Annotated in this window: 50 protein-coding genes (1 of these 50 running past the window's edge); 20 read left to right on the top strand and 30 right to left on the bottom strand. The window is 43.6% G+C overall.

Annotated features, from left to right (window positions below):
• The first annotated feature begins 137 nt into the window (after positions 1 to 137).
• The 4 genes from BWI44_RS04315 to meaB all read left to right on the top strand — a co-directional run bounded on the left by BWI44_RS04315 (position 138) and on the right by meaB (position 11,878).
• Positions 138 to 3,029 (top strand): hypothetical protein, encoded by a 2,892-nt coding sequence (locus BWI44_RS04315; RefSeq protein ID WP_007667011.1) that lies wholly within the window; start codon positions 138 to 140, stop codon positions 3,027 to 3,029.
• Positions 3,030 to 3,804: 775 nt separating this feature from the next.
• On the top strand, positions 3,805 to 9,564 hold the full coding sequence (locus BWI44_RS04310; RefSeq protein WP_195209823.1) for an alpha-2-macroglobulin family protein: 5,760 nt from the start codon (positions 3,805 to 3,807) through the stop codon (positions 9,562 to 9,564).
• Between the two features lie 71 nt (positions 9,565 to 9,635).
• Positions 9,636 to 10,709, top strand: coding sequence for a DUF1573 domain-containing protein (locus BWI44_RS04305; RefSeq protein WP_195209824.1), 1,074 nt, complete (start codon positions 9,636 to 9,638; stop codon positions 10,707 to 10,709).
• A gap of 68 nt (positions 10,710 to 10,777) precedes the next feature.
• Positions 10,778 to 11,878 (top strand): methylmalonyl Co-A mutase-associated GTPase MeaB, encoded by a 1,101-nt coding sequence (gene meaB, locus BWI44_RS04300; RefSeq protein WP_007666996.1) that lies wholly within the window; start codon positions 10,778 to 10,780, stop codon positions 11,876 to 11,878.
• Positions 11,879 to 11,963: 85 nt separating this feature from the next.
• Here the strand turns inward: meaB and BWI44_RS04295 are convergent, their stop codons facing one another.
• A complete protein-coding gene (locus tag BWI44_RS04295; RefSeq protein ID WP_044533111.1) occupies positions 11,964 to 12,875 on the bottom strand; it encodes a DMT family transporter in 912 nt (303 codons plus the stop codon).
• Between the two features lie 91 nt (positions 12,876 to 12,966).
• Here BWI44_RS04295 and BWI44_RS04290 point away from each other — a divergent pair, with 91 nt between their 5' ends.
• From BWI44_RS04290 to BWI44_RS04280, 3 genes are read left to right on the top strand one after another with little or no spacing between them, the layout of a single operon-like run.
• Positions 12,967 to 13,797, top strand: a complete 831-nt coding sequence (locus BWI44_RS04290) for an AAA family ATPase (RefSeq protein WP_021968087.1) — start codon at positions 12,967 to 12,969, stop codon at positions 13,795 to 13,797.
• Positions 13,798 to 13,815: 18 nt separating this feature from the next.
• Complete coding sequence (locus tag BWI44_RS04285) at positions 13,816 to 14,817, top strand: DUF4435 domain-containing protein (protein ID WP_007666991.1); 1,002 nt, start codon at positions 13,816 to 13,818, stop codon at positions 14,815 to 14,817.
• Between the two features lie 37 nt (positions 14,818 to 14,854).
• Complete coding sequence (locus BWI44_RS04280) at positions 14,855 to 16,108, top strand: mechanosensitive ion channel family protein (protein WP_115502675.1); 1,254 nt, start codon at positions 14,855 to 14,857, stop codon at positions 16,106 to 16,108.
• Between the two features lie 218 nt (positions 16,109 to 16,326).
• On the opposite strand, the gene BWI44_RS04275 is transcribed toward BWI44_RS04280, so the two are convergent.
• Entirely contained in the window at positions 16,327 to 17,829 is a 1,503-nt protein-coding gene (locus BWI44_RS04275) for a beta-helix domain-containing protein (protein ID WP_138292702.1), read from the bottom strand.
• Between the two features lie 76 nt (positions 17,830 to 17,905).
• Positions 17,906 to 20,704 (bottom strand): TonB-dependent receptor, encoded by a 2,799-nt coding sequence (locus tag BWI44_RS04270; RefSeq protein ID WP_502688825.1) that lies wholly within the window; start codon positions 20,702 to 20,704, stop codon positions 17,906 to 17,908.
• 246 nt (positions 20,705 to 20,950) lie between these two features.
• On the opposite strand from BWI44_RS04270, the gene BWI44_RS04265 reads away from it, so the two are divergent.
• Positions 20,951 to 23,737 (top strand): sensor histidine kinase, encoded by a 2,787-nt coding sequence (locus BWI44_RS04265; protein WP_286812011.1) that lies wholly within the window; start codon positions 20,951 to 20,953, stop codon positions 23,735 to 23,737.
• A gap of 90 nt (positions 23,738 to 23,827) precedes the next feature.
• On the opposite strand, the gene BWI44_RS04260 is transcribed toward BWI44_RS04265, so the two are convergent.
• From BWI44_RS04260 to dxs, 14 genes are all read right to left on the bottom strand, one after another.
• Positions 23,828 to 25,270, bottom strand: a complete 1,443-nt coding sequence (locus tag BWI44_RS04260; protein WP_115502671.1) for an NADH-quinone oxidoreductase subunit N — start codon at positions 25,268 to 25,270, stop codon at positions 23,828 to 23,830.
• A 95-nt stretch (positions 25,271 to 25,365) separates the two neighbouring features.
• On the bottom strand, positions 25,366 to 26,844 hold the full coding sequence (locus tag BWI44_RS04255; protein ID WP_138292699.1) for a complex I subunit 4 family protein: 1,479 nt from the start codon (positions 26,842 to 26,844) through the stop codon (positions 25,366 to 25,368).
• A gap of 55 nt (positions 26,845 to 26,899) precedes the next feature.
• On the bottom strand, positions 26,900 to 28,831 hold the full coding sequence (gene nuoL, locus BWI44_RS04250) for an NADH-quinone oxidoreductase subunit L (protein WP_138292698.1): 1,932 nt from the start codon (positions 28,829 to 28,831) through the stop codon (positions 26,900 to 26,902).
• 93 nt (positions 28,832 to 28,924) lie between these two features.
• Positions 28,925 to 29,233, bottom strand: coding sequence for an NADH-quinone oxidoreductase subunit NuoK (nuoK, locus tag BWI44_RS04245; RefSeq protein ID WP_007666971.1), 309 nt, complete (start codon positions 29,231 to 29,233; stop codon positions 28,925 to 28,927).
• A 12-nt stretch (positions 29,234 to 29,245) separates the two neighbouring features.
• Positions 29,246 to 29,761, bottom strand: coding sequence for an NADH-quinone oxidoreductase subunit J family protein (locus tag BWI44_RS04240; RefSeq protein ID WP_138292697.1), 516 nt, complete (start codon positions 29,759 to 29,761; stop codon positions 29,246 to 29,248).
• Positions 29,762 to 29,791: 30 nt separating this feature from the next.
• The gene (locus BWI44_RS04235) at positions 29,792 to 30,304 is read right to left on the bottom strand and encodes a 4Fe-4S binding protein (RefSeq protein ID WP_138292696.1); all 513 of its coding nucleotides are present in this window, start codon (positions 30,302 to 30,304) and stop codon (positions 29,792 to 29,794) included.
• Between the two features lie 55 nt (positions 30,305 to 30,359).
• Entirely contained in the window at positions 30,360 to 31,436 is a 1,077-nt protein-coding gene (nuoH, locus tag BWI44_RS04230) for an NADH-quinone oxidoreductase subunit NuoH (protein ID WP_007666963.1), read from the bottom strand.
• 93 nt (positions 31,437 to 31,529) lie between these two features.
• Positions 31,530 to 33,122 carry an NADH-quinone oxidoreductase subunit D gene (locus BWI44_RS04225; RefSeq protein WP_286811993.1) on the bottom strand — a complete coding sequence of 531 codons (1,593 nt, stop codon included), beginning with the start codon at positions 33,120 to 33,122 and terminating at the stop codon, positions 31,530 to 31,532.
• A 7-nt stretch (positions 33,123 to 33,129) separates the two neighbouring features.
• Positions 33,130 to 33,729, bottom strand: coding sequence for an NADH-quinone oxidoreductase subunit B (locus tag BWI44_RS04220; RefSeq protein ID WP_044532517.1), 600 nt, complete (start codon positions 33,727 to 33,729; stop codon positions 33,130 to 33,132).
• A complete protein-coding gene (locus BWI44_RS04215) occupies positions 33,720 to 34,070 on the bottom strand; it encodes an NADH-quinone oxidoreductase subunit A (RefSeq protein ID WP_007666958.1) in 351 nt (116 codons plus the stop codon). The genes BWI44_RS04220 and BWI44_RS04215 overlap by 10 nt, the downstream gene beginning before the upstream one ends.
• A 112-nt stretch (positions 34,071 to 34,182) precedes the next feature.
• Positions 34,183 to 34,566, bottom strand: coding sequence for a hypothetical protein (locus BWI44_RS04210; RefSeq protein WP_044532516.1), 384 nt, complete (start codon positions 34,564 to 34,566; stop codon positions 34,183 to 34,185).
• Between the two features lie 103 nt (positions 34,567 to 34,669).
• Positions 34,670 to 36,121 carry a TrkH family potassium uptake protein gene (locus tag BWI44_RS04205; RefSeq protein WP_044532515.1) on the bottom strand — a complete coding sequence of 484 codons (1,452 nt, stop codon included), beginning with the start codon at positions 36,119 to 36,121 and terminating at the stop codon, positions 34,670 to 34,672.
• A gap of 91 nt (positions 36,122 to 36,212) precedes the next feature.
• The gene (trkA, locus tag BWI44_RS04200) at positions 36,213 to 37,553 is read right to left on the bottom strand and encodes a Trk system potassium transporter TrkA (RefSeq protein WP_007666955.1); all 1,341 of its coding nucleotides are present in this window, start codon (positions 37,551 to 37,553) and stop codon (positions 36,213 to 36,215) included.
• Entirely contained in the window at positions 37,550 to 39,454 is a 1,905-nt protein-coding gene (dxs, locus tag BWI44_RS04195) for a 1-deoxy-D-xylulose-5-phosphate synthase (protein WP_278705141.1), read from the bottom strand. Before dxs ends, trkA begins: the two co-directional genes overlap by 4 nt.
• A gap of 656 nt (positions 39,455 to 40,110) precedes the next feature.
• Here dxs and BWI44_RS04190 point away from each other — a divergent pair.
• From BWI44_RS04190 to BWI44_RS04165, 6 genes are all read left to right on the top strand, one after another.
• Positions 40,111 to 40,833, top strand: a complete 723-nt coding sequence (locus BWI44_RS04190; protein WP_115502665.1) for a helix-turn-helix domain-containing protein — start codon at positions 40,111 to 40,113, stop codon at positions 40,831 to 40,833.
• Between the two features lie 20 nt (positions 40,834 to 40,853).
• The gene (locus BWI44_RS04185) at positions 40,854 to 41,843 is read left to right on the top strand and encodes a GSCFA domain-containing protein (RefSeq protein WP_115502664.1); all 990 of its coding nucleotides are present in this window, start codon (positions 40,854 to 40,856) and stop codon (positions 41,841 to 41,843) included.
• Entirely contained in the window at positions 41,819 to 44,356 is a 2,538-nt protein-coding gene (locus BWI44_RS04180; protein WP_286811981.1) for a bifunctional UDP-N-acetylmuramoyl-tripeptide:D-alanyl-D-alanine ligase/alanine racemase, read from the top strand. Before BWI44_RS04185 ends, BWI44_RS04180 begins: the two co-directional genes overlap by 25 nt.
• Positions 44,357 to 44,456: 100 nt before the next feature.
• Positions 44,457 to 44,672 (top strand): Sec-independent protein translocase subunit TatA/TatB, encoded by a 216-nt coding sequence (locus BWI44_RS04175; protein WP_021968070.1) that lies wholly within the window; start codon positions 44,457 to 44,459, stop codon positions 44,670 to 44,672.
• A gap of 91 nt (positions 44,673 to 44,763) precedes the next feature.
• Complete coding sequence (tatC, locus tag BWI44_RS04170; RefSeq protein WP_007666927.1) at positions 44,764 to 45,585, top strand: twin-arginine translocase subunit TatC; 822 nt, start codon at positions 44,764 to 44,766, stop codon at positions 45,583 to 45,585.
• Complete coding sequence (locus BWI44_RS04165; RefSeq protein WP_286811973.1) at positions 45,585 to 48,977, top strand: DEAD/DEAH box helicase; 3,393 nt, start codon at positions 45,585 to 45,587, stop codon at positions 48,975 to 48,977. The genes tatC and BWI44_RS04165 overlap by 1 nt, the downstream gene beginning before the upstream one ends.
• Positions 48,978 to 49,368: 391 nt before the next feature.
• Here the strand turns inward: BWI44_RS04165 and BWI44_RS04160 are convergent, their stop codons facing one another.
• Positions 49,369 to 50,886, bottom strand: coding sequence for an MFS transporter (locus BWI44_RS04160; RefSeq protein WP_007666923.1), 1,518 nt, complete (start codon positions 50,884 to 50,886; stop codon positions 49,369 to 49,371).
• A gap of 301 nt (positions 50,887 to 51,187) precedes the next feature.
• On the opposite strand from BWI44_RS04160, the gene BWI44_RS04155 reads away from it, so the two are divergent.
• Together BWI44_RS04155 and BWI44_RS04150 are read left to right on the top strand one after the other, a co-directional pair.
• Entirely contained in the window at positions 51,188 to 52,408 is a 1,221-nt protein-coding gene (locus tag BWI44_RS04155; protein WP_138292692.1) for a glycoside hydrolase family 88/105 protein, read from the top strand.
• 4 nt (positions 52,409 to 52,412) lie between these two features.
• On the top strand, positions 52,413 to 53,381 hold the full coding sequence (locus BWI44_RS04150; RefSeq protein ID WP_195209835.1) for a pectinesterase family protein: 969 nt from the start codon (positions 52,413 to 52,415) through the stop codon (positions 53,379 to 53,381).
• A gap of 91 nt (positions 53,382 to 53,472) precedes the next feature.
• Here BWI44_RS04150 and BWI44_RS04145 read toward each other — a convergent pair whose 3' ends face one another.
• On the bottom strand, positions 53,473 to 53,820 hold the full coding sequence (locus BWI44_RS04145; RefSeq protein ID WP_195209836.1) for a cupin domain-containing protein: 348 nt from the start codon (positions 53,818 to 53,820) through the stop codon (positions 53,473 to 53,475).
• Positions 53,821 to 53,968: 148 nt separating this feature from the next.
• On the opposite strand from BWI44_RS04145, the gene BWI44_RS04140 reads away from it, so the two are divergent.
• The 3 genes from BWI44_RS04140 (at position 53,969) to BWI44_RS04130 (ending at position 58,341) form a co-directional block, all read left to right on the top strand.
• On the top strand, positions 53,969 to 55,735 hold the full coding sequence (locus BWI44_RS04140; protein WP_195209837.1) for a pectinesterase family protein: 1,767 nt from the start codon (positions 53,969 to 53,971) through the stop codon (positions 55,733 to 55,735).
• 137 nt (positions 55,736 to 55,872) lie between these two features.
• Entirely contained in the window at positions 55,873 to 57,189 is a 1,317-nt protein-coding gene (locus BWI44_RS04135; protein ID WP_138292690.1) for an acetylxylan esterase, read from the top strand.
• A 9-nt stretch (positions 57,190 to 57,198) separates the two neighbouring features.
• Entirely contained in the window at positions 57,199 to 58,341 is a 1,143-nt protein-coding gene (locus BWI44_RS04130; RefSeq protein ID WP_195209838.1) for a dienelactone hydrolase family protein, read from the top strand.
• A gap of 61 nt (positions 58,342 to 58,402) precedes the next feature.
• Here BWI44_RS04130 and BWI44_RS04125 read toward each other — a convergent pair whose 3' ends face one another.
• On the bottom strand, positions 58,403 to 59,557 hold the full coding sequence (locus BWI44_RS04125; RefSeq protein ID WP_195209839.1) for a dienelactone hydrolase family protein: 1,155 nt from the start codon (positions 59,555 to 59,557) through the stop codon (positions 58,403 to 58,405).
• Between the two features lie 85 nt (positions 59,558 to 59,642).
• Here BWI44_RS04125 and BWI44_RS04120 point away from each other — a divergent pair, with 85 nt between their 5' ends.
• Positions 59,643 to 64,091 carry a hybrid sensor histidine kinase/response regulator transcription factor gene (locus tag BWI44_RS04120; RefSeq protein WP_195209852.1) on the top strand — a complete coding sequence of 1,483 codons (4,449 nt, stop codon included), beginning with the start codon at positions 59,643 to 59,645 and terminating at the stop codon, positions 64,089 to 64,091.
• Between the two features lie 121 nt (positions 64,092 to 64,212).
• Here the strand turns inward: BWI44_RS04120 and BWI44_RS04115 are convergent, their stop codons facing one another.
• The 10 genes from BWI44_RS04115 to BWI44_RS04070 all read right to left on the bottom strand — a co-directional run.
• On the bottom strand, positions 64,213 to 65,988 hold the full coding sequence (locus BWI44_RS04115) for a RagB/SusD family nutrient uptake outer membrane protein (RefSeq protein WP_138292687.1): 1,776 nt from the start codon (positions 65,986 to 65,988) through the stop codon (positions 64,213 to 64,215).
• A 21-nt stretch (positions 65,989 to 66,009) separates the two neighbouring features.
• Positions 66,010 to 69,228: a SusC/RagA family TonB-linked outer membrane protein gene (locus tag BWI44_RS04110; RefSeq protein WP_195209840.1), complete on the bottom strand. Its 3,219-nt coding sequence runs from the start codon at positions 69,226 to 69,228 to the stop codon at positions 66,010 to 66,012.
• A gap of 254 nt (positions 69,229 to 69,482) precedes the next feature.
• On the bottom strand, positions 69,483 to 71,126 hold the full coding sequence (locus BWI44_RS04105) for a DUF5123 domain-containing protein (RefSeq protein ID WP_118295533.1): 1,644 nt from the start codon (positions 71,124 to 71,126) through the stop codon (positions 69,483 to 69,485).
• Positions 71,127 to 71,145: 19 nt separating this feature from the next.
• Positions 71,146 to 73,050 (bottom strand): RagB/SusD family nutrient uptake outer membrane protein, encoded by a 1,905-nt coding sequence (locus BWI44_RS04100; protein ID WP_007666894.1) that lies wholly within the window; start codon positions 73,048 to 73,050, stop codon positions 71,146 to 71,148.
• Positions 73,051 to 73,071: 21 nt separating this feature from the next.
• A complete protein-coding gene (locus BWI44_RS04095; RefSeq protein WP_021968065.1) occupies positions 73,072 to 76,293 on the bottom strand; it encodes a SusC/RagA family TonB-linked outer membrane protein in 3,222 nt (1,073 codons plus the stop codon).
• Positions 76,294 to 76,574: 281 nt separating this feature from the next.
• The gene (locus tag BWI44_RS04090) at positions 76,575 to 79,058 is read right to left on the bottom strand and encodes a glycoside hydrolase family 95 protein (RefSeq protein WP_195209842.1); all 2,484 of its coding nucleotides are present in this window, start codon (positions 79,056 to 79,058) and stop codon (positions 76,575 to 76,577) included.
• A 248-nt stretch (positions 79,059 to 79,306) separates the two neighbouring features.
• Positions 79,307 to 79,960 carry an HAD family hydrolase gene (locus tag BWI44_RS04085; RefSeq protein ID WP_044534453.1) on the bottom strand — a complete coding sequence of 218 codons (654 nt, stop codon included), beginning with the start codon at positions 79,958 to 79,960 and terminating at the stop codon, positions 79,307 to 79,309.
• Positions 79,961 to 80,336: 376 nt separating this feature from the next.
• Positions 80,337 to 82,016 (bottom strand): glycoside hydrolase family 43 protein, encoded by a 1,680-nt coding sequence (locus BWI44_RS04080; protein ID WP_195209843.1) that lies wholly within the window; start codon positions 82,014 to 82,016, stop codon positions 80,337 to 80,339.
• A gap of 16 nt (positions 82,017 to 82,032) precedes the next feature.
• Positions 82,033 to 83,256 carry a DUF4861 domain-containing protein gene (locus BWI44_RS04075; protein WP_195209844.1) on the bottom strand — a complete coding sequence of 408 codons (1,224 nt, stop codon included), beginning with the start codon at positions 83,254 to 83,256 and terminating at the stop codon, positions 82,033 to 82,035.
• 201 nt (positions 83,257 to 83,457) lie between these two features.
• Positions 83,458 to 84,505: the 3' portion of a glycoside hydrolase family 28 protein gene (locus BWI44_RS04070; RefSeq protein ID WP_115502646.1), read on the bottom strand. 557 nt of this gene lie beyond the right edge of the window; 1,048 of the gene's 1,605 nt are visible here — the last part of the coding sequence; its start codon lies off the right edge, out of view; it ends in the stop codon at positions 83,458 to 83,460.

Here is an 84,505-nt window from a genome sequence, read left to right as displayed (position 1 = left end):
TTACCTATAAAGTAACGGACGAGGAAAAGCTTCTTCGTACAAAGAAATATAATTTGTGTTTATGTATAAAGACATAGAATTGTCTTATTGAAACTGAGTGTTTAATAATATATTATTAATGTAAATTAAAAGCGATTATGAGAAAAAGATTTGTTAAAGTGGTGCTTTTTGGAGCATTGACATTCGCTGCCACGACGTCTTTCATCAGTTGTAAGGATTACGATGATGACATCAAACGTATTGACAACGAAATCGGTCAAATCAACCAAAGCCTTACTGACTTGAAAACTGCTATTGGAAACAATGGGGTAAAAAGTGTATCTTACGATGCAGCAACTGGAACATTGACTATCGTTGATAGTAACGATAAGAGTGTTTCTTGCAAAATAGCCCAAAACCTTCCAAATTACACTATCGAGATAAAGGATGGCAAAGTTATTTTGAAGAAAGATGGTACTGAGGTTTCATCTGCTACTCTTCCTACTGCTGAAGTTGGAGAAAGCTTTGATCCTACGAAGCTGACGATTAACGCTGCAGGAGAAATTTTGTATAATGGCGTTAAAACAAACGTTACTATTCCGAAAGCAACAAGCAGTATTGCTGCAATTAAGAAAGATGGTGTAATCATTGGTTATACTGTAACAGATAATGGTGAAAGCTCTAATTTCTATATTCAGGATGCACTGCCTTTGACAAGCTTGGTTTTTGTTCCCGAAGCATATCTGAGCGGTGTAGAAGCTATGAGAGCTACTAACCTGACTTATGACAAATGGACTGTTAAGAGCCAGACTGTAACAGAAAAGGGTGAAATCTGGAATGCTCCTCTTTCTCCTGCTTCTAATAGTCATATCACTCCGGATATGGTTGCTTACTATCACGTAAACCCGGTTGGTGTTACTATGAAACAAATCTCTAAATTAGTATTGTCTGCAGATGATAAAGAATTCGTTGGCACACGTGCTACTGGATTTAACATTGCTAATATCGATTTGGAAAAATGTTCTATTACTAATGGTATCTTGAAAGTTGTATTCAATGGTAATAGTGAAGCTATCCAGAAGATTGATGCTTCTAAGATTACTGTGATGAATCTGCAAGCTACTGTAGAAGTAAACGGTGGCACTAAAGTCGTTAATTCTGACTATGCTGCTATTTACAAATCAGTTTTGAAAGAATTTGTTCTAGCTAATGCTAAAGATGCTGGTGTACACAAAGCTCACTTGTATGGTGCTGATAATGCACGTAGCTTAGTTGGTAAGGCTGAAGACGCAATCAATGCAGAACCACTTTGTGAAGTTGCTTACAATAACAAGGAGGGTATTGATTTGTCTAAGTATGTGGAAACTCATTATACAGAATGGACTGACACTGATCCGATGAAGCAGATTGGCACAGGTGATAAGACTATTGCTAATGACAAGTTGGCTGACTATGGTTTGAAGTTGGTTTATAGTTTGTCAGACTATTATGTTGGTGATAACAAGACTCTTCAGAGTAGCTTCTTTGCAAACTTGAAGGGTAGTGTTTTGACAGCTAAGGTTGGTGATATCACTGAAGATCCTATTGCTGCTGTTGGTCGTATGCCTTTGGTACGTGTAGAGCTTCAGAATGCTGCTAACGGTGAAGTTGTTAATGTTGGCTGGATTAAAGTCAAGATTACAAGAGGTGATGTTGCTGGTACTGACTATCCGAAGGCATGTGGTGATCTTAAGTTGAAATGTACTCCTGAGACTTACAACTTGTTATTCGATGAAATGAATGTTAATATCTATCAGAAGTTAGGTTTGACTAAAGAAGATTTCCACGCAATCTATGAATTGAAGTCAAGTTCTACTAATGCTTCTGGTCAGAAGATTGCTACTTTGAAAACTGGTGAATATGGTGAAGTTGTTGAATTGAACGATGCTGATCCTAATGTTGAAACTGTTTGCTTGGCTTGGACAGTAACTTCTGCTGATCAGGTGAATGCTGTTAATAATAATAATGGTAAACTGATTGCAACTGCTACTTATGTTCCTAAGAATGATAAGTCACGTGCTGATGTAACTATTACATTTACTGCTACTGTTAAGACTCCGTCTGCAAGCTTCGATACTGGTAGCAAGAACTCTGAATACTGGTACAATAACATGAATAATATCAGAATGAATACAGTAGTTCCTGGTGTTACTCCGAACGATTGCTCATTCTCTGTAAATGTTGATAATGTATTCGAAGGAAACAAACCTTCATTCAAATTGAATAATGAGGTAAGTGATGACTTCAAGTTGGATAAGATTTCTTATCAATACATCTTCTCTGATAAAAACAATAATGTTAAGGTTCAGGGTAATGATGGTGCAACTTATACATTGACTGTAGCTGCTAACGGTAAAGAACTGTATGCTAATGGAACTTCTTTAGTTGCTAAGATCGTTGGTAACAATGTTGAATATCAACAAACAGCTGCTGCTAAGGCTATCCTGAATATCTCTGCTCATGATGTTGCTCCGTTCACTGCTATACTTGATATGGTATTGACTAATGAGTGTAGCATGCGTTTACCGATGACTGATGGTCAATTCAATGCTGAATTCTTGCGTCCGGTTAATGTATTTGCTAACACTGGTAAATACTTTGTAGATGCTACAGATGAAGGTTATACAGTGAAGATGCTTGATCTTGTTTACTTGACTGACTGGAGAGATTACAAGTTTGCTAAGGGAACAAGTGCAAGTGGTGTTGAATATGATGGTACTGGTTACTATACTTATTATGGAGTTGAGTCTATTGTAGCTGATATCGCTAACATTACAACTAACATGAATGGTAATAACATCGAAACGAAGAAGCTGTCTGAAGTTACTAACAAGATTGTTATTTCTCAGGCTAATTCTACTGTTGTTGGTGACTATGGTACAATTACTTACAAGAATAACGGAAATAACGTACAAGCATTTAAGGTTAAGATTCCTGTAATCGTAACTTATAAGTGGGGTACTGTGAAGACTGCAGTTTACATGGATGTTAAATCAACTGAAGGTAACTAAGTCTATGCTTTCCTAAGTAATTAATATAAGGTATGTCCTTCGGGGCATACCTTTTTAATAAAACAACTACTCTGTGAAGAATAGTCCTTTTTTTCACCATCGTGAAAAGTAAAATGTTGTTGTGTGAGGCTGTCCCCAGTGGGAGACAGCCTCACTCTTTTTCTGTCATATTGTCCCATGCCTTGTCACTCTTTCCTTTTTCTGCCATTTTTTCCACTTCCCTCCTTGTTTGATCTTCTTATTTTTGATTTAGATCAAGAAATATGTTATAAAACATACTTTTCTGCCGAATATTGCTGTTTGTTCTAAACAAAGGTATTATTTTTGTGTTATAAAACATGTATTTAATAGGATAACAAGATTTTTTAAGGAGGATAACAAAATGAAAACGTTAAAGAAAATTTTTAAGCACATCAGCGAGGCTGATAAGCATGTTTGGGGTTATTCAACAATTTACTAAACCCCTCTTTTAGATTGTGTGTATTTGATTTTTAGGTATTAGTTTAATTTTTAAGGTTATGAAAAAAAAGATTTTTAAAACATGGAGAAACATTCTCGCCGAAGTAGGTCGGAATGAGATGTTGATGATGGGGTATACCCTGAAGAAATAAGAAAGCATTTTAACTAAACTTGATGAAGCGAGGAATACGTTTTCCGGACGTACTCCTCGCTTCTTTTATATTCCCCTGAAAGCTTTTTTATATAAAAATCAGCTTTTGTTTAAACTTTATTCCCTTACTTTGTTGTTAGTACAAAGACTAATAGAATAATATCTATGAAAAGGATTCAAAGAATTTGTAGTTTAATACTGCTGGCAACCTTTTTTGGGGGGATGCCTATGCTGCATGCGCAGTCGTTTGACAAGTTGTGGAAACAAGTGGAGCAGGCACAAAAGAAGAGCTTGCCGCAAACTGTGATAAAACTGACGGATGAGATATTCCGGAAAGGGGAACAGGAAAAGAATACCCCGCAGATGTTAAAAGCCTATATGTGTCGGAATACATTTCAGAATGTACTGACACCTGATAGCTTCTATGTCAACCTGAAAGGATTGGAACAATGGGCGGAGCGTGAACAAAATCCGGTCAGTCGTGCCGTGCTGAATTCGTTGGTGGCAAGTATCTATGCCAATTATGCAGATAATAACCGATGGGAGTTGCGGCAACGCACTTCGCTCGATCTGGAAGATGAAGCCTTGCCGGCAGATATTCGTGAATGGAGCGGCAACCTCTTCATGAAGCAGGTGATGAGGTATACAGGAGAAGCATTGAAGGATTCTGCTGAATTGCTGAAAACATCTTCGCGTACTTATATTCCTTTTGTAATTTTAGGGGATGCAAGTGAGTACTATCATCATGAAATGTATCATTTGTTGGCATCACGTGCCATTGATGCTTTACAGAAAGTTTCATGGTTCGAGATGGACTCATTGGTAAAGAAAGACATCATGGGCATTTATGGCCAGATGATAAACACCTATCGGAAGATGCCCGGCATGGAAGATGCTACCGTACTGACTATGCTGGATTATATGGAATGGCGTAATAGAGAAGGGAATGTTTTGCTTCGTCCGCGAGCTGTAAAAGAAGGCGGAAGTGAAGCTCCGAACCAATACTTACATGCTTTGGATCGCATTATTAAAGATTATGCCAAGCGTGATGTGTGTGCAGAGGCTTATTTAGCCAAAGCACGTTATTATCGCAATATACGTGAATATGAAAAGGCTTTGCAAACTTGTGATGAAGCCATCAACCTTTATCCCGACTATAAACGGATATCTGCATTGCGTGAGCTGAAAGAAAGCCTTTTGCAGCCGCAACTGAACTTTAGTGCAGACAAGGTTACCTATCCCGGTGATTCTCTGAAATTGAGGGTTACTCATTGTAACTTGGATGGATTTACGGTGAATGTCTTCCGTACTACTCTGTCGAAGGCTACAACGGATATGCCGGTGATTAATCCTGCTTTCTATAAGAAGTATGCCCGTAAAGTAAAAACGGAACACTTTTCTTTGTTGCGTCCGGCTAATTACCTTCCGGCAGATAGTACATATCGTATGTTGTTGCCGGACGAACCGGGTATTTATGTAGTACAGGTAGTGCCTGATGATAAGAAAGGACGAACTGCCGAGAACTACCTTTATCTCACTCGTTTCAAAGTATTGACTATACCTCTCTCAACTAAAGATTATGAGGTTGTGACCTTGGATGCTGAAACCGGAAAACCTGTAGCGGATGTTCAGATTACTTTCTATTCAAGTTATGGAACCAGGGAAAACAAGGTATTGGAGCAGAAAACTACGGATGCATCGGGTAAGGTGATACTACCGTGGAATAAGCAGTTCCGTTCGTTGGTTGCCACGAAAGGCACTGATACGGCAATGCCATTGCAGCGTATCTATAATAACTCTAATGGAACCTGGAATCATACAGACAGAGAATCCGAAGCAGTGAAGATATTGACGGATCGCTCTTTGTATCGTCCCGGACAAACTATTTATATAAAAGGTATCGCTTATTCCCAAAGTGGTGATACGGCTATGGTGCTTTCCAATAAGACTTATACTGTGGAGCTTACCGATGTGAATGATACTAATATTGGAAAGAAAGAAGTCCGTACCAATGAGTTCGGTTCGTTTACCACTGAGTTTGTGCTTCCTACTGCTTGCCTGAACGGGTCTTATTCTATTAGAACAGGAAAAGCAAACGGTTGGACATCTGTACAAGTGGAAGAATATAAGCGTCCTACATTCGACATCGTCTTCGATTCTCAGAAAGAGTCTTACCAGATAGGAGATAGCGTACAGGTGAAAGGTACGGTAAGTTCTTTCAGTGGTGTGCCCTTGCAGGGGTTGGAATTGAATTATACTGTTACCCGCAGCCAGTTCTCGTGGTGGAGAGCTTATGGAAATACTACTTCTCTGGTTTCAGGTAGCGTAATGATAGGTGATGACGGAATGTTCTCCATTCCTGTCTGGTTGCAAGGTGTAGAAGGTGTTACTTCCGGTTACTATACTTATCGGATAGAAGCCTCTGTAACCAATCAGGCCGGTGAAACACAGACTTCCGTAACGACCTTGTCTGCCGGAGACCGTTCATTGATTCTGTCTGTTGATACACAAGATCGTATCTGTAAGGATGACAGTATCCGACTGACTTTTGTAGCCCGGAACCTGAATATGGAGTCTGTATCGGTGAAAGGGGATTACCGTTTGGTGCAAACTGTGAATGGAAAGCCTGAAGTCCGTTTCAGCGGGCAGTTTACTTCCAATGTGGAAGTAGTATTGCCGGAATGGAAAAATCTGCCTTCCGGCGCTTATGAACTGCAACTGACAGCAAAGGACGATCAGGGTAGGGATGTTGACTACAAACAAAATATTGTGCTTTTCTCCTATAATGATAATCGTCCTCCTGTGACATCGCCCGTCTGGTTCTATTCACGTAATACGCAGTTTGATGCCGGACACCCTGCACAGTTCAGTCTGGGAACTTCCTTTAAAGATACCTACGTGATGCTGGATATATTCAGTGGTAAGCAGCACCTGAGCAGTATAACACTTCAGTTATCCGATTCCATTGTCCGTTTTGATGTGCCTTATAAAGAAGAGTATGGAGACGGAATAGAATATCTGTTTGCTTTTGTCAAGGATGGAGAACTCTATTTCGAAAAAGTGGATTTACAGAAGCGTAGACCGGATAAAGAATTGATAATGAAATGGGATGTGTTCCGTGACAAGTTACGTCCCGGGCAAGAAGAAGAGTGGCGCTTGACTATCAAGACACCACAAGGTACACCTGCCGATGCTGAAATGCTCGCCACTATGTATGATGCCTCTTTAGATAAGATATATCCCAATCGTCAGAGTTTTTATGTGAACTATTCTCGGTTTGTGCCTCAGATTTATTGGTCGTATGGGTATACAGGCTCTGTTTATTACTCTTGTTATTTCCCTATGCGAGACTGGAAGGTGTCTCCATTTGTCTATGATACTTTCTATTCGGAAGAAGGTGTACAGGAAGCATTGGTAGTAGGTTATGGTGTTATGAAAAACTCCACCATGACCGGAAGCGTGCAGGTAAGGGGATTGGCGAGTCCACGGATGAAAGAGATGGTTGCTGAAGATTCTTCTGCCGATGCTGCAGATATGATATTTGAAGAAGAAATGGTGTCAACCGAAGAAACCGGTGCTGCCGTAGAACTTGGTGATGCTCCCGAACTGCGTACGAACTTTGCAGAAACAGCCTTCTTCTATCCGCAACTTCGCACAAATGAGCAAGGGGAGATTTCTTTCTCCTTCACCATGCCGCAAAGCCTGACACGTTGGAACTTCCGCGGGTATTCTCATACGAAAGGAATGATGATCGGGAAATTGGATGCTTCAACCGTCACGGTGAAAGAATTCATGTTGTCTCCTAATATGCCGCGTTTCGTACGGGTAGGGGATAAGACCAGTATTGCCGCAACGATTACCAACCTGACAGGAAAAGCCCTGAAAGGAATCACGAAGTTTGTACTCTTTGATCCGATGACGGATAAAGTGATTTCTACACAACGCCAATCTTTCACAGTAGAAGCCGGAAAAACAGTTCCTGTAAGCTTCCGTTTCACAGTAACGGATAAACAGGATATGCTGGGCGTACGCATGATTGCTGATGGCGGTACATTCAGCGATGGCGAGCAACATCTGTTGCCTGTATTGAGTGATAAGGAATATATCACTGAAACTCTTGCTATGCCGATACGAGGCGAAGAAACCCGTACTTTCTCTCTGGACAGCCTGTTCAATAATAACAGCCGTACGGCTACCGACCGTCGTCTGACAGTGGAGTTTACCGGAAATCCGGCTTGGTATGCCGTACAAGCATTGCCGGTATTGAGCCAACCTCGTACAGATAATGCTACTGCTTGGGCTGCCGCATATTATGCCAATTCCCTTGCTTCTTACATTGCCAATAGCCAGCCACGCATTAAAGCTGTATTCGATAGTTGGCGCATGCAAGGTGGTAAGAAAGAGACTTTCCTCAGCCAGTTGCAGAAGAATCAGGATGTGAAGAATATCCTTCTTGAAGAAAGTCCCTGGTTACTGGAGGCCACTACGGAAGCTGAGCAGCAAGCCCGTATTGCTACACTGTTCGATCTCAATAACCTGGCAAATAATAATATAACCACTCTTACCCGATTGAAAGAACTGCAAGATGCCGATGGCGCATGGAGCTGGTATAAAGGGATGCCGGGGAGTCGTAACATGACGGGATATATCACCGAACTTCTCGTTCGTCTGCCTCTACTTACCGGACAAAAGAATTCCGGTGATGCCCTTTCTATGCAGCAGGCAGCTTTTAAATATCTGCATCAACAGGCTTTGGAGGAATACAAGAGTATTCGTAAAGCGGAGAAAGACGGAGCTAAAATGACTACCCTCTCACATCCGGCAATGACCTATCTCTATCTGGTAGCTATTTCCGGTGAGAAAGTGCCTGCTGCCAATGAGGCTGCTTATAGTTACTTCCTTTCCAAAGTTGGCACGAACCTGAACACGGCTGAAATGGGAATGAAAGCGCAGTCGGCTATTATTCTACTAAAAGCCGGCCGTATGGCTGAAGCTAATGAGTTTATTGCTTCCATTAAGGAACATCTGGTGCAAACCAATGAACAAGGAGCTTATTTTGCTTTCAATGAAAAGCCCTTCCGCTGGGGAATGCAGCCTATTCCTGTTCATGTGGAAGTAATGGAAGCTTTACGTCTGGCAGGTGGCAATGACGCCTTGGTAGAAGAAATGAAGCTTTGGTTACTGAAACAAAAGCAGACTACAAGTTGGAACTCACCGGTTGCAACAGCGGATGCCGTTTATGCATTGCTTTGCCAAGGCAGTGATCTGTTGGCTACCCGTGGTGATGTACGTATTGTTCTTGGTAATAAAGTATTGGAAACATATAGTCCTGCTAAAACTACTGTTCCCGGACTGGGATATATTAAAGAAAGCTTTGCACAAGGCAGTCCCGAATTGCGTGCCAAATCTATCACTGTAGAAAAACGGGATGCAGGTATTGCCTGGGGTGCAGTGTATGCTCAATACCTCTCACCGATTTCCGATGTGAAACAGCAGAGTGGTGAATTGGCAGTGGAAAAGAAACTTTATGTAGAACGTACTTTGGCTACAGGCAAGAAGGAACTGCAACCAGTCACTGCTACTACACAGTTGGCTGTGGGTGATAAAGTGGTTTCCCGTCTGACGATACGTCTTGGCCGTGCAATGGATTTCGTTCAGTTGAAAGACCAGCGTGGGGCTTGCTTCGAACCGGTGAATTCACTTTCCGGTTATCGCTGGAACGGCGGAATAGGATATTATGTAGAAATAGAGGATGCTTCTACTAATTTCTTCTTCGACAGCCTGAGTAAAGGTGTGTATGTGCTGGAATACAGCTATCGTGTGGCTCGTAGCGGGCAATATGAGGCTGGATTAGCTACTATACAGTGTGCCTATGCACCCGAGTATGCTGCCCATTCGGCATCCATGAAAGTAGAGGTAGAGTAGTAATTTTAAAACACCCTTTTAGGAACTCTCATTTAAAACACCTACTTTTGTGCATCCTAAAATGAAAACGAATGAAACGAATCTTGATATGTATGTATGCGTTTGCTGCCGTAGCACTTACTGCTGCGGCGCAACCGCGTTTTTCATCTAATAAAGAAACCCACAACTTCGGACAGATTGAGTGGAAACATCCTGCCAGTGCACAATACGTTATTACCAATACCGGTGACCAGCCTTTAGTGCTTACTGAGGTGGATCCTTCCTGTGCCTGTTCCGTAGTTCAGTGGACACAAACGCCTATTGCCCCCGGTGATAAAGGTATCATAACTGTGGAGTTTGATGCAAAGGCATTAGGTCATTTTGATAAATCAGTAGCTATCTATTCTAACGCACAACCCGATTTGGCTTATTTGCACTTCACAGGCGAAGTGGTGCGCGAGATTAAAGACTTTACGAAAACTTATCCTTATCTGATTGGTCAGATACGGATAGATAAGAATGAAATTGATTTTCCTGATACCCATCGTGGCGCAAAGCCCGTTATACGGATTGGAGTAGTGAATCTGTCGGATCGTTCGTATGAACCGGTATTGATGCACCTGCCTTCCTACTTGGACATGAAAGTGGAGCCCAGTGTACTTCAGAAAGGTGAGAGAGGGCTGATTACATTAACCCTCAATACAGAGAAACTGACTGATTTGGGACTGACGCAAGCATCTGTTTACCTATCCCGTTTCACTGGAGACAAAGTGAGTGATGAAAACGAAATACCGCTTTCAGCTATTCTCTTACCCGACTTTTCCGGTATGACAGATACGGATAGGGCAAATGCCCCGGTAATTCGTCTTTCGGAAACCGATATAGACCTGAGTGCTTTATTGGCAAAGAAGAATAAAGTGAAACATGATATACAGCTTACCAATACCGGACGCTCTCCGTTGCAGATTAGTAAACTGCAGGTATTCAATCCTGCCTTGGGAGTAAGTCTTAAGAAAAGTGTGTTGCAGCCGGGGGAAACCACCCGTTTGCGCGTGACGGTAGATAAGAAGAATATCGCAAAGAAGAAACGTCATTTGCGTATTCTGATGATAACCAATGACCCGATGCAACCTAAGGTTGAGATCAATATTAAGGCAAAGTCATAGGATTTATGATTTTAAACTATAAATCCTATCACAAATCTTCTCATAAATCATAAATTATAAATCTTATCATGGAACATCCTGAAAACAATGAAGCCTATAAAGGTCTGGTTGTCAATGCAGGCATTGAACAACCTTCATCTGTTAATCCCTATCGTCGTCCTAAACCCAGAAAGCGTCAGCTCTCCGTGGCGGAGTTTGTAGAAGGCATTGTAAAAGGGGATGTAACCATTCTAAGCCAGGCAGTGACTTTGGTGGAAAGCGTGAAAGTTGAACACCAGGCAGTGGCACAAGAAGTCATTGAGAAATGCCTGCCTTATTCCGGAAATTCTATCCGTGTAGGTATCAGTGGTGTACCGGGAGCGGGTAAAAGTACTTCCATTGACGTATTTGGTCTGCATGTATTGGAAAAATATGCAGGTAAGCTGGCGGTGCTTGCTATCGACCCCAGTAGTGAGCGTAGTAAAGGTAGTATTCTGGGTGATAAGACACGTATGGAGCAACTTTCCGTTCATCCTGCATCTTTTATTCGTCCCAGTCCATCGGCAGGGTCTTTGGGGGGAGTAGCCCGTAAAACGCGTGAGACGATTATTCTTTGTGAGGCTGCCGGTTTCGATAAGATATTTGTAGAAACAGTAGGTGTAGGACAGAGTGAAACAGCTGTACATTCTATGGTCGATTTCTTCCTGCTTATTCAGTTAGCTGGTACGGGCGATGAATTGCAAGGCATCAAACGGGGTATTATGGAAATGGCCGACGGTATTGTTATCAACAAAGCCGATGGTGATAATCTGGAGCGTGCTAAGCTGGCTGCAACTCAGTTCCGTAATGCTCTGCATTTGTTCCCTGCTCCTGAATCAGGATGGACGCCACAGGTAATGACCTATTCCGGCTTCTATAACTTGGGAGTGAAAGAAATCTGGGATATGATTTACGATTACGTTGCTTTTGTGAAGGACAACGGCTACTTTGATTACCGCCGTAATGAACAAAGTAAATACTGGATGTACGAAAGTATTAACGAGCGCCTGCGTGATAGTTTCTATCATAATCCGGTTATAGAAGCTATGCTGGGTGATAAGGAACAGCAAGTATTGCAAGGTAAGCTCACTTCATTTGTTGCTGCAAAAACTTTACTTGATACATACTTTAGTGAGATGAGAAAGGGGTAGAATAGCTACAAGTTACGAGCTACAAGTGCCTTGCGGTGTGATAGCGCAGCCACTTGTAGCTCGTAGCTTGTAATTTGTAACTATCTCACACTTCTTTCCCCTCCTTCTCAAAGTCTGCCTTCGACTTACTCTTCGTCACAATATATACGCCGAGGAATACTAAGGCAATAGCTATTCCCTTTTCCCAGCCGAATACTCCCAAGCCCATGATAATGGCAGCGATAGAAGCTACGATGGGTTGCATATAGTTGTACATACTCACCACTGTGGGGCGCAATAGTCTTTGCGCAGTCATGATGAAGATATAAGCAAGAAAACTACCGCCTATTACCACATAACCTATTTGTACGTATGCTGCAGTGGATACCTCTGCCCACTGGATACCTGCCACATCCTGATAAGAGAATGGGATATAACACATAGATGCATATATAAACATCCACTTATTCAGCGTGATGGGAGAATATTTCTGCGATAAGCCCTTGAATACAGTCAGATAAATAGAGAAACTGATTTGTGCTACCAGACAAAGTAAATCTCCGATGATGCTGCCGTTGCCACTGCCTGCAGTCTGACTACTTAAAATAAGTGTCAGTGCTCCCATAGCTCCCACGAAGATACCCAGTACTTTCAGATTCGTGATAGGCTCTTTCAGATAGATAGCCGCAATAATCATAGTCACAATGGGAAGTGTGGTTGTCACAATAGAGGCATCGATGGGTGAAGTCATTGAAAGACCGAAAATATATACCCCTTGATTGAATACCAGTGCAAAGAGCGAAGCAAAGAATATCTTCAGCATATCGCGGTGGTCCACATGCTCATATTTACAAAATGCGGACAACAGCCAGAAACAAGCTGCCGCACCCACCATTCGGAATGTGGTCACCGATAAAGCTGAGAACTCCATAAGTGCGGATTTGCCGATAGGAGCCATAAGACCCCATAAAATGTTGGCAGTCAGGGCGAATATATGCCCTTGTACATTCTTGTTCATACTCTTTTTGTTTTTGAGGCTGCAAAAGAACAACTATTTTGGGAAACTAAAAAATAATCCTGTATATTTGCTTTGATTAAAAGCAAAAACTATGGAAGAACAAGCCAATTATATCCAACGTATCGAGATACACAGGTTGTGGGATCGCTTTAACATAGCCTGGGATTTGCGTCCCGATGTGAATATCCTTTCCGGTATCAATGGAGTAGGGAAGACTACGATCCTTAACCGTTCTGTTCACTATCTGGAAGAGCTTTCGGGTGAGATAAAGAATGGTGAGATAGAAGGAGTACGTATTACGTTCGATCGTCCGGATGCCACGTATATCCCTTATGACGTAATCCGCAGCTATGACCGTCCTTTGATAATGGGCGACTTTACCGCCCGCATGGCTGATCCGAACGTCAAATCCGAACTCGACTGGCAACTCTATCTTTTGCAACGCCGTTATCTTGACTATCAGGTTAACATTGGCAACAAGATGATCGAGCTTCTTTCAGGCGATGAGGAACAACGTTCGCAAGCTGCTTCCCTCTCTTTGCCCAAGCGAAAGTTTCAGGACCTGATGGACCAGTTGTTCAGTTATACCCGCAAAAGCATAGATCGCCGAAGCAATGAAATCATTTTCTATCAGGACGGTGAACGCCTGTTGCCCTATAAACTTTCTTCCGGTGAAAAGCAGATGCTGATTATCCTGCTTACCGTGCTGGTGCGTGATAATGCCCATTGTGTTCTCTTTATGGACGAGCCCGAGGCTTCCCTTCACATCGAGTGGCAGCAGAAACTTATCAGCATGATACGTGAACTGAATCCCAATGTGCAACTGATACTCACTACCCATTCTCCAGCTGTCATCATGGAAGGCTGGCTGGATGCAGTGACGGAAGTGAGCGATATTTCGAGAATAATAAAGGTAGAGTGATAAAGTGATAATATACCCATGGCTACTTCTTTAAAACATAATCTCACCTCCGCCTATTTCAATGCCGCTAACAAACTCTATCCCAAGAAGGCGCGTCGTCGTATTGTGGCATATGTGGAAAGTTACGATGATGTAGCTTTCTGGCGCACATTGTTGGCAGAGTTCGAGACGGATGATTACTATTTCCAGGTGATGCTGCCTTCGGCCACTTCTCTTGCCAAAGGTAAGAAGATGGTGCTGATGAATACGCTGAACACTACTGAATTGGGCAAGAGTCTGATAGCCTGTGTGGACAGTGACTACGACTTTCTGCTGCAAGGCAAAACGAACGTTTCACATAAGATAAACAGTAGCCCCTACATATTCCAGACGTACGCCTATGCCATCGAGAATTTCCATTGCTATGCTGAAAGCTTGCATGAAGTTTGTGTACAGGCTACGTTGAACGACCGTATGCTGATAGACTTTCCTGCTTTCCTGAAACGCTATTCGCAGATTATTTATCCGCTCTTTCTGTGGAACGTCTGGTTCTATTGTCAACGGGATACATATACTTTCCCGATGTACGATTTCAATGCCTGCACCCGCTTGCAGGAAGTTAATGTGCATCATCCCGAACGGACGTTAGATCCTGTGCAGCGTGCCGTTGATAAGAAACTTTCTGAGATGCGCAGGCGATTTTCGCGAAATATAAAGGCAGTGGAGGCTTTAGGCGTGGAGTTGGAGAGACTGGGATTGAATCCTGATACAACTTACCTATATATACAGGGACATCACCTCATGGACGGTGTTGTGATGAAACTTCTTATCCCCGTATGTACCGTATTGCGTCGTGAGCGCGAACAGGAAATTAAACGTCTGGCTGCTCACAACGAACAATTCCATAACGAACTGACCAGCTATGAGAATAGCCAGACCAACGTCAGCCTGATGTTGAAAAAGAACAGCGGATACAAGAACCTTTACTTGTATCAGTGGTTAAAAGAAGATATAGGAGACTTTCTGAACAGGGAGCGATAATTACTAACCATTAACCCCAAAATTAATTCTTAGTATCATGAGCATTGTACAACAAATTAACGAAGGACTTCAGACTTTAGGTTTCAGCCAGTCATTGGCCGACCAGTTAGATCAATTTATAGCATTTCTGGGAGTTCTCTTGGTGGCTTATCTAGCAGATTCCATTTGCCGGAAGATCTTGCTGAAAGTAGTTTCGCGTTTGGTAAAACAAACAAAAGCTACCTGGGACGACATTGTTTTCGACCGGAAGGTGATGGTGCACCTTAGCCGCATGGTGGCACCTATTCTTATTTATATCCTGCTGCCCCTGGCTTTTTCCGATGCGGGATCGGCGACGTTGGCGCTTATTATGCGTTTCTGCCTCATCTTTATTATTATAATGTTTCTTAGCTTTATCAGCGCTTTGCTTACTGCGGTTTATACCGTATATAGCGAGAAGGAACAGTTTCGCGACCGCCCTTTGAAGGGACTTTTGCAGACAGTGCAAGTCATTCTTTATTTTGTCGGGGGTATCATCGTTGTCAGCATACTGATTGACCGTTCACCCGGTGTATTGCTCACCGGTCTGGGAGCTTCGGCTGCCGTGTTGATGTTAGTGTTCAAAGACAGTATCATGGGCTTTGTTTCCGGTGTGCAACTTTCTGCCAACAATATGCTGAAGGTGGGAGACTGGATCACCATGCCTAAGTATGGAGCGGATGGTGACGTAATAGAAGTATCATTGAACACGGTGAAGGTGCGCAATTTTGACAAGACCATCACTACCATTCCTCCTTACCTGCTTGTAAGCGACTCTTTCCAGAACTGGCGTGGTATGCAGGAGAGCGGCGGACGCCGCATCAAGCGTTCTATCAATATCGATATGAACAGTGTACGGTTCTGTACTCCCGAAATGTTGGCAAAGTATCGCAAGATACAGCTCTTGGCAAACTACGTTGAACAGACGGAACAAGTGATAAAGGAGTATAATGAAGAGCATCATATCGACAACTCCATCCTTGTGAACGGTCGTCGCCAGACGAATCTCGGTGTCTTCCGTGCTTACCTGAATTGCTACTTGAAGAGCCATCCGGGTGTAAATCATGATATGACCTGTATGGTGCGTCAGCTTCAACCTACCGATCACGGTATACCGTTGGAACTGTATTTCTTTTCTGCAACCACATCCTGGATACCATACGAGGACTTGCAGTCCGACGTTTTCGACCATCTGCTGGCTATTATTTCAGAGTTTGATCTGCACGTATTCCAGTCACCGTCCGGTGAAGATTTCCGTGAAAGGCTTAGTTGAGACGAAAGGCTCTTGAATTCTCAGTTTTCTCGCTATGTTGAGAGTGTATTCTCATTACGATGAGAAAAAATACTCAATATGATGAGAATATATTCTCAATGGGGTGAGAATCTATTCTTGCTAAGGTGAGAATAAATTAACGCCGGGCAGTTCTTTTGAACTTGTCCGGCGTTGCTTTTGTAGAAGCTTAGCTTCGGCGTGTGTATTTCAATGAGTGATTAATATACTGTGTTTTGTGGGTCGAAGTTCGTCCAGCCTTCCAGCCAATTATCATTCGTGTCGCGGAAAGCACCGATATAGTTTCCGTCAGTTCCCATGATAGCCGTAGCTGGGCAGTAATTCTGACCGGTATTCATCGGGTCAGCCAATCCCAGTTCAGCCTCAGTCATTACTTTGTTCGAAGCCTCACTCTTGAAGAAAGTGTGTGAATAAGAAACTTGGCTTTCATCATACGTTCCGGTTTCTCTGTTGTAGAGATAATCTTCGTATTTCTTATTATTGTCCGAGCCAACTACACCCATACCGGCAAAGATGATATTCTTCAGATGGAAATCACCGTTTTTAGAATATTGAACCGTGTTTCCTTTTTCGCCATCCACAATCAGACCGATAGGATAACCTACTGCCAATGTATTTTCGCAGCTCAGCTTACTGCTGCGACGTATCTGTATGGCGGATTGGAACAGACCCAGCTTGGATTTATTATCCGGGTACATGTCACCGGCAGTGATGTATTCGGAAGTGTTCAGGAAATCAGTGTTCTTGGCAGCCATCGGGCCGATGAACGTTACATTCTTAAATGTTGCAGTTGTGAATGGAGCGATGTCTGCACCTGTTCCGTTGTTATCGCTTTCGAAACCATTGGATTGCGAGGTGTCGGCAATGCGCGGGTCACGGATAGACAGGCAGTATTGTACAGTTCCGCTGAAGCCGTTGTCCGTATCGAATTCATCGTCCCAGCCTTTATAAGCTACCAGGTATTTGCAGTTTACTGCGCCGCCGAACCATTCGAAAGAGTCGTCGTTAGAGTACGATACCTGTAAGTGGTCGATGGTGGTACCGCTACCCACGGAGCCGAATGTAATGCCGTTGATCTCTTTGTCTGTTTCAAAGGGATAACCTGCAAACTCCACACGGATATACTGGAAGATACCGGAATTGTCGGCATCGTTGCTGCCTCCGTGTATGGTGCGCGGTCCGCCTTCTATTTGCTGTGTACCCTGGTTGTTTTTGGCTTTACCGCAAATGATTAGACCACCCCAGTCACCCGGTCTGCGCTGTCCGGGAGCTTCCTCGGAAGTCATGACAATAGGGGCTTCCTTGGTTCCTTTCATTTCTACATATCCACCCGGTTCTATAATAAGACTCGCCATTGTCTGTTTGTCACCCTTGATAATAGTGCCTGCGGGAATCCTCAGTTTAGCGCCATCGGCTACGTATACCCAGCCTTTCAGCAGATAGGTTCCTTTTTCCAGAGTTACATCGCCGGTGAATACGAAGTGTTGATCGCCATTGCCCAGTTCTGTTCCATTATTGAACAGTACACCTTTGCTGTAGGCTGTTGTACCATCATAAGTCACTTCGGGGTCTGTACTTCCATTTCCTCCGTTCCCGCCATTCTCTCCATTGGTGTCGTCAGAACAGGAAGACATCACATTTCCAATTGCAATGGCTGTACACATCATAATGATCCAGCCAAACTTCTTAATTTTCATTTTCATACTTTTCTTAATTTGGGAATTAAACTTCTTTATGTTCAGGTTTTGTTAGTATTTTATAAACTGAAAGGGTGAAATATCAGAAGCTATAGGCTATGGCCAGGTTGTAGCTTCTTCCCGGTTTATAACTGCGGGTCACCTCTTCAATGGTGCGGGCTTGTCCGTTTACGGTGACGTCTTCAAACTGTTTGAAGTAGTAGCGTTCGGCCAGCAAGTCACGTACGGTAGCTTTAATTTCCAGTTTGCCAAACTTTTTGCTTGCCGAAAGGTCGATGCTGTTGCGCGGCATTTCGTAAGAGTTTGGTATGTTGCGTGCATCACCTTCGGAAGAACTGCCGTAGCGGTTGCCTACGCCGATGATACGTTTTCCGATACGGTTGTAGAGTACGGCGGCGTTCCATCCCTTATCCGGATTGTTATAGAAGAGACCCGTGTTGATGAGGTAAGGCGATTGCCCCTGCATGGGACGGTCTATATTATTGCCACCTTCTTTAAACTGCACTTTGCTCTTGATCCATGCGCCATTGAATGAGAAACTGAAATTACGCATACCGATGAAGTCGAGATTCTTGCGGATATCTACTTCTATACCGTAGTTGTTGGCACCTTTGGCGTTGACGTAAGAGTAGACCGGATCAGTTCCTCCCGACATGGTGTAGGTCCATTCAATAGGATTTTCGAAGTGTTTGTAGAACAGGGCAATGGAAACTTGCTCACCATTGCTGGGATACCATTCGTAGCGCAAGTCTACGTTCTGTATGTAAGCTGCCTGCAGGGATGAATTACCCATGACACTGCTTCCCAGATCGAAATCATAATAGACGGAAGTGGACAGTTCACGAAATTCAGGACGGTTTACCGATTTACCGTAAGCCAGGCGGAACTGATGCTTTTCACTCAGTTTGTAAGTGGCATTGACGGAAGGGAACAGGTCTTTATAGTCATAGAAAGTACTTTGCAGGCTTTCTTCATACGAGCGGGTATTCATGATCAGTTCCTGACGGGCATATTCATAGCGTGCTCCGGCGTAGAAGTTGAAGGAACCTATCGGAACGTTGATGCCGACATAACCGGACAATTGCGTGTTTTTGCCCTCATAGTTATTCATGTAGTTCACTTCTTCCTGCATGTAGAGTTTGTCAATTCCATAGTTGGAGTCTATCAATATATTGTTTGCCACATCATTGTCAAACTGGAATCCCTTAGGCAGGCTGTTATTCGGTTGCCAGCCGTACTGGAACTGGCGGGTGTTGTAGGTACGTGTACGGTACTCGCCATAAGCACCGGCTTTCAAAGTAGGGGCGATGTCACCGAACTGGAAATCCTGGCGATAATTTATATTTGCTGAGCCGATGTGTTCGTCCAGTTTGGTGAATTCACGGCTGATACGGTAAATACCCATGGTTTCATTGGTGCGGTCGGTACGTTCAATGAGGCGACGGTCCGGCAGGTTACGGTTGGCGTAAGCATAACCCACACTCCAGTCGAAACGACTGTCATCAAAGTTGTGCCTGCCTGTGAACTGGGTGTTGTAAGTGGTACGGCTGGAGTAGTAATACTCCATGTTGTTGATGTTGTCCGGTTGTGCGTTGAAACCTGTACGTTCCGAGTAGCGGTCTTTGGATATCTGGTTGAAGATATTCTTGAACTCATAGCGATGGTTGCTGTTGCGTGGCTGGAAGGTGAGGTTCAGCAGGGCACCGAGGCGGACATCATTGCTGTACTGGTTGTCCGTTGCTTTCCGCAGATAGACGTATTTGTCATTGTTGGTATCATAAGGGCCATAGAGAGAGTTTTCCATATCGAGATAAGTCTTATAGGAGTTGCTGTAATTCACAGCAGCCAGCATACCGATGGTACGTCCGCTTTCGGTTTCCCACTTGCGGTTGTATGCCATATTCAATTTTAAGTCCCCTACGGGTTTGATGGTTTTCAGTGTCCAGTCGTTGTTGAAACCATTGTTTAATACATCTATGCGAGCTGTGTTTCCGGTTTCATATCCGGGATACATGTTCAGTGTGCCTTTCATACCGGCATCCAGGCTACGGAAACCGTTTCCGAAGCCGAGCCGGTCCATGCTGCTACCCTTGGCTTTACGAAAGTCTTTGAAGTGCGTCTGGTCATTGATAGCTCCTCCTACTGATATGTTGAAGCTGTTTTCGCCGGGCATATCTTTGGTATTTATCAGGATGAATCCACCCGTGAAGTCTGCGGGATATTCCGGGGCGGGGCTTTTTACGATTACCATATTATCCAGTTGTGAACTGGGGATGATGTCGAATGAAAAGGCGCGTGAATCGGCTTCCGAACTGGGCACGGCACTCCCGTTCATCCATACATTATTGTACCGCTGCGACAGGCCGCGCACCATTACAAACTTTTCGTCGATGATGCTGATGCCGGGTACGCGACGGATGACTTCCGAGGCATTGCTGTCCTGGGTTTTAGCTATTTGTTGGGCGGAAACCCCGCTCTGTACTACGAGGCTGCGGCGTTGTTCCTGTATGAGTGCCACCTCGTTATTCCGTTTGGCTTGTGCAGTGACGGAGACTTCGCCTAACGTTTGTGCATCACTCTCCATCTCAAAGTTCAGCACAGTTTCGGCCTTAACTTTTACACTGTTGAGCAGGATGTCTTTGTATCCTATATATCTCACGGCTATGGTGTATGTACCGTCTTTTACATTCAGCGTATAGTTACCGTCGATGTCGGCTACTGCCCCCTGCGCTGTCCCGGTTATCTGTATGGTAGCTCCGGTCAACGGCTCTTTCGTCTGCTTGTCGAGGACGGTCCCTTTGATGTTTCCAGCCAGGGCGGTCATGGTGGAAAGTACCAGTAATAAAATGAAGAAAAATACTTTTCCTAAATCCAGTTTCATGCTCATCTTTTATTGTTTCTTGTTTCCGGTGCAAAGATGCGGCAACGGAATTACAACCGTAATACACATGTCATACAATTGATTCTCAATTAGGTTACAATTTGGTGACACCACGGATAAAGCGGACCTATTCAGTTCATAGCCTATAACGTTCTAAACTTTCTTTTTTTGTTAGTAGGAATAGGACAGAAATTAATAAGTAAGCATTATCTTTGCGCTATTCAGAATATTAAAAGCACAAATCGTATGAGTGGCAATCGATCACATGAGGCAAAACGTTTTCAGCTCCTTTCATCTGTTGGACAAATAGGCTGGTGGGAAGCAGACTTCACTATCGGGGAATATCTTTGTTCCGAGTATGTTTGTAATTTGTTAGGCTTGGAGGGAGACACGCTGACTTTCCGCCAGTTCGGTCAATTGATTCGTGAAGATTACCGTTGCCGCATTACACGTGAATTCCTTTCGATAGAAGAAATCGAGGTATATGAGCAAACTTTTCCTATCTACTCTTCACAAGGCATTGTGTGGGTTCGTTCCCGTCTGGGTGAAAAGTGGCTGACAGAAGATGGACATCCAAAGGCATTTGGTATCCTTCAATTGGTTGATATCCCTGCGGACGAACAATCCGGTGGTATTCTGAAACAGTTTAATGAATTGTTGTTTCGACAGCATTCTGTGTCCCAGTCCTTACGTAATTTTCTGAAGGACAAGAATCTGAGTGAGGTTATTTCGGGAGTATTGAAAGATGTCCTTGAACTCTTTCATGGAGGACGTGTCTATATAGTAGAATATGATGCCGGTTATCGTACCCAGAGTTGTACTTACGAGGTAGTGGCTGACGGGGTCAGCCCTGAAATAGATATGTTGCAACAGATTCCGACCAATGGTATGGAGTGGTGGCTTAAACAAATGTTGGCGGGCAAGCCTATCCTGTTGAATACTTTATCGGATTTGCCCCGGGTGGCCCGTCAGGAATCTGAGATACTTGCTGTGCAGAATATAAAGTCACTCATGGTGGTTCCTCTTCGGAATACCGAACGGGTGTGGGGATATATCGGTATTGATTTGGTAGACAGATACTATAAATGGACGAATGAAGATTATCAATGGTTTTCCTCTTTGGCTGACATCATTAATATTTGTATCAGTCTGCGCCTTGCCAGAGATGAGGCCGACCGTGAACGTAATTTCCTGAGCAATCTTTATAAGCATATGCCTATGGGATATGTACGCCTTTCCATTCTTTGCGACGAAGAAGGAGAACCTTATGACTATCTTATCACAGATGCTAATCAGTTTAGTGCGGATTTGTGCGGTTCACCTTTAGAGAGATACAAAGGGCGTTTTGCTTCGGAAATCTATTCCTCAGACAAACTGTCAACCAAACTTCTGATTCTTGCAGATATACACAAGCATGGCTTGTACAGGGAATTGGACGAATATTTTGAAGAGTCAAAGAGGACTTGTCATTGCATTATTTATTCTCCCGAACCGGATGAGTTGGTTTGTCTCTATATGGATGTCACTGAGATGCGCCGTACGTATATGGCTTTGGATCACAGTGAGAAACTATTGCGAAATCTCTTTTCTAACATCCCTGTCGGTGTGGAGATTTATAATAAGGATGGGATACTGATAGATCTTAATAATAAAGATATGGAGATATTCGGGGTCAAAGACAAATCAAGTACGCTTGGAGTGAATTTCTATGAGAATCCGAATGTGCCGTCTGATATCCGCGAAAGAGTGAAGATAGAAGATGAATTTGACTTTTCGCAGGACTATGAATTTTCTAATGTGAGCGATTATTATGAATCGGAAAAGAAAGGTGGAATAGAACTTTATACCAAAGTAAGTAAGATATACGATAACCAAGGCGATAACAATGGCTTTGTGCTTATCAATATAGATAATACGGAACGTATCAGTTCCATCAACCGGATACGTGATTTTGAGAACTTCTTCTTGCTGATTTCAGAATATGCCAAGGTAGGTTATGCCAAACTGAATCTGCTTACCCGTAATGGATATGCCATCAAGCAATGGTATAAGAATATGGGTGAAGATGAAGATACGCCATTGGTTGAAGTGGTAGGAATTTATAATAAAATGCACCCGCAAGACAGGGTACGTGTATTGGCTTTCTTCGAGAAGGCTAAACGAGGGGAAGCTACGAGTTTCAAAAGTGAGATGCGTGTGCTCAAACCCGGAACATTGAATCAATGGAACTGGGTACGCATGAATGTGGTACTCAACCGCTATGACCCAGCAAATGGACTGATTGAATTAATCGGTGTCAACTATGATATCACCGAGTTGAAGGAAACGGAACAAAAGCTGATTGAAGCCAAAGAGAAAGCTGAAGAGGCAGACCGCCTGAAGAGTGCTTTCCTGGCAAATATGAGTCATGAGATACGTACACCGTTGAATGCCATTGTCGGTTTCTCAAGCTTATTAGTGGAGACGGAAGATCCGGAAGAAAAGCTGGAATACGCCAAAATGGTGGAAGAGAATAATGAATTGTTGCTCCAACTGATTTCAGATATTCTGGATCTGTCGAAGATAGAGGCGGGAACTTTTGATTTTAAGTTCAGAGATTTCGACATTAATACTTTGTGCGGAGATCTTGTACGCTCCATGCAGTTGAGAGTGAAACCGGGAGTGGAACTTATTTTTGAGCCAACCTTGCCGCAATGCGTCATCGTCAGCGATCCTAACCGCTTGCACCAGGTGGTTTCCAACTTTATAAATAATGCCATTAAATTCACTACCACGGGCAGCATTCGGATCGGATACGATAAGCCGGACGACAAGCATTTGCGGGTATATGTGACAGACACTGGCATTGGTATTGCTCCCGAAGCTTGTCGTAAGATATTCGACCGCTTCATTAAGCTGAACTCTTTTGTACAGGGCACAGGACTGGGGCTTTCTATCAGTAAAAGCATCATCGAACAGTTAGGAGGTACCATTGGAGTAAACAGTGAGTTAGGCAAAGGTTCGACATTCTGGTTTATCCTGCCGCTGGAATAATATCAGTTACGAGCTACAAAAGTTACGAGCTACAAGCTACGAGTGGCTGCGCTATCACACCGCAAGGCACTCGTAGCTTGTAGCTCGTAACTAATTCAGTCCGAACGAGAACTTGTCGATGGATTGATAAACCACGCTTGCAAGGCTCAATACAATAATACCGAGCGTACAGATGATAAGGCTTGCACGCGTATAATTATCGCTACGGAAAGTGGCGATAGGCTCATCACTCTTGTTGATATACATAGATTTTACAATCTTCAGATAGTAATAGAGTGAGATAATTGTGTTTACCAGTGCAATAAATACCAGCAAATGGAAACCACCCTGGAAAGCTGCTGCAAAGATAAAGAACTTCGAGAAGAAGCCTGCAAACGGAGGAATACCTGCCAGTGAGAACAGAGCGAGCGTCATAAGGAACGCCAGCTTGGGATTGGTACTGTACAGTCCGTTATACTCTTCGAGTGTGAATCGGTGGGCACGCAAAGCGATAATCGTGATTACTGCAAATACAGAGAGGTTGGCAAACATATAAATAAGTACGTAATATACCAATGATGCCATACCTTGTTGTGTACCGGCAATGACACCCAACATAATGTAACCTGCTTGCGAGATACTGGAGAATGCCATCAGGCGTTTCAGGTTTTCCTGGCGCAGTGCAAAGAGGTTGGCAAGGGTGATAGAGGCTATGATAACCCAGTAAAGTACTTCCTGCCACTGATCTATCATCGGAGCAAACGTCTTGATCAGAATTGTCAGCAGCACGAAAGCTGCTGATCCTTTGGAGATTACACTCAGGTAAGCAGTTACCACACTCGGAGCACCTTCATATACGTCGGCTGTCCAGAGGTGGAAGGGAACGAGCGAGAGCTTGAATCCCATACCGGAGAAGAAGAATACGAATGCCATTATCTGCAAGGCGTTACCGTTTAGATGAGCCGGAACATCATCAAAGTAAAGGGTACCCACCGTACCGTAAATAAGCGAAATACCATATAGCAACAGTCCGCTTGAGAAGAGTGCGGTAAGAATGTATTTGGCACCGGCTTCAGCAGAGTGGTGGCGATACTTATCAAAAGCAACCAGCGCAGCCATTGGGATACTTGCTGTTTCCAACCCGATGAAGAACATCAGGAAGTGTCCTGCAGAAATCATGAAATACATACCCAACAGCGTGCAGAGTGTCAACATATAGAATTCACCTTGTTTGATTACCGTATCCGGAAGTTTCAGCCACTCGTGTGCCATCAGGAAGACGATAAGCGTACCGACACTGAGTATAGATTTCACAATACTTTGTATCGGCGCATTATGGTACATACCACCGAAAGCATCGGCAGCCGGACCGGGTATGATCGTAATCAGCGTGTGTATCGTGAGCAACACGACGGGCAACATGGTGTTGAGTCGTGGGTTACCATCCTTTTTATGTGCATCAGGGCTCATAAAAAGGTCGGCTACGAAGAGGATAACGATGACCGCTATCAGCGAAAGCTCTTCTTTGAGAATGAGGAATTGGGAATAATCCATATCTATTAAATTAATAATTAAGAATTAAGAATGAAGAATTTGGCTGTGTTATGATGCCGTGCGGTAATTCTTCATTATTCATTATTAGTTCTTCATTAAAATGCGCTGACTACCGGTAGCACACTGTCTCCAATCATATTGCTGATCCATAACGGAGCAAGACCGAGACCTGCAACGCAAACGATGAGTATGATAACGGCGGTGCGTTCATCCCAGGTAGCGTCGGTTAATGTCAGGTGATGCTTGTTAGTACAAGTGCCATAGAGAATCTTGCCAACGAGCCTAAGGATATAGACTGCAGTGATTACGATACTGGTGCAGGCAATAATCGTCCATGTACGGTGGAAGACATCCACATGCTGGAATGCACCATTGAAGATGGTCATTTCGGCAACGAAACCGCTGAGTCCCGGAAGTCCGAGGTTAGCAAGTCCGGCAATTACATAGCAGACAGCCAGGAAAGGCATAATCTTCATCAAACCGGAGAGCTCGCGTACGTCACGGGTATGAGTGCGGCCGTATATCATACCGATAAGGGCAAAGAACAGGGCAGTCATCAATCCGTGGCTGAGCATTTGCAGGACAGCACCGGTACAAGCAGTCTGGTTCATCATCAGGATAGCGAAGAGTACGAGACCGCAGTGAGACACGGAAGAATATGCGTTGATATACTTCAAATCGGTCTGTACACAAGCAGAGAAAGCACCGTAAACTACAGATATACCAGTCAGGATCAGGAAGATCCAGCCAAGTTCCTGGGCAGCTTCAGGCATCAGATACATGGCGATACGGAAGCAACCATAACCTCCAAGTTTCATCAACACACCTGCATGGAGCATACTTACAGCCGTAGGCGCAGAGGCGTGACCGTCGGGGCTCCATGTATGGAACGGGAATAATGCACCGAGTACACCGAAACCGAGGAAGGTGAGCGGGAACCAGATGCGTTGTTGTTCAATTGGAATATTGTGCAGTTGTGCAATCTCCAGCAAGTTCATACTGGTGGCACCGGAACCGAAGTAGATCCCCAGGATACCAATCAGCAAGAATGCAGAACCACCCATTAACATCAATGTCAGTTTCATGGCAGAGTATTCCTTTCGTCCACTGCCCCATACACCGATGAGCAGGTACATAGGAATGAGCGCTACCTCATAGAACATGAACATGGTGAACAAGTCTGTAGAAATGAAGAAGCCGAACACACCCAGGGAAAGCAGGGTGAACCAGAGGAAATACTCTTTTGTCAGCGGTTGCAGACGCCAGGAGGCGAAAGTACCGGTGAAGACAATGATGGCAGAAAGCAGCAACATGGCTACTGAAATGCCGTCTACTCCCACGGAGTAATGTATATTGAGTGCCGGATACCAAGGTACATCTGCACGGAACAGCATTTCGGCAGTGTCTCCGGCGGCACGGGCTTGCAGGTAAGCAATGGTCAGGCTTACGGCAGCCAGCACCAATGCTGATGCACCTACGACCATCACCGTGCGTATCTGCTTGATGTTACGACTTAGCCAGAGACCAAGCAACATCAACAGAGGGATGAGAACAAAAATACTTAATATGTTCATCTTTATATTACGTTTTACTATTTACTATTTACGAATTACGATTAACATTTCTCTACTATAGCAGCAATAGCAATATCAGCGCCAGCGTGCCCAACAGGAATACGTAAGTGTATTGCTGGATCTGTCCGCTTTGCAAACCGCGTATCTCATCACTGGTGGCATTGGCACTCCAGGCAAGGAAGTTGAAGAAGCCATCTATTACATGGCGATCGAACCAAGCAATGGGACGGGAGATGCAACCGAAAATAATCTTGTGAGTGATAAACTGATATACTTCATCGATATAGAATCGGTGATAAGCGGCTGTCCATAATCCGCGGAAGCGGCGGGCAAGAGCATTGGCAACGGGTTGTTTGGCCCGTGCATACATAGCTGTAGCAATCGCAATGGAGATAACAGCTATGGCGATGCTGGTGCCTGCTACTGTCCAATCGAGATGTATTTCGTAAGCTGTACCGTTGGAGCTGATGAACTTACCGAAGGGGATGAAACCTGCCACAATGGTTACAACAGCAAGGAACATCAACGGAATAGTCATAGCCAGCGGGCTTTCGTGAGGGTGAGGCACCCCAGCCAAGTTTCCATGCGGCGTGTGGCTTTCATCGCTCGGCGACTCTTGCCGGGGCGCTACGCCCCCCCAGAAGATACCATAGTAGAGGCGGAACATATAGAATGCCGTCATAGCAGCAATTGCTGTCATAATCCAACCCATAGCAGGACTGAACTGGAAGCATGCAGTCAGTATTTCGTCTTTAGAGAAGAATCCGGAGAACGGAGGGATACCTGCGATGGCAAGACATGCAATTAGGAATGTGATATGTGTTACAGGCATATATTTGCGTAACCCACCCATAGCAGACATTTCATTGCTGTGTACTGCATGGATGATGCTACCTGCACCGAGGAAGAGCAATGCCTTGAACATGGCGTGTGTAAACAGATGGAACATTCCTGCCATGTAACCCAGGCCACCGTGATGTGGATCGGCAGAAGTACAAACTCCCAGTGCCACCATCATAAAACCAATTTGTGAAATAGTAGAGAATGCTAATACACGCTTGATATCACTCTGCACACAAGCTACCGAAGCGGCGTAGAATGCAGTGAATGCTCCGACGTAAGCTACCAGGTGCAGCACATCCGGTGCATAACCGATGAACAACGGGAACATTCGTGCCACAAGATAAACTCCGGCTACTACCATCGTTGCTGCATGGATCAATGCACTGACAGGTGTCGGGCCTTCCATAGCATCCGGCAGCCAGATATGCAATGGGAACATTGCACTCTTACCGGCGCCACCGATAAACATAAGTCCCAGTGCCAGAGGTATCATTGTTGCACCGCCTTTCAGTAATGCCATTTCACTGGGCTGGAAAGTATAGGTTCCGGCATAATAACCGTAAACGAGGATACCGATCAGGAAACCCAGGTCGGCAAAACGGGTGACAATAAACGCCTTTTTGCTTGCAGCAACAGCAGATGGCTTCGTATAATAGAAACCGATAAGCAGATAAGACGAAACACCCACCAACTCCCAGAACAGATACATCTGGAAGATATTGGTAGCCACTACCAAGCCCAGCATGGACATGGTGAAGAGGCTGAGGAATGCATAATAACGTTGGAATCCACGTTCACCTTTCATGTAGCCGAAAGAGTAGACATGTACCATCAGCGATACGGTAGAGATAACGATGAGCATCATTACTGAAATAGGATCGAGCAGGATACCCAAGTCGATACTCAGCGTTGGGGTGAAAGGCAGCCACGTCACATTATAAGGCATAAGTGTGGCGAAGGTACCATCCGCCAGACGTGGAGCGGAGAAATATTGCCAGGCAGTGGCATAACTCAGTAGGGCTACCACAGCCAATACCGTGGTACCGATGATGCCTGCCGTCCGGTGCGTCATCCATTTGCCGCCAATCCCCAACGTGAGGAAGGAGAGCAAGGGGAGGAGCAGGATTAGAATTGTATATTCCATATTTATCTAATTATTAGGTTTTAGATATTAAATATTAATTCTATGCAGCATCACAGCGCAGCTAATTAATACCTAATATTTAATATTTAATTGTTACCACTTCATTTCGTCCAGCTTGCCGACCTGGATGCTTCGTATATTACGATAGATATTGATCATAATCGCGATAGCTACTGCCGTTTCGGCTGCCGAGATGGCAATGGAGAACAGGGCAAAGAAATACCCTTCCAGTCCGTCGGGGAATAGGAAACGGTTGAATACTGCGAAGTTGATATCCGTAGCGTTCAGTATCAACTCGATGCTGATAAGTATGGCCAGTGTGTTGCGGCGGGTGAAGAACCCGTAGATACCGGCGAAAAACATGATAGCTGAAACTATCAGATAATATTCCATGTGTATCATAATCAATTGTTTTTATCGTTTACGTGCAATTACTAGGCCACCTACGATACATGCCAGCAACAAGATGCTGACTGCCTCGAAAGGAAGCAGATAACCATATTTGTCACTGTTCAACATAGAATGGCCGATAGTCTTGATGTTGATTTCCAACGGTGCAAGATCCGTGGTTACTATAAACTTATGTTTCAGTGTGATGAACAATACGATGATGGCGCCACCTACGGTTGCGCCCAGACCGGCCATCAGTTTGCTACGTTTTAATTTGTCGATAGTACGGTCTCCTTCACCACTGGTTAGCAGGATGGAGAAGACATAGAGCACTACAATACCACCGGCATAAACCATGATTTGTACTGATCCCAGGAAGGTGTAACCTAGCAGGAAGTAGATACCTGCCGTGCCGAAAAGCGTAAACAGCAGATACGTTGCCGAGCGTACCATGCGGCGTGTGGTCACTGTAAGAATAGAACAAACGGTGATGAACACTGCCAGAAAGTAGAATACTACGGTTTCAAGGGTTATTTCCATATTCTTGAATTCAAATTACTTAGTTTCAAATTACTTTGTTGCTTCACTTTGGGGAGCAGCGGGTTTCTTTTTCTCTTCTACGCGACTGCCCGGATGGTTAAGCGTCTTCACCAGCTTTGTACGGTCGAATACTGCATGTTCAAAGTCGGTAGCAAACGTAATTGCACCGTGCGGACAAGCTGTAACGCAAAGTTGGCAAAACATGCATGAACCGAGATCGTATTCATACTTCGCCAAAATCTTCTTTTTCTTGCCGTCCTCAGTCTCTATCATTTCACTGGTTACTTTGATAGTGTCGTTAGGGCATGCTATCTGACATAGTCCACATGCTATACAGTGATGTTCGTTCCGCTCATTGTGGGGCATGGTCAGCGTTCCGCGGAAACGGTCGAACATTTCCAGGGTCGCACGGTTTTCCGGATATTGTTCCGTTACTTTTCGGCGGCAAAAAACAGTCATGGTAGTTTTCATACCTGTCAGCAAAGAACCGATGCCATGCATCAATCCGCCTAAATAACTGTATGTTTCGTTCTTATCTTTCATTATCTCTTTATATTTAATTTACCCAAAGGGAAACTTTGCTCCGACGCTACGCCGGCTAGAAGTGCAGTTTAAATACAACAATCAGTACCATGATGATCAGGTTCAGCATTGAAATCGGTACCAGGTACTTCCATTCCAGTGCCAATATCTGGTCGATACGCAAGCGGGGAAATGTCCACTTAATCCACATCAGCAGGAATACTACAAAGAAAGCTTTACCAAAGAACCAGATGAAGCCCGGAATATAATCCATTATAGCATTGAAGCCGTCCAGTCCTACGATATGGAATGGCATCCAGCCGCCCAGGAAGATGGTGGCAGCTACGCTGGCTACAATAAACAGGTTCAGATATTCGGCCAGGTAGAAGAAACCGAAGTGCATACCGCTATATTCGGTGTGGTATCCTGCTGTCAATTCACTTTCTGCTTCCGGTAAGTCGAACGGACCGCGGTTACATTCTGCGTTTCCAGCTATCAGATAGATAACGAATGCAATTACTGCAGGGATGTGTCCCTTGAAGATGAACCATCCATCTGCTTGGCCTTCTACAATTTCAGAGAACTGCATGGTTCCCATCAGTACTACCATGGTCAGTATGCTTAGTCCCACAGACAACTCATACGAGATAATCTGTGCACCGCTTCGCATGGCACCGATGAGTGAGAACTTATTGTTCGAACCCCATCCTGCCAATAGAATACCTAATACGCCTATACTGGAAGCAGCCAGCAGGAAGAATACACCTACATTGAAGTTCAGTACTTCCATACCTTTATTAATAGGCAGGCATGCGAAGGTCAGGAACGAAGCAATGATCACCATGAACGGTGCCAGATTATAGAGAAAGCGGTCGGCATCCTTGGGGGTGAATATCTCTTTGGTCAGCATCTTCAATACGTCACAAATGACTTGAATGCTACCCCATTTACCCACACGGTTCGGACCGAGGCGGCATTGGAAGAAAGCGCATATCTTGCGCTCCATATAAATAAGAATGATGGCGAGCACGGCATACATCAGGATGATGCACACGCCTATCACTACACATTCGAGGAATATTGCCAGACCTTCCGGCATGACGGAAGTCAGCGTCTGGTGTATCCAGTTGGTTACTATACTAAAGTCAAACATATTATGAATGTTATAAGGTTGTAAGGTGATAAGGTGACAGGGGAATGCAACTTTGCGTAATCACTCTATTACTTTATCACTCTATCGCTTTAATTACCTGTCAATATCCGGCACTACGTAATCCAGTGTTCCCCCGATAGCTATCAGGTCGGCAATCTTCGATCCGCGGCAGATGGTGTCTACGGTACTTACCAATGGTAATCCTGTTGAACGGAAATGCAAGCGGTACGGAGTTTTGTCACCATGGCTCTCCAGAAAGACACCAAACTCACCACGGCTTCCCTCTACAGCAGCATAATACTGTCCTTCCGGTACGCGGATAATAGGTTTCATCTTTTCCTGATACGGACCTTCGGGAATGTTGTCGATGAGTTGCTCAAGGATATTCATACTTTCCATGATTTCATCCATACGAACCATGTAGCGTGCCCAGGAGTCTCCTTCGGTATAGACGATTTCTTTGAAATCTACTTTGTCGTATACTCCATAAGGTTGGCGCTTGCGCACATCACAAGCCCAGCCGCTGGCACGTCCTGTGCCGCCTGTGGCTCCGAAGGCGATAGCATCTTCACGGCTCAGCACTCCTACGCCTTTCAGACGTTGTTGTGCGATAATGTTGCCGGTGAATACCTGGTGATATTCGTGGATGATTCCACGCAGATAGGGGATAAACTCTTTCACCCGCTTCTGGAAGTTAGGATGCAGGTCAGCCTGTACGCCACCGATGGTGTTGTAGTTCATGATGAGGCGTCCACCACAAGTTTCCTCAAAGATGTCGAGTATTTTTTCACGATCACGGAAGCCGTAGAAGAAAGCGGTAAGGGCACCGAGGTCCATTGCCAGACAAGAATAGAACAACAAGTGAGAGTCGATACGTTGTAATTCATCCATAATGGTGCGGATGTACTTCACACGGTCACTCACTTCTATACCCATTGCCTGTTCAATACACATACACAGGGCATGGCGATTCTGGTGTGCGCCCAGATAATCCAAGCGGTCGGTCAATGCCAAGGTTTGAGGATAAGTAAGGCTTTCGCACATCTTTTCAATACCCCGGTGGATGTAACCACAGTTAGCATCTATCTTATCGATCGTTTCACCTTCCAGTGATACACGGAAACGCATTACGCCATGTGTAGCTGGGTGTTGGGGGCCGATGTTCACAACGTATTCCTCGTCACCAAAGAGCACCAGCTCTTTATTTCTTACGGTACCATCCGGGTTCAGTTTCAACTCGATAGTGGTATCGATAGTTTCTTCATTGTCCATGCGCAATGGGTTGTCCTTTTCCGGATCGTTATCTTTACGCATCGGGTAACCTACCCAGTCATTACGCAGGTAGAGACGACGCATATCAGGGTGTCCTATGAAGACAATGCCATAGAAGTCATATACTTCACGTTCATTGAAGTCCGCTGCTTTCCAAATGTCGCTGACACTGGGTAATTCAGGATTCTTACGGTCCAAGGTAGCAGTACGTACTGCTGCTTGCTTACCGGTAGCGGTGGATTCCAGCAGGTAGACAACACCCAGTCCGCGTGGAGCATCCGGTGCATCTCCATCGGCGGGTTCTCCCCAGTCCATACCGCTAAGGCACTTTAGGAAGTCCATCTGCTCTTCGCGGTACAGACGGAACATTTCAGCATGTAAGTCCGCAGGTTTTATAAATCGTATATTATCCATATTCTGATTATTTTTCTGTCTCCTCTTTCGGTTTGGGCTCTTTTCTGTTTACTCCACCGAAGAATTTTTCAATTTTCACTTTGCGTTGCAATTGCATCATACCATAGTAGAATGCTTCCGGGCGGGGAGGGCATCCGGGAATGTACACATCCACCGGTAGAATTTTATCTACCCCATTGACTACGTGGTATGACTTCTTAAACGGTCCCCCACTAACAGCACATCCACCTACAGCAACCACATATTTAGGATCCGGCATCTGGTCGTACAAGCGTTTTAGTACAGGCGCCATCTTATTGGTAATGGTTCCGCATACCATAATCATATCTGCCTGTCGAGGACTGGCACGGGCTACTTCAAATCCGAAACGCGCCATGTCATAGCGCGCGGCACCCAGTGCCATGAACTCGATACCGCAACAACTTGTTGCAAACGTAAGCGGCCACAGCGAATTGCTGCGTCCCCAGTTGATGAAATCGTCCAATACTCCGAGAGCGACGTTTGCGCCTCCGGCATTAAGTTCGCGAACGAGTTTCTCCAACGTTTCATTATCCGTAAATTCTCCATACGGAATAGATTTTATTTTGGGTTTTTTCTTTATTTCCATTCCAATGCTCCTTTCCGCCATGCATAGGCAAGTCCCAATACAAGGATTAGTAAGAAAAATAAGATACTGAGTAACCCTGCTATTCCCAGGTCACGGGCAATAACTGCCCATGGGAACAGGAATACTGTTTCCACATCAAACATCAGGAACAGGATGGCAAACAGATAGTAACCTACCCGGAATTGCATCCATGATTTACCACGGGTAGGGATACCGCACTCGTACGCTTCCATCTTCTGTGGATTGTACGAACGGGGTGATATCGCTTTTGACAATGCGATAACAATACCCACGAAAGCAATTGCCGTCAGCAAGACGACTACTAACAAAGTAAAGTTCATAAATCTAATTAACTTTTAGATGTATATAATAGGATAGTTGGTCGAAATAAGTAATACCTCTGAATTACCTTCGACTGACTTTGGCAAGCGATAGAGCCTACCTGACTTTTTATCAAATGATTATCTTTCTCAGCCCGAATACATAGTAAGAAAGCGGGTCGGGTACAGGGTAGAAAGAAGTATGTAACAGCGAATCACCGACCGAAGAATCGGACAGCCAACACATTCGAAAATAACTCAGCAACAGCAAGACACTTTTGTTACCGGGTACTTGCGTACTGTCCACATTGTCCATATATAAAGGTATAGACGAGAAGTGGTCATATAATATGCTACGGATATCTTGTTTGTGGGCAGTAGTAGGAGCCTGGGATAGGATGCAGCGTTCTTCATCATTGCGTATGAAAGTGCATGATATACCTGCCGCCTGTGCGGCGCCGTCGTATAATAATACGCCGAGCAGGACTATCATGAAGTATTTTATGCACTGTCTCATACAACTACTTTTTTCATTCGGCTGCAAATGTATAACAAATATTGGCTATTTTGTTATATAGAGATGGCAAAGTACTTTGTTTTTAGCACTTTTTTGCCTTATATCAACTTCTTCTCCAGAATTCCGGGGTAAAAAGCAGCAATACGGTGAATAATTCCAGACGCCCCAGAAGCATGAGGAAAGATAATAACCATTTTGCTACATCAGGCAATGCATTCCATGAGAAGGCAGGACCTGTCTCACCCAATCCGGGACCCATATTACCGATACTGGAAACTACGCACCCCACAGATTCTACAAAACCGATACCCAGTCCCATCATAATCAGTACACTGATGATAATGATAACTGCATATATAAAACAGAATGCCAGTACGGTAGATTGTACGGAAGGTGAAATAACCTGTTTGTTAATCCTGACCGGTAACACTGCATTCGGATGGAGAATATGTTTGAATTCATTACGCGCTACTTTGCCGAGAATAACCATGCGGATACATTTGAGACCACCTGTCGTGCTTCCTGCACAGGCGCCCATCAGCATAACAATGGTTAGTAATCCCCATGTTACAGCGGGCCATAACATGTAGTCATCTGTAGCAAAACCGGTAGAGGTGTGCAGCGAGATAACCTGGAACAGTGATTTACGGAAGGCATCTTCCATTCCCATGGGCTTGGAATAGAAGAGTATGACAGCGATTAAGCCGGTGAACAGTATTACCGACCAGAAATACCATTTCAACTCAGCATCATGAATAACTTTCTTGAATTTCCGGTTGACGAAAAATAACAATAACGTAAAGTTGATGCCGGATATAAACATGAAGATGGATATTACATATTCAATATAGGGAGACTGATAATAAGCCACACTGGCTTGTTTGGTGGAGAAACCACCTGTGCCGGTAGTGGCAAATGCGTGGCAAACACTGTCGAACCAATCCATTCCGCCCAGCATCAGTAAGGCGACAAGAATACACGTGATGCCTGCATAGATACTCCAAATCCATTTGGCGGTAATGCCTATACGTGGATGTACTTTATCGTGTGTCGGTCCGCTGGCTTCGGCTGCAAAGACCTGCAAACCACTGACACCGAATATCGGAAGGATGGCAATGGTAAACATGATAATTCCCAAACCGCCTATCCACTGGGTCATACTGCGCCAGAAGAGAAGTCCATGGGGCAGTGATTCTATGTCATCCAATATGGTGGCGCCCGTACTGCTGAAGCCGGACATTGTTTCAAAGAAAGCGTTGGTGATGCTCGGTATATATCCGCTGATATAAAATGGCAGCATGCCGAAAAGTGAGAATGCTATCCACGCAAAGCTGACGAGTACATATCCGTCCCTGCGTGTTAGTTGGCGATCTCCTCCCTTGCCCATGGCTGCCAGAAGCAATCCCGCGCCTGCTGTGATACCTGCCGATACCCAGAAATCTACCAATGCTTCGTCCTGATAATAGAACGAAACGCCGGAACAGGCTAACAGCATCACTGTTTCAAGCAACAGGAGAATACCGATAATCCGTATTACTATCTTAAAGTTAATCACGTAATTAAATTATGAATTATGAATTATAGATTATGAATCATGAACGGACTTTGTAGCAAAGCGTGTGGCGCAGCTAATTCATCATTCATAATTAATTAAAGAATTTCTCAATCTTTTTAATCATCATATTCAGGCAGAACACTACTACGTGGTCGCCCGGTATTATCTGGGTATTACCGGTTACTACCACACCTTCACCTTGGCGGATTAATCCACCGATGGTAGCTCCCTTTGGTAAACCGAGGTCTTTAACTTGATGTTTGGTGATTTTAGAATCGGCCTTCACGGTAAATTCTGCAACGTCGGCATTGGCAAAAGTAAGACATTTTACATTGCTGACATCAGCATCCAGCATCATTTGATAAATGTGACTGGCAGTAATCATCTTCTTATTGATCACTGTACCGATATCGAGGCTTTCCGCCATGCCTATATAATCTATATTTTCTACTTCTGCCACTGTTTTGCTGACGCCCATACGTTTGGCTGCAAGGCAGGAGAGAATATTCGTTTCCGAATTGTCCGTCAGTGCTACGAAAGCTTCCGTATTCTTCAGACCTTCTTCAATCAGTAGGTCCATATCACGACCATCACCATTGATAATCATAACTTTATCATCGAGAATCTCCGTCAGACGGTTGCAACGGTTCAGGTCGTTGTCTATGATCTTTACCTGCATATAGTCGGGTACATATTGTGCGGTTCGTACGGCAATGCGGCTTCCACCCATGATCATTACGTTACGTACATCGGCATAATCTTCCTTACCGGCTATCTTGCGTATATAGGGTACATATTTGCGGGTGGTGGTGAAATAAACAATATCATGTAGTTTAATTACATCGTCACCACGCGGAATAAGTGTCTCGTTGCCGCGTTTGATGGCCACTACGTGATAGGGTTTATCCGTCCCGGCAAGTTGGTGCAGGGGGATATCCAGTATTTCCGCTTTTTCACGCATTTTGGTACCGATCAGTATCAAAGACCCGCCACAAAACTCCCACCATTGGCGTACCCAACTCATACGTATGGAAGATACGATTTCTTTTGCTGCAAGCATTTCCGGGTAAATCAATGAATCTACACCCAGTTTCTTGAAGAATTCTTTATTTTTGGGCAGAAGGTATTCGTAATTGTCAATGCGGGCAACGGTCTTTTTCGCACCAAGGTTGGTAGCCAACATACATGCGGTCATGTTACGGCTCTCGTCGGGAGTGACGGCTATAAAGAGATCTGCCTCTTTAGCCCCCACTTCTTTCAAACCTTGAATGGAAGTAGGTGAAGCCGTGACCGTCATTAAGTCAAAGTTAGAACTGAGAGTGCTCAACCTTTCCTCATTGTCGTCCATCAATATGATGTCCTGTTTTTCGCGGGACAACAATTTTGCCAAGTGTGTGCCTACTGCGCCGGCACCGGCAATAATAATTTTCATCGCTCTTTTATTATGCTTTCTAATATCCCTTTTTCATCCATACCACACAAGTGATACAACTCCTGTACTGTTCCATGTTCTATAAATATATCAGGCACACCTATACGTTGTACGTGTGGGGTATATCCATTGTCAGCCATAAATTCCAGAACGGCACTACCCATGCCGCCTTTCCGTATGCCATCTTCAATGGTGATGATGCGGGAAAATGAGTGTCCTATTTCATGCAGCATTTCCTCGTCCAGTGGCTTAAGGAAACGCAGATCATAATGTGCTATTGAAATGTCTTTTTCTTTTTCTGCCTGTTCGATGGCTTTTGCGGCAATATTACCTATCGGACCAAGGGTGAGTATAGCAAGGTCTTTGCCATCCTTTAGTTTGCGTCCCTTGCCTACAGGTATTTCTTCCAATGGGCATTTCCAGTCTATCAGCACACCGCGTCCGCGAGGATAGCGGATGACGAACGGTCCTTTATTCGGCAACTGTGCCGTGTACATGAGGCGACGCAGTTCATGCTCGTTCATGGGTGATGATATCGTTAGATTGGGAATGGGGCGGAAATAAGCTAAGTCGAACACACCGTGGTGCGTTGGGCCGTCTTCGCCTACCAGCCCGGCACGATCCAGACAAAGTACGACGGGTAATTTAAGTATAGCTATGTCGTGAATGACGTTGTCATAGGCACGTTGCATAAATGAGGAATAGATATTACAGAACGGTTGCATTCCCTCTTTTGCCATACCTCCTGAGAAGGTTGCGGCATGTCCTTCAGCAATTCCTACATCAAAGGCACGGTCGGGCATTGCCTTCATCAGCATGTTCATAGAGCATCCTGTAGGCATGGCGGGAGTGACACCGACAATGCGTGGGTTCTGTTCGGCAAGTTCCACAAGGGTTTCACCGAACACATCCTGATAGAGTGGGGGCAGGTTGTGAGTGTCTGCCGTAAAGCGTTCGCCGGTTTCAGGATCAAACTTACCCGGTGCGTGCCAGATACCCGGTGCCTTTTCTGCCGGTTCAAATCCTTTTCCTTTGACCGTATGTAAATGTAGGATTTTCGGTCCTTTCATGTCTTTGATATCCCGCAGGATACGGGCGATATTTTTCACATCATGCCCGTTGATGGGACCGAAATAACGGATATTCATTCCCTCGAAGATGTTCTGTTGTTGGGCAGCCATCGATTTCAGACTATTACCGAAACGAATGAGTGCTTTACGGCGGTCTTCATTGAGAATGCCCACTTTGAATAACATCTTGGATATTCTGAAACGCAGTTGGTTATAGCGGTTCGAGGTTGTCAGGTTGAATAAGTATTGCTTCATACCACCTACACTGCGGTCGATGGCCATATCATTATCATTGAGGATAATGAGAAGATTGTTGGAACTTGCAGAGGCGTTATTCAACCCTTCAAAAGCCAGTCCTCCACTCATGCTGCCGTCGCCTATTACAGCAACCACATGGCGGTCTTTTTCTCCTTTTTCTTCTGCTGCTACGGCCATGCCAAGTGCTGCTGAAATAGAATTAGACGCATGTCCGCAGGTGAAAGTATCATAATCGCTTTCATCGGGAGAAGGGAAAGGACGAATGCCCTTGAATTTCCTGTTTGTGGAGAATGTTTCCCGACGTCCGGTCAGTATCTTATGACCATACGCCTGATGGCCTACGTCCCACACAATACGGTCGTAGGGGGTATTGAACACATAATGCAGGGCGACGGTCAATTCTACCGTCCCCAGACTGGCTGCAAAGTGTCCCGGGTTACACGAAACTTCTTTTATAATGTCCTGCCGCAATTCTTTGCAGACTTCCGGGAGTTGCTCAACACTCAGTTTGCGCAGGTCTTCCGGGTCAGAAATAGAATTTAGCAAGTTATATGATGCTGTCTCTGTCTTCATCTCTGTTCTGAGGATTACAAATTGCAAAATTAGTAAAAGAAAACGGAAGGTCATTTCCTTTTCGGGGAAAAAATGCGAATCCTTGCTTCTTTAACCTTCATACATCTGTATTTTACCTTATATTTTAATAACGGAGAAGAAGGGAAGAAAAGAGTGATAGGGTGATACTTTACCACCTTATCACACTTTGTTCATAATCTGAAAGATATGAATTAACTACAATAGCTAACTCCTTTCTTAGGCATTCCTATGCTTTTTTCCTTCCAATGGTTAGCTTTTTCCATCCGAACGCTTATTCTTTCCACCATGGAGGTTTTTTCTTTCCACCATGGTGGAAAGAAAGTTTCCCCGTGATGGAAAGCAACTTTCTCCATGGTGGAAAGAATAAGTGCCTACTACGATTTTCCTTAACCGTCGCAGAGAAAAGAGATAAAAGTGGTGATGCGGCGGCTTAACTCCCATAATTCTTTGATTGGCGGATGAGTTATCTTTGCTTTTGTTTGTCCCCTTAAAACAATTTGATTACTTTTGTTGCTGCAATGCATTGCTTGGTTTTCGTATAGAAAACAATCAGCCTTAGCTTTAGCATTTTATGAAATGCAGAAGTGTGCATCTACGAACAAGAAATGCATTGGAACTTAATTAGCACAAATCAAATGGAGAAAGAAAAAAATTCCTTATTTAGCGTAGCGGACATAGTGAAGCGCGCCAAGCGTGTACTGAACTTTAAGACTGATGCTGATCTGGCCGCTTACCTGGGCGTTTCGCGTTCCACACTTAGTAACTGGATTGCGCGTAACAGTACTGACTTTCCGTTGCTGCTGAGCAAAATGAAAGACGTAGACTACAACTGGTTATTGCTGGGAAAAGGAAGTCCTGTACATCAGGCAAAATTATGCAATAGTGAGTACGCAAGGGGAGAAGTAGAGATAATCCACAATCCCAAAACGCCCGATCCGGTGGGCGACCGTAGCGTAGCACTTTATGACATCACTGCTGCTGCCAATCTAAAAACACTGCTTGCCAACAAACGTCAATATATAGTAGGTAAGATACAGATTCCCAGCATTCCCTTGTGTGATGGCGCCCTCTATATCAGTGGAGACAGTATGTACCCTATTCTGAAATCAGGAGATATCGTAGGCTTTAAAGAAATCAGTAGCTTTAGCAATGTCATTTATGGTGAGATGTACCTGGTTTCGTTCAATATCGATGGGGACGAATATTTGGCGGTGAAGTATGTGAACCGTTCGGAAATAGACGGTTGCATCAAGTTGGTGAGCTATAATCCGCATCATGAACCGATGGATGTGCCGTTTGCAGCTATCCAGGCAATGGCAATTGTGAAGTTCTCGATCCGGAAGAACATGATGATGTAGAATACTAATTTTCATAATCTATGGATTTCTTTACTCCCGTTGAGTTGCCTTCCGGTTTGCCACCTCTTGTGCAGGCGGATAGCCTCCTGTTGATGGGATCCTGTTTTGCTACCAACATGGGGAGCTTACTCGCGGATGCTAAATTTCATCCGGATATAAATCCTTTTGGTGTTCTCTATAATCCCTTGTCCATTTCGGCTGCCTTGCGTGAGGTGGTGGCAGGCAAGGTATATAAGGAAGAAAATTTGTTTTTCTTCCGTGAATGCTGGCATAGCCCCATGCATCATGGAGATTTTTCTTCACCCTCAATGGAGGAAACTTTGCAGCGCATCAATACCCGCTTGGTGGCGGCACACGAATGCATTCATCACTTGGATTGTCTGATGTTGACTTTTGGTACATCCTGGGTGTACGAACAGAAGACTACAGGGGCTGTTGTTGCAAACTGCCATAAGCAACCGGAATCTGTTTTTATTCGTCGCCGACTCAGTGTGCAGGAGATTGTATCCGACTATACTTCCCTTTTCTCCGGTCTGATTGCCCGGAACCCGAAACTGAAAGTGATTCTTACCGTCAGCCCTATACGACACATACGCGATGGAATGCATGTCAATCAATTGAGCAAAGCCACGCTTTTGCTTGCCATCGATCAATTGCAGGCCTCTTTTCCCGAACATGTCTCTTATTTTCCGGCTTATGAACTCTTGCTTGACGAGCTTCGCGACTATCGTTTTTATGCTGACGATATGGTGCATCCGTCCCCCCAGGCGGTACGCTATGTATGGGAGAAGTTTGTGCAGACTTGCTTCTCGGCAGATGCGTTAGAGATTATGCAGGAAAGTGAAAATATCAATAAAGCGTTATCTCATAAGCCCTTTCATCCGGAGTCAGAGGAGTATAAGCGTTTTTTAGGACAAATTGTGTTAAAAATAGATCGACTTAACCAAAAATACCCGTACTTAGATTTCCAAAACGAGAAAGAAATATGTCATATACGATTGAAACAATAGCCGAACGCATTGGTGCACGACGTGTGGGGGACACGCCGGCAACTATAGACTGGTTACTTACCGATAGCCGTTCCTTGAGTTTCCCCGAAGAAACTTTGTTCTTTGCCTTAACTACCAAACGCAATGATGGTGCCCGCTATATCCCTGATTTATATTCACGTGGCGTCCGTAACTTTGTGGTTAGCAAAGAAACCTACAAAGCAATTGAAAATGGGCAATTGACAATTGACAATTCTATGCAGCGTGATAGCGCGCAGCCCATTGTCAATTGTCAATTGTCAACTGTCAATTTTTTAGTGGTTGCTAATCCGCTGAAAGCTTTGCAGAAACTGGCGGAACAACATCGTGAGCAATTCCAGATTCCGGTGATTGGCATCACAGGCAGTAATGGAAAGACTATTGTGAAAGAGTGGCTTCATCAGTTGCTTAGTCCCGAACGGGTAATTGTCCGTTCGCCTCGCAGTTATAATTCTCAGATCGGGGTGCCTCTGTCTGTCTGGCAGATGAACGAACAGTCTGAGCTTGCTATTTTCGAGGCTGGTATTTCTGAGATGGGAGAAATGCGTGCCTTACAGAATATTATCAAGCCAACCATTGGCATACTGACTAATATTGGTGGTGCTCATCAGGAAAACTTCTTTTCTCTGCAAGAGAAATGCATGGAGAAGCTGACTCTGTTTAAGAACTGCGATGTGGTGATTTATAACGGCGATGATGAGTTTATCAGCAATTGCGTGGCCAAGTCCATGCTCAGTGCCCGTGAAATAGCATGGAGCCGGAAAGATATGGAGCGTCCTCTGTTTATAAGTAAGGTGGAGAAGAAGGAGGATTGTACCGTCATCTCTTACCGTTATCTGGAAATGGATAATACTTTTATGCTGCCTTTTATTGACGATGCTTCTATTGAGAATTCGCTGAACTGCCTGGCTGCCTGTCTTTACCTAATGCTTCCTGCTGAAAAAATTACGGAGCGCATGACGACACTGGAACCGGTGGCTATGCGTTTGGAAGTGAAGGAGGGCAAAAACGGTTGCTTATTGATTAATGATAGTTATAACAGTGATCTCGCTTCATTGGACATTGCGCTTGATTTCCTCTACCGTCGCTCGCAAAGCAATGGGTTGAAGCGTACACTCATTCTTTCTGATATACTGGAAACGGGTCAGAATGCACCGACGCTTTACCGGAAGGTATCGCAGTTGATCAACAGTCGTGGTATTGAGCGCATCATCGGTGTTGGAAATGAGATTGCTTCGTGTGCTGCACGGTTTGATATTGAAAAGGCTTTCTATCCTAATACGGAAGCATTGTTGCGTGCTATTTCCCGTGGTGAGCTACGGTTAGAAAATGAAATTATATTGATAAAAGGTGCCCGTCAGTTTGGCTTTGATGCTTTGACGGAAGAACTGGAGAAGAAGGTTCACGAAACGATTCTTGAAGTGAATCTCGGAGCCATGATAGCCAACCTAAATTATTATCGTAGTAAACTGAAACCGGAAACCAAGATGGTCTGCATGGTGAAAGCGTCTGCGTATGGTGCAGGCTCGTATGAGATTGCCAAGACACTACAGGAACATCATGTCGATTATCTGGCTGTGGCTGTGGCCGATGAGGGTTCCGAACTGCGCAAAGCAGGTATTACGGCGAGCATTATCATTATGAATCCGGAGATGACGGCATTCAAGACTATGTTCGATTATAAGCTGGAGCCGGAAGTGTACAGCTTCCATTTGCTGGATGCACTGATTAAGGAGGCGGAAAAAGAAGGCATCACCAACTTCCCTATTCATATAAAACTGGATACGGGTATGCACCGTCTGGGCTTTGCTCCCGAGGATATGCCACGACTTATAGAACGGTTGAAGAGCCAGAATGCTGTCATTGCACGGTCTGTATTCTCTCACCTTGTAGGCAGTGATGCATCTCAGTTTGATGCATTTACGCGTGGACAGATAGAGATGTTTGAAGCAGCCTCTATGCAGTTGCAAGCAGCATTTCCGCATAAGATACTCCGTCACATCTGCAACTCGGCAGGTATTGAGCGTTTCCCTGGAGCACAGTTCGATATGGTACGTCTGGGCATCGGTTTGTATGGTATCAGTCCGATCGATAATACTATTATAAATAATGTAAGTACACTGAAAACTACCATCCTGCAAATACGGGAGGTGCCCGAAGAAGATACGGTTGGATATAGTCGCAAGGGACATCTGACACGTGATTCGCGTATTGCTGCACTGCCTATCGGATATGCCGACGGACTAAACCGTCACTTAGGCAATGGTCATGCATATTGTCTGGTGAATGGGCAACGTGCACCTTATCTCGGTAATATCTGCATGGATGTCTGTATGATAGACGTTACGGATATTGAATGTAAAGAAGGGGATACCGTAGAGATATTTGGCGATCATCTGCCCATTACGGTGCTTTCCGATGTACTTGAAACCATTCCTTACGAAGTATTGACAAGCGTTTCTACACGGGTGAAGAGGGTTTACTATCAGGACTGATATTCGGTTTTACCCTTATTCTTTTCGTTTTAATCCGTGTAAAAGTGTGTAATCTGTAGTGAAACTATTATATTTGCAACAAATTTAAAAAACTATGAATATGACAAACTTACTTTTATTAGGCTTTCTGCCCAGCGGTTCCGAATGGGTCATTATCGCTTTGCTTATCCTGTTGTTGTTTGGTGGTAAGAAGATACCTGAATTGATGAAGGGATTAGGTAAAGGTGTGAAGAGCTTCAAGGACGGTGTGAATGAGGCGAAAGAAGAAATAAATAAGGCAAAGGAGGATATAGAAGAGCCGGCTTCTAAAAAATAATTAGCTACGGGTTACAAGCTACGAGCTACAAGTACCTGCGCTATCATGCCGAAGGTACTTGTAGTTCGTGGCTTGTAACTATTTCACTAGTATGGCAGATAAAGAACTAACCTTTTGGGATCATTTGGACGAACTGCGTCGGGTACTGTTTCGCGTTCTCGGCGTGTGGTTTGTATTTGCAGTCGGTTATTTTATTGCAATGCCGTGGCTATTTGATAATGTGGTGTTGGCACCCTGCCACAATGATTTCATCTTTTACGACGTGCTGCGATATGTCGGAAAAACATTCAATCTTAACGATGAATTCTTTACGCAGCAGTTTCATGTCAAACTGATCAATATAAATCTGGCGGCTCCGTTCTTTGTTCATATGTCCACCGCATTCTGGATGTCGGTGGTGACGGCTACGCCTTATATCTTTTTCGAAATCTGGAGGTTTATCAGTCCTGCTCTTTACCCTAACGAGCGTCGTGGGGTGAAGAAAGCTTTATGCATTGGTACGGTGATGTTTTTCCTCGGTGTACTGTTGGGGTATTTTATGGTCTATCCATTGACGTTGCGCTTTCTCTCAACCTACGAACTGAGTGCAGCCATCGAGAATCAGATTTCTTTAAATTCTTACATAGATAACTTCATGATGCTGGTGCTCTGTATGGGACTGGCTTTTGAATTGCCGTTGGTGACCTGGTTACTTTCACTTTTAGGATTGGTGCACAAATCTTTCCTGCGTAAATACCGTCGTCATGCACTGGTGATTATTGTGATAGTCGCAGCTATTATTACGCCAACCGGCGACCCTTTCACTCTGACAGTGGTTTCCATTCCGCTTTATCTGCTCTATGAGTTGAGTATCCTGATGATTAAGGATAAGAAAACTGACACGGACGAGGCGGATGAAGATAAGGAGGAATAATGCAGGAAGAGGTACGGGAATACTATCACTTCTTACTTACTGTCTGCCGGGATGAAAATATTCCATTAACAACGGCTTACCGTCAACTTCGTGAATTTCTGGAACGTCTTTGTCGTACACAGATGCCGGACGGTAGTCTGCAAATGACTGACTTGTCTGCACGTATCAGCTTTGTAGCCTCGAAAGCCGGACTGTCTGTTGTGGAACAAAATCGCTTACATACTTTTCGCCTGACCTCCAATGCTGTTCTGAACCGTTTGGCTGAACCCTCACGGGAGAATCTGTTGAGAGACATCAAGACATTGACTTTCTTTGTGAAGAAGCTTACGGGAGAGGAGATACCGGCGGAACTTTACCGCTTGCTTCCCCGTGCGGATGCTACTTATATCGTTTCTCCACTTGCTAAAGAACGGGTACGCCGGATGCGTGTTTGTTTTCAATATGCCGATGATACGTATTTATATGTATTGCCTGTAGATACCGTTGCTGATGAACCGTTACGGGTGCGATATAATGTACCGCAGGTGAATGAGGAATTTGCAGAAACCTGTCAATTGTTATGGCGCCATGCGCAGGTCAATCTATTGAATGTAGCTGTAGATGAGGCAGGTGTATTGACACCCTCTTTTATTATTTTAGAACCGGATTATCTGTTGGATATCAGTGCTCTGGCAGAGTGTTTTAAAGATTACGGGCATCATCCGGCCAATTATCTGCTGGCACGTTTGCAATCTCCCGATAATACACGTCCTCTTTTGCTCGGTAATATTGCCAATCTGTTCCTGGACGAATGGATCTATGCGAAAGAGGAGCCGGACTATTTATCCTGCATGAAAAAGGCTTTCCGCACTTATTCCATAGAGTTGGCTGCATGTGCCGATTTGCTGGACAAGGAGAAAGAAAAGGAATTCTTTGCCGATTGTAAACGACACTTCGAACATATCCGTCAAACGGTGACTGAAACTTTCCGGACTCCCGGTTATGAATTGGATAAAACAGATGCGGTATTGGAACCTACCTATATATGTGAAGCACTGGGGTTGCAAGGACGTCTGGACTATATGCAGCGCGATATGTCTTCCTTTATAGAAATGAAGTCGGGCAAAGCCGATGAGTACTCTATCCGGGGCAAGGTGGAACCGAAAGAGAATAATAAGGTACAGATGTTATTGTATCAGGCAGTGCTGGAATATTCTATGGGAATGGACCACCGCAGAGTAAAGGCATATTTGCTGTATACACGTTACCCGTTGCTATATCCTGCCCGTCCATCGTGGGCGATGGTACGGCGTGTGATGGATGTTCGCAACCGGATTGTGGCGAATGAATATGGCATGCAATTACGTAACAGTCCTCATTATACAGCGGAATGCCTGAAAGCTATCAATCCAGAGACACTGAATGAGCGTCATCTGAATAACACGTTATGGAAACGCTATCTTTATCCGTCCATCGATGCAGTGGCACAACGTATCCGGATGCTTACTGCATTGGAACAATGTTACTTCTATACACTCTACAATTTTATAACCAAGGAATTGTACACTTCAAAGTCAGGTGATATTGATTATGAAGGGCGTGCAGGAGCTGCTGCTTTGTGGCTTTCCACACTTGAAGAAAAGCGTGAGGCGGGGGAGATACTATATGATCTGACGATCACAGAGAATCATGCGGCAGATATACATAAGGCATATCTTGTATTGGCACGTCCGGTTAATGATTTATCTCTGCAAGTTTTACCGAATTTCCGTGAGGGTGACGCCATTGTCCTCTATCAACGCAATCAAGATACGGACAATGTAACCAATAAGATGGTATTCAAAGGGAATATAGAGCGAATCACCGACCGGGATATCCGTATACGTCTTCGTGCTTCGCAGCAAAATGCTTCTGTGCTTCCTCTGGAGAGTCACTATGCCATAGAGCATGATTATATGGATACTTCTTTCCGCAGCATGTATCTGGGACTTTCCGCTTTCCTTTCCGCTAACAAGGATCGCCGGGACTTATTGCTGTCTCAGCGTGAACCGGAATTTGATACTTCTTTTGATGCCCGTATTGCAGCCGCTTCCAATGATTTTTCCCGCATTACCCTGAAGGCACAAGCAGCCAGGGATTATTTTCTTTTGATAGGTCCTCCGGGCACCGGAAAGACTTCCCGTGCTTTGCGTGGTATGGTAGAAGCTTTCTATCGTGAAGGGAAACAGATATTGTTACTTTCATATACAAATCGTGCAGTGGATGAGATCTGCAAAACCCTTTCTGTAATAACGCCTGAGATTGATTTTATTCGTATCGGAAGTGAGCTCTCTTGCGATCCTCCTTTCCGTTCCCGATTAATAGAGAATGTGCTGGAAGCCTGTTCTACACGTCGTGAAGTACACGCATGCATAGAAGGTTGTCGTGTTTTCGTTGGTACTGTTGCTACCTTCTCATCTAAAACGGATATGTTTCGTCTGAAGACTTTTGATGTGGCTATTGTGGATGAGGCTACCCAGATATTGGAACCACAATTGTTAGGGCTTCTTTGTGCAAGAGATGTGGCTGGCAACAATGCCATCGGTAAGTTTATTCTTATCGGCGATCATAAACAACTGCCTGCCGTTGTTCTTCAATCCGAATCGCAATCTGAAGTGTGTGAAGAATGCCTACAGAGTATCGGTTTGTACAATCTGAAAGATTCTCTGTTCGAACGTCTCTATCGTACAGTCTCCGCCAATCACTCGTCACCAACCACTCAGCGTTTCTACGATATGCTTTGCCGGCAGGGACGTATGAATGTGGAAGTAGCTCAGTTCCCTAATCGTGCTTTTTACGGCGGATTACTGGAAGCTGTCGGTTTGCCGCACCAGCAAGGTAAACTTGTACTTGCTCCGGGGCTGGAGAGTGATGAATTTGCTGATATATTAGTGCATCGGGTAGCTTTTCTTCCCTCGGTGCCGGAGACTCCTTCACAATCAGCGAAGATTAACCATTTCGAAGCACGACTTACAGCGCGGTTGGCCGCTTCCGTTTACCGACAGTATGAAGCAAGCAATTCTGGGTTTAATTCTGCTTTGACTTTAGGCGTTATCACTCCTTATCGTAGCCAGATAGCCCTTATAAAGAGAGAAATAGCTGCTTTGGGTATTCCTGTTTTGAATGATATCCTAGTGGACACCGTAGAACGTTTCCAGGGAAGTGAGAGGGATGTGATTATTTATTCTTTCTGTGTGAACCGTACTTATCAACTGAAATTTCTTGCCAACCTTACGGAAGAAAGAGGAGTATGGATTGACCGGAAACTAAACGTTGCGCTCACCCGTGCCCGCAAGCAGCTATTTATGACAGGGGTGCCTTACTTGTTACGACAAAATCCTATCTACGCCGATCTGCTCGATACGGTTTTATAAAGCTTTACCAATTCCATTTAGTAAATCTTAAATGTTCCTCAATTCTTTATATCTTTTATTAATATCTCTGAATGGAATAAACCCCTATATTTGCCGAACGTTTTTTTCATAGAGATTTAGATTTAAGGTTAGAAGAATTGTGGAAGTCGTGAGACTTCCCTTTTTTTCATCTTAAAGTTTTGCGCTCCTGTATTTCTCGTGAACCGTTTGGAGGTGTAATTTGCTAAAGTGGGCACTGAGGTTTGTGTAGTTTTGGCGGGAGAGTGCAGAAGAGAGTCGCTTCGTGAGAAGGGGCTTTTTTTGTGCCCATACTTTTTATATTATACTAAAAAAGGTGCCCATCGCTGAGCACCTTTTTCATTGTTTATTCTATTATAAACTTATAATATTATTATTCCAGTACGATAGGTTTGTATTTAGGTACCAAAGCCTTCATTACAATCCAACCGATCAGGTAAGCCACCGCACATACACAGAAAATAATGAAGTATCCTGCAGGTTTACCGGAGAAGCCCATAAATTCCATGGCAGGACGTACAAACTGTGCACCTTGTTCCAGTAAATCATGAGTCATTTCTACTTCTTTTCCATCTACTATTGTACTTCCTGATGAATATACGAAGAGATTACCTGCTACTTTCTGCAGAATCATTGAACCGAAACCACCGGCCATACCACCAATACCCGTGATACTTGCAATAGCTGCTCTTGGGAACATATCACTTACAGTAGAGAAGATATTAGCAGACCAGGATTGGTGAGCTGCACCACCGATACCGATCATGATAACCGGCAACCATGGAGAGATAGTGCCCAGAGGTTGTGCCAACAGTACTACCAGCGGGAAGAATGCGAAAATCAACATAGCACGCATACGTGCTGCATACGGGTTCAAACCGGTTCTGTTGATGATGATAGTAGGTAATTTACCACCATAGATTGAAAGCATCGTAATGGCATATAGGGTAAAGATCAGTGCAATACCCAATCCCTCGGAAGTTTTGATGCCAAATTGAGTATTCAGATAGGAAGGAGTCCAGAATAGGAAGAACCACCATACACCGTCAGTCATAAATTTACCGAAAGCGAATGCCCAGGTTTGTTTATAGCTGAAGCATTGCCAGAATTTCATCTTCTTTTCGTCTTTTTCTTCTACTACCGGAGCAGCACCTTCTTCATGCTTGTCCTGTTCGATATATTCCAGTTCGGCTTTGTTTACGTGTTTGCTTTCTGAAGGTTTAGAGTACATGAATACCCAGAAGCCCATCCAGATAAAGCCGAGACCACCAATTACAATGAAAGCCATTTCCCAACCCCATGCTTTAGCCAGCAAAGGAATAGTCAACGGAGCAACCAAAGCACCGATAGAAGCACCGGCATTAAAGATTGAAGTAGCATACGCACGGTCTTTCTTAGGGAAATACTCGGCAGTTACTTTGATAGCCGCAGGGAAGTTACCGGCCTCACCGAGTGCCAATACGCAACGGGCTGCAAGGAAGCAGTACATACTAATTGTAGCAATGGTTACCACAACATCACCGGTAGCACCCATTAATTCGGCTGCACTGTGCAGACCTACGAAGTGCTCGGTTACGATACCACAGAAAGCGTGGAGACAGGCACCTGCCGACCATACACCGATAGCCCAAAGAAATCCTTTCTTAGTTCCCATCCAGTCGATGAAGCGACCTGCAAACAACATGCAGACTGCATAAACAATAGAGAAAACAGAAGTGATTGTTCCATAGTGTGATTCGTCCCAATGGAATTCGGGTTTGATAAATTCATCCCACGTCAATGACAGCACTTGGCGGTCAAGGTAGTTTACTGTTGTCGCAAAAAATAACATGGCACAGATGGTCCACCTGTAGTTGGTCATCTTTCCCACTGCATTTTGATTTAAACTCATGATACGTTGATTTAAAATTATTAATTCTTATTTCTGGGGCCAAAAATACACATTATTTGATGTATATCAATACTTTTTTCGTCTAATTTCCTGCAATTTTTGTTCGAAATGCAAATAAATGGCAAAAAAACTCGTTATCGCGCACGAAATTGCTCGTTCTCGTACACGAAAAAATAAGATTGTAGAGGACGAAAATAAATAATGCACCATTTCGGTCGAAAAGTACACAACGTTTTAGGTGAGAACCGCTATCTTTGTCACATTACTTAATATAATCTATATACCTAAAAACAAGAATAGAATGATGAATAATCTACTTTGTAAAACTTTTGTGATGGGAGCGTTAATTTGCTCTACCCAGTTGTCTGCCCAGAAAGTTAGTGATAAGCAACCTTGGTCGGTGCGTATGGTAGAGTCAGAGATGATTCGTTGCCCAGAATCCTGGCAGTTGGATTTCCAACCCAAATTGAAATGGGACTATTGTCATGGACTGGAATTGCAGGCTATGTTGGATGTGTATGATACTTATGGAGATAAAAAGATATTCGACTATGCGTTGGCTTACGCAGACACAATGATACACAATGATGGAAGCATCGAGACTTATAAATTGCATGAATATAACATTGACCGTCTGAACTCTGGTAAATTCCTGTTTCGTATTTATGAACAGACGAAAGATGAGAAATATAAGAAAGCTATAGACCTGTTGCGTAGCCAGCTCGATACCCATCCACGCAATGAGGATGGAGGTTTCTGGCATAAGAAAGTTTATCCCAATCAGATGTGGCTGGATGGCATTTATATGGGAGCACCTTTCTATGCCGAATATGCTTTTCGTAACAACCGTGTACAGGATTATCAGGATATTGTCAATCAGTTTATTACAGTAGCCCGCCATACTTATGACCCCAAGAACGGTCTTTACCGTCATGCCTGTGACGTCAGTCGCAAGGAACGTTGGGCAGATCCTGTCACCGGACAGTCTCAGCATAGCTGGGGACGTGCTATGGGCTGGTATGCAATGGCATTTGTAGATGCGTTGGATTTTATTCCGAAACATGAAGCTGGTCGTGATTCCATGCTGATTATCTTGAACAATATTGCTGCACAGGTGAAGCGTATACAGGATCCGAAGACAGGACTGTGGTATCAGGTACTGGATAAAAGCGGTGAGAAGGGAAACTATTTGGAGTCTTCTTGTTCTACTATGTTTGTTTATGCTTTGTTTAAGGCGGTTCGTAAAGGATATATTGATAAGTCATATCTAAAAGTAGCTCTCAAAGGCTACCAGGGCATTCTTGATAACTTCATTGAAGTAGATAAAGATGGTGTGGTAACTATTACGAAAGCTTGTGCAGTTGCCGGATTAGGCGGTAAGAATTACCGTATGGGCGATTACACCTATTATATAAATGAGACAATCCGTAGCAATGATCCCAAAGCAGTAGGTCCATTTATCATGGCAAGTTTGGAATGGGAACGTTTGCAGCAAGTAAAAGAAATCGTTAATCAAAAATAGGACAATGAAACGACTGGCTTATTATTTATGCGGTATAGTTCTTCTCTTGGTGGGGATCATCCCATTGTCGGCACAGACGCAATGGAAGGATACGATTGTTGTATCCCGCGATGGTTCGGGAGACTATCGTACTTTGACAGAAGCTATGGAAGGTATCCGGGCTTTTATGGATTATAAAGTGACGGTACTGGTAAAGAATGGTACTTATAAAGAAAAAGTGGTTATCCCTTCCTGGTTGCAGAATGTAGAATTCATTGGTGAAAGCGTGGAAAACACGATTATCACGTATGATGATCACGCTAATATTAATAAAATGGGTACTTTTCGCACCTACACAGTGAAAGTGGAGGGGAATAGCATAACTTTCAAGAACCTGACTATAGAAAATAATGCTGCCAGACTGGGACAAGCTGTGGCACTCCATACGGAAGGTGATAAACTGGTATTCATAAACTGCCGTATTTTGGGTAATCAGGATACTATTTATACAGGTGCTGCTGGTACACGACTCTATTTTGCAGATTGCTATATTGATGGCACTACTGATTTTATATTTGGTCCTTCTACCGCATTGTTTGAGAATTGCGAGATACGGAGTAAAACCAATTCATACGTAACGGCAGCTTCTACGCCTAAAGATATTGCGGTGGGATATGTTTTCAAGAACTGCCGGCTGACTGCCGATCCTGGTGTGGATAAGGTATATATGGGACGTCCCTGGCGTCCGTATGCCGCTACCGTATTTATCAATTGCGAAATGGGCAAACATATCCGTCCCGAAGGTTGGCATAACTGGGGAAATGTAGAAAATGAGAAGACCGCCCGTTATGCTGAATATGGAAGTACGGGAGAAGGTGCTCCGGCAGCCGATCGTGTGAAGTGGGCGAAACAATTGACGAAAAAGGAAGCTGCACAATATGATGATCTGAGTTACATCTATAAAATGTGTAGTGATTGGAAACCTGCAAAATAACAACTTAACTTCCTGCCTGCAAGAACTTAATTCCTTGTCGACAGGAAGTTTACTTTTTGTTCGCAAGAAGTTAATTTCTTGCAGACAGGATTTAGCGCTTTAGAAAATCTGCTCTCATGGGGCTGAAACAGTCTATCAGGATACCAGCTTCAAGGCATACACAGCCATGTACTGCATCCGGTTCGATGTAAACACCGTCTCCGGTTTCTACAATTTGTTTTTCACCATTTACGGTAAATTCAAATTTACCGCTTGCCACATAAGTGGTTTGTGTATGATAGTGAGTATGTGGTGTACCGACAGCTCCTTGCTCGAATTTCACTTTTACAAGCATCACTTGTCCATCGTAACCCATGATTTGGCGTACCACTCCTTCACCTGCAGGTTCCCATACTATTTCTTTTTCAAAAATGAAGGTGTTGCTTCTTGTCTTTTCCATTTTGCCAGTCAGATTGATTATTTTACCGGCAAATATACGATTAATATTAATTTTTCTACCGATTGCGACTTTTTTTACCCTTAAAACCCTCTGTTTTTAGGTAATATTGCAGCCGGAAACTAAGAATACTATTTATATATAATGAACTATGAAACATAAGTTGACATTATTACTGGGGTTGTTTTTTCTGCTTTCTGCTTTTAAGGCTGACAAACCAGTGATTACGATTTTTATGATCGGAGACTCCACTATGGCTAATAAGTCATTGACGGGTGAAAATCCGGAACGGGGGTGGGGGCAAATGTTGCCCGGTTATCTCTCCGAGGAAATACGTGTGGATAATCATGCCGTAAACGGGCGGAGTTCCAAGAGCTTTATTGATGAAGGGCGCTGGGAGAAGGTAATCTCACAAGTGAAGAAAGGTGATTATGTATTTATCCAATTCGGTCACAATGATGAGAAGTCCGACCCAAAGCGGTATACAGCTCCGGGAAGTACTTTTGATGAAAATCTGAAACGTTTTGTAAACGAAACACGTGCTAAGGGAGGTATCCCTGTTTTGTTTAACTCCATTGTGCGCCGGAACTTCGGCACAGCAGACGGGAATGCAGTTGCTCAGGCTATCAGTCAGGATGATATACAGAAAGGTGTGAATCCGGATGCAAAGCGGGAAGCTTCGGAACAGCCGGCTGTTGCTGAAGGTGACAAGTTGATTGATACGCACGGAGCCTATCTGGACTCTCCGCGAAATGTAGCGAAAGAACTGGGTGTTGCATTTGTGGATATGAATAAGATTACGCACGACCTAGTAGAAAGCATGGGATCGGTAGACTCTAAAAAGCTGTTCATGTGGGTACCTGCCAATCAGGTTGCCGCTATACCTAAAGGACGTGAAGATAATACCCACTTGAATGTACATGGTGGCCGCATTGTAGCCGGTCTGGCTATGGATGCCATTGCTAAGAAAGTACCGGAATTAGCTAAGTATGTACGTCATTATGATTTCGTAGTGGCACAGGATGGTAGCGGAGACTTTTTCACTGTACAGGAAGCCATTGATGCTGTTCCCGATTTCCGCAAGAATATCCGTACTACGATATTGGTGCGTAAAGGTGTGTATAAAGAGAAAATTGTAGTACCCGAAAGCAAAATTAACATTTCCTTGATAGGTCAGGAGGGTGCTATACTTTCGTATGATGATTATGCGCAGAAGAAGAATTGCTTTGGTGAAGAAAAAGGAACTTCCGGTTCATCTTCCTGCTATATTTATGCTCCGGACTTTTATGCCGAGAATATTACGTTTGAGAATTCCTCGGGGCCGGTAGGACAGGCTGTAGCCTGTTTTGTAAGTGCTGATCGTGTTTTTTTCAAAAACTGTCGTTTCCTTGGTTTCCAAGATACGCTCTATACCTATGGAAAAGGTTGTCGCCAGTACTATGAAGATTGCTATATAGAAGGTACGGTCGATTTTATCTTTGGCTGGTCTACGGCTGTATTCAATCGTTGTCACATTCATAGTAAAGGTGGGGGCTATGTGACAGCACCTTCTACGGATCAAGGGCAGAAATATGGTTATGTATTTTATGATTGCCGACTGACGGCTGCTGAGGGGGTACAGGATGTTTATTTGTCGCGTCCCTGGCGTTCGTATGCGCAGGCTGTATTTATTCGTTGCAATTTAGGCAAGCATATTGCTCCTGCCGGTTGGAATAACTGGGGTAAAAAGGAAGCGGAAAAGACCGCATTCTATGCAGAATATGAAAGTACGGGTGAAGGTGCCAATCCAAAAGCACGTGTACCTTTCTCACATCAACTGAAGAATCTTAAAGGTTATGAAATAGATTCCATACTTACTGGAGAGGATGGTTGGAATCCGGTAAAAAATGGGAATGAATTATTAAGCATAAAGCGCTGACCGGCATTTGTCAAAACCGTATCATCTCCGTGTTTATAACTACGGCCTTGACACGGGCTTGACACGGAGTTGGTACGGACTTGGTAGGAAGAAGTTCTTTGCGTGTGGTAAAATAATGTGATAATACTAAAAACATAATGATGAAAAAGAGTTTGTTTATATGGCTGTTCGCCCTAATCTTTCCGCTGTCATTTGTATATGCGGAAAACTACCCGTACCGGAGTGATGTACTTTGGGTGACCGTGCCCAATCATGCTGACTGGATTTATAAGACCGGAGAGAAAGCTACGGTTGAGGTGCAATTCTATAAATACGGCATTCCGCAGGATGGCGTAACCGTTTCTTATGAAATAGGTGGTGACATGATGCCGGTGGATACTTCCGGTTCCGTTACTTTGAAGCAAGGAAAGGCGGTAATACCTGTGGGGACAATGAGAGAACCCGGTTTCCGTGATTGCCGTCTGACAGCGACTGTGGATGGAACAAGCTATAAACATCATGTGAAGGTAGGCTTTTCACCGGAAAAGATTCAACCTTACACACAGATGCCGAAAGATTTTAAAGAATTCTGGGAAAATAATAAAGCGGAAGCTGCCAAATATCCGTTGACTTATACTAAAAAGCTTGCAGAGGAGTATTGTACGGATAAGGTTGATTGTTATCTCATTAAATTAATGCTGAATAACCGTGGACAGTGCATTTATGGTTATCTTTTCTATCCTAAGAATGCAGTGAAAGGTTCTTGTCCGGTTGTACTTTGCCCTCCGGGAGCTGGAATTAAAACTATTAAGGAGCCTCTGCGCCATAAATATTATGCCGAAGAAGGATGTATCCGTTTCGAAATCGAGATACATGGCCTGAATCCGGAGATGAGTGCGGAAGAATTTAAGGAAATCAGCAATGCGTTTAATGGCAGAGAGAACGGTTATTTAAATAACGGGTTGGAGAACCGCGATAATTATTATATGAAACGTGTCTATCTGGGTTGTGTACGCAGTATCGATCTCCTGACTTCTCTGCCCGAATGGGATGGTAAAAATGTAATTGTCCAGGGCGGTAGCCAGGGAGGAGCTTTGGCACTGATTACTACCGGACTGGATAGCCGTGTAACAGCTTGCGTAGCCAATCATCCGGCATTGAGTGATATGGCAGGCTACAAGGCAGGACGTGCAGGTGGCTATCCTCATTTTTTCAGAGTAGAGGGTATGGATACTCCGGATAAGCTGAAAACGATGGCATATTATGATGTTGTGAACTTCGCCCGTATGATTAAAGTTCCTACTTATATCACTTGGGGATATAATGATGATACCTGTCCGCCTACTACCAGTTATGCTGTTTATAATGTGTTGGATTGCCCCAAGGAAGCACTGATAACTCCGATTAATGAGCACTGGACTTCTGATGCGACGGAATACGGACAGTTGAAGTGGATATTGAGACATTTGTTATAAATAATAGTTATGGTAAAAGGATTGCTATTTGGTATGATAGGGCTGGTTGTTTCGACAACCGCCCTTTCTCAACATTTACCTGCCTATGAATTAGAACGGGAAATGCCGGTCTTTTTAGATCAATTGAAAAAGGAGTTGACATATCCTATGGCTTGGGGGAATAGTCCGGTAAAGAATTTTAAGAAATGGCGTAAGCAGGCACGTGCTACAGTGCTGGATGCTATGCTTGCCCCGCCACCTTATACTACCGAGTATGAAACTGAAATATTGGCAGAAGAACAGCGTGAAGGATATCAGGCGAAGAAATTGTGTTTCAATCTGACTGGGTATTCTCGTGTGAATGCTTATGTATTGATACCTGATGGTGAAGGTCCTTTTCCGGCTGTGGTACTTCTGCACGACCATGGTGGGCATTACACAATTGGTAAAGAGAAAATGATTCGACCTTTTGGAGTAGATAAAGCTGTGCTGGATGATGCAGACGCTTGGGCAGCAAACTGTTATGGTGGGCAATATGCCGGTGATTATTTGGCTGCCCATGGTTATGTGGTTATTTCTGTTGATGCTCTTTATTGGGGTGAACGCGGGCGTAAAGAAGGGGCTGATGGTAGTAAGTATGCCGATAATGCGGGGAATTTTATGATGTTAGGACGTAGTTTGAGTGCGTTTATGAATTATGAAGATATGTATACTACGGATTATCTCGCTACCCTGCCTGAGGTAGACCCCAAGCGTATTGCCTGTATGGGATTCTCTATGGGAGGATATCGTGCTTGGATGCTTTCGGCTCTATCAGATAAAATACAGGTTGGAGCTGCAATCTGTTGGATGACCACCACTGATTGCCAGTTTTCATGGGAATATGGTCGCGAGCGAGGAGGCTTTGCTAATATGTTGCCTGGTATTCGTCGTTATTTGGATTATCCGCATATTGCTTCTATTGCTTGCCCTAAGCCTATGCTTTTTTTGAATGGAGAACATGATAAACTGTTCCCTCCGATAGGAGTCAGAGCTGCCTTTGCGGAGATGCATGAAGTGTGGGAGAGTCGTTCGGCAGGAGATAAATTAGTAACAGAATTATGGGATATGCCGCATGACTGCGGTAAGAAGGTACAGGCAAAGATTTTGGACTTCTTAAATAAGTGGTTATAATTTCTATCACTTAATATTATAGGATTATCAGTCTTGAAACATTAGCTGAAATGATGAGAGTTTATTTCAGCCATTTATCGAAAAATTCCAATGTCTCTTTCTGCATTCCCTTGTTGAAGAAGTGCTTCTCTTCCCATATTTTAGTAACCAGGCGGTCGGATGCTTTCTGACTTTGCCAAACTGTCTGCATGATGTTATATGCATCTTTCACGCCTTCTACCGGGAATAGCTTGTCCTGGCTTCCGTTGAAAAATAAAGTTGGTTTCGGGCACGCAATGCTTGCCGTATGCGGGTAGTCCAGATAGCGACGCAGGGTGGGGATCAACATGGAATAGGCTGATCCCCCTTTGTTCTGATTGTTGGTTAGTGTCATCAGATACTCAGTAGTGTTCATCCAGCAGATGGATGCGGAGGCTTTTATGCAGTCGGTGATTGCAGCGAGCATCCATGAACGATAGGCTCCCATCGAAAAGCCTACGCAACCTACTTTATTCTTATTCACACAAGGGAGTGAAGCCAGAAATTCTGCGCTTCGTACATCATCTATATGGATGAATGCTCCCCATGAACTTCCCATTTGCAGAAAATTGGAAGCTAATGCCTGTTGTCCGTCATAGCTCACTCCTTCTTTCCGTCCGCGATCTCCCCAGAATAAGGCATCAATGGAAAGTACTACATAACCGTGTTCGGCAAAATAGTCCCCTGTATATTGTCCGTCGTAGCAACGGGATGCCCAGTCGTCTGCATCTGCCATGATTTCAGTACTTACTCCGAATGGACGAACCATTTTTTCTTTACCGATGGAAAAGTGTGCACCATGATCGTGCAACATAACGACTGCCGGGAAAGGACCTTCACCGTCAGGTATTAGCAGATAGGCGGGGATGCGGCACCATTTCGATACATTAAATAGTATTTTTTGAGCTTTATATCCATTGCGTTGTTCGGTAGCGATTACTTCCATGGCATAATCAGCGGGAGCAGGGGGGAAATTCTGCATACAGTCCAATAAGGTTTCCCGTGCCTGGGTACGCCATGTCTCAAATTTACGGACGGGGGAATTGCCCCATGCCATTGGAAAGGTAAGTTGCTGTTTCAGTTGCTCATAGAAGACAGGCATGTTTTTTACAACACCATAGGCGGTGGTGTCAGTTTGTGCAATTATGCCAAGATGTCCGAAGAGAACTATTAGGAAAATGGTTGTAATGCGTTTCATGGTCAGTGGGTGTTAAAAACTAAACAAAGATACATGATTTTTCTATGAAATACGTATCTTTACCGCATAGAATAAGCCTGTTATGATGAAAAAAATCTTATATCTGATAGTTGGGTTGGTGTGTGTATTATCAGTAAAAGCACAACCGGATTGTTTCTTTACCCATTATTCGTCTGAAGACGGACTTTCTCAAAATACAGTAATGAGCATCCTGCAAGATCGCAAAGGGAATATGTGGTTTGCTACTTGGGATGGTATTAATAAGTTTAACGGTTATTCGTTTAAAACATATAAGGCACGTCTTGATAACCGTATTGTGTTGAGCCATAATCGTGTAGATTATATGGTGGAGGATAAGTATGGCTTTCTTTGGTTACAGACTTATGATAATCATGCCTATCGTTTTGATCCACGTACGGAAGCATTTGAGCGTGTTCCGGCTGAAGGTGAAGGGGGCAGTGCAGTCAATGTCACGAAGATAGAAGCCCTTTCGGGTGGCGCGGTTTGGTTGCTGACTGAAACAGAAGGCGCCATTCGCATAGATACGAATCCGGAAGATTATAGTTTAACTTCACAATGGTATTCTGCTCAATCAGGTCAATTCTCTGCCACTCGTGTTTTTGGGGTATATGAAGACCTTTTGGGTAATGAATGGATATTGTCTGATAACGGATTAGGAATGTTGACAGCTGGACAGACTACTCCGACATCTTATTTTGTAGATGCTGCTGAACGGGAAAAGAAAGGAGGACAAGCTTTTTACTCTTGTCTGGAATATAATTCGGAAATCTATTTTGGTTCGGATAACGGACGGGTGTGGTGCTATCAAAAGGAAAATGGACAATTTCAGTTGCAGAATTTGCCTGCATCTTCCCGTATTGTTTCTATCAATAGCGTGGAGGGTAATGAACTGATATTTACTACTGCGAAAGATGGTTTTTTCTCATATCAACCTAAGACGAAAGCGATAGAACATTTTCCGGCTTCCCGCTTTCCAAATGCATCTATTCACTCGGTTTATGTAGATAAGGCGTCCGAGGTCTGGTTTGAACAGCATATTCCGGGTACAGTGGTGCACTTCAATCCGCGTACACGGATCCTGAAACAAGAGAAAGTACCGGTGGAGCCTACCAGTACCGACCGATCACGTCCGGCTTTTCATATTCATGAGGATATTAATGGTGTACTGTGGGTACATCCTTATGGGGGTGGATTTTCATATTTTGATCGGAAAAGCAATAGTTTACATCCATTCTATAATAGTCTGTCAGGAAGTGACTGGCGTTTCTCTAATAAAATTCATGCAGCTTTTTCTGACCGGCAGGGTGATTTGTGGATGTGTACGCATTCTAAAGGACTGGAAAAAGTGACCTTCCGGCCATCCCAGTTTCGTGTAATGACTCCCATGCCACATGATTATGAGTCTTTGAGTAATGAAGTTCGTGCCCTTTGTGAAGATATGGACCAGAATTTATGGGTGGGTCTGAAAGATGGAAAATTACGAGTATATGATAAGAATCGTGTAGATAAAGGTTATTTGACTGAAAATGGTACAGTGTCGCACGGTGGTACACCATTGCGTGGTAATGTCTATTTCATTTTGCAGGATAGCAAACAAAATCTTTGGATTGCAACGAAAGGGGATGGTCTGGTGAAAGCCGAGAAGCAAAAAGATGGATCTCACTATAAATTGACTCGTTATCAGCATCAGGAAGAGGATATTTATAGTTTGAGTGACGACAATGTTTACTGTGTATATGAAGATAGCCACGGACGTATCTGGATAGCTACTTTTGCCGGTGGAATAAACTATATGACACGTGACCAGGGTGGAAAGGAAATTTTTGTGAACCACCGTAATAATCTGAAAGGATATCCCATTGACTATTGCTACAAAGCCCGTTTTATTACAGGAGACCATAAAGGACATATCTGGATAGGGACTACCATTGGTGCACTGATGATAGATGCCGACTTCAAGAATCCCGAAGATGTGAAGTTTCATCATTTTCTGCGTGTTCCGGATAATGAACATAGTTTGAGCAATAATGATGTGCACTGGATTGCATCGACTCGTGATCAGGAACTTTTCATTGCAACTTTTGGTGGCGGACTGAATAAACTGGTGTCATTGGACGGCAATGGTAATGCTACTTTCAAATCGTATACAGTGCAAGATGGACTCCCTTCGGATGTGCTGCTTTCCATACAGGAAGATAAGAACGGTAATTTGTGGTTGAGTTCTGAGAATGGCATAAGCAAATTTATTCCTTCTGAAGAGACGTTTGAAAACTATGCAGATAAAGAGATTTTCTTCCGTGCACGTTTCAGTGAGGCCGCTTCGGAATACACGGCTTCGGGGAATATACTTTTCGGAGCCAATACAGGTATCTTTTACTTTAATCCGGATTCTATTTGTAAAAGTAACTATGTGCCGCCGATTGTATTATCCAAATTATTGATAGCCAATGAGGATGTACAACCGGGACAGGGTTCTGTTCTGAAACAAGGTTTGGATGATACGAGAGAACTGGTATTATCCCATCGGGAGAATATTTTCACAATTCAGTTCGCTGCACTTGATTATTCTGCACCTTCTGAAATTCAGTATGCTTATATTCTGGAAGGTTTTGAAAAAGCCTGGAATTTTGTTGGTAAGCAGCGTACTGCCACTTATACCAACTTACCGAAAGGACACTATATTTTTAAAGTTCGTTCGACTAATGGGGATGGGGTGTGGACAGAAAATACGCGCATACTGAATATTGAGATTCTTCCTTCTTTCTGGGAAACTCCATTTGCCTACTTCCTGTATGTGCTGTTCGTTATACTGATTATTGTGACGGCTGTTTATATTCTGTTCACTATTTATCGTCTGAAACATGAAGTATCTGTAGAGCAACAAATGACAGATATGAAGCTGCGCTTTTTTACTGATATCTCCCACGAACTGCGTACTCCGTTGACTTTGATCTCGGGGCCTGTGGAATACGTTCTGGCAAATACGAAACTTCCGGCTGATGCACGTGAGCAATTGCAGGTGGTGGAACGGAATACAAATCGGATGTTGAGGCTTATCAATCAGATCTTGGACTTCCGGAAGATACAGAACCGGAAGATGAAGATGCAGGTGCAACGCATAAATGTAGTTGCTTTTACCCGTAAAATCATGGAAAACTTTGAGTCGGTTGCCGAAGAACATCAGATAGACTTCCTGTTTGAAACAGAGAAGGAGGAATTATATTTGTGGGTGGATGTTGATAAGTTTGAGAAAATAGTATTCAATCTGCTTTCTAATGCCTTTAAGTACACTCCAAACGGGAAGATGATTACTGTTTTAGTGCGTGAAGATGAAGAAACGGTTTCCGTAGGTGTGGAAGATCAGGGAATAGGCATTGCGGATAATAAGAAAAAATCCTTGTTTGTCCGTTTTGAGAATTTGGTAGACCGTAACTTGTTTAATCAATCCAGCACAGGCATTGGTTTGTCATTAGTAAAAGAGTTGGTGGAGATGCACAAGGCAGTTATTACTGTTGACAGTAAACTGGGTGAGGGTAGTTGCTTTAAAGTCGATTTTCTGAAAGGAAAAGAGCATTATGATGAAACAGTGGAATTCTTACAGGATGATACTACTGTGGGTATGGGAGTTGCAGAACAAGTGACGGACATACTTAGTGAAGTTCCCAATCAGTCGGAAGAGGAAATCCTTCCGGATGAGGCCGGAGAAGATACAGATGCTAAAGGGACGATGCTGCTTGTGGAAGATAATTCAGAACTCCGTCTGTTCTTGCGCAGTATCTTTGCTTCCGAATATAGGATTGTGGAAGCGGTAGATGGTATGCAGGGGTGGAGTAAAGCCTTGAAATTCTTACCGGATATTATCATCAGTGATGTGATGATGCCCGAAAAGGATGGTATAGCTATGACTCGTGAATTGCGTGCAGACATGACGACCAGCCATATTCCTATTGTATTGTTGACAGCTAAGACTTCTATTGAGAGCAAACTGGAAGGCTTGGAGTATGGAGCTGATGACTATATTACCAAACCGTTCAGTGCCACTTATCTGAAAGCGCGTGTAAAGAATCTGCTGACTCAACGTCAGAAGCTGCAGGGCATCTATCGCAATAACTTAATGACTGGAACTCTTGCTACTACTTCCGAAGAAGAAACAGTGGAAGAAAAAGGCCCTGAAATGTCTCCTAACGACCGTAAGTTTATGGATAAACTGGTAGATCTGATGGAAAAGAATATGGATAATGGTGAATTGGTGGTAGATGATCTGGTACAAGAGTTGGCTGTCAGCCGTTCTGTATTCTTCAAAAAGCTGAAGACACTGACCGGATTGGCTCCTATTGAGTTTATCAAAGAAATGCGTATTAAACGCGCTGTCCAGCTTATTGAGACGGGAGAGTATTCCATGACTCAGATTGCTTATATGGTGGGCATTAATGATCCGCGTTATTTCAGTAAGTGCTTTAAACAGAAGATGGGAATGACACCTACTGAGTATAGAGATAAGGGGAAAAAATAAACAACAGAGAGGGCGTAAAGCCCCCTCTTCCTTGCAAAGAATGTCTACTTTAAAATCTCCCGATCTTACTCATAGACTCGTTTCTTTGTATGGATAATCTATGAGAATCTCATTTACTTATTTAATATCCCGGATTTTGATCGTCGGAAGTCAAATCGTCATTTGCATCAATAGCTGCTTGTGGGATAGGCCATAATGTTTTTTGACCGATGATTGATGCTGCGTTGCCCTTCAAATGGGGATTATGTAGGTTATTATATTCAATAAGTTTGCCGGTGCGGCGGAGATCCATACGGCGATAACCGTTTCCGTACATTTCACAAGCTGATTCTTTCAGAATAACATCAATATCAATACTTGTTGCGTCAGCAAGACCTGCACGTTTGCGTACAGTATTCAAGCGTTTGAGGGCTGTTCCATCATTGCCTGCCTTGAAATAAGCTTCAGCGGCAACAAAGAAGATTTCCGGCAATGTAATGACATGTAGGTCACGGAAACTTCTTCCGGCACTGTATTGTGCAGTCTTACTGTCGTCGAACTTGCGGCAAGGATGCACTGCCCAACTCTTCTTTTGTGATTCTTCAAAGTCATACTTTGTAATGATACCGTTGGGATATTCTTTGAGATCTTCCATATAGGTTGACATGGGTTCCATTTGGGCTGTCATTTCATTTTGCGGAATAATGAATGTTTCGGCACGGTTTGTCGGATCTTCGGCGCGCCATGCGGCAACTGATGCTGCGTCACATTCCCAATATGCAGGATAATATACACCAACCATTTTACCTTGTGCGGTATTTCCGTTACTATAAAAAGAGAAGTAGTCTCCCAATGGTGATCCGTTTTCTTTAAATCCTTGAGCTGGATCCCATGCCTTTTTCACTAATAATGTTTTCAGGAAAGTTGCATCATAGCGTTTATCACCTTTTTCAAAACATCTCAGTGTATGCATGAGGGGAATGCATAGTGAGGAACCATTCTTCATTCCTTCTTCGGCACCACCGTAGTAATTGGAGTAGAATGATTGCCAGCGGTTACCTGCATTTTGATCGTGGGTACTGTTATAATCGTATTCTATGTCGAAGATAAATTCGGCATCATCGTCACCTGAACTGTCGGCTGCCCATAAATCGGCAAATTCAGTAGTTAATGAGCGCCCATTGATAACCTCGTCGGCATATTTGGCAGCTTCGGTGAAGTAAGATTGGTTATTTAAATCCCATGCAGCAGAAAGATAAGTCTTTGCCAGCAATGCTTTAGCAGCTTCAATACTGGCTTCACCCCCGCCTTTTGTAGCATTGGAACTTGTCAGTCTGTTGTTGGAAATGATACTTTTCAACTCATCTATAATATAAGTATATACTTGTTCAGCTGTTGCACGCGGATAACCTTTGATAGCTGTGCTGGCATACTCTGTGACTAACGGTACACCACCATAATTATTAACCAACAGATAATAGAACAAGGCCTGTACGAAGCGACCTTCGTCAATGGCTTTTTGCTTTACAGCATCGCTGACGTTCGCTGCCGGTGCATAGTATTGGATGGAAAGGCAAGAACGGATACCATCATAACAATCGGTATAAAAAGTCTTAACCTTACCATGTTCAGGTGTAAAGTTTGACCAACGGTGAAGTGCGGCATCAATATCATTACGTCCATCTTGATAGAGGTCGGTACCGGCATTGAAATATACCGGTGCATCTGCACTGTTATATATATCAATCAGTTGGGCGTATGCATCATAAACGAGAGATTGGAACCCTGACGCTGTACTGAAATAGTCGGTATCCGTCACAGAACTCTTATTATCCGGTGTGAGAAAGTCATCGCAACCAGTCAATGTCATGGAACCAATCATGAACATTGCATATAGTAATTTTTTATAAATCTTCATAGCTCTTATAAATTTATATTGTTAGAATTTAATGTTCGCACCAATCTGGTAAGTAACAGACGCAGGTCCGCCGTTTGTCAGGTTTGCGCTGGCCCATTCAGGATCGAAACCTTCATAGTCGGTGAAACAGAAAGGATTGATTACATTTACATAGAGGCGCAGATGTTTTACGGCAATTTTGCTTAGCCATGCTTTCGGGAAAGTGTAACCTAATGTGATATTTTTCACTTTCACAAAGGATGTTTTGTGATAACGCACTGCTGCACTGCTGCTGCTGAAGTAACCGCCTCCTGTTTTTTCTGTATTGTTTGGATAAGGATATTTGCCTATGTGTGCTTCTGACAGATAGGTTACATCTCCTGTGTTTTTGTCCAGAACAGGGGTTCCTGCAGGGATGTAATAATCAAAATTCACTTTTTGACGTCCGCGATCACCATAGTTCATATATTGTTCGTGGAAATAACTGCGTGACCATTGTCCTTGTTTCGTGTAGAGCATAAAGGAGAAGTCGAATCCCTTGTAAGTCATAGTAGAGCTTAAACTACCTGTCCACTTAGGATCTGTACAGCCGAAGATTTGTTTATCTTCATCATTAATCTTGCCGTCATTATTCCAATCGTTTACAGCCATCTGACCTTCATACCATTTTAATCCTTGTCCGCCAGGACCAAAGGTATCGTATACTTCTTGAAGGGTATAATGACGGTCTCCATCTTTTGTGCGCATGGTGATACCATCGGTAGTGATGATTCCGGCACTTGTGTAATCGCGCAAAACGTTCAGACGTTCGCCGATGAACCAATTGTTGCTGACATCGTCTCCATTAGGAAGCTCGGTAATTTTACTCCAGTTACGAGCGAATGCAAGATTTACGTCCCATGTGAAATTTTTGTTACGGATAACTCCAAGATTCAATCCTAATTCGATACCGGTATTACGTACAGCACCAATGTTGGTTGTAATAGAACCTTCACCTGTTTCCAAAGGAACAGTGGCCTTCATGATTTGTCCGTCGGATAAACGGCGATAAGTATCTGCAGTTAAGTTAATGCGATTTTGAAGAACAGAGAAGTCAACACCGAAATTGAATTCTTTAATCTTTTCCCAAATCAGGTTTCTGTCAATTAACCCGTTGGCATAATAGCCTTGATATTCCTGTCCGCCAATAACGGAATAATTAGGACCTGAAGCAGAAGATGCAGTAGCATAGTCACCCACATTGTTGTTACCCGTGATACCGTAAGATACACGCAGTTTCAAGTTGTCCAGCCATTCTACGTCTTTCAGGAAATCTTCTTCCGAAGCGCGCCATGCTACAGCAGCAGAGGGGAACCATCCCCAACGATTGTCTTTGGCAAAGCGTGAAGAACCATCAGTACGCATGGTAACGGTAGCCATGTAGCGTTCTTTGTAGGCATAGTTTAAACGGGCAGCTACAGACACCAAAGAGGATTCTGTATAAGTGGATTTAATAGTTTTCGTACCCGAACCTTTCTCCATGGAATGGTATGAGAGTTTATCATCTGAAATATCAGTTACAGTCTGAGTATAGGTTTCCCTATTGCTGGCATACATGGAGAATAATCCCATTGCATTTAATCTATGTTGTCCCCATGTTTTGCTGAAGTCAATTTGGTTGTCCCATGTCCAGTCTAAGCGTTCTGTATTAATTACAGAAGCCTGATTGTGTTTCTGGTTCTGATAATAAGCTGTTCCCAAAGGATACTTTTCGGAAACGCCGGTACCCATAAAGATACCTTGACGGCCATGATAATAATTAGGGGATAGGGTGGTTGTGAATTTCAAACCATCCATAATGTTAAAACGCATATAAACGTTACCGAAGACGTGGAATTTACGAGTTTCATTCTCGTAAGCGTCAAGTTCGAAGTCTACCAACGGAGAAGGTGTAGAAGTTAAGGACATATTGCCTACTTTTGCCGGGATAGCCAGCAAATTACCGTCTTCATCCCACGGTGAAACCACCGGAGCAAACCAGAATGCGTTGTTGTAAGGAGAATAAGCATTCGAAGTATCGGTAATCCAGTCGTTCTGCACATCGTGCACTAAGTTGACAGCTATACCTGCTTCTACAACCTTTGACAGTTTGCTGTCGAATGATCCTTTGATATTGATACGATTATAATCATTCTTTTTAAATACATTTTCTTCACCTTGATAACCGATACCTAAACGATAATTTGTTTTTTCAGTTGCACCGCTTGCACTGATAAAGTGGTTTTGTTGAGATGCCGTTCGCAGTACCATGTCCGCCCAATCATAGCCTTCATTGTTCAGCCAGCTATTATATAAAGGAGAACCTTTCCATTCAGTACCATTTTGAAATACGGATTGCAGGTCGCTATCAGTAATCTTGTATGCACCACGTCCTGTTTCGTCGGAACTTCCCGTTGTGTAGCGTGCAAAACGATAGTTCATCCATTCAGTTGCATCCATGAAATCCGGCATGCGTGCTACTTTACGGATGCCGTAGTAGCCGTCATAAGTAATTTCCACTGGTTGGGCCTTATTTTGTCCTGCTCCGGTTCCTTTTGTAGAAATAATAACTACTCCTTCTGAGGCGCGTGAACCATAAATTGCTGTAGAAGAAGCATCTTTCAGAACGTCAATACGTTCAATGTCTTCGGGATTCAGGAAGTCAATAGAAGATACGACCATGCCATCTACTACATAAAGCGGACCGCTTGTATTATTGATGGAGGCTTGACCACGGATTTGAATATTGAAACTACCGTTAGCACGGCTGTTTGACTGAGTAATGTTGACACCTGGTACTGAGCCTTGCAATGCATCTTCTATACGGAGAGCACCGCGTGCAGCCAATTTATCAGCAGATACTGAAGATAAAGAACCTGTCACGTCATTTTTCTTCATAGAACCGTAACCTACAACAACCACCTCGTCGAGTGCCTGTGCATCATCTTTTAAAGTTACTTTAATGTTGTTTTGGTTACCTACCGTAATGACTTGTGTAATATAACCGATAAAAGAAATTTGGAGTTTTGCATTGGGCTGCACCATCAGGCGGAAATTACCGTCAATGTCAGTTATTACTCCGTTGGTAGTACCAACTTCCAATACATTTGCGCCTATCACGGGTTCGCCTGTACTATCTATAATAGTACCTGTAACTTGGCGACCTTGTGCAAGAGCGACTAAACACAACATACTCAATGATAGAGTAGCTAATGCCCTTTTGGCAAGTCTTTTTAAATCCATAATGATGTTTTTTATAGTTATTAAAAAATGAGGTCAACAATGTGCCTTATCTTTCCGTTATCGAACACAAAAGTATAGGTTAACAAAATTAAGCATGGGTAAAAATTTGTTGTTTTATGGGAAATATTGTGTTTTTTGTAGATTTGAAGGCTATAAATAGGGGAAAAGATGATAAAAGAGGCTATCTCAAATTTTATTTTGGGATAGCCTCTTTATTTAAATTTAATTCTGATATTCTGTTTGCGAAGGTATTATTATTTCATGTACCATTTTGGGTCACCACAGTTTGTTTTACCTGCAAAACTTCCATCGATAATGGTAAAGTCATATTGACTGGGATCTTTGAAAAGGTCAGTCTCACCACCGTCATAAGTAATCAAGTCGTTTATTTTGTTACCTGTGATTTTCATGTCATTCGTAATATAACTATTGGTAACTTCTACAGGTTTATCATTAGCACGAATTCCCTTGCCTTCAGCCAGTGTACTACCAAAGATACAATTGGTGATTGTTACTCCCTGTGACGGACCGTTACCATTTTTGTCACAATCCAATAGATAGTCACCGCTACCTAAAAGTTTACTGAATGTACAATCAGACAATATTAAGGACGTAAAGTCTGTGTTTCTACTGTACACTAAACATTTTCCGCTATAGACAATGGTTGTTTTACTGAATTCGATATTTTCAATCTTTCCTTTGCCTTTACTTGCATCTACATGTATAAGACTGTAAGTTCTTGCATCTGCTCCATATACTATACAGTTTTCAAATTTTACGAGATTGATAATTTTCTCATCAGACCCCTGCAATCTTACTGGAGTGTTTTTGAAGCCATGGATGAAACTATTGCTGAATTCAATAGCCCCAACAGTAGCAGCTTTTGACTGGTTGAAGAGATAATCATTGGTTGTATTATTACCGTCTGCTTTTTTACCGGAACCTGTAATTTCTACATTCTCAAATTTGATGAAGCTGTGAGTTCCTGCAATATCAATACCCTTGACACCAATGATGGCTTGTGTTTCTCCTGGTAAACCGAAGAATGTTACAGACATGCCGTCAGGGATATTTATATTGTTTTCGTTGTAATAAGAACTTCCGGCAGGCAATGCAATGTTTACAGTCTGGTAGCCTGCTTCAGCCATTGTAGTGAACAGGTCATTGTTCAGGGAATCACCTGCTTGCAAGAAAGCTGTATGGTCAGCATCAGGTACTTTGGCTGTTGTTGTAAAATCTATGACACCGCGTTTTGATTCCTTATTATAAAGAATTGCAGTATAAGATGTAAGAGGGGTCAGACCATCTATAACAATGGTGCCATCTTCCAGATTAGCAGAAGTCAAAGTAATACTCTTTACTACAGTTCCGTTAGTGTCTATAATTTCGATGTGGTCAGCAGTGGAATTTGCAGGCCAGTATAGCGTTATCTTGTCATGGCTAACTGAGAATTTCTCAAAGATTTGCTCGGTACGAGTCTTGAATGAGAAATCGCTCATATATCCCCATTTAGATTCCGGAGTATTGGAAGAAAATGCCTTCATACGAATAAAATACTTGCTGTCACTGTATAAACCTTCCAAAGTGTAGGGAGATTTAGTGATAGATTTGTCTTCGCCGTATATAATTGATCCTTTGCCACTTCCCATAGCTACATCATCGTATAAACTATCCAAACTGATTTCAATAATATAATATTCAGTTCCTGGAGTGGTAGACCATGTGAGTTCAGCATCTGTAGCATTAGCTGATACACTCATTTTGGGTACACTGAACAGTCTGTTATAAGATGAATCAGTAGTCCAGTCGTTTGCATCGTCACAAGATATAGTGGCGAATGCTGTCAGGAGCATAAGTGCTCCTGATAAGGCTATATATTTTAGTTTATTTGCTTTCATAACCGTTGTTTTTATGATGTTAGAATCCATAAGAGTTCTGTAACGTTCCATTAGAGTCGGATATTGTAGTGGCTCCGATCGGGAATACGTGTCTGTTGATAACCGGAGTGTTCAAACCTGCACTGATGTATGGCAGATTATCCACAACATTGCTACCGGTTTCTTCGTTCTCAGAGCCCCAGAAGTTTACGCTTTTATAGTCAGTAGTGACTTGTGGCTCTTCGTACCAGCAGATACTTTCGGGATCAATTTCTCCCGGTTTGTCAGCTTTCATTTTATAGTATAACTTTTTAGGGGCTACCTTGATGAGTTCTTTATAAGCAGCTTTAGCCTCTTCTATTTTTTGTGAGAGTAATCCCCAACGTATCAAGTCCCATTTACGGATAGCTTCACCTGCAAATTCCCAGGCACGTTCGTCAACGAGTGCATTGAAAAATTCATCACCACTACTTAAACTATTGACATAGCTGATTGCTTCAGCTTTGTGTGTTTCGGCAAATGCGCGGCTGCGTACTTCTTCAAAAGCTTTTCTTGCGCTTAAGCCACATGTAGGTCCAACAGCATCAGCACCTTGAAGCTCATTCAGTGCTTCTGCATATAGTAATAATACGTCAGAATATCTCATGATAACATTGTTGATACCTGTAGCTACTTTGTCAGCGGATGCTCTTGCTGCATTCAGCCATTTGTCTGTCATCTTGCGGGGATCCCATTTTGCTAAGTATATACCAAATGGAGAATTTCCCTGCATTGTTTCAATAGTATTGCCATTATCTCCTTCTCTGATATCGAAATTGGCAAAAGTTAAATCACGGCGTTGGTCATTTTTATTAAAGCTCCAGAAGAAGGGAGCTGTAACTTTTACTTTACCACTTGAGTTACCTTTTGCTCCGTAGTAAGTTGTTTTTCCGTTGATGCGGACACCGATGGTATATCCCATTTCTCCGGAGAAACTTACGCCATGTGCTACTTCATATAAATTCTCCTGATAAGTCTGATCTAAAGTTAGCTGGTTCAGTAGATACCATTCGTTTTCATAAGAAGGGTTAAGCTTGTGATAACCGCTGGCAATAATGGCATCTAAGTGTTTCACAGCAAGAGTATAGAGCTCTCTACGTTTTTCTGTGCCCGGACGTTGTGTTGGATAAGTTGCATCGCAATCAGGCATATTTTCATAACCGGATTTAGAACTTTCGCGGATAGAATATCCGGCGTATGTCATGGCAATGCGGGCTAACAAGCCATGGGCAAATCCTTTAGTCATTTTCTCTGTAGTATAGCCGGAAGTTCCTGCCCAAGGCAGATATCCGATTGCTTCTTCCAGATCCGTAATTAGGCGTTCCATGATAACATCACGGTCTGTTTTGCCTAAATAGATGTTAGAGCCGTCGGTATTGGTGGTTTCAAACTTCATAGGTACATCTCCGTAAGTACGGATTAAATCCAGATAAAGCATGGCACGCAATGTCAGTGCTTCTCCTTTGAACATCAACATCTTGCTTCTGGAAGCATTGCCTTCGGCAATCAGTGCACTACCTTCAATACCTTCAACTACAATGTTGGCATTTTCAATAGCTTCGTACATACCTTTCCAGTTATTATTGAGTTTTGACCAACTCAACTGCGGATTGTAGTTGCATGTACCTCGTTCATTATTAGAATTAGAGTTGGTTGCACCCAATCCGTCTACCAATTCGATATCTGAGTTCATTCCGAAATGGATAGGTACTGACTGTACATAGGTTTCATCTTTGGTGAGACCGGCATATACCTTATTTAAGGCTTGTTGGGTGTAGGTGGTTGAATTGAATACAGCATCTCCGGTCATTTCAGAAGGAGAGGTTTGATCTAGGAAGTCGGAACAAGAAGTGAGAATTATCGCACCTATTCCTACTATTGCAAATGATTTAAATATTTTTTTCATAATTCTTCTCTGTCTTTAAAATTAGAATGTAACATTGATACCTCCTACGAATGAACGGCTCTTAGGATATGCAGCATAATCGATACCCGGGGTCATAGGGGTGCTTGTACAACAATCTACTTCAGGATCGGTGCCTGAGTACTTGGTAAAGCAATGTAGATTGTATCCTGTAACATAAATACGGATATTTTGTATATTCAGTTTGCTTACAAACAGTTTAGGTAATGTATAACCGATTGTAATGTTATTGACGCGCAGGAAAGAACCATCTTCTACAGCCCAGTCAACGAGTGGCATAACCGTAGCGGCAGCAGGATTCCAAATGCTTGATCCTGTATTTACTTCGTTCAGACGGTTGATAGTCCATGCTTCACCATTTGCTTTGATAGAAGCGCTGCTCAGCAAGTTGGTACCTGTTGAAGGATCAATCCAGGAATAGCGATTGGCTGAAGTAAAATGATCATTGATATTCCAGTTCTTGGATGAACCACTATAAAAACTTGATCCCAGTTTGGTTGCATTCACAATCTTGTTTCCGAGTGAGTAGTTAAAGAAAGCTGTAAAGTCAAAACCTTTCCAACGGGCATTCAGACCAAAACCTCCGGATACGGTAGGTACGGTATTTCCTAAACGTTCTTTCTTATATTCACCATCCTCATTCGCTTTCAGCTTAATGGAACCGGGATATACTTTGCCACCAATAAGAGAGCTACAGTCGTTAACTCCTGCTTTCAGGGCGTAGGTTCCTTTTTCTGCGTCGAAGGTAAAATCATCAGCGGTATAGAAGCCATCTGTCTTGTAACCGTATACTTCGCCTAAACGTCCGCCTTCTTCCACTAAGAAGTCCTCGATACCTGCTGCGGCTGTTCCTGCCCAGCTACTGCTTTGCCAGAATGAACTGCCATTTAATTTGTCAATCTTGCCGCGGTTGTATGAGATGTTGAAATTGAAATTCAAGCCGAAATCTTTGGCATCCACTAATACAGCATCCAATTGGAGTTCTACACCTTTGTTAGATGTCTGACCCATGTTCTTGTATTGGTAAGAATAACCGGAACTGGAAGCAATAGTCGTTTTCATCAACAAGTCTTTCGTTGTATTCCAATATACATCAATAGCACCGGACAGGCGATTATTGAAGAAGCCAAAGTCAATACCGGCATTGCGTGAGACGGTTGTTTCCCACTTTAATCCGGGATTGGAGAGTACATTACCGTGTTTCAATACGACTGCTGTTGTTTCATCAAAATAGATACCTTTTTCAGAAGTTCCGGCAACCGAATAAGTGGTGTACATAGAACCACTTGGGATACGATTGTTACCTGCTGTACCATAACTTACGCGAACCTTCAGATTGGATAACCATTCTTTGGCATTATTCATGAAAGCCTCATCGTAGATGCGCCATGCGATAGCTCCTGAGGGGAAATAGCCCCATTGGCTGCCTTTGGCAAATTTACTGGAACCATCGGCACGCATTGTGAATGTGAACAAATATTTATCCATCAGTGTGTAGTTGGCACGTCCGAAGAATGAAAGCAAGTTATCTTTAATGCCAATATAAGTGCTGGTAGGGAGCGCTGTTCCGTTACCGAGAGCAGCAAGAATTTCTTTAGTTGTTGCATCTTTACTGAAATCTACGGAGGTTACATATTTTTTTGTATCCTGAGAAGTAGAGACTTCATGTCCGATCATGACATTGAGCCGGTCACGTCCATTAAATAACTTCTTGTTTTCGTATGTCAATGTATTGGCATTTCTCCAGTTTTTATTGTCTGAATTTGTCAGATATGCTTGTGGAAGACCACCATGACCGAATTTGGAGTTTGCTGTCGCTTTATATCCCCATACTTGGTCTGTATCATCAAATTTCCAGCCATATCCGAATTCACTTCTGAACTTTAATCCTTTCAACGGTTCCCAGTTTATACCTACGTTGTAGTCCTGACGGAATCTTCTTTGCTGTTTATAGGTTGCATCTACGCGCTCCAATGGGGTGTAACGCGCATTCGTACTGTTTTCATCATCCTCGGAATCTTCATTTAATGCCTTTACCGGTGCATGAGTGATGGCACGGGCTACTAATGAGTATGCTTTGCTGCTTTCATTATCGGCACCTCCGCTCAGACCGTCTATTTTCTGTTGTATCAGACGGGCATTGAAATCAAGGCTTAACCATTTGTTGATTTCCGTATTGATTTTAGCATTGATGTTGTTTTTGGAGTATCCGGAGCCTCTCATGATACTCTTTTCATCATTACGTGCGTAGCTGATGTTGAATTTGGTAGATTTAGTACCACCGCTTACGCTGATGTTGTATTGCTGTTGATTACCTGTACGACCAAATAATTGATCTTGCCAGTTTGAACCTTCTTTGGATTTGTAAATTTCCAGATCTTTATATGCGCCGTAAGATGTACCGGACTGATCCAATTCGTATTGATAAAGGCTGAATTCATACGGGTCCAATACACCTACTTGTTTGATTACGTTGCGGAAGCCATAAGATGCACCGAAGTTAACTTGTGTTTTTCCTTCTGCACCGGATTTAGTAGTTATAATAATAACACCGTTGGCACCACGTGCACCGTAGATTGCTGTGGAAGAAGCATCTTTTAGTACGTCTACAGATTGGATATCTGTGGGAGCAATATCACTGATACTGGACACCGGAAAACCATCTACGATATAAAGAGGCGAGTTATCTTGTGAAAGAGAACCACCACCGCGTACACGGATTTTGATATCTGCATCAGGTGAACCTTCAGTTGTTGTAATCTGAACACCGGCCATCTTACCTTGTAATGCTTCTGATGCGCTTGATACAGGTATAGATTCCAATTGTTTGGCACTGACAGAGGCGACCGATCCGGTCAAGTCTTTCTTTTGTACTGTACCATAGCCGATAACCACAACCTCTTCCAAAGCTTGTGCATCATCTTCCATAACAATGTCAACTTTAGTTTTACCTTTTAAGGCTATTTCCTGAGATTTCATTCCCACATAAGAAAATACTAATGTGGCATTGGCGGGAACATTAAGGGAAAAATTACCATCAATATCGGTAATAGTACCATTACCGGCATTTCCTTTCTCTACTACGGAAGCACCGATAACGGTTTCTCCCGTCTTGTCTGTCACAGTACCTGTTACGGCTACATTTTGCGCTGATACGCTAAGCGATATCACGGCTACTAAAAAGAATAGTAACGCGGCGCGCATGTTTTTCATCTTGTTAGACATTCTTTGCATGTTATTAATTTAGTATGATTTTTTTTCGTTAGTGTGTTCGTGCACACTGTTAATTCTTTGCTGCAAATGTATAGGGATGTAAAAAGATAAATGTGTAATATCTGTTTTTAGGGTGGTAATTTTTGTTTTTCACTATATATATTATTTCTGTGGCCTATCAATATGATGTTATATAACAGAAAAGAGGGGAATTTATTGTTCCCCTCTTGACACTTTAACATATGAACGGCTCACTTAAGTCGTTGTCTCCATGTTTTTGATAACTATTTATTTTATTGCTCTTTTGATGTCAGAATGTACTCTTTGCCTGCACTTGTTTCAATGTCATAGACATAAGTCTGTGCATATTCCGGTATGCAATTTGGAGCATTAGCGGCAATTAATGGCTTGCGGATGCCCTGTGGTTGCAAAAGCGGGTTGTCGGACACTTTTTGCGTAGTTGGGCTCAATTTTTCCCCATTCAAATACAAGGGAGTCTGGGTGCGGATACGGAGTGTACCACCAATATTGGAGGCTATAACGGCGGTTTGTAACTTACCGTTTTCCCACTTCATTTCATTCACAGTAAATCCACCACGGCAACGGATACCTTTCAGAGTTCCTTCTTTCCATACGTCGGGCAAAGCAGGAAGAAGATGGATGGCACCGTCATGGCTCTGGACTAACATTTCGGTAATACCGGCAGCACAGCCAAAGTTACCATCAATTTGGAAAGGCGGGTGGGCATCGAACAGGTTTGGATAGGTGCCTCCATTTTGCCCCTTTTCGTCAGTGGTGGGGTGAAGTTGGTCTGTAATCAGTTTATAAGCATGGTTACCATCCAGCAGACGAGCCCATAAGCAAACTTTCCATCCCATCGACCAGCCCGTAGAATGGTCACCACGTCCAATCAAAGACTTCTTGGCAGCTTCAAACAGGACAGGGGAATGGTAGGCGCTGATCTGGCGTCCTGGATACAGTCCCCAGAGGTGAGAAATATGACGGTGACGATCTTTGGGGTTATCCCAGTCGTGCATCCACTCCTGTAACTGCCCCCAACGGCCTACTTGCATCGGTGCTAAATTATTGACAACAGTCTGCAGGCTGTCGGTGAAAGCGGTTGTTTCGTTCATTAGTTTGGCTGCGGAAATGGTGTTGTAGAAAAGATCGTAAACCATTTGGTTGTCCATAGTGATGCCGGCAGCAACGACAAATGTGCGTTGTCCATTTACTGCAGGACTATTTTCAGGAGAATAGGAGGGAGCAACTACTAACCAATTGTTCTCCGGTTCGCGTACCAAAAAGTCGAGATAGAACTCACAGGCACCACGCATCAAAGGATATGCTTCAGAGAGGTAGTTCTTATCACCGGAGAATAGATACCGATCCCAAAGATGCTGGCAGAACCAGGCATTGCAGGTAGGCCATACACCATAACTGGATCCATCGACAGCACCTGTACTACGCCAAATGTCTGTGTTGTGATGTAATGTCCAGCCGCGACAGCCGTACATGGCTGCGCTTTCACGTCCTTGTATGGCTACTTCTTTCACTAATTGCAGGAAAGGTTCGTGCATTTCGGGCAGAGAAGTGCTTTCGGCTGGCCAATAGTTCATTTCAACGTTGATGTCAGTGGTATATTTGCCATCCCAAGGAGCACGCAGTTGGTAGTTCCAGATACCTTGCAGATTGGCAGCCTGCCCACCCGGTTGAGAACTGCATATTAAGAGGTAACGTCCGAATTGGAAGTACAAGGCAGCCATCTGTGGATCGAAACTACTACTGAACTCTTTTACACGTACATCCGTCGGCTTATTGATCTGAGCATTACTTCCCAAATTCAGAGATACACGGTTGAAGTATTTCTGATATGCATTGATATGTGAAGCCTTACTCTTTGGGTAGTTCTTATTAACCTGTTTCAGATACTGTTGTGCGCTATTGAGGGCATCACCCGAAACGTCTTTATAATTCACGAAGTTGGTTCCGATGGAAACATACAGTATAACACTGTTTGCGTCTTTTACCTGTAGAGTGCTGTCTGATAGTATTTCCAACTTTCCACCATTATTTTCTATACGGGTAAGTGCGGTAAATTCTACTTTTCCTTCAATACCTTCATGGTCGTTGGCTTTTCCATTCAATTGCAATTCCTTGCGGGGGGAGATGCAACGTATCACGCTACTTTTATAAGGAGTACTATATTTGGCTGTGAATGAGATGCTTTTCTTTTGTGAAGCCGTCAGCCGGATCACTAATACCTGATCGGGGAAGGAGGTGTAGGCTTCTCGAGTATAAGTCACACCATTGGCTGTGAAGCGAGTAGTAGCAATTGCCTTTTCTATATCCAGATCGCGGTAATAGTCATTGTATTCATTGATACCGTCGAAGTCCAGATGCAGTGATCCTACGGTCTGATAAGGCATTCCATTGGCTGATTGCGAGCAAATGGTAGGACCGCAAAGCTCCTGTGCTTCTTTGTTCTTACCTTCGAAGATGAGCTGGCGGATACGAGGCAGGGCATCTTTGGCTTTGGGGTTGGTATTGTTGTGGGGAGAACCGCCCCATACGGTTTCTTCGTTCAACTGGAACTGTTCGTGTACCGGGTCGCCGAAAACCATGGTGCCTATACGTCCGTTACCTAATGGCAGAGCTTCCACCCATTGCGTGGCGGGTTTGTCGTACCATAATTTGAGGGTTTGATCTTCCTGTTGTGCTTGTAAATTAGTTCCGGCACAAACAACTGTGAAGCATGCTAATAACCATTTCTTTATCATTGTTTTTCATTTTTGGTATTTCGATTGCAATGTTAGACAGTTTAAGGCATTCTGAGGGGTAATAATTGGCTAAAAAGGAGTAAAAATGACGCAATACCAATTAGGAAGGAATAAAAGAGTGATAAGGTGGTAAGGTGATAAAGTAGCTGCGCTATATATCAAAGAGTCTTATCCCGCTATCACCTTATCACCCTACCACTCTATCACACTTTATTCATACCCCATAAGAAACGAATATAGCTCCCCTCTTATCTAAAAACTATTTCCAAAACCTCTTCAGCCTTATCTATAATATAATTCGGGTGGAAAGTTTCCAGTTCGGCACGCGGGCGGAATCCCCAGGTTACACCGCAGGAAGTCACTCCCGCATGAATGGCAGTCTGCATATCCACACCGGAATCTCCTACGTAGAGAACATCTTTTTTGGAAATCTGTGCTATCTTCAGGATATCATATACCACAGTAGGGTCAGGTTTCACATTGACACCTTCACGTTGGCCGAATACAGCGGTAAAGCGGATATTTGGGAAATAGTGGGCAATAAGTTTTTCGGTAGCCGCTTGGTACTTGTTTGAAGCAACGGCCACTTGCAAACCTTTGGCTTGCAGTTCGTCCAAAAGTTCCGTAATGCCGGGGTAAGGACGACTCTTGTCGGCATTATGCTGGTCGTAATAAGGGACAAATTCTTTTCGTACACGCAAAACATTCTCTTCCGTTTTCTCACCTTCGGGCAAAGCGCGTTCAAACAGCTTATTGATGCCGTTGCCAACCATAAAGTTGTACTCTTCTTCTTTGTGGGTGGGGTATCCTAATGCTGTTAATGCATGGTTTGTACTTTGTGCCAAATCGGCGATGGTGTTTAGTAGGGTTCCGTCTAAATCGAATATTACTAATTTCTTCATACTTCTTTTTCTTTAATGAACACAAAGATACGACATTTCGTTCAAACAACCTGTTGATACAGATCAAAAGACGGTAACCCTGCAGGGGAACTTAGGTTACCTTACAGTATAACTTTGTTAACCCCACACGGTAACTCCATTTACATATTGAGGTAAAGGTCGTTACATCCCGGGGTAAAGGTCGTTACATCCCGGAGTAAAAGCCGTTACATTATGTGGTAAATAGAATGTAAATGCAAGTCTCTGATAATTAGTTGTATAAGTATTGTGGTACAGATTGCTGTGAATGTAAAACAGAGTGGAAATGAAAATTCCTCCTTACTGAAAACAGAGTTTCAATAAGGAGGAATAGATTGATTAGCTAAAGAGCCGATTATTATTTCTTTGTGATACGGAACCAGTCTACATCCGACCAGCCGCCATCATTGGTCGTAATTGCCGGACGTGTACAGAATGTACCTACCTTAACACCGATCCATTTGCCTTCTCTTGCCTGGAACGGTTTGCCAAGTGGCTGGTATTTTTTACCGTCGAGGCTGTAACTGAAGTCGCACATTACCAACAGGTCGTGTCCACCTTCGCTCTTGGAAATCTTTTTGCCGTCGCTGGTGAATTTTACTTTCAGGTAAATTGTGTTATCAGTCAGGTCTACTGTACCGTTTACTTCTTCCGGTGTACCCTTGTCAGCCTTCAGGCAGGATACTTGCGAGAGTACCAGACCTTTATCCGTATTCTCAAGGATCAATCCGGCGTAATCCATACCCATTACTACCAGTCCGGTACGTTCACCTTTATATTTCTCTACCGGTTTGAAGGTCAGCTTCATAGTAGCGGTGAAATTAGGTGCAGGAGCTTTTTGTAATAGCAGATTGGCTACATCAAACAGGTTCTTGTATTCCTTTACAACGGGGTAAGAATAAAGACGGACCATGCTTTGATCACCGGCATAATATGCCCATTTCTCATTGACATTGGCATGCCATTGCCACTGTGGTGATAAAGTGTATCCATCAAATTCGTCACTTTCCTGCGGAGTACAGATAGGATATGTCTTACCTACATTCGGCTTCTTGTAAGTCATTACAGGTTCACCACAACCGTCACCGTCTTTATCAATGCCGATTACAGGCCAGTCATTTACCCATTTCATCGGTTGCAGATGTACCAAGCGGCCATAAGCACCTACATCCTGGAAGTGCAGGAACCAGTCTTCTCCGGTCGGAGTATCTACCCATGCACCCTGGTGAGGACCGTTGACAGGGCTATCACCTTGTGCCAGCACTGTTTTCCATTCGTACGGGCCGTATACGTTTTTGGAACGCAGTACTACCTGCCAGCCTGTGGGTACACCGCCTGCCGGATGGAAGATATAATAATATCCGTTACGTTTGTAGAACTTTGGACCTTCGCAAGTCTGGTGTGCTTCATGACCGTCGAATACAATGCGCGACGGGGTAATGGCTTTAGTTGCTTCGGCATTCAGTTCGCAGATGGTGATCACGCTTTTCAATTCGGCGCGGCTACCTGCATAAGCGTGTACCATGTATACTTTACCGTCCTCGTCCCAGAATGGGCAAGTGTCGATGATACCTTTTCCCGGCTTTACCAGCACAGGCTCGGTCCACGGACCTTTCGGGTCTTTGGCTTTCACCATGAAAGCACCCTGATCGGGGTCTCCCCAGAAGATGTAAAACTCCCCGTTGTGATGACGGATAGCGGGCGCCCATACGCGGTTACCGTGTTCGGGACGTTCGGGAGTTTCAATAGGTGGCAGTGCATAGGATACGGCAGCACCAATGATACTCCAGTTCACCAAATCTTTGGAGTGAAGTATCTGAAGTCCGGGCAGACAGTTGAAACTGGAAGATGTCATGTAGAAATCATCTCCTACACGGCAGGCATCCGGGTCGGAATAGTCTGCATAGAGTACCGGGTTCTTGTACTTACCGTTTCCTTGGTCGGCTACCCATACTTCGGAAACATAGTTCTTTTGCTGTGCCGCCAGTGGCAAGGCGAGCAACAGACAGAGACTCATTAAGGTCTTTCTAGCTTTCATGATACGTTTTTAGTTATTAGTTGTTTATTACCTTCACCACTGCCGGATGTTCTAGCTCGTCCTTCCACTCGCGGATGTAGGTAAACCAATCTTCGGGTGTTTTATATCCAAAGGTTTCCTTCATGGAAGTAAAAGTGATGTTGTGCGTGAAATATTTGCTGCCTTTGGCACCGATGGTGTACAGATAATTAACTTTATCTTTCACTTCATCTTTTACATATTTCTGAGGGATGTATGTGGCCAGGCCTACGGTTTCTTTGGCATACTTTACGGTGTCATTCACTGGCCAGTCAGTTCCCCAGCAACCTATCAGACCTTTGTGGTCGGAGTAAGATACGGAGCCTTTGATATCTATCACACCTGTACAGAAGACTTCGTCCTTCAATGGTTCTTCGAAGAATGTTTCTACAAATACATCGCGGTGTCCGCCGTAAAGGGTATAACGGTTCGTCATATTCAGTTCCGAACCCTGATACTGCCAGTCGGCTACTTCGATTTCGGAGATCGTGCGCACCGGACCATAGGCGATGATACGCTCAGTGAGTGTGGCAACGGGGGTGATATGGGTAGCTTTTTTGCCGTCCCAACCTTTTAGTGCACCTACACCACAACTGCCTCCTACCATGAGAACATCATCACCAAAGCCGCGTGCCAGTTGTTCGTCGGTTGGGTAGAATTGTGATTCTTTGATTTCAAAACCTTTGTTGAATTTACCATAGATGTCAACAGTCTGTTTGTGGTCGAAATACAGACGGTATGCCACCAGTTCGGATTCGAAAGCCGGACCGTGGTGGTGCATCTGGTTGTAAATGTTGCTGGTGCCCGGAATGGTTACCGACTGCACAGGTACATGTTTCCCTTTTTTGTCGCTGACCAGCATTTCTGCATATACGCGGGCCGGATAAGTCTTGTCGCTTTTGGCGGAAGACAAGGTAATGGTCAGCGTCTTTTTACCTTTGGCAGGCAGGTCGACGAGGAATGCCAGTTCATCCGGACGGCGGTCGCCGTTCAGGTCATCCAGTTGCGAAGGGATTTCTTCATTACCGTTCATGACAACAGCCGAGCGTACACGAAATTGAGGATTGATTTCACTCAGTTTGATTACTACCGGTTCGTCTGCTTTTGCCTTGTTCCAGGTGTTGCTTACTTTCACTGTAAAACTTTTTTTTGTCTCTTGTGCCTCTGTAGCTACCGAGAGAGTACACAATAATAGCAATGATGTAAAGATTTTCTTCTTCATGGTTTTTAAGTATATAACTAATTTGCTACAAAATTAGTGCAAACCTCGCGTAATTCCTTTTTATTTTGATATAAATACTGCTGGCTTTGGGGGAATGATTGGTTTTGTATAATTCCTCTATATACCAAGGGCAAGGAAATGGTGATTGCATTACTATTTATCCGTTGGCGAAATTAGTTTATATCTGAAAAGCATGTCTATTTATAAATTTATATTCAGAGCTTTAGCCGCAGAGTGATTGTATGTCTTTCCGTTTACTTTCAGGCCTTTGGCTTTCTGTACCTGCAAGGGTGTACCTTTAGTTTCTATCTTTACATTTTCAATAGATACGTTTTCTGCCTGACTGATGACGATACCTTGTTTGGCATCTGTAACTACAATGTCTTTCACATATACATTGCGGATAGGCATTTCAGGCAGACCATTGAAGAACATGGCACGTCCGGCACCTTTACAGGTAACATTCGTAATGTGAATATCACGGAAAGCGGGAGTCTCTTCTGTTACAGCTGGAATAGATGATTTCATTCTTCCTTCCAGTTCTTCTTCTGATTCTTCGCCCGCACCTTTACCACCATAGAAAAGATCGAACAGCAATGCTTCGTGAGGAATGTCAATCATATTGATATTGTGGATGTAAATGCCTTCCACTACACCGCCGCGTCCACGAGTACTCTTGAAGCGCAAACCTACGTCTGTGCCGAGAAATGTACAGTCAGTTACATAGACATTCTTTACACCACCGGACATTTCACTTCCTACGACGAAACCGCCATGACCATGTAATACGGTATTGTTTTTAACAATCACGTTCTGGCAAGGCTCGCCACGTTTACGACCGTCTTCGTCTTTTCCTGACTTGATACAAATAGCATCGTCACCGGCATCAAAGATATTGTTGATAATCAATGCATTCTTGCATGATTCCAAGTCCAATGCATCTCCGTTCTGGGAATACCAGGGATTGAAGACCTTCACATTATGGATTGTGATATGTTCGCAGGATAGTGGATGCAGACACCAGCTGGGGGAGTTTTTGAAAGTAACACCTTCCAATAATACCCTTTTGCTCTTAACTATATTCAATAATACCGGACGCAACCATGGACGAATCTCATTCCATTCTTCATCCGTTTCAATGCCTTCGGGATTATTGAAGTCCTTGGTAGCCATAGCGCCTTTTAGTGCACCTGCAGTAGGGTACCAGATACTACCTGCTTCATCGACTACTCCACCCGAATTAACCAAG

The organism is Bacteroides sp. Phil13 (assembly GCF_001940965.1).
Taxonomy (GTDB): Bacteria; Bacteroidota; Bacteroidia; order Bacteroidales; family Bacteroidaceae; genus Bacteroides; species Bacteroides intestinalis.
This window is presented reverse-complemented; position numbering and strand designations above follow the sequence as displayed.

What these genes read in the sequence shown, in the direction of transcription:
- BWI44_RS04120 (WP_195209852.1), top strand. Translation starts at nt 59,643, where the DNA reads ATGAAAAAAATCTTATATCTGATAGTTGGGTTGGTGTGTGTATTATCA.
- BWI44_RS04110 (WP_195209840.1), bottom strand. Translation starts at nt 69,228, where the DNA reads ATGGATTTAAAAAGACTTGCCAAAAGGGCATTAGCTACTCTATCATTG.
- meaB (WP_007666996.1), top strand. Translation starts at nt 10,778, where the DNA reads ATGGAACATCCTGAAAACAATGAAGCCTATAAAGGTCTGGTTGTCAAT.
- BWI44_RS04145 (WP_195209836.1), bottom strand. Translation starts at nt 53,820, where the DNA reads ATGGAAAAGACAAGAAGCAACACCTTCATTTTTGAAAAAGAAATAGTA.
- BWI44_RS04210 (WP_044532516.1), bottom strand. Translation starts at nt 34,566, where the DNA reads ATGAGACAGTGCATAAAATACTTCATGATAGTCCTGCTCGGCGTATTA.
- trkA (WP_007666955.1), bottom strand. Translation starts at nt 37,553, where the DNA reads ATGAAAATTATTATTGCCGGTGCCGGCGCAGTAGGCACACACTTGGCA.
- BWI44_RS04075 (WP_195209844.1), bottom strand. Translation starts at nt 83,256, where the DNA reads ATGAAGAAGAAAATCTTTACATCATTGCTATTATTGTGTACTCTCTCG.
- BWI44_RS04135 (WP_138292690.1), top strand. Translation starts at nt 55,873, where the DNA reads ATGATGAAAAAGAGTTTGTTTATATGGCTGTTCGCCCTAATCTTTCCG.
- BWI44_RS04095 (WP_021968065.1), bottom strand. Translation starts at nt 76,293, where the DNA reads ATGTCTAACAAGATGAAAAACATGCGCGCCGCGTTACTATTCTTTTTA.
- BWI44_RS04270 (WP_502688825.1), bottom strand. Translation starts at nt 20,704, where the DNA reads ATGAAACTGGATTTAGGAAAAGTATTTTTCTTCATTTTATTACTGGTA.
- BWI44_RS04115 (WP_138292687.1), bottom strand. Translation starts at nt 65,988, where the DNA reads ATGAAGATTTATAAAAAATTACTATATGCAATGTTCATGATTGGTTCC.
- BWI44_RS04305 (WP_195209824.1), top strand. Translation starts at nt 9,636, where the DNA reads ATGAAACGAATCTTGATATGTATGTATGCGTTTGCTGCCGTAGCACTT.
- BWI44_RS04255 (WP_138292699.1), bottom strand. Translation starts at nt 26,844, where the DNA reads ATGAACATATTAAGTATTTTTGTTCTCATCCCTCTGTTGATGTTGCTT.
- BWI44_RS04260 (WP_115502671.1), bottom strand. Translation starts at nt 25,270, where the DNA reads ATGGATTATTCCCAATTCCTCATTCTCAAAGAAGAGCTTTCGCTGATA.
- nuoH (WP_007666963.1), bottom strand. Translation starts at nt 31,436, where the DNA reads ATGTTTGACTTTAGTATAGTAACCAACTGGATACACCAGACGCTGACT.
- BWI44_RS04180 (WP_286811981.1), top strand. Translation starts at nt 41,819, where the DNA reads ATGTCATATACGATTGAAACAATAGCCGAACGCATTGGTGCACGACGT.
- nuoL (WP_138292698.1), bottom strand. Translation starts at nt 28,831, where the DNA reads ATGGAATATACAATTCTAATCCTGCTCCTCCCCTTGCTCTCCTTCCTC.
- BWI44_RS04165 (WP_286811973.1), top strand. Translation starts at nt 45,585, where the DNA reads ATGCAGGAAGAGGTACGGGAATACTATCACTTCTTACTTACTGTCTGC.
- BWI44_RS04290 (WP_021968087.1), top strand. Translation starts at nt 12,967, where the DNA reads ATGGAAGAACAAGCCAATTATATCCAACGTATCGAGATACACAGGTTG.
- nuoK (WP_007666971.1), bottom strand. Translation starts at nt 29,233, where the DNA reads ATGATACACATGGAATATTATCTGATAGTTTCAGCTATCATGTTTTTC.
- BWI44_RS04175 (WP_021968070.1), top strand. Translation starts at nt 44,457, where the DNA reads ATGACAAACTTACTTTTATTAGGCTTTCTGCCCAGCGGTTCCGAATGG.
- BWI44_RS04315 (WP_007667011.1), top strand. Translation starts at nt 138, where the DNA reads ATGAGAAAAAGATTTGTTAAAGTGGTGCTTTTTGGAGCATTGACATTC.
- BWI44_RS04215 (WP_007666958.1), bottom strand. Translation starts at nt 34,070, where the DNA reads ATGAACTTTACTTTGTTAGTAGTCGTCTTGCTGACGGCAATTGCTTTC.
- BWI44_RS04265 (WP_286812011.1), top strand. Translation starts at nt 20,951, where the DNA reads ATGAGTGGCAATCGATCACATGAGGCAAAACGTTTTCAGCTCCTTTCA.
- BWI44_RS04105 (WP_118295533.1), bottom strand. Translation starts at nt 71,126, where the DNA reads ATGAAAGCAAATAAACTAAAATATATAGCCTTATCAGGAGCACTTATG.
- BWI44_RS04160 (WP_007666923.1), bottom strand. Translation starts at nt 50,886, where the DNA reads ATGAGTTTAAATCAAAATGCAGTGGGAAAGATGACCAACTACAGGTGG.
- BWI44_RS04190 (WP_115502665.1), top strand. Translation starts at nt 40,111, where the DNA reads ATGGAGAAAGAAAAAAATTCCTTATTTAGCGTAGCGGACATAGTGAAG.
- BWI44_RS04155 (WP_138292692.1), top strand. Translation starts at nt 51,188, where the DNA reads ATGATGAATAATCTACTTTGTAAAACTTTTGTGATGGGAGCGTTAATT.
- BWI44_RS04310 (WP_195209823.1), top strand. Translation starts at nt 3,805, where the DNA reads ATGAAAAGGATTCAAAGAATTTGTAGTTTAATACTGCTGGCAACCTTT.
- BWI44_RS04185 (WP_115502664.1), top strand. Translation starts at nt 40,854, where the DNA reads ATGGATTTCTTTACTCCCGTTGAGTTGCCTTCCGGTTTGCCACCTCTT.
- BWI44_RS04085 (WP_044534453.1), bottom strand. Translation starts at nt 79,960, where the DNA reads ATGAAGAAATTAGTAATATTCGATTTAGACGGAACCCTACTAAACACC.
- BWI44_RS04080 (WP_195209843.1), bottom strand. Translation starts at nt 82,016, where the DNA reads ATGAAAGCTAGAAAGACCTTAATGAGTCTCTGTCTGTTGCTCGCCTTG.
- BWI44_RS04130 (WP_195209838.1), top strand. Translation starts at nt 57,199, where the DNA reads ATGGTAAAAGGATTGCTATTTGGTATGATAGGGCTGGTTGTTTCGACA.
- BWI44_RS04150 (WP_195209835.1), top strand. Translation starts at nt 52,413, where the DNA reads ATGAAACGACTGGCTTATTATTTATGCGGTATAGTTCTTCTCTTGGTG.
- tatC (WP_007666927.1), top strand. Translation starts at nt 44,764, where the DNA reads ATGGCAGATAAAGAACTAACCTTTTGGGATCATTTGGACGAACTGCGT.
- BWI44_RS04220 (WP_044532517.1), bottom strand. Translation starts at nt 33,729, where the DNA reads ATGGAAATAAAGAAAAAACCCAAAATAAAATCTATTCCGTATGGAGAA.
- BWI44_RS04275 (WP_138292702.1), bottom strand. Translation starts at nt 17,829, where the DNA reads ATGAAAATGAAAATTAAGAAGTTTGGCTGGATCATTATGATGTGTACA.
- BWI44_RS04225 (WP_286811993.1), bottom strand. Translation starts at nt 33,122, where the DNA reads ATGGATAATATACGATTTATAAAACCTGCGGACTTACATGCTGAAATG.
- dxs (WP_278705141.1), bottom strand. Translation starts at nt 39,454, where the DNA reads ATGAAGACAGAGACAGCATCATATAACTTGCTAAATTCTATTTCTGAC.
- BWI44_RS04240 (WP_138292697.1), bottom strand. Translation starts at nt 29,761, where the DNA reads ATGGAAATAACCCTTGAAACCGTAGTATTCTACTTTCTGGCAGTGTTC.
- BWI44_RS04285 (WP_007666991.1), top strand. Translation starts at nt 13,816, where the DNA reads ATGGCTACTTCTTTAAAACATAATCTCACCTCCGCCTATTTCAATGCC.
- BWI44_RS04090 (WP_195209842.1), bottom strand. Translation starts at nt 79,058, where the DNA reads ATGATAAAGAAATGGTTATTAGCATGCTTCACAGTTGTTTGTGCCGGA.
- BWI44_RS04295 (WP_044533111.1), bottom strand. Translation starts at nt 12,875, where the DNA reads ATGAACAAGAATGTACAAGGGCATATATTCGCCCTGACTGCCAACATT.
- BWI44_RS04140 (WP_195209837.1), top strand. Translation starts at nt 53,969, where the DNA reads ATGAAACATAAGTTGACATTATTACTGGGGTTGTTTTTTCTGCTTTCT.
- BWI44_RS04235 (WP_138292696.1), bottom strand. Translation starts at nt 30,304, where the DNA reads ATGAAAGATAAGAACGAAACATACAGTTATTTAGGCGGATTGATGCAT.
- BWI44_RS04100 (WP_007666894.1), bottom strand. Translation starts at nt 73,050, where the DNA reads ATGAAAAAAATATTTAAATCATTTGCAATAGTAGGAATAGGTGCGATA.
- BWI44_RS04280 (WP_115502675.1), top strand. Translation starts at nt 14,855, where the DNA reads ATGAGCATTGTACAACAAATTAACGAAGGACTTCAGACTTTAGGTTTC.
- BWI44_RS04125 (WP_195209839.1), bottom strand. Translation starts at nt 59,557, where the DNA reads ATGAAACGCATTACAACCATTTTCCTAATAGTTCTCTTCGGACATCTT.